83 protein-coding genes and 1 pseudogene are annotated in these 85,898 nt (G+C 63.1%); 43 read left to right on the forward strand and 41 right to left on the reverse strand.

The genetic code is table 11. From position 1 onward, the window contains the following. Positions 1-92: 92 nt before the first annotated feature. From RCH10_RS21660 to RCH10_RS21700, 9 genes are all read right to left on the reverse strand, one after another. Positions 93-893 carry a GntR family transcriptional regulator gene (locus tag RCH10_RS21660; RefSeq protein ID WP_409054059.1) on the reverse strand — a complete coding sequence of 267 codons (801 nt, stop codon included), beginning with the start codon at positions 891-893 and terminating at the stop codon, positions 93-95. Positions 894-1,003: 110 nt separating this feature from the next. Next, a complete protein-coding gene (locus RCH10_RS21665; protein WP_409053992.1) occupies positions 1,004-2,110 on the reverse strand; it encodes a mandelate racemase/muconate lactonizing enzyme family protein in 1,107 nt (368 codons plus the stop codon). 31 nt (positions 2,111-2,141) lie between these two features. Continuing rightward, positions 2,142-2,957, reverse strand: coding sequence for a transporter substrate-binding domain-containing protein (locus RCH10_RS21670; RefSeq protein WP_409053993.1), 816 nt, complete (start codon positions 2,955-2,957; stop codon positions 2,142-2,144). A 78-nt stretch (positions 2,958-3,035) separates the two neighbouring features. Continuing rightward, positions 3,036-3,764: an amino acid ABC transporter ATP-binding protein gene (locus tag RCH10_RS21675; protein ID WP_409053994.1), complete on the reverse strand. Its 729-nt coding sequence runs from the start codon at positions 3,762-3,764 to the stop codon at positions 3,036-3,038. Further along, entirely contained in the window at positions 3,748-4,395 is a 648-nt protein-coding gene (locus RCH10_RS21680; RefSeq protein ID WP_323500090.1) for an amino acid ABC transporter permease, read from the reverse strand. The genes RCH10_RS21675 and RCH10_RS21680 overlap by 17 nt, the downstream gene beginning before the upstream one ends. A 19-nt stretch (positions 4,396-4,414) precedes the next feature. Further along, positions 4,415-5,098: an amino acid ABC transporter permease gene (locus tag RCH10_RS21685; protein ID WP_409053995.1), complete on the reverse strand. Its 684-nt coding sequence runs from the start codon at positions 5,096-5,098 to the stop codon at positions 4,415-4,417. Between the two features lie 7 nt (positions 5,099-5,105). Continuing rightward, positions 5,106-5,957, reverse strand: coding sequence for a fumarylacetoacetate hydrolase family protein (locus tag RCH10_RS21690; RefSeq protein WP_323500092.1), 852 nt, complete (start codon positions 5,955-5,957; stop codon positions 5,106-5,108). A gap of 17 nt (positions 5,958-5,974) precedes the next feature. Beyond that, positions 5,975-6,739 carry an SDR family NAD(P)-dependent oxidoreductase gene (locus tag RCH10_RS21695; protein ID WP_409053996.1) on the reverse strand — a complete coding sequence of 255 codons (765 nt, stop codon included), beginning with the start codon at positions 6,737-6,739 and terminating at the stop codon, positions 5,975-5,977. Continuing rightward, entirely contained in the window at positions 6,736-7,470 is a 735-nt protein-coding gene (locus RCH10_RS21700; RefSeq protein ID WP_409053997.1) for an SDR family oxidoreductase, read from the reverse strand. The genes RCH10_RS21695 and RCH10_RS21700 overlap by 4 nt, the downstream gene beginning before the upstream one ends. A gap of 146 nt (positions 7,471-7,616) precedes the next feature. Between RCH10_RS21700 and RCH10_RS21705 the strand changes: the two genes are divergently transcribed. The 8 genes from RCH10_RS21705 (at position 7,617) to RCH10_RS21740 (ending at position 16,672) form a co-directional block, all read left to right on the forward strand. After that, entirely contained in the window at positions 7,617-8,324 is a 708-nt protein-coding gene (locus tag RCH10_RS21705; protein ID WP_409053998.1) for a FadR/GntR family transcriptional regulator, read from the forward strand. Between the two features lie 41 nt (positions 8,325-8,365). Further along, on the forward strand, positions 8,366-9,892 hold the full coding sequence (locus tag RCH10_RS21710; RefSeq protein WP_409053999.1) for a UxaA family hydrolase: 1,527 nt from the start codon (positions 8,366-8,368) through the stop codon (positions 9,890-9,892). 152 nt (positions 9,893-10,044) lie between these two features. Beyond that, entirely contained in the window at positions 10,045-11,070 is a 1,026-nt protein-coding gene (locus RCH10_RS21715) for an ABC transporter substrate-binding protein (protein WP_409054000.1), read from the forward strand. Next, a complete protein-coding gene (locus RCH10_RS21720) occupies positions 11,071-12,609 on the forward strand; it encodes a sugar ABC transporter ATP-binding protein (protein ID WP_409054001.1) in 1,539 nt (512 codons plus the stop codon). A 53-nt stretch (positions 12,610-12,662) separates the two neighbouring features. Next, complete coding sequence (locus tag RCH10_RS21725) at positions 12,663-13,601, forward strand: ABC transporter permease (RefSeq protein WP_323495016.1); 939 nt, start codon at positions 12,663-12,665, stop codon at positions 13,599-13,601. Positions 13,602-13,663: 62 nt separating this feature from the next. Continuing rightward, the gene (locus tag RCH10_RS21730) at positions 13,664-14,650 is read left to right on the forward strand and encodes an ABC transporter permease (protein ID WP_409054060.1); all 987 of its coding nucleotides are present in this window, start codon (positions 13,664-13,666) and stop codon (positions 14,648-14,650) included. Positions 14,651-14,691: 41 nt separating this feature from the next. Next, positions 14,692-15,603, forward strand: coding sequence for an SMP-30/gluconolactonase/LRE family protein (locus RCH10_RS21735; protein ID WP_409054002.1), 912 nt, complete (start codon positions 14,692-14,694; stop codon positions 15,601-15,603). A 7-nt stretch (positions 15,604-15,610) separates the two neighbouring features. Further along, complete coding sequence (locus RCH10_RS21740) at positions 15,611-16,672, forward strand: malate/lactate/ureidoglycolate dehydrogenase (RefSeq protein ID WP_409054003.1); 1,062 nt, start codon at positions 15,611-15,613, stop codon at positions 16,670-16,672. Between the two features lie 72 nt (positions 16,673-16,744). Here RCH10_RS21740 and slmA read toward each other — a convergent pair whose 3' ends face one another. The 3 genes from slmA to RCH10_RS21755 form a co-directional block, all read right to left on the reverse strand. Further along, a complete protein-coding gene (slmA, locus tag RCH10_RS21745) occupies positions 16,745-17,410 on the reverse strand; it encodes a nucleoid occlusion factor SlmA (RefSeq protein ID WP_409054004.1) in 666 nt (221 codons plus the stop codon). A 123-nt stretch (positions 17,411-17,533) separates the two neighbouring features. Further along, positions 17,534-18,427: an acetylglutamate kinase gene (gene argB / locus RCH10_RS21750; protein WP_323500102.1), complete on the reverse strand. Its 894-nt coding sequence runs from the start codon at positions 18,425-18,427 to the stop codon at positions 17,534-17,536. Between the two features lie 92 nt (positions 18,428-18,519). Beyond that, a complete protein-coding gene (locus tag RCH10_RS21755) occupies positions 18,520-19,614 on the reverse strand; it encodes a glycosyltransferase family 4 protein (RefSeq protein ID WP_409054005.1) in 1,095 nt (364 codons plus the stop codon). Between the two features lie 72 nt (positions 19,615-19,686). On the opposite strand from RCH10_RS21755, the gene RCH10_RS21760 reads away from it, so the two are divergent. Continuing rightward, positions 19,687-20,436: a glycosyltransferase family 2 protein gene (locus tag RCH10_RS21760; protein WP_409054006.1), complete on the forward strand. Its 750-nt coding sequence runs from the start codon at positions 19,687-19,689 to the stop codon at positions 20,434-20,436. On the opposite strand, the gene RCH10_RS21765 is transcribed toward RCH10_RS21760, so the two are convergent. From RCH10_RS21765 to RCH10_RS21775, 3 genes are read right to left on the reverse strand one after another with little or no spacing between them, the layout of a single operon-like run. Then, positions 20,433-21,425: a glycosyltransferase family 2 protein gene (locus tag RCH10_RS21765; RefSeq protein ID WP_409054007.1), complete on the reverse strand. Its 993-nt coding sequence runs from the start codon at positions 21,423-21,425 to the stop codon at positions 20,433-20,435. The two genes, RCH10_RS21760 and RCH10_RS21765, sit on opposite strands and share 4 nt — an antisense overlap. 2 nt (positions 21,426-21,427) lie before the next feature. After that, positions 21,428-23,293 carry a glycosyltransferase family 2 protein gene (locus tag RCH10_RS21770; RefSeq protein WP_409054008.1) on the reverse strand — a complete coding sequence of 622 codons (1,866 nt, stop codon included), beginning with the start codon at positions 23,291-23,293 and terminating at the stop codon, positions 21,428-21,430. A 3-nt stretch (positions 23,294-23,296) separates the two neighbouring features. Continuing rightward, positions 23,297-25,318, reverse strand: coding sequence for an acyltransferase family protein (locus RCH10_RS21775; RefSeq protein ID WP_409054009.1), 2,022 nt, complete (start codon positions 25,316-25,318; stop codon positions 23,297-23,299). 131 nt (positions 25,319-25,449) lie between these two features. Between RCH10_RS21775 and RCH10_RS21780 the strand changes: the two genes are divergently transcribed. Genes RCH10_RS21780 through RCH10_RS21795 form a run of 4 tightly spaced genes read left to right on the forward strand, consistent with a single transcriptional unit; the run spans position 25,450 to position 31,607 of the window. Then, on the forward strand, positions 25,450-26,868 hold the full coding sequence (locus RCH10_RS21780; protein WP_409054010.1) for a mannose-1-phosphate guanylyltransferase/mannose-6-phosphate isomerase: 1,419 nt from the start codon (positions 25,450-25,452) through the stop codon (positions 26,866-26,868). Further along, entirely contained in the window at positions 26,865-27,668 is an 804-nt protein-coding gene (locus tag RCH10_RS21785) for an ABC transporter permease (protein ID WP_409054011.1), read from the forward strand. The genes RCH10_RS21780 and RCH10_RS21785 overlap by 4 nt, the downstream gene beginning before the upstream one ends. A 3-nt stretch (positions 27,669-27,671) precedes the next feature. Then, complete coding sequence (locus RCH10_RS21790; protein ID WP_409054012.1) at positions 27,672-28,373, forward strand: ABC transporter ATP-binding protein; 702 nt, start codon at positions 27,672-27,674, stop codon at positions 28,371-28,373. Between the two features lie 42 nt (positions 28,374-28,415). After that, positions 28,416-31,607 (forward strand): glycosyltransferase, encoded by a 3,192-nt coding sequence (locus tag RCH10_RS21795; protein ID WP_409054013.1) that lies wholly within the window; start codon positions 28,416-28,418, stop codon positions 31,605-31,607. A gap of 32 nt (positions 31,608-31,639) precedes the next feature. Here RCH10_RS21795 and RCH10_RS21800 read toward each other — a convergent pair. Then, positions 31,640-32,521 (reverse strand): annotated as a pseudogene (locus tag RCH10_RS21800) (GDP-L-fucose synthase family protein). A gap of 162 nt (positions 32,522-32,683) precedes the next feature. Further along, the gene (locus tag RCH10_RS21805) at positions 32,684-32,932 is read right to left on the reverse strand and encodes a hypothetical protein (RefSeq protein ID WP_409054014.1); all 249 of its coding nucleotides are present in this window, start codon (positions 32,930-32,932) and stop codon (positions 32,684-32,686) included. Positions 32,933-32,935: 3 nt separating this feature from the next. Here RCH10_RS21805 and gmd point away from each other — a divergent pair, with 3 nt between their 5' ends. The 3 genes from gmd (at position 32,936) to RCH10_RS21820 (ending at position 40,080) form a co-directional block, all read left to right on the forward strand. Further along, entirely contained in the window at positions 32,936-33,973 is a 1,038-nt protein-coding gene (gene gmd, locus RCH10_RS21810) for a GDP-mannose 4,6-dehydratase (RefSeq protein WP_409054015.1), read from the forward strand. Between the two features lie 229 nt (positions 33,974-34,202). Further along, positions 34,203-39,098: a glycosyltransferase gene (locus tag RCH10_RS21815; RefSeq protein WP_409054016.1), complete on the forward strand. Its 4,896-nt coding sequence runs from the start codon at positions 34,203-34,205 to the stop codon at positions 39,096-39,098. Positions 39,099-39,225: 127 nt separating this feature from the next. After that, positions 39,226-40,080: a class I SAM-dependent methyltransferase gene (locus RCH10_RS21820; protein ID WP_409054017.1), complete on the forward strand. Its 855-nt coding sequence runs from the start codon at positions 39,226-39,228 to the stop codon at positions 40,078-40,080. Positions 40,081-40,357: 277 nt separating this feature from the next. On the opposite strand, the gene rfbC is transcribed toward RCH10_RS21820, so the two are convergent. The 6 genes from rfbC to rfbB are packed head-to-tail and all read right to left on the reverse strand — an operon-like array spanning position 40,358 to position 44,582. Continuing rightward, positions 40,358-40,903, reverse strand: a complete 546-nt coding sequence (rfbC, locus tag RCH10_RS21825; RefSeq protein ID WP_409054018.1) for a dTDP-4-dehydrorhamnose 3,5-epimerase — start codon at positions 40,901-40,903, stop codon at positions 40,358-40,360. Between the two features lie 42 nt (positions 40,904-40,945). Further along, positions 40,946-41,830: a glucose-1-phosphate thymidylyltransferase RfbA gene (rfbA, locus tag RCH10_RS21830; RefSeq protein ID WP_409054019.1), complete on the reverse strand. Its 885-nt coding sequence runs from the start codon at positions 41,828-41,830 to the stop codon at positions 40,946-40,948. Positions 41,831-41,835: 5 nt separating this feature from the next. Next, on the reverse strand, positions 41,836-42,279 hold the full coding sequence (locus RCH10_RS21835) for a TA system VapC family ribonuclease toxin (protein ID WP_409054020.1): 444 nt from the start codon (positions 42,277-42,279) through the stop codon (positions 41,836-41,838). Next, complete coding sequence (locus tag RCH10_RS21840) at positions 42,279-42,512, reverse strand: CopG family transcriptional regulator (protein WP_409054021.1); 234 nt, start codon at positions 42,510-42,512, stop codon at positions 42,279-42,281. Before RCH10_RS21840 ends, RCH10_RS21835 begins: the two co-directional genes overlap by 1 nt. A 39-nt stretch (positions 42,513-42,551) precedes the next feature. After that, entirely contained in the window at positions 42,552-43,442 is an 891-nt protein-coding gene (rfbD, locus tag RCH10_RS21845) for a dTDP-4-dehydrorhamnose reductase (RefSeq protein WP_409054061.1), read from the reverse strand. A gap of 12 nt (positions 43,443-43,454) precedes the next feature. After that, complete coding sequence (gene rfbB / locus RCH10_RS21850; RefSeq protein ID WP_409054022.1) at positions 43,455-44,582, reverse strand: dTDP-glucose 4,6-dehydratase; 1,128 nt, start codon at positions 44,580-44,582, stop codon at positions 43,455-43,457. Between the two features lie 132 nt (positions 44,583-44,714). Between rfbB and RCH10_RS21855 the strand changes: the two genes are divergently transcribed. The 4 genes from RCH10_RS21855 to RCH10_RS21870 all read left to right on the forward strand — a co-directional run bounded on the left by RCH10_RS21855 (position 44,715) and on the right by RCH10_RS21870 (position 47,103). After that, complete coding sequence (locus RCH10_RS21855) at positions 44,715-45,158, forward strand: phasin family protein (RefSeq protein ID WP_409054023.1); 444 nt, start codon at positions 44,715-44,717, stop codon at positions 45,156-45,158. A 106-nt stretch (positions 45,159-45,264) separates the two neighbouring features. Then, the gene (locus tag RCH10_RS21860) at positions 45,265-45,972 is read left to right on the forward strand and encodes a TetR/AcrR family transcriptional regulator (protein ID WP_409054024.1); all 708 of its coding nucleotides are present in this window, start codon (positions 45,265-45,267) and stop codon (positions 45,970-45,972) included. Between the two features lie 8 nt (positions 45,973-45,980). Further along, complete coding sequence (locus RCH10_RS21865; RefSeq protein WP_409054025.1) at positions 45,981-46,811, forward strand: hypothetical protein; 831 nt, start codon at positions 45,981-45,983, stop codon at positions 46,809-46,811. 28 nt (positions 46,812-46,839) lie between these two features. Continuing rightward, the gene (locus RCH10_RS21870; protein ID WP_409054026.1) at positions 46,840-47,103 is read left to right on the forward strand and encodes an acyl-CoA-binding protein; all 264 of its coding nucleotides are present in this window, start codon (positions 46,840-46,842) and stop codon (positions 47,101-47,103) included. Between the two features lie 62 nt (positions 47,104-47,165). Here the strand turns inward: RCH10_RS21870 and RCH10_RS21875 are convergent, their stop codons facing one another. From RCH10_RS21875 to argE, 7 genes are read right to left on the reverse strand one after another with little or no spacing between them, the layout of a single operon-like run. Further along, positions 47,166-47,486, reverse strand: coding sequence for a HigA family addiction module antitoxin (locus tag RCH10_RS21875; RefSeq protein ID WP_409054027.1), 321 nt, complete (start codon positions 47,484-47,486; stop codon positions 47,166-47,168). A 56-nt stretch (positions 47,487-47,542) separates the two neighbouring features. Then, the gene (locus RCH10_RS21880) at positions 47,543-47,821 is read right to left on the reverse strand and encodes a type II toxin-antitoxin system RelE/ParE family toxin (protein WP_409054028.1); all 279 of its coding nucleotides are present in this window, start codon (positions 47,819-47,821) and stop codon (positions 47,543-47,545) included. A 59-nt stretch (positions 47,822-47,880) separates the two neighbouring features. Then, positions 47,881-48,216, reverse strand: coding sequence for a polyhydroxyalkanoic acid system family protein (locus tag RCH10_RS21885; protein ID WP_409054029.1), 336 nt, complete (start codon positions 48,214-48,216; stop codon positions 47,881-47,883). After that, complete coding sequence (locus RCH10_RS21890) at positions 48,209-49,390, reverse strand: aminopeptidase (protein ID WP_409054030.1); 1,182 nt, start codon at positions 49,388-49,390, stop codon at positions 48,209-48,211. The genes RCH10_RS21885 and RCH10_RS21890 overlap by 8 nt, the downstream gene beginning before the upstream one ends. A gap of 18 nt (positions 49,391-49,408) precedes the next feature. Then, positions 49,409-51,511 (reverse strand): molybdopterin-dependent oxidoreductase, encoded by a 2,103-nt coding sequence (locus tag RCH10_RS21895; protein ID WP_409054031.1) that lies wholly within the window; start codon positions 51,509-51,511, stop codon positions 49,409-49,411. Between the two features lie 51 nt (positions 51,512-51,562). Beyond that, a complete protein-coding gene (locus RCH10_RS21900) occupies positions 51,563-52,786 on the reverse strand; it encodes a DUF445 domain-containing protein (RefSeq protein ID WP_409054032.1) in 1,224 nt (407 codons plus the stop codon). Between the two features lie 58 nt (positions 52,787-52,844). Then, positions 52,845-54,059: an acetylornithine deacetylase gene (gene argE, locus RCH10_RS21905; protein ID WP_409054033.1), complete on the reverse strand. Its 1,215-nt coding sequence runs from the start codon at positions 54,057-54,059 to the stop codon at positions 52,845-52,847. Between the two features lie 100 nt (positions 54,060-54,159). Between argE and RCH10_RS21910 the strand changes: the two genes are divergently transcribed. The 3 genes from RCH10_RS21910 to RCH10_RS21920 all read left to right on the forward strand — a co-directional run bounded on the left by RCH10_RS21910 (position 54,160) and on the right by RCH10_RS21920 (position 57,758). Beyond that, positions 54,160-55,353, forward strand: coding sequence for a glycerophosphodiester phosphodiesterase (locus RCH10_RS21910; RefSeq protein WP_409054062.1), 1,194 nt, complete (start codon positions 54,160-54,162; stop codon positions 55,351-55,353). A gap of 99 nt (positions 55,354-55,452) precedes the next feature. Continuing rightward, the gene (locus RCH10_RS21915) at positions 55,453-56,652 is read left to right on the forward strand and encodes a M20 aminoacylase family protein (RefSeq protein WP_409054034.1); all 1,200 of its coding nucleotides are present in this window, start codon (positions 55,453-55,455) and stop codon (positions 56,650-56,652) included. Further along, entirely contained in the window at positions 56,649-57,758 is a 1,110-nt protein-coding gene (locus tag RCH10_RS21920; RefSeq protein WP_409054035.1) for a M14 family metallopeptidase, read from the forward strand. The genes RCH10_RS21915 and RCH10_RS21920 overlap by 4 nt, the downstream gene beginning before the upstream one ends. 27 nt (positions 57,759-57,785) lie before the next feature. Here RCH10_RS21920 and RCH10_RS21925 read toward each other — a convergent pair whose 3' ends face one another. Next, entirely contained in the window at positions 57,786-58,571 is a 786-nt protein-coding gene (locus tag RCH10_RS21925; RefSeq protein ID WP_409054036.1) for a type III pantothenate kinase, read from the reverse strand. Between the two features lie 25 nt (positions 58,572-58,596). Beyond that, on the reverse strand, positions 58,597-59,034 hold the full coding sequence (locus RCH10_RS21930) for a rhodanese-like domain-containing protein (protein ID WP_323494979.1): 438 nt from the start codon (positions 59,032-59,034) through the stop codon (positions 58,597-58,599). A 91-nt stretch (positions 59,035-59,125) separates the two neighbouring features. Between RCH10_RS21930 and RCH10_RS21935 the strand changes: the two genes are divergently transcribed. From RCH10_RS21935 to RCH10_RS21950, 4 genes are read left to right on the forward strand one after another with little or no spacing between them, the layout of a single operon-like run. Beyond that, a complete protein-coding gene (locus RCH10_RS21935) occupies positions 59,126-59,560 on the forward strand; it encodes a CopG family transcriptional regulator (RefSeq protein ID WP_409054037.1) in 435 nt (144 codons plus the stop codon). Positions 59,561-59,611: 51 nt separating this feature from the next. Then, positions 59,612-60,832, forward strand: coding sequence for an alpha/beta hydrolase family esterase (locus RCH10_RS21940; RefSeq protein ID WP_409054038.1), 1,221 nt, complete (start codon positions 59,612-59,614; stop codon positions 60,830-60,832). Between the two features lie 56 nt (positions 60,833-60,888). Then, positions 60,889-62,247 (forward strand): glutathione-disulfide reductase, encoded by a 1,359-nt coding sequence (gene gorA, locus RCH10_RS21945; protein ID WP_409054039.1) that lies wholly within the window; start codon positions 60,889-60,891, stop codon positions 62,245-62,247. A 34-nt stretch (positions 62,248-62,281) separates the two neighbouring features. Continuing rightward, a complete protein-coding gene (locus RCH10_RS21950; protein WP_187054214.1) occupies positions 62,282-63,799 on the forward strand; it encodes an AMP nucleosidase in 1,518 nt (505 codons plus the stop codon). A gap of 4 nt (positions 63,800-63,803) precedes the next feature. Here RCH10_RS21950 and RCH10_RS21955 read toward each other — a convergent pair whose 3' ends face one another. The 4 genes from RCH10_RS21955 to RCH10_RS21970 all read right to left on the reverse strand — a co-directional run bounded on the left by RCH10_RS21955 (position 63,804) and on the right by RCH10_RS21970 (position 67,107). After that, positions 63,804-64,580: a sulfite exporter TauE/SafE family protein gene (locus RCH10_RS21955; RefSeq protein ID WP_409054040.1), complete on the reverse strand. Its 777-nt coding sequence runs from the start codon at positions 64,578-64,580 to the stop codon at positions 63,804-63,806. Continuing rightward, a complete protein-coding gene (locus tag RCH10_RS21960; RefSeq protein WP_409054041.1) occupies positions 64,567-65,367 on the reverse strand; it encodes an ArsR/SmtB family transcription factor in 801 nt (266 codons plus the stop codon). The genes RCH10_RS21955 and RCH10_RS21960 overlap by 14 nt, the downstream gene beginning before the upstream one ends. A 103-nt stretch (positions 65,368-65,470) precedes the next feature. Then, positions 65,471-66,421, reverse strand: coding sequence for a pyridoxamine 5'-phosphate oxidase family protein (locus RCH10_RS21965; RefSeq protein WP_409054042.1), 951 nt, complete (start codon positions 66,419-66,421; stop codon positions 65,471-65,473). 17 nt (positions 66,422-66,438) lie between these two features. Beyond that, positions 66,439-67,107, reverse strand: a complete 669-nt coding sequence (locus RCH10_RS21970; protein ID WP_409054043.1) for a glutathione S-transferase family protein — start codon at positions 67,105-67,107, stop codon at positions 66,439-66,441. A 107-nt stretch (positions 67,108-67,214) separates the two neighbouring features. Here RCH10_RS21970 and RCH10_RS21975 point away from each other — a divergent pair, with 107 nt between their 5' ends. Genes RCH10_RS21975 through RCH10_RS21985 form a run of 3 tightly spaced genes read left to right on the forward strand, consistent with a single transcriptional unit; the run spans position 67,215 to position 69,927 of the window. Further along, complete coding sequence (locus RCH10_RS21975) at positions 67,215-68,105, forward strand: LysR family transcriptional regulator (RefSeq protein WP_323494988.1); 891 nt, start codon at positions 67,215-67,217, stop codon at positions 68,103-68,105. 23 nt (positions 68,106-68,128) lie between these two features. Next, entirely contained in the window at positions 68,129-69,085 is a 957-nt protein-coding gene (locus tag RCH10_RS21980; protein ID WP_409054044.1) for an ATP-binding cassette domain-containing protein, read from the forward strand. 2 nt (positions 69,086-69,087) lie between these two features. After that, positions 69,088-69,927 carry an ABC transporter permease gene (locus RCH10_RS21985; RefSeq protein WP_409054045.1) on the forward strand — a complete coding sequence of 280 codons (840 nt, stop codon included), beginning with the start codon at positions 69,088-69,090 and terminating at the stop codon, positions 69,925-69,927. A 61-nt stretch (positions 69,928-69,988) separates the two neighbouring features. On the opposite strand, the gene RCH10_RS21990 is transcribed toward RCH10_RS21985, so the two are convergent. Beyond that, on the reverse strand, positions 69,989-70,306 hold the full coding sequence (locus RCH10_RS21990) for a hypothetical protein (RefSeq protein ID WP_187054207.1): 318 nt from the start codon (positions 70,304-70,306) through the stop codon (positions 69,989-69,991). Between the two features lie 269 nt (positions 70,307-70,575). On the opposite strand from RCH10_RS21990, the gene RCH10_RS21995 reads away from it, so the two are divergent. Further along, positions 70,576-72,018, forward strand: coding sequence for an NAD-dependent succinate-semialdehyde dehydrogenase (locus RCH10_RS21995; RefSeq protein ID WP_409054046.1), 1,443 nt, complete (start codon positions 70,576-70,578; stop codon positions 72,016-72,018). Between the two features lie 134 nt (positions 72,019-72,152). On the opposite strand, the gene RCH10_RS22000 is transcribed toward RCH10_RS21995, so the two are convergent. Further along, complete coding sequence (locus RCH10_RS22000; RefSeq protein WP_409054047.1) at positions 72,153-73,445, reverse strand: DEAD/DEAH box helicase; 1,293 nt, start codon at positions 73,443-73,445, stop codon at positions 72,153-72,155. 50 nt (positions 73,446-73,495) lie between these two features. Between RCH10_RS22000 and RCH10_RS22005 the strand changes: the two genes are divergently transcribed. The 3 genes from RCH10_RS22005 to RCH10_RS22015 all read left to right on the forward strand — a co-directional run bounded on the left by RCH10_RS22005 (position 73,496) and on the right by RCH10_RS22015 (position 74,732). After that, positions 73,496-73,879 (forward strand): translation initiation factor Sui1, encoded by a 384-nt coding sequence (locus tag RCH10_RS22005; protein ID WP_409054048.1) that lies wholly within the window; start codon positions 73,496-73,498, stop codon positions 73,877-73,879. Between the two features lie 5 nt (positions 73,880-73,884). Beyond that, positions 73,885-74,121: a DUF3820 family protein gene (locus tag RCH10_RS22010; protein WP_409054049.1), complete on the forward strand. Its 237-nt coding sequence runs from the start codon at positions 73,885-73,887 to the stop codon at positions 74,119-74,121. A gap of 176 nt (positions 74,122-74,297) precedes the next feature. Continuing rightward, positions 74,298-74,732 (forward strand): RNA recognition motif domain-containing protein, encoded by a 435-nt coding sequence (locus tag RCH10_RS22015; RefSeq protein ID WP_409054050.1) that lies wholly within the window; start codon positions 74,298-74,300, stop codon positions 74,730-74,732. Positions 74,733-74,847: 115 nt separating this feature from the next. Here the strand turns inward: RCH10_RS22015 and RCH10_RS22020 are convergent, their stop codons facing one another. The 3 genes from RCH10_RS22020 to RCH10_RS22030 all read right to left on the reverse strand — a co-directional run bounded on the left by RCH10_RS22020 (position 74,848) and on the right by RCH10_RS22030 (position 78,451). After that, entirely contained in the window at positions 74,848-75,786 is a 939-nt protein-coding gene (locus RCH10_RS22020) for an alpha/beta hydrolase (protein ID WP_409054051.1), read from the reverse strand. A gap of 63 nt (positions 75,787-75,849) precedes the next feature. Continuing rightward, positions 75,850-77,088 carry a formate-dependent phosphoribosylglycinamide formyltransferase gene (gene purT / locus RCH10_RS22025; protein ID WP_409054052.1) on the reverse strand — a complete coding sequence of 413 codons (1,239 nt, stop codon included), beginning with the start codon at positions 77,086-77,088 and terminating at the stop codon, positions 75,850-75,852. Positions 77,089-77,143: 55 nt separating this feature from the next. Next, on the reverse strand, positions 77,144-78,451 hold the full coding sequence (locus tag RCH10_RS22030) for an RNA-guided endonuclease InsQ/TnpB family protein (protein ID WP_409054053.1): 1,308 nt from the start codon (positions 78,449-78,451) through the stop codon (positions 77,144-77,146). A 188-nt stretch (positions 78,452-78,639) separates the two neighbouring features. On the opposite strand from RCH10_RS22030, the gene RCH10_RS22035 reads away from it, so the two are divergent. From RCH10_RS22035 to RCH10_RS22075, 9 genes are all read left to right on the forward strand, one after another. Next, positions 78,640-79,488 carry a 3-hydroxybutyryl-CoA dehydrogenase gene (locus RCH10_RS22035; protein ID WP_409054054.1) on the forward strand — a complete coding sequence of 283 codons (849 nt, stop codon included), beginning with the start codon at positions 78,640-78,642 and terminating at the stop codon, positions 79,486-79,488. Positions 79,489-79,606: 118 nt separating this feature from the next. Continuing rightward, positions 79,607-80,422: a crotonase/enoyl-CoA hydratase family protein gene (locus tag RCH10_RS22040; protein ID WP_323500148.1), complete on the forward strand. Its 816-nt coding sequence runs from the start codon at positions 79,607-79,609 to the stop codon at positions 80,420-80,422. Between the two features lie 14 nt (positions 80,423-80,436). Further along, positions 80,437-81,768 (forward strand): serine hydrolase domain-containing protein, encoded by a 1,332-nt coding sequence (locus tag RCH10_RS22045; protein WP_409054055.1) that lies wholly within the window; start codon positions 80,437-80,439, stop codon positions 81,766-81,768. Between the two features lie 115 nt (positions 81,769-81,883). Beyond that, a complete protein-coding gene (locus RCH10_RS22050) occupies positions 81,884-82,333 on the forward strand; it encodes a MarR family transcriptional regulator (RefSeq protein WP_323500150.1) in 450 nt (149 codons plus the stop codon). Positions 82,334-82,392: 59 nt separating this feature from the next. Next, positions 82,393-82,818, forward strand: coding sequence for an organic hydroperoxide resistance protein (locus tag RCH10_RS22055; protein WP_409054056.1), 426 nt, complete (start codon positions 82,393-82,395; stop codon positions 82,816-82,818). A gap of 115 nt (positions 82,819-82,933) precedes the next feature. Further along, on the forward strand, positions 82,934-84,031 hold the full coding sequence (locus RCH10_RS22060; RefSeq protein ID WP_409054057.1) for a DUF2855 family protein: 1,098 nt from the start codon (positions 82,934-82,936) through the stop codon (positions 84,029-84,031). Positions 84,032-84,121: 90 nt separating this feature from the next. Continuing rightward, the gene (locus tag RCH10_RS22065) at positions 84,122-85,180 is read left to right on the forward strand and encodes a serine/threonine protein kinase (RefSeq protein ID WP_409054058.1); all 1,059 of its coding nucleotides are present in this window, start codon (positions 84,122-84,124) and stop codon (positions 85,178-85,180) included. Between the two features lie 50 nt (positions 85,181-85,230). Beyond that, positions 85,231-85,461, forward strand: coding sequence for a hypothetical protein (locus RCH10_RS22070; RefSeq protein WP_323495004.1), 231 nt, complete (start codon positions 85,231-85,233; stop codon positions 85,459-85,461). Between the two features lie 294 nt (positions 85,462-85,755). Beyond that, positions 85,756-85,898: transposase (locus RCH10_RS22075; protein ID WP_409054063.1), on the forward strand; the 143-nt coding region annotated here is incomplete at its 3' end.

An 85,898-nucleotide genomic window follows, 5' to 3' on the forward strand; every position in this document is an offset into this window, starting at 1 on the left:
GGAGAGCTCGAACCCACTGGTGCCAAGGCTGATTTGACTCATCTGTGGTCAACGTTCAAGCAGATGTTGCGGTGGACTTATGCAGACCATCCCTAAGTGAATTGGGCTGAAAGATCTTTGCTGACCCACACCTTGGCATCGATGCTGCCAACGCGCGACAGCTCGAGTTCATAGGTGTAGCGATCAGGGCGGTAGAAGCCGTGCAGCCATTGCACGGGACGCTCCGCGTCGTCGTAGATCAGGCGGCGCACGGCGAGCAGCGCGGTGCCGACGGCCACGTCCAGACGCTCCGCCAGAATGTTGTCGGCGAGGCGTGCCGAGATGGTCTGGTGCGCGCGCCCGACCCGCACACCGGACTCTTCGAGCAGCATCAGGATCGGCTTCTTCGCCAATTCCCGACGCCCGAACTTGCGTGCGATCTCGGCCGGCACATAGGTGGTGATATGGGACAGCGGGCCGGCGCCGGTGGAGCGCACCCGCACCGCTTTCTGCACGGGATCGCCGAGCTTCAGCTGAAGCGCCTCCGCCACCTGCGTGGAAGCCGTGATGGTGGCCACCTCGATCACCTTGACGGAGGTGTGAAGGCCCATCGTGACCAGGTTTTCAAGCAGGCCGCGCAGATTGGCTCTCGCCATGCCCGGACTCCCGCCATTCGCGCCACTGCCCCCTGACGCTGGCGCCGCAGCCGGCACCACGAGCCGCGTGCGCCGCCCCGGCGTGCGTGAGATCAGCCCTTCGGAAGAAAGCCGCTCCAGTGCGCGGCGCACCGTGACGCGCGCCACGCCGAACTGCGCCATCAAAGCGAGTTCGCCCGGCACGCTGTCCGCGAAACGTCCTTCGTCGAGTTGCTCCCGCAAAACCAGGTAGACCTGGTGGTACTTGGGCAACGGCATCGGCGATGTCTGCGACATACCGCCGATGTTTTGCCACTTCGAATGTTCTGTCAATAGGACATTTAAAGCAGCGTAGCGCCGGAGCGCAAGGCCGCGACCGACGCGAGAGTTCAGCGAACGACGATAGGCTCGAACTTGCGCCGCGCCTTCAACTGCGCCGGGTCCCATTCGATGCCGAGGCCTGGCGTTTCGGGCGCGACCGCGTGGCCGGCCTCGATCTGCATGCGGCTGCTCGTCAGGTCGTCGAGTTGCGGGATGTACTCGACCCAGCGCGAGTTGGGCACCGCGGCGCACAGGCTCACGTGCAGCTCCATCAAGAAGTGCGGGCACATGGCGATGTTGTGCGCCTCGGCCAGGTGCGCGACCTTGAGCCACGGCGTGATGCCGCCGATGCGCGCCACGTCGGCCTGCACGATCGAGCAGGCGCCCTGCTTCACGTACTCGCCGAACCGCGACAGATGGTACATCGACTCGCCGACCGCGATCGGCACGCTGGTGCTGGCGAGCAGTTGCGCATGCGCCGCAACGTGCTCGGCGGGCATCGGCTCTTCGAACCATGCGAGGTCGAGCTCGGCGTACTGGTGCACGCGCCGGATCGCTTCGGCCAGCGAGAAAGCCTGGTTGGCATCGACCATCAAGTCGAAGCCCGGACCGACCGCTTCGCGCACCGCCGACAGCCGCGCCATGTCTTCGGCCACATGCGGTTTGCCGACCTTGATCTTGGCGCCGAGAAAGCCTTGCGCCTTGGCCGCCAGCGTTTGCTCGACCAGCTCCGAAGGCGCCAGGTTCAGCCAGCCGCCTTCGGTCGTGTAGACCGGAATGCGCGCCTTGGCACCGCCCGCCATCCGCCACAGCGGCAGGCCCTGGGTCTTGCCGTTTCGGTCCCACAGCGCAGTGTCGATGGCGGCCAGAGCGAGGCTGGTGATGGCGCCGACAGCGGTGGCGTGCGTATGAAAGAACAGGTCACGCCAGATCGCTTCGTACCGCTGCGGGTCACGCCCGATGAGCTGTGGCGCCAGGTGATCGCGCAGCAGCGCGACGATCGACGAGCCGCCGGTGCCGATGGTGTACGTGTAGCCGATGCCTTCCGATCCATCGTCGCAGCGCACGGTGACCATCACGGTCTCCTGCGTCACGAAAGACTGTATGGCGTCGGTGCGAACCACCTTCGGCGGAATGTCGATCTGGGTGATCTCGACCTGGTCGATCTTTGCCATCGCGTGCACCTTCGTGATTCGGCTCGCTGGCTCAGGCGCCGTTCTTTGTCACCTCGTCAGGCAGATCGGCACCGTGGAACTTCTTGTAGATCGCGTTGAGCTTGCCGTTCTTGAGGTTGGTGCGCACCCAGGCGTCGACCTTGTCCTTCAGCTTCGTTTCGCCCTTCTTGAAGCCGACCGCAAGCATGTTGACCTTCATCACAAACTTCACTTCCATCTGCTTGGCTGGGTTCTTTTCGTTGATGGTTTTAAGCAGTGAAGGAGCGGTCGCGAAGATGTCGGCCTGGTTGCTGACGATGGCCGTGATCGATGTCGCATCGTCGTCGAAGCGCACGATGGTCGCGTCCTTCGGCAGGATCTTGGTCACCTCCTGATCGTTGGTGGTGCCACGCGTCGAGATCACTTTCTTTCCCGACAGATCGGCCGCGCTGGTGATGGCCATGCCCTTGGGGGCGCCCACGACGGCAGCGATGCCGGCATAGGGAATGGAGAAGTCGACGACCTTCTCGCGCTCGGGCGTGATCGACAGGCTGGAGATCACGATGTCGGCCTTGTCGGTCTGCAAGAACGGAATGCGATTGGCGCCCGTGGTCGGCACGATCTCGAGTTCCAGCCCAAAGTCTTTGGCGAGCAACTGCGCCGTCTCGACATCGGAGCCGGTGGAATTCAGCTTGTCGTCCTTCATGCCGTAGGGCGGCACCGCCATGTCGATCGCGATGCGGATCTTCTTGGCGGCGGTGATGGTGTCGAGCTGGTCGGCGTGCACGGTGACGGCGCCGAGTGCGGCGCCTGCGAGCAGCAGGCTGGACAGCAGGACGTTGAGGTGGCGGCGTTGCAGGTTTTTCATGTCTCGTGGTCTCGGTTTTTTTTGAAAGTGGTTTGAAGAATCAGGAGCGGCCGCAGTGGAACGGCCGGGGCGGAGCCGCTACAGCCCGTTGCCCAGAAACTGCCGCAGCTCAGGCGTCTTGGGGTCGGCGAGCATCGATGCGTCGCCCTCCTCCCAGATCTGGCCCTGGTGCATGAAGATGATCTTGTCGGCCACGCCGCGCGCAAAGGCCATCTCGTGGGTGACCAGCACCATCGTCATGCCGTTGGCAGCGAGTGCCTCGATCACGCGCAGCACCTCGCCTGTCAACTCCGGGTCGAGCGCGGATGTCACCTCGTCGAACAGCATCAGTTGCGGCTTCATCGCGAGCGAACGCGCGATGGCCACGCGCTGCTGCTGGCCACCCGAAAGCTGTTCGGGATACGCATTGGCTTTCTCAGCCAGGCCGACCTGTTTCAGCACTTCCATCGCGACGACACATGCATCGGCGGCGCTCATTCGCTTCACCGATGTCGGCCCGAGCGTGATGTTCTGCAGCACGGTGAGGTGCGGGAACAGGTTGTAGCTCTGGAACACGATGCCGACATCGCGGCGCAGTGCGCGCACGTTCAGGGCTGGGTCGTGGACCGCGTGGCCGCACACGTTGAGCGTGCCGCTGTCGACGGTTTCGAGCCGGTCGATGCAGCGCAACGCGGTGCTCTTGCCCGATCCGCTCTTGCCGATGATGGCGACCACCTGGCCGCGCTCCACCGAGAACGACACGCCGCGCAGCACATGCAGCGCGCCGAACTTCTTGTGGACCCGATCGAGTTCAACCACGGCTGGCATTGAGCTTCCTTTCCAGTGTGCGACTCCAGCGCGAGAGCGGGTAGCACATGGCGAAATACATGAGGGCGGCGCAGCCGAAATAGATGAAGGGCTGAAAGGTCGAGTTGTTCAGCACCTTGGCGTTGTACGAAAGCTCTGCAAAGCCGATGACCAGCGAAGCGATCGAGGTGTTCTTGATGATCTGCACCATGAAACCGACCGTCGGCGGCGTCGCGATGCGCAGCGCCTGCGGCAACACGATCTTCTGCATGCGCTGCCAGCGCGTGAGGCCGATGCACTCGGCAGCTTCCCATTGGCTCTTGTGGACCGACTGGATGCAGCCGCGCCAGATCTCGCCGAGAAAGGCGCTTGAATAAATGGTCATCGCCAGCGCGGCCGCGATGAGCGCGGGCATCGAGCCGATGCCAACGATGCTCGGGCCGTAGAAGCACAGCCCCATAAGAACAAGCAGCGGCGTGCCCTGCACGACCTGGATCCAGGCGGTCGCCGCCACCCGAACGCCGCGCATCGGCGCGATGCGGGCCAGTGCCACCGCCAAACCGGCGAGGCCGCCGCCGACAAACGTCAGCACCGACAAGGCGAGCGTGCCGAGCATGCCCATGAAAAGAAAAGTTGCCTGCTCGCGCGTCATGAGGACTGATCGAGTGAAGTCAAAGCGGCGTGCCGAGCTTGCGGCGCCGCGTAAAAACGAACTGGCCCAGCAGCCAGAAACCCGCACGCATCATGTAAGACAGCGCGAGGTAAACCACCCACAGCACGATGAAGATCTCGAAGTTGCGAAAGGTGTCGGACTGGATGCGGTTGGCGATGCCCAACAGCTCTTCGGCGCCGATCGACGACATGATGCTCGACGCCAGCATCAGCAGCACGAACTGGCTGGTGAGCGACGGGTACACACGCTCCACCGCCGGCCGCAGGATGACGTGCCAGAACACCTGCACCGGCGACATGCCGAGGCAATCGGCCGCTTCGAGCTGGCCCTTGTGGATCGACTCGATGCCGGCGCGAATGATCTCGCAGGTGTAGGCGCCGATGTTGATGACGAGCGCCAGCGTGGCGCCGACCATGATCGGCATCGTGATGCCGATGCTCGACAAACCGAAGATCAAGAAATAACTCTGGATGAGCAGCGGCGTGTTGCGAATCGCTTCGACATACGCACTCACTGCCCAGCGCAGCCAGCCGACCTTGCTGTTGCGGCCGACCGCGCACAACGCCCCCAGCACGAAGCCGATGACAGTGGCGAGGAACGACAGCTGGACGGTGACCCATGCGCCTTCGAGCAACAAGGGCCACTGCGCCAGCACCGCAGCAAAGTCGAACTGGTACTTCACGCGGGCTTCAGAGCTTGAAGCCGACGACGTCTTGCCGCTGCTCGCCCAGGCCGTCGATGCCCAGCGTCATCACGTCGCCCTTTTTCAGGAACACCGGCGACGGCTTCATGCCCATGCCGACGCCCGGTGGCGTGCCGGTCGTGATGATGTCGCCCGGCTCCAGCGTGTTGAGCTGGCTCACATAAGCGACGAGCTTGGCGACGTTGAAGATCATCGTCTTGGTGTTGCCGGTCTGCACGCGCTTGCCGTTCAGGTCGAGCCACATCGCGAGCTTCTGCGGATTGGGCACTTCGTCCCGCGTGACGAGCCAGGGGCCGATCGGGCCGAAGGTGTCGAAGCCCTTGCCCTTGTCCCAGGTCAGGCCGCGTTCGATCTGCCATTCGCGCTCGCTGACGTCGTTGATGACGCAGTAGCCGGCGACGTAGTTGAGCGCGTCCTTCTGCGACACGTAGCGTGCGCGGGTGCCGATGATCACGCCGAGTTCGACTTCCCAGTCGCCCTTGACGGAATTCTTGGGCAGCATCACCGGATCGTTCGGACCCTGAATGCAGCTGATCGCCTTGGTGAAGACCACCGGCTCTTTGGGGATCGGCATGCCGGATTCAGCGGCATGGTCGGCGTAGTTCAGGCCGATGGCGATGAACTTGCCGACGTTGGCGACCGGGCAGGCAAAGCGTGGCTTGCCGCGGACCAGCGGCAGCTTGTCGGTCTTGAGCTTTTGCAGCTTGGCGATGGCGGCATCGCCAAGCTGATCGGCGCCGATGTCCTTGATGACGGCGCTCAGGTCGCGCAGCTGGCCTTGGGCGTCGATGAGGCCCGGCTTTTCTTTGCCGGGGTTGCCGTAGCGAACGAGTTTCATGCTTTCCTTTCAGTGACTCAATAAGTGGAACGACCGCCGGAGAGGTCGAACGTGGCGCCGGTCGAAAACGAACAGTCTTCGGTACACAGCCACCCGACCATAGCGGCGATTTCCTCCACGGTGCCGAAGCGGCCCATCGGGATCTTCGAAAGCATGAAGGCGATGTGCTCGGGCGTCATCTGGTCGAAGATCGCGGTCTTGACCGCTGCAGGTGTCACGCAGTTCACGCGGATGCCGGTGTCGGCCAGCTCCTTGCCGAGCGACTTGGTCAGCGCGATGACGCCGGCCTTGCTGGCGCTGTAGGCGCTGGCGTTGGGGTTGCCGTCCTTGCCGGCGACCGAGGCGATGTTGACGATGCGGCCGTAGCCTGCCGCGCCCTCACCGCCGGATGCGCGCATGTGCGCCGCGACTTCGCGGCAGCAGATGAAGACGCCCGTGAGGTTGACATCCATCACCTGGCGCCAAGCCTCGACGGGGTAGTCCCAGACCTTGGTGTTTGGCCCGGTGATACCGGCGCTGTTGACCAGCGCATCGATCTTCTTGGTGTGCGTCAGCGTCTCGGCCAGTGCGCGCACGACCGATGCGTGATCAGAAACATCGACCTGCACCGACGACGTGCCGCGGCCCAACGTTTCTGCCGCCTTGCATGCAGCGGCTTCGTCGCGGTCCCACAGCGTGACGGTGCCACCGGAAGAAATCAGGCGTGCCGCGATGCCATAGCCGAGACCGGTCGCGCCACCCGTGATGACGGCATGACGGTTCGCAAAATCGAGCTGGTTCATATCATGATCCCGCCATCGACCGTGAAGGCCTGGCCGGTCGCGAACACGGATTCGTCGCTGGCGAGGAACACCACCACCGGCGCGATTTCTTCGGCTTGCGCCAGACGACCCATCGGCTGACGCGCGATGAAGGCCTTGCGTGCTGCATCGGGATCTTCGTTGGCGTTGATGCGCTCGCCGAGCGATGGCGTATCGACCGTGCCGGGGCACACCGCATTGCAGCGGATGCCCTTGCCCACATAGTCGGCCGCCACACTCTTGGTGAGCCCGAGCACCGCCGCCTTGGTCGTGCCGTAGACGAAGCGATTGGGCAGGCCCTTCATACTCGAACACACGCTGGCCATGTTGATGATGCTGCCCTTGCCAGCTGCCAGCATCTTGGGCAGCGCCGCTCGGATGGTCCAGGTCTGCGCGCGCACGTTCAGTCGAAAGGCGAAGTCGAGGTCGTCGTCGTTGGCTTCGAGCACGGTGCCGTTGTGCACCACGCCCGCACAGTTGAAGAGCACGTCGAAGGTCGGCGCGTTGTCGAAGAAGCTGGTGATCGCAGCCTTGTCGAGCACGTCGAGCTTCGCGGTCTTGATGCCGGCCATGCCGGCGTAACGCTCCAGCAGCTTCTCGTTGACGTCGGTGGCCCACACCTGCGCGCCCTCCGCGGCCATGGCGATGACGCTGGCGTAGCCGATGCCCTGTCCGGCTGCGGTCATGAGCACGGTTTTGCCCTTGAGTCTCATGCTGTCTCCTGGAGATGGAATGGGGGGGTGTCGTTGCCGATTCGGGTTAGCCCGATGAAGATTGCAACGAATGCAGCGTATTCTGAATTGGCCTTACCACTTGTCCAATTCAGGACAACCCTTAGATTTTTATATCGCTGCCCTTCGTGCCGATCCAGACCGTCGAACCCCAGCGCCTCTACCGGCAGATCGCCGACCAGTTGCGCGCGCTGCTCACAAAGGGCGAGTACGCCGTGGGCACGCGCCTGCCGGCCGAACGCGACCTGGCCAAGCAACTGGGCGTGAGCCGGCCCTCGGTACGCGAGGCGCTGATCGCACTCGAGGTCGATTGCTGGGTCGAGATCCGCACCGGCTCCGGCGTCTATGCGCTCGACCGTTCGCGTCGCAAGAAGGTGCCGGCGGCCGAAGCCGAGTGGGGGCCGCTCGAACTTATTCGCGCCCGCCGCGTGGTCGAGGGCGAAACAGCCGCCATCGCCGCTGCGCTGGGCAAGCGCAAGCACATCGACGCCATGAGCCGCGCGATCGAGAGCATGCGCGAGCTGGCCGATCGCAACCTGATGCCGCTCGACGGTGACCGCGCCTTTCACCTGGCCATCGTCGATGCCTGCGGCAATGCCGTGCTCGCCGAAACGGTGCAGAATTTTTGGGATTCGCGGCGCGGGCCGATCTTCAGCCGACTCGGCGGCTACTTCGAAACCGTGAAATCATGGCGCTCGGCCATCGACGAACACGTGGCGATCCGCGATGCTATCGCCGCACGCAACCCTGAAGCAGCGCGGGCCGCCATGCACGCGCATATGGACAAGGCGCACCAGCGATTCAGCGCCAGCTGGCGCCGCGCGCAGACGGCTTAACCGCACAGAGCAGACAGAACAAGAGAGCAAAGAGAAACACGATGAACCCCTTTATCCGCCTCCATCCCGCCGACGACGTCGTGATCGCGCGCAGCCAGCTCGTCGGCGGCGCCACGGTCGAAGACTTTGCCGTGCGCGGCCTCATCCCCGCCGGCCACAAGGTCGCGACGCATGCCATCGCAACCGGCGAGCCGGTGCGCCGCTACAACCAGATCATCGGCTTCGCCAGCAAGCCGATCGCGGTCGGCGAGCACGTGCACACGCACAACCTCGACATGGGTCCGGACAAGGGAGACTTCGAACGCGACTACGCCTTCGGTGTCGACGTAAAGCCGGCGCCGGCGAAGCGCGAAGCCACCTTCATGGGCATCAAGCGCGCCGATGGCCGCGTCGCCACGCGCAACTACATCGGCGTGCTGACCAGCGTCAATTGCTCGGCTACGGCGGCGCGCGCGATCGCCGATCACTTCTCGCGCAAGACCAACCCGAGCGCGCTCGCCGACTACCCGAACGTCGACGGCATCGTCGCCCTCACGCACGGCACCGGGTGCGGCATGGACACGCAGGGCATGGGAATGCAGATCCTGGAGCGCACGCTTACGGGCTATGCGACGCATCCCAATTTCGCGGGCGTGCTTGTGGTTGGACTTGGCTGCGAGGCCAACCAGATCAACGCCTGGCTGTCGACCGGGCATCTGGCCGAGGGCGAGAACTTTCGCACCTTCAACATCCAGGACACGGGCGGCACGCGCAAGACGGTGGACAAAGGCATCGCGCTTATCAACGAGATGCTGCCACGTGCCAATGCGGTGAAGCGTGAGCCGTGCAGTGCGGCGCACATCACCATCGGCCTTCAGTGCGGCGGCTCGGATGGCTATTCGGGCATCAGCGCCAACCCTGCCCTCGGTGCCGCGGTGGACTTGCTGGTCGCGCATGGCGGCACGGCGATCCTCAGCGAGACGCCGGAGGTCTACGGCGCCGAGCACCTGCTCACGCGCCGTGCAGTCAGGCGCGAGGTCGGGCAGAAGCTGGTCGACCGTATCAAGTGGTGGGAGCACTACACCGAGATCAACCAGGGCGAGATGAACAACAACCCGTCGCCCGGCAACAAGGCCGGCGGCCTCACCACCATCCTGGAAAAGTCGCTCGGTGCGGTCGCCAAGGGCGGCACCAGCAACCTGGAAGCGGTATACGAATACGCCGAGCCGGTGACCGCGCACGGCTTCGTCTACATGGACACGCCCGGCTACGACCCGGTCAGCGCCACGGGCCAAGTGGCAGGCGGAGCCAACCTGATCTGCTTCACCACCGGCCGTGGCTCGGCCTACGGTTGCGCGCCCTCCCCTTCGCTCAAGCTCGCCACCAACTCGGCGCTGTGGCAGCGGCAGGAAGAAGACATGGACATCAACTGCGGCGAGATCGTCGACGGCACGTCATCGATCCAGGAGATGGGCCAACGCATCTTCGACATGGTGCTGGCAACCGCTTCGGGTGCGCACTCGAAGAGCGAACAGCACGGCTATGGGCAAAACGAATTCGTGCCGTGGCAGGTCGGCGCGGTGATGTAGCCCGCCACAGATTTCACCGTCCGGGTGCCGCGCGCTGACCAGCGCGGCGCCGCACATCGGTGACGCGCACGGCGCGGACCGGCGAACGGGCATCACAGAAGACCACTGGAATCGGGCAGCGCTTCCAGAAGAAAAATCCAAGAGACAAACCCATGAAGAAAATCCAACTCTCGTCGTGCGCCATTGCCGCAGCACTCGTCCTCGGCGCTGTCGTGCAGGTGCCCGCCCTTGCGGCCGACACCAAGGCCAAGAAGATCGCGCTGTCGAACAACTTCGCAGGCAACTCGTGGCGTCAGGCCATGCTCAAGAGCTGGGACAAGATCACCAAGGACGCAGTGGCCAAGGGCGTGGTCGCGCAGGCACCGAGCTTCACCACGTCGGAGAACCAGGCGACCGAACAGGCCGCGCAGATCCAGAACATGATCCTGCAGGGCTACGACGCCATCGTGCTCAACGCCGCATCGCCGACCGCGCTCAACGGCGCAGTGAAGCAGGCATGCGACGCCGGTATCGTGGTGGTGTCGTTCGACGGCGTGGTCACCGAGCCATGCGCCTATCGCATCGCAGTGGACTTCAAGAAGCTCGGCGAAATGCAGATCGACTACTTCGCCAGCCGCGGCATCAAGGGCAACCTGCTCGAAGTGCGCGGCATCGCCGGCGTGTTCGTCGACGACGAAATCCACCAGGGCATCACCGCCGCGGTCGCCAAGCATCCTGAATACAAGATCGTCGGGTCGGTGCACGGCAACTGGACGCAAACGGTCGCGCAAAAAGAAGTGTCGGCCATTCTCTCGACCCTCCCGCCGGTCACCGCCGTGGCCACTCAAGGTGGCGACGGCTACGGCGTGGCGCAGGCCTTCAAGGCGGCGGGCCGCGCGACGCCGGTGATCTTCATGGGCAACCGTCAGGACGAGCTGGCCTGGTGGAAAGAGCAGAGCGACGCCAACAAATACCAGACCATGTCGGCCAGCATCGCGCCCGGCGCGTCGACCTTCGCTTTCTGGGTGGCGCAGCAAATTCTGTCGGGCGCCAAGGTGCCCAAAGACCTGAAGCTTCCGATCAGCGTCGTCACGCAAGACACGCTCGATGCGTCGCTCAAGAGCACCGAAGTCGGCAGCGTGGTCAACGTCGAGTACTCGCAAAAAGAAGTCATCGATTTCATCGCGAAAGCCAAGTAAGTGCTGATCGAAGTTCGCGGCGCTGCGAAGGCGTTCGGCGCCGTGCAGGCTCTGCGCGGCGTCTCGCTGCAATTGCAGCGCGGCGAATGCGTCGGACTGGTCGGCCACAACGGCGCCGGCAAGTCCACGCTCGTCAACATCCTGTGCGGCGCCCTGCTGCCGGACAGCGGTGAACTGCGCATTGCCGGGCGCACCGGTGCCGAGGTCGAAGGCGGCAGCATCGCTTCCGGCTGGACGGTGCGCGAAGCGCGACGCTGGGGCCTGCGCTGCGTATTCCAGGAGCTGTCGCTGTGCGACAACCTGACGCTGGCCGAGAACATGCGCATCGCGCAACCGCAGGCGGCCGAATGGTCTTGGCGGGCGCGCGCAGGCGCCCAATTGATGGCATCGCTCGACACGATCTTTCCCGGGCACGGCCTGCGTGCGGACGACGTAGTGGGCGAGTTGCCGATCGGCAAGCGCCAGCTGGTCGAGGTGGCTCGGGCATTCACGCCCGGCACGCAACCACTCGAGCTGATGATCCTCGACGAACCGACTTCTTCGCTCGATGGACAGGCTTCGGCGCAGCTGCTGGCCTACATCCGGACCTTCGTCGCCGCCGGCAAGACCTGCGTGTTGATCACGCACAAGCTGCGCGAGATTTTCGCGGTGACCGACCGGCTCGTGGTCATGCGCGACGGGCAGGTCGTGCAGGTGTCGGCAACCCGTGACACCGACCGCGACCGACTGGTGACCGCCATGGGCCAGGACATCGTCGAGGCGCAGCATGGGCACGCGCGGGCGGCGGTGGCGTCGGGCGCGGACTCGTTGCCTGCTTCTTTACGAGACGATGAAGGCATCGATATCGACAGCGATGAAGAGGCGATGGTCGAGGTGCCGGCCACAACCGTCGGAGGCCTGTCGATGCGCGCGGCGCGCGGCGACATCATCGGCCTCGCCGGCCTTGCCGGGCACGGGCAAACCGAGTTGCTCATCGCGCTGCAGGAGGCGGCGCTCCACGCCCCGCGCGTTGGCCGTCCGACGGTGAAAGGCGCCACCTCGTTCGTCGCCGGCGACCGGCAAACCGATGGTGTGTTCGCGCTGTGGTCGATCGCCCGCAACATGACGGTCGGCTGGCTCACGCAGTTGCGGCAGCGCGGCCTCATCGACGTCAAGGAAGAAGCGGCGCAGGCCCAGCAATGGCGCGGCCGGCTCGGGCTGGTCACGCCCGACATGGACCTGCCGATCGGTTCGCTGTCGGGCGGCAACCAGCAGAAGGTGCTGTTCGCCCGCGCGCTCGGCTCGTCGGCGCCGGTGATCCTCATGGACGATCCGATGCGCGGCGTCGACGTCGGCACCAAGCGCGACGTCTACGCGCTCATCAGGGAAGAAGCGCGCAGCGGCCGCACCTTCGTCTGGTACACGACCGAGTTCGACGAACTCCATCACTGCGACCGCGTGTATGTTTTCAGCAATGGTCGCGTGGTCGGTGAACTGGCCGGCGACGACATCAACGAAGAGCGCGTGGTCGCCCTGTCGTTCGAGGAAGCCACCGTATGAATCTCTCTCCCGTTGTCCCGACGGGTGCTGCAGGCGCTGCAGGCGCCACCGGCATGCAGCGCCGGCGCCGCGTCGTGCTGATGCAGACGCTGTTGCCGGCCATCGCCCTCGCCGTGCTGCTGGCGGCGGTCTTCATGCGGCAGCCGCGCGCCATGTCGTACTTCGGCGTCAACCTGCTGCTCAACCTCGCCATCCCGGTGATGTTCGCGACGCTGGCGCAAATGATGGTCCTCGCGGTGAGCGATCTCGATCTGTCGATCGGGCCGTTCGTCTCCCTGGTCGCGTGCATCGGCGCGACCCTTATGCCGACACAACCGCTGCTCGCCGTGCTGGCGCTGGCCGCGGCGGTCGGCGTGTATGCGCTGGCCGGGGCCCTGATCCAGGCGCGTCAGTTGCCGTCGATCGTCGTCACGCTGGGCCTGTCGTTCGTGTGGCTGGGCTGCGCGGTGCTGTTACTGCCCACGCCGGGCGGCACGGCGCCCGAATGGCTTCAGGCGGCCATGCGTTTCAAGACGCCGCTGCTGCCGCTGCCGATCTGGATGGCGGTGGCGACCGGCATCGTCGGCCATCTGCTCATCACGCGCAGTGCGTTCGGCACGCTGGTGCGCGGCCTCGGCGGCAACCCGGCGGCCATCGCGCGGGCCGGCTGGAACATGGTGCGGGTGCGCGCCGGCGTGTATGCCATCGCGGGGGTCTTCGGCGTCTGCGCCGGGCTGATGCTGGTCGGGCAAAGCACCTCTGCCGATGCCAACATCGCCTCGCGCTACACCTTGGTCGCTATCGCCGCGGCGATCCTCGGCGGCGCGGAATTCGCGGGCGGCAAGGTGGCGCCGGTGGGTGCCGTGCTGGGCGCGCTCACGGTCACGCTGGCGGCTTCGTTCCTCACCTTTCTCAACATTGCGCCGGACTGGCAAATCGGCATGCAGGGCTTGATCCTGGTCGCGGTGCTGGGCTTGCGCGCAGCCATCGACTTGGCCGGAGGCAAGCGATGAGCGCGCTGCCCGAAGCGCGGGTTGCGAACCACGTTGCGAACGACGCTGCAATCGACGTTGCAATGGATTTGGCGGTCTCTGTCGCCCCCCAGGTTTCGCGGGGGGCGCGCTGGCGCCGCTGGGCGCGCAATCGACCCTGGCTCGGCTCGTGCATCGCCGCTGTGCTGGCCTGGGCTGCGACGCAGTGGAGCGGCGGCGGCGGCGGCTCGGGGGGTCTGCTCACCGCGGCGCTCGCGTTCTCGGCGTTCACCGTGCTGGTGTCGCTCGGCCAGATGCTGGTCATCAGCGTCGGACCGGGCAACGCCGACCTGTCGATCCCCTCGACAATCGCGCTGTCGGGTGCGGCCGCGATGATCGTCATGAACGGCGACAACGCGATGCTGGTGCCGGGTCTGTTGGCCGCTACCGTCGTCGGCATGGCGGTCGGCGTCTTCAACTTCGGGTTGATCCGCCTGCTGCGCATTCCGCCGATCATCGCCACGCTCGCCGCATCGCTCATCGTGATGTCGGTGGCCATCAATGTCGGGCGCGGGTTGAAGGTGAAGCCGCCGCCGCTCTTTTCCGACCTGATGGCGATGCGTGTGGTGGGCGTACCGCTGGTGGCCCTGGTCGCGCTCGCGGTCACGCTAACGGTCGCCCTCATGCTGGAGCGCACGGTGCTCGGCCGGTCCATCGCCGCCGTCGGGCAGAACCGCCGCGCCGCCCTGCTCGCCGGGCTGCGGGTGGAGCGCACGCGGTTCCTGGCCTATGTGATCTGTGCCGGACTGGCCGGGCTCACCGGCGCGCTCATCGCGGGCTTCTCAGGCGGCAACTCGCTCGACCAGGGCCAGGAGTATTTGCTGATGACCATCGCCGTCGTCGTCATCGGCGGTACGGCGGTGGCCGGCGGTCGGCCCAGCGTGCCGGGCATCTGGGGCGCCGCCATGTTCATGTTCCTGCTGGTGGCGCTGCTCAACGCCGTCGGCGCAGGACCGGGGCCGCGCACCTTGCTCACCGGTGTGATCATCATCGCGGTGATCGTGCTCGCCAGCTCACGCGCCGAGCGGTGAACGCAAACCAAAAAACGAGACAACAAAAGGAACGATCGACCATGACCTTCGAACGCATCGACCCCCGCTTCAACATCTGCATCCCGGGACCGGAACGCATCGAGCAACTCTGGACCGGCGGCCGTTGGTGCGAAGGCCCCGCCTGGTTCGGTGCGCACCGCACGCTGGTGTGGTCGGACATCCCCAACAACCGCATGATGCGATACGACGAAATCAACGGGACGACGTCGGTGTTCCGTGAACCGGCGAACAACACGAACGGCCACACGGTCGACCGACAAGGCCGGCTCGTCAGTTGCGAGCATCTGACGCGGCGCGTCACGCGCACCGAGCACGATGGCTCGATTACCGTGCTGGCATCGCACTGGCAGGGGAAGCGGCTGAATTCGCCGAACGACGTGGTCGTGCATTCGGATGGCGGCGTATGGTTTACCGACCCGAGCTACGGCATCCTGTCGGACTACGAAGGCTTACGTGCCGACAGCGAAATCGGCGCCTGCAACGTGTACCGCATCGACCCGGCAAGTGGTGCCGTCGACCTCGTGGCCGATGATTTCGTGAAGCCCAACGGGCTGGCGTTTTCGCCGGACGAATCGGTGCTGTACATCGCCGACACCGGCGCCAGCCACGCCGCCGATGGGCCGCGTCACATCCGCAGTTTCGATGTCTCTGCAGATGGCAAGCGGCTCGGCAAAGCACGCGGTAAGAACGGCGTGTTCGCAACCTGCGACAACGGTCTGTTCGATGGCTTCCGGGTCGACACCGAAGGCCGCCTCTGGAGCAGCGCGGGCGATGGCGTGCACGCGTTCGATGCCGACGGCACGTTGCTCGGCAAGCTGCTCGTCCCGGAGCGCGTGGCCAACGTGTGCTTCGGCGGACCCAAGCGCAACCGACTTTTCATCTGCGCGACAAGTTCGCTCTACGCCATCTATCTGAACACCAAAGGACTCTGATCCCACCATGTCGCACACGCTCGACGCATCGTTTCTTCGCACGCAGGTCACCGGCATTCTGGTGGCGGCGGGCAGCGCTCCGGCCGAAGCCGATCAGGTCGCAGCCAACCTCGTACTGGCCAATCTGAGCGGCCACGATTCGCATGGCGTCGGCATGCTGCCGCGCTATGTCGACGCCATCGCCGAGGGCGGCCTGACACCCAACGCATCGGTGAAGATCAACCTCGACATCGGCACGATGATGGCGCTCGACGGGCAACGTGGCTTCGGGCAGATCGTCGGGGTGCAGGCCATCGAACTCGGCATCGCGCGCGCCAAACAGCACGGCAGTTGCATCTTCACGCTGTCGAGCGCGCACCACCTCGGCCGTATCGGGCACTTCGCCGAGATGGCGACGGCGCAGGGCCTTGTGGCACTTCATTTCGTCAATGTGCTGTCGCGGCCGGTGGTGGCGCCGTGGGGCGGCGGCGACGGACGCTTCGGCACTAACCCGTGCTGCATCGGCGTGCCGCTGGCCGGTGCCGAACCCTTTCTGCTCGACTTCGCGACCAGTCGTGTCGCGCAAGGAAAGATGCGCGTGGCGCACAACAAGGGCGAACAGGTGCCCGACGGCTACCTCATCGACGAACACGGCGCGCCGACCAACGACCCCGGCGTGGTTGTGGTGCCGCAGAGCAACGGCCTGTTCGGCGCGCTCATGACCTTCGGCGAGCACAAGGGCTACGGCATGGCGATCGCGTGCGAGCTGCTCGGCGGCGCGCTCACCGGCGGCGGTACCTGGCATCGCCCGGCCGACACCGCGCCTAGCGTGTTCAACGGCATGCTGACGGTGCTGATCGACCCGGCCAAGCTGGGCACGCAAGCAAGCTTCGAGAACGAAGCGCGCGAGTTCGTCGAGTGGCTGCGCCAGAGCCCGCCGGGCGCCGGCTTCGATGCGGTGCAGATTGCCGGCGAGCCCGAGCGACGTGCGCGCATCGAGCGCGAGCGTGACGGTATCTGGCTGGACGATGCGACCTGGGGCGAGATCGTGGCGGCAGGCGCCAAGGTCGGGGTGACGGTCAGCGCCTGACACGACAGCGAGGCGCGACGGCGCGCTTCAGTCGGGCTGTCGGTATGCGCCGACATCCCGGTATGTTTCGGCTCAGACCATCAACGCGACCGTCGCATCGAGGTGCTCCGACGGCAGCCGCCGGAAGCCCGAGCGCGCGAAGCGCTGCAGCCGTCCGACTGCGAACGACGTGAGCGCCGAGGCACGCACTTGTGCATCGACCGACGGTGTGGCCGAGCCCTCGGCCGATGCCGCACCACGCAGCGCCTGGCGCAGGCTGGCTTCAATCTTGTCGAAGAACTGATTCATGCGCTGTTGCAAACGCTCATTCTCGTAGACCAGTGCATCGCCCACCATGACGCGCGTCATGCCCGGATTTTTTTCAGCGAACTGCACGAGCAGCGAGACGATCCGTACCGCCTGCTCCCGCCCCGGCGCATCGCGTTCGGTGATCTGGTTGACCAGTGTGAAGATGCTCTGCTCGATGAAATCGATGAGCCCTTCAAACATCTGCGCCTTGCTGGCGAAGTGCCGGTACAGCGCCGCCTCGCTCACATCGAGCCGCGCCGCCAATGCCGCCGTGGTGACGCGCTCGGCACCGGGCTGCTCCAGCATGGCACCGAGGGCCTGCAGGATCTGCACGCGACGCTCGCCCGGTTTCGGTCGCTTGCGCACGACCGGGGCAGCCGGAAGAACCGGTGCAGCGATCAGTTCGGCCGCAGATTCGGAACCGCTTTCAGTCATCTCTTCGTGGGGCATGGCGCGTGTGCAAAGATGTAAGAAAATGATTCTCGCACAACCTCACAACAGCTCGTTAGTGAGTGCGCGCCAACCGGGCAACACGCGTCGTGAAGTGCTGCACAAAAAGTCAGGGCGCACCGATCATCGGGCCCTGATCATCGTGCCGTAAGCCTGGTCGGTCAGGATCTCCAGCAGCATCGCGTGTGGCACCCGGCCGTCGATGATGTGAACGGCGTTCACGCCGCTCTTGGCGGCGTCGAGCGCGCCTTCGATCTTCGGCAACATGCCGCCGGAGATGGTGCCGTCGGCGAACAGGTCGTCGATCTCGCGGGCACTCAGGTTGGTGAGCAGATTGCCCGCCTTGTCGAGCACGCCGGGTGTGTTGGTGAGCAGCATCAACTTCTCCGCCTTGAGCACGGTCGCGAGCTTGCCGGCCACCACGTCTGCGTTGATGTTGTAGCTCTCGTTTTCTTCGCCAAAACCGATCGGGCTGATGACCGGAATGAACGCGTCGTCTTGCAGCGCCTTGACCACGCTCGGATCGATCGAGACGATTTCGCCGACCTGGCCCACGTCGTGATGCACGTTGGGGTCATTGCGGTCGACCAGCTTGAGCTTTTGTGCACGAATCAAGCCGCCGTCGCGTCCGGTCAGCCCGACCGCCTTGCCGCCGGCCTGGTTGATCAGGCCGACGATGTCTTGCTGCACTTCACCGGCGAGCACCCATTCGACGACTTCCATCGTCTCCGCGTCGGTCACGCGCATGCCCTGGATGAAGCTGCCCTTCTTGCCAAGTTTGTTGAGCGCCGCCTCGATCTGCGGACCGCCGCCGTGCACCACCACCGGGTTCATGCCGACCAGCTTCAGCAGCACCACGTCTTCGGCGAAGTCGGCCTGCAGGGCTGGATCGGTCATCGCATTGCCGCCGTACTTGATGACGATGGTCTTGCCGTGGAACTTGCGGATATAGGGCAAGGCCTGCGCCAGGATTTCGGCTTTGTCGCGGGGAGGAATGTTCAGGACGGGGTCGGTCATGGTGTCCACGTGGTGATGGGTTTTCGTGAAATTCGGCGGAAGAAGCCGGCGGAATTGTGCGTCAGCGAATCGAGGTCGTGGAGACCATGCGGTCAGGGCCGCAGCCAGCGCGGCACCTTGAAGCGCACGATCATCAGGTAAGCCGCCACGTAGGTCGCGACGAACAGCGCGCAAAAAACGACCAGCACCCAGGTGCGGTTCCAGAACAGCACTGCCGGAACGACGGTTGCCGCAGCAAAGATCCAGAGATAGGGCGAGGTGCGGTTGTTGCGCGCCAGCAGCTGGCGCGCCTCGTCGTCGGCGAAGGCAACGCGCACGATGCGCCGGAAAATCAACTGGTGAAAGTGCAGCGCATCGGCCATGCCGGGCGACTGGCCCCGCGCCAGCTTGCGGTAGATCGAGAACATCGTTTCCCACACCGGGTAGATCAGCAGCAGCATGGGGAACCACGGCGACACCGTCGGGTGCCGCTGCACCAGCGACACGCACGCCACCGCGATGACCATGCCCCACACGTAAGCACCGCCGTCGCCGGCAAAGATCTTGCCGCGCGGGTAGTTCCAGATCAGGAAGCCGAGCGTGGCACCCATCAAGCAGATCACCATCGCCGCCAGTTGCCTGTCGCCCACCTGCAGTGCGACGTGCGAGATGGCGAGGCACACCAGCACCGCCACCGTGCCCGCGAGGCCGTTGTAGCCATCGATGATGTTGAAAGCGTGCGGCAGGCCGCCGATGGCGATGGCCGCGAACAGCACTGCCATGTAAGGCCACGCGACCAGCGCCCGATCGACCACCTCGACGCCCGTGCGCGAAACGCCGAGCCCCAGTACCCAGCACAGCAGCAGCGCCGAGCCGATGGTGAGCCCCAGCCGGTAGCGCACCGACACGCGTTGGGTCACGTCTTCGGCGATGCCGCCGAGGACGGCCGGCGTCATGCACGTCAGTGCGACAGCGGCGGCTTTAAAGGGCCAATAGACGTTGAAGACGTCGGTGCCGAGGCCCGCCACGAGCCACGCCGTACCCATGCCGAGCATGATTCCCGCCCCCCCGAGGCGCGGCACGTGGCCTTTGTGAAACCGCTGCGGCATGTCGGCGGCGTAGAGCCGTGCGTGGCGGCGCGCCCGGCGCATGAAGACCTGCACGGCGAACGCGGAGACGAGAAAACTGATGACGATCAGGGCAATCATTGATAGTGCGGCATGACTAGGAGTGCACCGGGAGAGGACCCTAGAATTCCCGAGCGAAATTAGACCATGCCGATGTCCCCTCCTCACGCCCCAGCCATCACCGTTTCGATCGTCAGTCATGGCCAGCTGGCATTGATTGAACCGCTGCTCGATCAGCTGGCGCGCTACAGCAGCGCCGTCGTTGCCAAGGTCGTGCTCACCATCAATGTCCCCGAGCCCGACATCCTGGCGGGCCGCACCTGGGCCTTTCCGGTCGAGCGGATCGAGAACAAGACGCCAATGGGCTTCGGCGCCAATCACAACCAGGCGTTCACGCGTTGCACGACGCCTTGGTTCCTGGTGCTCAACCCGGACATCCGTTTCGACAGCGACGTGCTCACGCCACTGCTGGCCCAGGCCGCGCCGACCAGTGGGCTGTTGACGCCGCGCATTCTCGAGCCCGGCAAATCGGTGCCCGAGCAACATCGAGCCACCATCACGCCGCGCGAAATTCTGACGCGGCGCAAAGCTGGCTACGTGCGGCCGCAGGTGCCGGCGTGGATTCCTGGTCTGTTCATGCTGTTTCGCGGCGAGGCCTACGCGGCCATCGACGGTTTCGACGAGCGGTTCTTCATGTACGGCGAAGACTTCGACATCTGCGCGCGCATTCAACTGGCCGGATGGCAACTTCAGGTCGGTGAAAACCTCGTAGCGCGCCACGATGCGCAGCGGGCGAGCCATGCCAAGGCGAAGCATCTGTACTGGCACGTGACCAGCTTGCTGAAGGTGTGGGCTTCGGCGACCTTCTGGCGCTATCGACAGCTCGAAGGCAACAAGACCTAGCCGCGTTCCAGCAAGTCCTGTGCGACGGATTGCAGGCCGCGGTCGAAACGTTCGTAGCGGCCGCGCAAGGCTTCGGTGAGCACCGATGGAATGCGCGCAAGGCGGTTGGCCGGCAGGTCGGCTCTGAAGCGCTGGTGCGCTACCTTGCCGAGTTGCGCTTGCAGATGTGCGCTGGGCACCGCGTCACCTAGCGAAGTCAACCGTCGCAACAGCGCTTCCGCCCGGCCCAAACGCTTTTGATGCTTGTCACCGCGTGGCGCGACCGCCTTCGCGATCTTGTCCGCCAGCGTCGGCTTACGCACGCCGATCTGGTTGGACGCGTGCTGGCGATAGTCGATCAGCGGCTCGATCAAAACGTCCATCTGACCCGTCGCCGATGCGATGGCCGCCAGCCATTCGTCGTGCACCCATTCGGCGGGGAATGGCAGCGCTGCGCCGAGCAGCGAGCGACGAAACACCGTTGTCGCTCCCGTCACCAGATTGCGACGCAAGAAGATTTCGAAGGCCGCACCGGCCTGGATGGCGGCCAGCTCGGACGGCTTGACTTCGAGTGCGTGGAACAAGGTTGAACCCAGCGGCGCCAGGGCGTCGTCGACGAGGCGGGCATCCGAATGCAGCAGCAGCAAATCGGCGCGTTGGCGAAATGGCGAGACCATGCGCGCCAGTCGGCCGGCATGCCAGACATCGTCTTGATCGCACAGCGCGATCAACGGGCAACGCGTGGCCTCGATCGCTTGCTCGAAGTTGCGGGTCACACCGAGCGGCGGGTCGTTTCGCAGCACGGTGAGGTCGATGACGCTGGCCATGCCGCAGCGTGTGATCGTCTCCTGCACGATCGCGACGGTGTTGTCGGTCGATGCGTCGTCGGAGACAACGATTTCACGCGGCATCAGATCCTGAGCGCAGATGCTTTCGACCTGCGCTGCGACGTAGCGCGCGCCGTTGCGTGTGCAGAGCGCGACGGAGACGTCCAGGTCTGCAACTTCCATCGTCAGATCCGCTCGACTCTGGGCGGCCATGCGTAGCTGAAGTCCTCGGCGTCGAGCGTCAGGTTCGGGCTGTAAGCCGGGTCGTTCGCGATCACATCCGCCCAGCGGCTCTTCATGTACGCGATCTCGCGCTCGAAACGCTTTCGCTTGTCGGGCGCCATGTCGTCGCCGCGCGTGGCAGATTCGTGATGCATCAACTCCGCATACGGCGTCCACACATTTCGATAGCCCGCTTCGCGCAGCCGCAGACAGAAGTCGATGTCGTTGAAAGCGACCGCCAAGTTGACTTCGTCGAGTCCACCGACCTTTTCATAGGTGGACTTGCGCACAACCATGCAAGCGGCAGTGATCGCGGAGAAAGACTGCATCAATGCAGCACGACCGGCATAGCCGTTCAAGCCGCGCGGCAGCCCCTTGTGCCCATGCGAGGCCATGCCCATGCCGAGACCCAACACAACACCGCCATGCTGCAGCGTCATGTCCGGATACCAGAGCCGCGCGCCCACCGCGCCCACGCCCGGCTGCAAGGCGATGCCTACCATCTCTGAAAGCCAGTCGGGCGTCATCACTTCGATGTCGTTGTTGACCAGCGCAATGACCTCGCCCCGGGCAATGGCGACCGCCCCGTTGTTCAGCGCTGAGTAGTTGAATGGCCGCTCGTCACGCAACACTTGCACATTCGCCCGCTCGGTCAGCTTCGCAAAATACGCAAGCGCGGCCGGGTCGTCGGACCCGTTGTCCACGATGATGATTTCGTAGCGGCCGTACGTCGTCTTCTTGTCTATCGACCGAATGCATTGGCGCATCAGGTCGAGCCCGTTGCGCGTCGGGATGATGATGGACACGAGAGGCAGCTCATCCGGCAACATATACCGCGTGCGATAGCCGAACTGCTGGTACTCGGCAACGGCTTTGACGCCGATGCGTTGGTAGTGCTCGTTCAGTGCCCGCTCGCCTGCAATAGCCGCGTAAGGCTTGGCGTTCATCGAGCGCGCGGTGCTCTCGGCGTGCACGCGCCAGTGATAGAGCACGCGCGGCACGTGCTGGACCTGCGAGGCATCGACGTGCTCCATGCAGCGCATCACCAAGTCCCAGTCTTGCGAGCCTTCGAGGCCGACGCGAAACCCTCCAACCGAACGAACCAGCTCTGTCGACAGAACGCCGAGGTGGCTGAACATGTTTTGCGAGCGAAACAGGTCGATGTTCCAGTCCGGCTTGAAGTAGGGGTCGGATCGCTGCCCGCTCTCGTCGATCTTGTCTTCGTCCGAATAGATCAGTCGCGCATCGGGATGCTTCGCGATGCAGTCGACCATCCAAAACAGCGCGTGCTCGGGCAGAAGATCGTCGTGGTCCATCAACGATATCCAGGGGCCGGTCACAAGTTCCAATGCACTGTTGGAAGCAGCGGAAATATGGCCGTTCTTCGGACGAAACACCACCTTGATGCGCGGGTCCGAGTCACGGTAGAACTCCAGGATCGACCGGACTTCCGCCGCCGTGGATGCATCGTCCGCGATGCACAGCTCCCAATGCGTATAGAGCTGCGCTCGCACCGACTCTATGGCAGCACGCAAGTGCACCGGGTTCGGGTTGTAGGTCGGCATCAATATCGAAATCAATGGCGGCGCTTGCATTGCCGCGACACGCTGCGTGATGGCCGTGCGAGTCTCGGCTGTCAGGGTGTCGTAGGTCACGACCCAGTTCGCGTAGTCGTTGGTCTTGCGCACCCGGCGCCGCAGTTCCCACACCATGCCCTGCCAGCCCGCCTTGCAGTAGACGCGCCAAGCCTGCGGCAGCTTGCTCGCCATGCGCGGGCCGTGCTGCACCCCGAGTCGAACCAGGCCGGTCAGTCGCGTAATCAAATTCATGGCTTAGTTAGACTGGGTGATCGCCGGATCGACAAAAGAGGCAAAGCGCTTGACATACGCAGCGCGCAAATGTGTGGCGTCTTTGTAAATGGGAATGCCATCCGCATCGGTGCGAAGACACTGCCCATCGGCATTGCATAGCGTCGCCATCGGATCGATGACGACCGCACCGCTCGCGACCGCGATTTGCTGCAGCCGGTCATGAATGCGCTTCTGCGAAGCCGTCAGCGTTGCCCGTGGGTCGACCCTAGGCGCGGTCAGCGTGCCGAGGCGGCTTCCGCTGATCATCGACTTGGGCTCGAAGTCATCGCCTACCGGAATGTTCAACACCAGATAGACCTTTTTGCCCGCGGACTTCAGCGATTTCAGGAAGAGCTCCAGTGAGTTGAACGAACGCTCGACGCCATCGCCGCCGCGCAGCATGTGCCGCGTCGTGCCTTCGCGAAAGTAGTAGTGGTCGGGCGCTGGTGCGTTTGCCGATGGCGGCGCTTTGCCCACATCGAAGTAGCAGGCCCAGCAACCGCCGATGACGACCGAGTCGATATCGGCACTGCGGGCGAATGTCTCCATGTGCTCGCGGCGCTCGGCACAACCGGGATCACGGTCTTCGGACAGGTGCGGGATGGCTGGGCAAGCACCGCGGGTCGCAAAGTACAGCGTGCCGAGTTGCTCCGGCGCTGTGCGCGCCAACTCAAGGGCGCGCGGGCCGTATTGCTCGATATGGCTGTCGCCCAACAGCAGCACGCGCTTGCTGCCGGCTCCGATCTTGTAGATCTCTTCGCCGCCGCGCTTGACCAGTTGCATGGTGTCGGGATAGCCCCAATCGGTGCTCGCCGAGGCGATGGCCTGCAACGTCGGATCGCTGTTCCGGGCAGGGACGAGCCGCGCAAAAATGGCCATGCCGACGACGGCCAACGTGACCATGCCGATCAGCAACCAGCGAACGGTTGCCGGGTCGTTGCTCTTGCGTATCGGCCGTTCGAGAAAACGATAGGTCAGCCATGCCAGCACGATCGCGGCCACCACTGCGCCGCCGCGGGTCGCCGCTGTCGGCCCGCCGTTCTCGACGATGCGCGCATACGCCAGCAACGGCCAGTGCCACAGATACAGCGGGTAGCTGATCAGCCCAAACCAGACGAATACACGCGAGCCGAGCACGTTGCGACCGAGCCAGGTGAGCGGCCCCGCCGAAATACAGAGGCACGCGCCCAGCACCGGCAAGATGGCCCACCAACCTGGGAAGGTCTTTTCTTTCTGGATGAAGTACAGGCCCAGGCCAATAAGTACCAGGCCCGCGAGCACACGCACTTCGGAATTGATCGCGCCGCGCGGCGTGGTGCGACGCAGTGCCGAATGGGCGAGCAAGGCGCCAGCGGCCAGCTCCCAGATGCGCGAGAGCGGCGAATAGAAGACCGCCTCGGGGTGCCGATGAATGGTCGCGACATTCAGCACGAAAGACAGCCCGGCCGCGATGCCGATCCACCACGTCAGCTTGTTCCGACCCAGGCTGGCGCGTGCGCGCCAGACCAACCCGAGAAACAGCGGCCAGAAAATATAGAACTGCTCTTCGACCGCGAGTGACCACAAATGCAGCAGCGGCTTGCTTTCCGCGGCGGTATCGAAGTAGCCCGCCTCGCTCCACAAGGCCAGGTTCGACACGAAGCCGGCACTGGCCAGCAAATGCTTGCCCAACTCCCGAAATTCATCCGACAGCAGCACATACCAGCCAACCACGCAGGTTGCCGCCATGACAGGCAGCAAGGCAGGCAAGATGCGCCGGATGCGCCGCGCGTAGAACTCGCCGTAGCTGAACCCGCTGCCGGCCAGGCTTCCGAAAATGATCGTCGAAATCAGGTAGCCTGAAATAACGAAGAAGATGTCGACGCCGATAAAGCCACCGCGCACCGCCTTCGGAAAGGCGTGATACACGACCACCGCCAACACCGCCACCGCACGCAAGCCGTCGATGTCGGGGCGGTACTTGGGATGGGCGAGGTGAGGGAGCTCTTGTTGTTGTGGCGGCATGCTGAACGCGTCGACGGGCGCATGATTATCTTCGCAACGTTGGATCCGGTTCAGCGGCTCTGCGGCGCCGCTGGAGGCGGCCGTACCTCGAGCGCCCGGTAAACTTCACCCTAACAAATCAGAGGAACAACATGCGACTGCTTTCAGTGGTGCTCTCTGGCGGCGCCGGATCCAGGCTTTGGCCGCTGTCCCGCCAGGCCTTTCCCAAGCCTTTCATGAAGCTCGGCGGCTCGACTTTGCTGCAGCAAGCCATCGAACGCGGCCAGGCCTGCGGCACGGGCGATTTGCTCATCGTGACCAACAAGGACCATTTGTTCCTCACCAAAGACGTGCTCGCCCAGATGGCCGACCCACCGTCGGCCACCCTGCTGCTCGAGCCCAAGGGCCGCAACACGGCTCCGGCCATCGCGCTCGCGGCATTGCAGTGCATCAAGAAGTTCAGTGGCGATACCGTCATGCTGGTGCTGTCGGCCGACCACCTGGTGCCGGACGTCGATGCCTTCGTCGCCAGTGCGAGCGAGGCTTTTCGCCTTGCTGAAAAGGGTGCGCTGGTCGTCTTCGGTGTAAGCCCGACGACGCCGGACACGGGCTTTGGCTACATCGAGGTCGACAAGGTTTCGCGCGACAGCCAGATGGTCAAGCGCTTCGTCGAAAAGCCCGACCTTCCGACCGCCCAGGACTACTTGGCGACCGGCCGTTATTACTGGAACAGCGGCATGTTCTGCTTTACGGCAGACGCCATCGTGGCGGCGTTCGAAAAGTGCGCCCCCGCGCTTTTGGCTGCAGCGCGCAATGCGCTCGACACCTCGACCGCGGCAGGCAACGCTGTGCAGTTCGATCTACATGCCTTTGGCTTACAGCCGGACATCAGCATCGACTACGCCGTGATGGAGCGCGCCGACAACGTGCATGTGGTGCCTGCCAAGTTCAGCTGGAGCGACGTCGGCACCTGGCCGTCGGTTGCCAGGTCGCACACCGCTGATGCCAGCGGCAACACGATTCCTTTCGATGCCATCGCCATCGACACCACTGGCACGCACGTGCAGATCGACAGCCACGGGCCGAAGATGGTGGCCGTGCTGGGGGTTCGCGATCTGGTCATCGTCGACACGCCCGATGCGCTGCTGATCACTCACAAAGACAGCGCCCAAAAAGTAAAGCAGGTCGTCGATGCGCTCAAGGCGCGCAAACACGACACCGTCAATCTGCCCGCCGTTGTGCATCGCCCATGGGGCACGTACGCTTCGCTGAAAGAAGAAGACGGCTACAAGGTCAAGCGCATCACGGTCAAGCCTGGCGAATCGCTTTCGCTGCAATACCACCATCAGCGCGCCGAGCACTGGGTCGTGGTGCAAGGCAAAGCGATCGTCCAGGTGGGCGATGTCGAGCATGAAACACTGCCTGGCCAGTACCGCTACATCCCCCTCAAAGAGAAACATCGGTTGACGAACATCGGCAAAAACGAACTCGTGCTCATCGAAGTGCAATGCGGCGGCTACCTCGGCGAAGACGACATCGTTCGCCTGGCAGACACTTACGGGCGCGCATGAGCCAGGCACATTCAAACCTGCATCGCAGTGCCTGGGCCGATTGGTGGGAGGGCACCCGCCGCACCGACATCTGGTGGACGCTGGCCTGGTTCGACATCGTTTTGCGCTACCGGCGCTCGATGCTCGGGCCGTTCTGGCTGACGCTCAGCATGGGCTTGATGATCGGCGGTATGGGGCCGCTGTACAGCTCGCTCTTCGGCACCGAACTGTCCAAGTTCTTCCCGTTTCTGGCGCTCGGCATCATCTTCTGGGGCTTCTTTTCCAGCATGGTGTCGGACTCCTGCAACGCCTTCATCGCCTCGGCCAACTACCTGAAGCAAGGCTACTTTCCGATCAGCCTTTTTGTCTGGCGCAGCATGTCGCGCAACCTGATCGTGTTCGCGCATCAGATCGTGCTGTACATCCCCGTCGCCATCTGGGCGGGCATTTCGCTGAAGTCTTCTGTGCTGCTCGTTATTCCGGCCTTCATCCTGCTGCTCATCAACGCACATGCCCTCGGCCTGCTGTTGGGCTTGATCTGCACCCGCTTTCGCGATGTGGCTCAAATCGTCACCAGCGTGATGCAGATGGCGATGTTTTTGACGCCAGTCTTCTGGCTTCCTGAAAGCCTGCCCGGCCGTGCAAAGTACATCCTGTGGAATCCGCTGGCTCAGATGCTCGATTTGTTGCGCGCCCCGCTGATGGGCAACGTGTCGCCCATGTACAACTGGTACGGCATCCTTGGCTGGACGGCATTTTGTGTGGCGGCGGCTGCATTGCTTTTCGCCAAATACCGTCGCCGCGTCGTTTACTGGCTCTAGTCCATGGCATCTATTTCCCTCAAAAACGTTTCCGTCAATTTCCCGATTTACGGCGCTGGTGCCAACTCTTTCAAGAAGACGCTGGCAGCTTCGGTCACTGGCGGGCGCTTCGGCAAAGAAACCGGCATTGCTGTAGTCCAGGCGCTAAGCGAGATCAACCTAGAACTCAAGAGCGGCGACCGCCTCGGGTTGATCGGGCACAACGGCGCCGGCAAATCGACGCTCTTGCGCACGCTTGCGGGCATCTACGAGCCGTCTTCGGGTGATTTCAGTCGCGTCGGGTCGGTCGCGAGCCTGATCGATCCGTCGCTCGGCATCGAAGCCGATGCAACCGGAATGGAAAACATCATGCTGCGTGGCCTGGTGATGGGCCTCAGCAAAAAGGAGGTCGACGCCCTGCTACCGGACATCTCCGAATTCAGCGGCTTGGGCGACTACCTCGACATGCCGGTTCGCACCTACTCGACCGGCATGATGATGCGCTTGGCGTTTTCGATTTCGACCAGCGTCAAAGCCGACATCCTGCTGATGGATGAATGGCTTTCGGTTGGCGATGCCGAATTCACGGAAAAAGCAGAGCAACGAATGAAAGACATGGTCGCGGGTTCGGGGATCTTGATCCTCGCCTCGCACTCGCCTGACCTTATCGCCAAAGAGTGCAATCGGGTAATTCACCTCGAGCATGGGCGGATCGTCGAACATTAGCGCCCGACGTCTTGCCTGATTTGCCCTCAATTAAAAGCTTCCATGGTTATTGAAAACGCCCTAAAAAAATCCCTACTCGCAATACCATCGATCAACGGTGGAAAGCTCTTGGAGCGCATGCTTGCAACCTTGAGAATTCCAAGTGAATTGATTGTCGTCATTGACCAGGGAAGTTCCGATGACACACAAGAAGTTTGCCGCCGGGCTGGCGTTCATGTCGAGCAGCTAGGTCGCCCGCACACCTACACGGAAGCCTGCAATATTGGTGCGGACATAGCCAAGAAGCGGGGTTGCGACTTCCTGTTCGTAGCGAATAACGATATCACTTTCACCACGGACGTGATGCGCGAATTGCTCGCTGAATTGATAGCAGACTCAGATCTGGGCATCGTGGCCCCGGCGCAAATGCTGGTTGACGAAGCTGCCTCATTCAGAAAGCTCGCGTATCGGGTTTATTGGGATCTTGAAGCACTGAGTTTCATGCATGATTTCACCCCGCCGGCTGGTAGCGCCCAACGCCTTGAATCAGACTTTTGCGAATTGACTTTTGCAGGCGTGCGAATGTCTACGATAGAACAGATTGGCTTTCTCGACAACGATTACGGCTTCTATCACGAGGACGCAGACTTCGGATTTCGCCTCAGGGACGCAGGCTTTACATGCGCCTACCTTCCAAACTCGCAAATTGAACACTGGACTAGCTCGACCGTTTCGTCGAAGCCAAGTCAGTTTAAATTAAATTATCTCAAAAAAAATAAACGGTTGTTTGAAAAAAAGTTTTTGGGGAACTACGTCGCCCATCAAAGACATAATTCAAACGAAACCAACTCATGGAACATCATAAATAAGAATTTAAATCCTTATTTGAAAAGATATGGATTGATTCGAGCCGATGCCCCGGAGCTGGCTTTTACACACCCCGGCGTTCTACCCTTCGATTTTTTATACACGGTCTGGGAAACATCTCGCCCCCCCGAGTCCTGGCTCACGTTTACCGAGCGCTATAAACTTATCCTAACAACTTCACGTTGGGGCGTCGACGTGTTGAAAGAGGCTGGTTTTAATCGCGTTCACTACGCGCCGCTTGGCGTCGAAAGCGACGTCTTTCAGCCGTGGGGACCAACGGAGCGATTTTTTGAAGGCAAAACTTTCCTCTGGTTTTCGCACAACCAGTATCGAAAGGGGCTCGATGTCATGCTCAAAGCGTGGCTGCCGTTTCATCAAGCTCATCCAAAGTGCAGACTGATTTTGATGGGTGTAGGCATCGAAGGTGTAATGCCCACTCCTGATGGCACTCGCGTATGGAGGCACTCAAGAATCTCTGAACACGACGCAGCAGGAATTTCTGTTTACGAGACGCTGTCTGCCAGGGCCGAAGAAGAGTTGGCGATGATCTATCGAAGCGTTGATTTCACTATCTGTTCGTCTCGCTCAGAGGGCTTCGGCTTTAGCGTCGCTGAATCCATGGCCGCAGGCACGCCATCGATCTTTGGCAATTTCAGCAGCACCGTCGACTTTGCGATTCCTGGCGCCCTGTTGATAAATGGTGATCCGATCAAGGCTGATTATTCTGACAAGGGCTTCGGCGACGTAGGGGGTTGGTGGGAGCCCTCTGTAGAGCATTTGACAGCTCGCTTGTTCGAAGCGAACGACATGGACGTTGGTCGCTACAGTGAGCTCTCGAAAGCCGGTGTTAGAACCATTCGAACCAAGTTCTCTTGGCGAGAAAGCAGTATGGCGATACGACGAGCGCTCATTGCGGAGGATGCGGGAAGACGTGTCGTGTCGACTAAAGGATTTGTGAACACTTTGAGAGCCGGCGTTGAAATCGATCCTCAGCAAGCAATATCGACAGATGGCCGCACGACCGGGGACGTAGCTTCGGGCTCTGTTCGTTGGAAAGGTTTGACGGCACGCGCTATACGCAGAACCGGTTTACTCTTTACGTTTTTTGCCGATCAGCTTGAGCTGCAGGGGTTAAAGCACGCCGTTTCCGCAACGTCCACACAACTCATTGGCCCTTATGTCAAGACGCGTGCGCAGTGGTTAAAGCGCAGCCTTTTGCAGGCACAGTGGTACGCAAGAAGTTCAAATAAATTACGCCATGGCGTGTTATTCATTGGCTACGCAGAAGGTGGCTTAGGACTTGGGCAGGCATTTCGCGCGAACTTGATGGCTGCCGAAGCCGCCGGACTGGCTTTTTCAGTCTATCCGTTCCAGGTTGGCATCGAGACGCGCTTGATCGGGCCCTATATGCAGTATCGTTATGACACTACTCATGCGTATGAAATTAATATCGTTGAAGTTGCGGCTGACCAGATTCCGGTGATATTTCAGACGCTAAACCCCGGGCTTTTGGAAAAGTCATACAACATCTTATGCACCTACTGGGAACTCTCGAAGGCGCCAGAAGCGTGGCGCAAATATCTGGAAGACATTGACGAGATTTGGGCACCCAATAAATTCATTGCAGATGCATTTTCCCATATCTTTTCTGGCCCCATTACTGTGATGCCGCCGGCGATGGAAGATCCAGGCGAGTTGCATGCCAGGCGTTCAGATTTTGAAATGGATGAAGACCGCTTTTATTTTATTTTCAGCTTCGACTACTATTCCTCGCCGTTCAGAAAGAACCCTCTAGGTGTGCTCGAGGCGTTCCAATGTGCTTTTCCTCATGGTGATGAGAATGTTGGTTTGGTCATCAAGTCTACCGGCGCAGCAGATCACTATCCCGATATAAAGGCAATCATGGAAACGGCAGCGTCAGACGATCCGCGCATCCGAATATTCGACAAGAACATGCCTCGGACGGAAATGTTCGGATTGATCAGCGTGTCAGACGCTTATGTCTCTTTGCATCGCGCCGAAGGTTTTGGTCTCGGCATGGCAGAGGCGATGGCCTTCGAGCGAATTGTTATCGGGACTGACTATTCTGGATGCACCGACTTTTTGACAAATGAAACGGGCTATCCAGTGCCTTATCAGTTGCGGACACTCGAGTCACATGAATATTCTTGGTCTGAAGGCCAATCCTGGGCGGAGCCCGATCAAAAGGCTGCAATCGAAATAATGCGCCTTGCTGCAACGAGCCCAGCTGACGGGAAAAGGCGCGGCAAAGCTGCACGCGCGCACGTCTTGAGCACGTACAGCCCCTCAGCGGTAGGAGAAGCAATGAACAAGCGACTGGATGTTCTGTACGCACAGCGCCAGTCGGGTGAACGGCGATCGCGCTGAGCTTGCTTCATAGTCGTTCAGTGAATGATCGGTTAACCCAGGGCATGGTTGGCGGAGTTCTGCAAGAAGTCCGCATAGGCAGTTCTCACCCCCACATCAAGCGTGGTCTGGGCCCGCCAGCCGAGGCTGTGCAAACGCGATACATCGAGTAGCTTGCGCGGCGTACCGTCTGGCTTGCTTGAATCGAACGCTAATTCGCCTTCGTAGCCGACGACTGACTTGATCAATGTCGCTAACTCCCGGATTGTGATGTCGTGGCCTACGCCGACATTGATGAGCGGCGCGACCTCAGGCTGCGTCAGGGCAGCGAACCCCGTGTCGGGCAATCCGAGCAGAAACACAATGGCCTCGCCCAAATCTGTGGAGTACATGAACTCCCTTCTTGGTGTTCCGGAACCCCAGACCACAACTGAAGGGTCGGCATTCACTTTGGCTTGATGAAAACGCCGAATCAATGTCGGCAGGATGTGCGAGTGTTCGGGGTGGTAATTGTCTCCCTCTCCGTACATGTTGGTCGGCATCAACGCTAGATGTCGTGCTTGGTATTGCCGATTGAATGACCAGCAGGATTCAACACCTGCGATTTTTGCCAATGCATATGGGCGATTCGTTGCCTCCAGAGGGCCCGTCAAAAGATTGACTTCCTTGATCGGCTGCGGGCAATCGCGCGGGTAGATGCACGACGAGCCCAGAAAGATCATTCGCTCGATGCCCGCCGCATGTGCCGCCTCGAACACACTGAGTTAAATGGCGAGGTTGCCGTGCAAAAAGTCAACCGGCAGGCTTGAGTTAGCGAGGATGCCGCCCACCTTGGCTGCGCACATCACGACTTGTTGCGGCCGATGCTCAAGGAAAAAGTTGCGGGTCGCGACGCGATCCGAGAGATCGAGTTCTGCATGCGAGCGCGTGATGATTTCGTGATGCCCAGCGGTCTTCTAAGCTTTTAACGTTGCCGTGCCGACCAAGCTGCGATGACCAGCGACAAAGATTTTCTTCATTTGGTTTTTCTGTTGTTCAGTGAAATTCAGGTATTCCATGCGCTTGTCGTGGGACGCAGCACCCCGAGCCAGCCCTCTTTATGCGGCGGCTTTAAACATCGAGCCCGTGCCGTCGGCAGTCGGACTGACTGGCTCGCGGTGCTTGCGCCATCCGAACCCGTGAGAAAGCGCCTTCGCGAAATTTTCAAGCACTTCCACTGTAGCAAAGCGGGATCGAAGTTGAACCGTCTTGATCGGCGCGTCGATCGACGGAACCGCTTTCGGTTTGCGGCAAAATTGCGGGTTCGGCAACCGTCTGGATGTTGCCGGTTCACCACGAGAGGTCATTTCATGAAGAAACGCGCGGTAGTTACGGGGATCACAGGACAAGACGGGGCATACCTTGCCGAATTGCTGCTGAGCAAGGGCTATGTTGTTTATGGCACATATCGCCGCACAAGCTCAGTGAATTTCTGGCGCATCGAAGAGTTGGGCATCCAGGACAACCCGGATCTGCACCTCATCGAATATGACCTGACGGACCTGGGCAGCTCCTTGACGCTCATGAAGGAAGCAGCGCCCGACGAGGTTTACAACTTGGCTGCCCAGAGTTTTGTGGGCGTGAGCTTTAACCAGCCCGACGCGACGGCGCAGATCACTGCCATGGGCGCACTGCATTTGCTCGAAGCCATCCGCCTGACCAACCGCGGCATTCGCTTCTACCAGGCGTCGACATCCGAGATGTTCGGCAAGGTGCAAGCCATACCTCAAGTTGAAGAGACGCCGTTTTATCCTCGCAGCCCCTATGGCGTGGCCAAGTTGTTCGCTCATTGGATGACCATCAACTACCGCGAGAGCTATGACATCTTCGGCTGCAGCGGCATCCTGTTTAATCATGAGAGCCCGCTGCGCGGACGCGAGTTTGTGACTCGCAAGATTACGGATTCAGTTGCTAAGATTCGTCTGGGGAAACTCGACGTGCTCGAGCTTGGAAACATGGGAGCGAAACGTGATTGGGGCTTTGCAAAAGAATATGTAGAGGGTATGTATCTGATGCTGCAGGCCAAAGAAGCTGATAGCTATGTACTGGCCACTAACCGCACTGAAACCGTCCGTGAATTCGTGGATATGGCTTTCAAGGCTGCGGGCTATGAGTTGAGATTCGAAGGCACAGAAGAAAACGAAGTGGGAATCGACTTGAAGTCTGGAAAGACGCTTGTTCGTGTCAACCAAAAGTTCTATCGTCCAGCGGAAGTCGACCTGTTGATTGGTAATCCAGCACGAGCTAGGGAAAAGTTGGGGTGGGCGCCAACCACAACATTGGAACAGCTCTGCTCGATGATGGTCACTGCTGATATTCGTCGAAATACAGAAGGCCACTCGTTTTGAATGCAGAAGCCGTCTCATTCGTTTTTTACATATTCCGATCTTTCTAAGCTGATTCTGTGTGGCTTCACGAATGCTTCTACGATTTTCCAAAGGCATTCAGCGCGCCCGAGCGAATTGGCGCTCGGCACATACGGCTGCGATCGACGTGATCTGGACGCAATTAAAAGAGTTCATGTTCAAACGTCGCTGCCTTGCGAATAGTATTGGCGATTCAACAACGTTGTGAAACATGGAATCTTCTGACTTTTATACTGCCTTTGAGATGCGCTGCAGAGGCACACGAGAGCTGATCACTTCGCGGCTGACGGCTTATCGCCCCTTTTTGGAACCGGTGCTGGTGCTGGAGTCGACACCCAAACTACTCGACCTTGGATGCGGCCGTGGTGAATGGATCGAACTCGCCGCCGAATGGGGCTTCGACGCCAGTGGGGTCGACATCAATAAGGGCATGCTGGCGTTCTGCCGTAACCTTGGGCTGCAGGTCGAACAGGCTGATGCGCTGCATACCCTCCGCCAGCTCGGAGATGCTAGCGTCTGGGTGGTGTCAGCCTTCCACGTCGTCGAGCACATTCCCTTCGATGATGTCCGCACGCTGATTTCGGAAGCGATGCGGGTACTCAAGCCTGGCGGTCTGCTGATCATGGAGACGCCCAACCCTGAGAACCTCGTCGTCGGCGCGACAACGTTCTACCTCGATCCCACGCATGTGCGCCCTATCCCGCCGGTGCTGTTGAGCTTCGCCACAGAGTTCGCGGGCTTTCTCCAAAACAAAATTGTGCGGCTGCAGGAATCGCAGCCAGCGGAGTCCGCGCTACGTCTGAACGACGTTCTCAACGGAGTCAGCCCGGACTATTCGGTAGTCGCTCAGAAATCAGCACCGATTGAGGTGCTGGCCCTTTTTTCGGGGCCTTTCGACCACGAGTTCGGCACTTCGCTTGAGCGCATGGTGCATCGCTATGACAGCGCGGCCGACGGGATCATCGACCGCGCTGGTGCCGTCGAAAGCCGGGTTGATCAGATCATCGACCGTGCTGACGCTGTCGAAAACCGGGTTGATCAAGTCGAAGAAGATTTGGTCGGTGTCAAGGCCGGCGCCGAGCAAACTGTTGAGCGATTGCGCGCTGCAGAGGAGAGGGCGCAACGCGCGATAGCCGGTCAACATAAGGCGCAGATCGAGATGCGACAGTCACGCGCACGTTCGGAGCTGGCAGAGGCGTTGGCCGGCAAGGCTGCGAACGATGCGGCCGCCTTCCAGGCGCGTGCTGAACACGCTGAGCAGGCCGCGGCGCTCGTATCAAAGCAGGCGGTAATTGCCTCGCAGCAAGCGGCGGCCGCCTCGCAGCAAGCGGCGGCCGCTTCGCAGCGAGTGGACGCGATGCTGCAAAGCACTTCCTGGCAGGTCTCGGCGCCATTGCGATGGATGGGTAAGCCAGCGGCGCGGATGAAGAGCGCATTCAAAGAGAAGCGGGTGCGCAGCGGACTCAAGCGCCGCGCCAAGGGGCCTTTACGATCGCTAGCGGTCGGCCTAGCGGCTTCTCCCCGATTGCAGCACACGGTTTCCAAAGCACTGACCCTTGTCCCAAATCTGAAGCAGCGGCTAGGAGGAGCGCTGGCGCCACCGCCTGTTGCCGGCGAGCCCGTAGAGGCACCAGCCGTGATGCCACCCGCGGAAACAAAGGCAGCGACACAGGGGAACGTAATTGTTGGCGGCCGTTATGAGGGCAAACGCGTGGCGGTCCTCGCGCCGACGTCGTCGACGCAGGAAAAGGGAGGGGCCGAGCGTCTCTTCCAAGGTTTGGCGAATGCTTTGCGCCATCAAGGCTGTGTCGTTGACGAGATCCAAAAGGTCGTCGACGAATCGACCTTCGAAGGCATTCAGGCGGGATACCAAGCATTCGAGGCGCTAGACCTTGGCTGCTACGACATGGTCATCTCCACCAAGGCGCCGTCGTACGCTGCGCGCCATCCGAACCATGTCCTTTGGCTGGTTCACACGGTGCGCGTGTTCTACGACATGTTTGACCTCACTTTTCCCTCCGCCGACGAGCATGTGCGGACGCAACGCGACTGGATCGTTCGCGCGGATACCGAGGCGCTAGGCCGCATCGCGCAACGCTTTTCTATTGGAAACGAAGTGTCGCGGCGTCTGAGGTTATGGAATGAACTGGATGCCTCGGTGATGCACCCACCGATGGAGGAAATCGGATTTTTCAACCAAGGCGACGGAGGGTATTTCTTTATTCCCGGGCGGCTTCATCGCTGGAAACGGCTCGATCTGCTGATCATGGCGGTCACGTCGTCAAGCCTGCCGTTACGACTAATCATCGCGGGCACCGGCGAAGCCGAGCATTCGCTGAAGGCGCTAGCGGGTGGTGATACCCGCATCGAATTTGCGGGCCGCGTCAGCGACGAGCGCCTTAAGGAGCTCTACGCAAGCTGCCTGGCGGTTCCCTTCTTGCCGGTGCGCGAGGACTACGGCTATGTCACCCTAGAGGCCTTTGCATCTTCCAAGCCGGTGATTACCTGCAGCGACTCGGGCGAGCCCGCGCACTTCGTCGAAGACGGCCAGACCGGCTTTGTCTGCGCACCTGATATTGGGTCGGTGCGCCACGCGCTTGAACGCATGTGGAACGACCGAAAGCTTGCGGCCCGAATGGGCAACGCAGCACGGCAGCGCACGGCCGGCATCCAGTGGCCGATAACCGCCAAGCGCCTGCTGCAGGCGGGACTAGACCGGCCGGATCCGAAGCGCCTTAGGGTCGCGATTCTCGACATGCAACCGATCATTCCGGCGGTCGGCGGCGGCCGACTCCGCCTTTTGGGTCTCTACCACGCGTTGGGTGAAGGGATCGACGCACGATATGTAGGTACGTACGACTGGCCCGGCGAGAACTACCGGCGCCATCAGATTACGCCTGGATTGGAAGAAACCGACGTTCCCTTGAGCGTAGAGCACCACGCGGCTGCGGCGGAAGCCGCGCTGCAAGCTGGGGGCCGTGTTGTGATTGACATGGTGTTCGGGCGTCAGGCGCACCTGTCGCCGGAGTATTTAGCCGAAACGCTCGAAGCGGTTGAGTGGGCCGATGTCGTTGTGTTCTCGCACCCTTGGGTAGCTCCGCTGGTCGACGATGGGTTGCTAGCGGGCAAGACTGTGGTGTACGACTCGCACAACGTCGAACGCGATCTGCGAGCGCAGATTCTTAACCTTGACGCCCCGTTTGAGCGCGACATTCTTATGGAGGTGGAAGCAGCCGAACGCACAGCCGGCGACAGAGCGCACATGATCCTGGCATGTTCAGATGAGGATGCGAAAGGCTTCGAAAGCGCCTACGGCTGGTCGCGCGCGCGTATGCAGTCCATGCCAAACGGCGTTTTCGCCGATGCGATCCAACCGCCGACCCCACATCAGCGCGACGCGGCACGCGAGAATCTTCAAATTTCGCACGATGCGAAGGTCGTCTTCTTCATCGGCAGCAACTACGACCCGAACGTTGAGGCAGGAAGACTCATCGCGGGCGTGTTTGCTGCCCAACTACCGGATGTCCAGTTCGTCATTGCCGGGGGCGTATGCACGCGGCTAATCGAGATCGCATCCAATGTGCGGCTGGCCGGCATGATCGACGACGTGCAGAAGCTCTTATGGCTGCACGCTGCGGATCTGGCCGTCAACCCGATGCTGTCTGGCTCGGGTACCAATATCAAGATGTTCGACTTCATGGCAGCGGGGTTGCCAGTGATAGCAACACCGATGGGCGCACGCGGGATTGCTTCGAAGGAAACGAGTGGTCTGCGCGTGGTCGAGGTCGACGCTATGGTGTCGAACATTGCGATGCTGCTGGCCGAACCGGAAGAGCGCCGCGCCATGGGCGAGTGCAATCGCGAACTCGTCGAACAGCGATTTGCCTGGGAGCGAATCTCACCGCGCTTGGGCATGCGTTTGCGCTCGATGCACCTTCGCACACGTGGGATCGCCGAATTGAATGCGTTCGGCCAAAAGCGTGTTGTCGCGCATTTCGGCACTATCGGCATCCGCTGCGGCATTGGCGAATATGCGCGAAAGCTTATCGAGATCTTCACCGCTCACGGCGTACGCAATCATGTGCTTACCTGTGATTCAGCCGAAGAAGAGGCCGTCATTCCGTCTGGAGTCGTCGACGCTCGCATTGGATGGTATTACGACAACCATGAATGGGCGCTCAGTCACATCAAAAGCACCGCAGTGTCTTCGCTGATCGAGTGGGGCGCGGAGGGCGTGCTGATCCATTACCACCCGGCCTACTATTCGCCCGCGATGCTGTGCGCCTTTGGTCAGGACTGCTTAAATCACGGCATAGCGGTCGCGGTCGTCATGCACCAGTGCCCGCCGGAAAGTTTCCCCCATTTGAAGCAACTCGCGGCAGAGGGTGCAACGCTGTTTTCGCATAGCGAGCGAGAGGTATCTGCGGCGCGAGAGCAGGGCGTAGTGTTGTCGCTGCTGCCGTTGGGCATCGACTTCGACGCGCATCCAGTCCGCGACATCTCGCAACGCGATTGGACAGCGCAGCCACCTGTCATCGTCACTAACGGATTTCTCAGGGAGCACAAAGGAGCACGGCGCTTGATCGAAGCCATGCCAGAAATTCTGAAGGCGTTTCCTAGTGCGACATTGCGGGTGCAGTGCTCGCTCTATCCGAGCGAGGATTCGCGCCGCGAAGCGGACGCATGCGAGCAAGCAGTTAAGCGCCTTGAGCTTGGCGACCGGGTTGTGATTGACACTCGCTTTCTCGACAAGCGCGATGTGCTTAGCGAGATCAGCAAAGGAGACATCGTTATGCTGCCTTACGACCAAAGTATTGAGGGCGGCAGCGCCTCCGCGGGCGATGCACTCGGCCTGTCGCTACCGATAATCGCGTCTGCGGCTCATGTGTTCGACGACATCCGCAACGTCGTGATTACAACCGGGATCGACAGCCCTAGTTTGGCACGGGCCGCAATTGGGATTTTGAGGGATCCAGCTCTCTACTTGAAGCTTTCCCAGACTTCGTCTACCTATGCCAAAGAGAACAGCTGGAATAATGTTGCCGGCGCATTTCTTTCCGCCTTGACTTCTGTTAAGGCCCCAGTCAATCTCTCAACACAGACATGACCGACACCGACAAGGCGGCACCTAGGTTCAAGGCCATATTCAAAGTGATGGGCTCACCGGCACCAGGCGTGAAAGCGAACTGATCAATCACAACGGCGAATTGCACTCAATTACAAGTGAAGTACCCATGAATCACGAAGTCTATAAAGCGGTATTACGGTTTTCAGTCGACATTGATCTGCCAGCGGCTCCCGCTTTCCAAGGGGTCGAAGAGATGCATGCGGAGCAGGTGCTCCAAATAGTTGAGAGTGTAATCGGCGAAGCGTCTAAGTCCCAATACTACAGTTGCTCGCGTCTTCGGTTTGCCATGATGGTTCAACTTGCCGCGCGCCACGTTCCGACTCTCGCGAGCAAGCGCGCCAAGATTCTCGATGTAGGCAATGCACCCGGTTATCTTGGCTTGGCGCTCCATAATGCTGGATACCAAGTGTCAGGCATCAACGTTACCGCCGACTGGATGGGCGCGTACCCGAGCCCTGAGGTGGCAAGCCTATTCGACGTGAAAGTATGCGATATTGAGAAAGAAGCCCTTCTCTTTGCTGATGGCACCTTCGATGCTGTTGTTTTCACTGAGGTGCTTGAGCACATCGCCATCAAAAATCCTGCGGAGATCCTTCCCGAGTTCAGGCGCGTGCTGCGCAATGGCGGCAAAGTTCTTTTCTCTACGCCAAACGTCTGCAATTTGAGCAACGTCGTTGCGCTCATGAAGGGTTCTAATGTTTTTTGGCCAACCGAGATTTTCTTCGGGTCGACTGACAGGCATAACCGAGAGTTCACTCCGGCTGAGGTCAGGAACCTGTTTCTAGAAGGCGGCTTCGAAATCGATGAGTTTTTTGGGATCAACGATCACGCTAATTGGCGCACAAATACCGAACACGAGATGTATGCCTTTCTGGGCACGAATCCGGAAAGTCACCCAATGCTTCGCAATACTACTGTTGGCGTATTTTGCTCCGGCCACGGTTCCGAAAATAAGTCCTGAGCGATAGTCGATGATCCACTTTAATCAACTTGCAATGTCAAGTGCTAAGCATGAGCTCTCGAGTAGGCCTGATCATCGTGGCAGCTAGCTAAACCGCCGTCGATCCACGCAGCCGCGGCATTTGGTTGCCCGACTTCCACTCAAAAGATCTCGATCCTCGTGACTGCGCCAAAAATTAGCACCGCAGTGACTGCAGAAGACTGACTGGCCATAGTCTAGTCAACTTACAACGTTTTCATCTGCAAAGTTTGTAGCGCTTATCACCTTGCCAATAAAGTCAACTAAACAATTCGGCGTTCGCAAACTCTGAGGCTAACTCGTCTTTACTCGATAACGTCGGGACTCCAACACCCGGCCATAATATTGAAAGCTGCCGGTCACACCAAAGGATTGCTCGCTCAGCTGTCAGGCTGTAGTAATCCGTAGTCTTATATAAAAAATCCGCCGTCTCGCTCAGAACCAGAAAGCCATGAGCAAACCCCGGCGGCACCCACAGCTGCTTGTGATTCTCTTCATTCAACTCAACACCGACCCATTTGCCGAACGTCGGTGACGACTTGCGAATGTCCACCGCCACATCGAACACCGCTCCACTGACCACACGCACGAGCTTGCCTTGCGGTTGTTGAATTTGATAGTGCAATCCGCGCAGCACGCCTTTGCTAGATCGCGAGTGGTTGTCCTGAACGAAGTCGACGTGCTTGCCGATCGCTTCGTCAAAGCCTTGCTGATTGAAGCTCTCGTAGAAAAAGCCGCGCGAGTCGCCGAAGACTTTCGGCTCGATCACGATAACTTCGGGGATTGCGGTGGGCGTGGCTCTCATAAGTTGCTCGTCTCTCTGTTTGTCATCGTCGTCAACATCTGATCATCTAATCGGGTCGGTTAGCAGGCGTCCCAGATAGGCGCCATACCCGCTCTTCAACAGCGGCGCCGCCAGCGCTTGCAATTGGTCCGCAGTGATGTAGCCGCGTCGCCAGGCAATCTCTTCGGGGCACGCAATCTTCAACCCCTGCCGATGCTCCAGCGTCGCGATGAACTGCCCTGCTTCAAGCAGGCTTTCATGCGTGCCGGTGTCCAGCCACGCATAGCCGCGCTGCATGATCTGAACGGTCAGCTTGCCGCTGTCCAGATAGGCCTGGTTGACCGCGGTGATCTCGAGTTCGCCTCTTGCGCTGGGCTTCACTGCTTTGGCAATAGCGGTGACTTCGTTGTCGTAGAAGTACAGGCCGGTCACGGCGTAGCTGCTCTTGGGCTTGAGCGGCTTTTCTTCGATGCTGCTGGCCTTGCCATTCGCATCGAAAGCCACGACGCCGTACCGCTCGGGGTCTTGCACGTGGTACGCGAACACGGTCGCACCTGAAGCGACTGCATCGGCATCCTTCAGCAGATGCTCCAGGTCATGCCCATGAAAAATGTTGTCGCCCAGCACCAGCGCACTCGGCGCGTTGTCCAAGAACTGCTCACCGATGATGAAGGCCTGCGCCAGTCCGTCAGGGCTCGGCTGTACCGCGTACTGCAGGTTCATGCCCCACTGACTGCCATCGCCCAGCAGTTGCTGAAACCGCGGCGTGTCTTGCGAGGTGCTGATGATCAGAATGTCGCGCATGCCACCGAGCATCAGGGTGGTCAGCGGGTAATAGATCATCGGCTTGTCGTACACCGGCAGCAGTTGCTTGCTCATCGCGAGCGTGGCGGGGTGCAGGCGAGTGCCTGAGCCGCCGGCGAGGATGATGCCTTTGCGTTGGGTCATTTTGTTCAGTGTGGCTTGGGGAAAAGGACGCTGAGGTTCTCAGCGCGCGCGGTCGGCACGGCAGCCAAAGGAATTCCCTGATCCAGGGTCACCAAGCGCCCGCCGTTGCGGCATGCCAAGCCGAGCAAGTAAACATCGGTGAGATGGCGCCCCGTCAACAGCTTGTCCCAGTCCACTGCGCCCTGCTCCAGGACGCTATAGGAATCAGGCCAAAACGCATGGCCGGTGGCTAAGGTCGCTTCGGCAAGGATGTCCGCTACCAAAGCAGCCGAGGTCTGGTTGGCGTATTTGGGTTGCGACATGATGCGCACGCATCCGTTTTGCGTCAGGGGGCAAGTGGCCCACCCCTGCGTCGCTTCGGTGGCCAGCCATTCCGCAACAAGGCTGTGATGGGCATGCTCTGAATCGAACAAGGCGATCAACACGCTGACGTCGAGCAGCGCTCGCATCAGATTCCCTCTAAGTCCCGAATGGCGTTGACGTGATCGTTCGTCACCACATGACCTTGCTTGGGAATGGTTCTAAAACCTGCAGCCGACCGATCCGATGGCGGCGTGCCGCGACCAGTCAATGCCTGCCTCGCCAATCTCGAAAGCACCTCTCCAGCGGTACTGTTTTCGAGGCGCGCACGTTCTTTGACTGCAGCCAGGACGTCATCGGCAACATCCAACGTGGTTCGCATCATGATTCCTTGATGAATTGATGCACTGATTCTATTGCATCAAAAAATTTCGCGCAGCATCCGTGCCACGCCCGCCTGCCAATGCGGCAACGTCAGTCCAAAAGTCGACTGCAGCTTGCTCGTGTCGAGCCGTGAATTCTGCGGGCGAGTGGCAGGTGTCGGAAAGGCACTGGTCGGTACGGCATCGACGGTCGATGGGGACGCCTTCAATTCGACGCCGGCTTCTCGCGCTTGCTCGACGACAAACTTTGCATAGCCGTGCCACGACGTTTCACCGCCAGCGACGAGGTGGTACAGCCCGGTCTTCTTCTCGTCTTGCAAGGTCGCCCGAATCGCATGCGCAGTGAGGTCGGCGAGCAACTCGGCGCCGGTCGGTGCGCCGAACTGGTCGTCGATGACCGTCAGGCGTTCACGCTCTTTTGCCAGTCGCAGCATCGTCTTGGCGAAGTTGCCGCCGCGCGCGGCGTACACCCAGCTCGTGCGGAAGATCAGGTGCCGCGGGCAGTTCGCCGCGATCAGTTGTTCGCCTTCGAGCTTGGTGCGGCCATAGACGCTGAGCGGCCCGATCGCATCGTCTTCGCGCCAGGGCTTGCTGCCGCTGCCGTCGAACACATAGTCGGTCGAGTAATGGACCATGAGCGCGCCGATCTGGTTCGCTGCTTCGGCTACGACGCCGGGCGAGGTGGCGTTGAGCTTGCGCGCGAAGTCGGGCTCGCTCTCGGCCTTGTCGACGGCGGTGTGGGCGGCCGCATTGACGATGACGTCGGGGCGCACTTTCAAGACCGTCTCTGCCAGCTGCTCGGGGCGGCCGAAGTCGGCGTTGAAGTCTGTGCTGTCGAAGTCAAGTGCGACGAGTTCACCCAGCGGCGCCAGGCTGCGCTGCAGCTCCCAGCCGACCTGCCCGCCTTTGCCGAAGAGAAGAATCTTAATCGTCATGGAGGCTCAGGACCAATCGCGCTCTTGAGGTGGGCCGTTGCCACGCTCAGCAAGAAACGTCTCTGGCAGCGTTGGCTGCGTTTCGTAGTGCTTCTCAAGCCATTCGCGATACGCGCCGCTCTGCACGTTGCGCACCCACTCGCCATTCGCCAGGTACCACTCCACGGTCTTGCGAATGCCGGTATCGAAGGTGTCGGCGGGCTTCCAACCGAGTTCTTTTTCGATCTTGCGGGCGTCGATGGCGTAGCGGCGGTCGTGGCCGGGGCGATCGGTCACGTAGGTGATCTGTTCGCGGTAGCTTTTGCCGCCGGCCTTGGGCCGCAACTCGTCGAGCAGTGCGCACACCGTGTTGACGATCTCGATGTTCGGCTTCTCGTTCCAGCCGCCGACGTTGTAGGTTTCACCCAGCCGGCCCGCTTCGAGCACGCGGCGGATGGCGCTGCAATGGTCCTTGACGTAGAGCCAGTCGCGCACCTGCATGCCGTCGCCGTACACCGGCAGCGGCTTGCCTTCGAGCGCGTTGACGATCATCAGCGGGATGAGCTTTTCGGGGAAATGGAACGGCCCGTAGTTGTTCGAACAATTGGTCGTCAGCACCGGCAAGCCGTAGGTGTGATGCCATGCGCGCACCAGGTGGTCGCTGGCAGCCTTGCTGGCCGAATACGGGCTGTTGGGCTCGTACTTGTTGTCTTCTTTAAAGGCCGGATCGGTCGCCGAGAGCGAGCCGTACACCTCGTCGGTCGACACGTGCAAAAACCGAAAGGCGGCTTTTTGATCGGCCGGCAACGCAGCCCAGTGGCCGCGAACGGATTCGAGCAGCCTGAAGGTGCCGAGCACGTTGGTCTGCACGAAGTCTTCGGGCCCGTGGATAGACCGGTCGACATGCGACTCGGCCGCGAAGTTGACGATCGCACGCGGCTTGTGTTCCGCGAGCAGACGGTCGAGCAAGGCGCTGTCGCCGATGTCGCCCTGCACGAAGACGTGCTTGGGGTTGCCCTTGAGCGACGCGAGCGTCTCGGGGTTACCGGCGTAAGTGAGCTTGTCGAGATTGACGACGGCCTCGTCGCTTTGCGCGAGCCAGTCGAGTACGAAGTTGGCACCGATGAAGCCGGCACCGCCTGTAACCAGGATCATGGGGTCCCCTGCTGTTGTTGCGGACAATTATCACATCGGGCCATGTGGCAAAAAGCAGCTAGACACGCCGCTCTAACGCCAGCGCACCGCTCCCGCTAGAGTGCCGCATCTTATTCACTCATCAGGATCAGCATGCCCACCAAAGACGATGACAAATCCGCCGACCGCGTCAAGGATTCCGCCCAGCAGATCTGGCTTGCCGGCCTCGGCGCCTTTGCCAAGATGCAGCAGGAGGGCAGCAAGGCCTTCGAGGCGCTGGTGAAAGACGGCGCGGGCATGCAGAAGAAGACGCAGCAGGCGGCCGAAGAAACCCTGGCACAAGCGCAGGCTCGCATGGCCGGGCTGGCAAGCGAGATCGGCACCAAGGCGGCTGGCGGCTGGGGCAAGCTGGAGAACATTTTTGAAGAGCGCGTGGCGCGCGCGCTCGAAAAGCTCGGCCTGCCGTCGGCTGCGGAGTGGACCGCATTGCAGGCGCGGGTGGCGGCGCTCGAAGCGCAACTGGCGCAAGGCGAGCAAACCAACGCTTCGCCCTCTTCGGCAGCGGCGTCCGCTCCCCGTCCGGCACGCAAGACATAGGCTGCGGCAAATCCATTGCGTTGCCCAAGATAAGGGGTCTGCGCTGACCCCGCTCCGGTCGGAGTTGCGCTAGAGTGACCTCAGAGACAAAAACCGAGGCACCGTCATGGTCAAGAAGGCGCCACGCCGAACAGCGCAACGCATCCTCGAAGCAGCATTGGAGCTGTTCAACCGCTTCGGGGAACCGAACGTGTCGACCACGCTCGTGGCGGGCGAACTCGGCATCAGCCCCGGCAATCTCTACTACCACTACCCCGCCAAAGACGAGCTGATCAACCGGCTCTACGAAGCCTACGAAACCGAGCTCGACGAGCTGCTGCACGCCAGCGAAGGGGTGCACGACGTCGAAGACGCCTGGTTCTTCATGCACAGCCTGTTCGAGCTGATCTGGCGCTACCGCTTCCTGTACCGCGACCTGAACGATCTGCTCAGCAAGAACCGGCATCTGGAGACGCAGTTTCAGCTGGTGCTCAAGAACAAGGTGCGCGCCATGCGGGCGCTGCTCGCCGGCCTGAGCCGCGCGGGGCACCTCGACATCGACATGCGCGAGGTCGACGCGCTGGCGCAAAGCATGGTCGTGGTGCTGACCTACTGGCTGAGCTACGAATACGTTCGCAACCCGCGCGAGGCGCTCGAGCCGCAGCATGTGCAAGGCGCCCTGCTACGCGGCGCACAGCACACGCTGCAGTTGCTCGCGCCGTATCTGGAGCTTGAGCAGCGCAAGCATTTGATGACGCTGACGGCCGCCTATTCGCCGAGCGCGTCGCGCACGCCGGACACGCCCGGCAGCTCGCCAAAAATGGCTGCAGCCTGAAGCCACCGATGCCTCCTCACGATTTCAGACCGATCTCGCTCATGACGCCCGGCACGGCGCCGATCGTCGGGGTCTGGACACGCGTGCCGTACCCCGACGTACCGGCTTTCGACGCAGCGACGCTCCAAATTCAATGGCGGCAGCTGCACGCGGGCCAAGCCCTGCCACCGCCGACACCTGGGCCGTTGCTCGAGGGTTGGGCGCGATATCACCGTGGCGATTTCGAGCAGGCCGTCAGCATCGGGCTGTTGCACGGCGACCAGGGCCTGGCGCTGGCCAATCAGGCGACCGCCGTCTATGCCAACTACCTGGAGCGGCGCGAGTCGGTGCGCCTCGCGCTGTTTCGTCAGGTCGCCGAGCGCGCCGGTGCGCAGGCAACCGCCGAGCCGGACAACTGCCAGGCGCTCTACTGGCAGGCCTACGCGTTGGGTCGCTACGCCGAAGGCATCAGCGTGGCGCGTGCTTTGGCTCAGGGCTTGGGCGGCAAGGTGAAGCACTCGCTCGAACGCGTGATCGCGCTGCAGCCCCACCATGCCGACGCCCACATCTCGCTCGGCGCCTTTCATGCGGAGGTGATCGACAAGGTCGGCCCGCTGGTGGCGCGCATGACTTACGGCGCGCGCGCAGAAACCGCCATCGAGCTGTTCGAACGCGGCCTCGAACTGCATCCCGATTCCGCCAGCGGCCTCATGGAGTACGCCCGTGGGCTGCTCGCCCTGCACGGCGATGGCCGCATGGCAGAAGCCACGCGGCTCTATGAAAAGGCGGCGGCTCTGAAGCCGGTCGATGCCCGCGAACGGCTCGACGTGGAACTCGCGCGCGCGGGGCTGTCAGACTGACGTCTTTCAATTTCCAGACACACGACGAATGTCCGACACGAACGATATCCAGGCTCGCTTCGAAGCCGCCGAGGCCCAGTCCAAGCTGCTGCCAGAACGACCAGACAACGTCACGCTGCTAAAGATCTACGGCCTCTACAAGCAAGCCACGCTGGGCGACAACGCCGAGAAGAAGCCCAGCTTCAGCGACTTCGTGGCGCGCGCCAAATGGGACGCGTGGACGGCGCAAAAAGGCGTCAGCGCGGATGACGCGAAGCAGAAGTACATCGACCTGATTGAATCGCTGCGCTGAGTGGCTGGTGCCGAGGCAAGATCCCGCGCGAAGGATGGTCGACCCTATCGCCGAAGCTCGAATCAGGCGGATTCAAATTCGCGTTCGATGGGCGTGATCTCTTTCGCGATCGTCTTGCCAGCCGCCTTAGCGGCAATTTTGAGATCGTAGGCCGCCTGCATATTCAGCCAACCTTGCGCGTCCACCTCGTCGCCACCGAAATAACGCGTCAAACGAAGAGCGGTATCCGCGGTCACGCCACGCCGTTCAAGGACGATGTCGTTCACGCGTGAAGCCGGCACGTGAATAGCCCTTGCCAGCGCGGCGGGCGTGAGCTTGAGCGGCTTCAAATAGTCCTGACGCAACACCTCGCCGGGGTGAACTGCGCGCATTCCGTTTTTCATAGCCAGTCCTGACTGTATTTCCGTACTGCGGCAACATTGCCGCTATCAATCAATGCTCAGCGGTGTAGATCTTCAATTACGACTTTGAACGGGGCGCCTGCAGCCTCGTCCCACTCGAACGTCAGCCGCCATTGCCGATTGATCCGCAGATGCCACGCACCATCGTAAAACTTGAGGTCGTTACCTGGAGGCAAACGCATGAAGCCGACAGTCGGTGCCGAGTCCAATTGCTGCAACTTACGGGTCGCGGGCTTCGTGATCGCAGCAAAACGCTTATTTGCGCCGTCACGAAAAAGTTGTTCGGTGTCGGCGTCCGCAAAAGATCGAATTGCCATCGCTCAGTCTATACCGACTAACGGCAATCGCTAGCCGTCCCAAACTAAGACTTGACGCGTTAAAGCCAGCCCTTCCCGTACCCGTCGTCCTCTTCTTCCGCCGGCTTCGTCCCCAACACCTCATCGATGTTGCGGGCGATCTTTGCGCTGATCTGGTCGCTGAACGCGCTGAACAAGAAGCCCAGCTCTGCTGTCAGGGTGAGCGAATCGGCGGTGACTTCTAGCGTGCCGTCGATACCGGGACGGGTGAACTGCGCGACGTCGCGGGCCTTGCCTTCGGTGTAGTCGCACTCGATCTCGAACTGTTCTCCGGCCTGTTCGATCCATTTGCGGGCAGCGGAGCGTGCGCCTTTCATGCCCAGCGTGTGGGTGCGTTCGATGTGAATGTCAGGCACCGCGGCCTCCCGTATTTTTTATGGTTGTGGTGGTTGGCGACGTGGCTGCCCGTGTCGCGGGAACGATCATCGCAGCAGATGCGGCGAGTGCCTTGTCAGCCGGGGCGCCCAGAGCTTCGAGCGCGGCAGTGCGCTGCGGCTTTTCCATCGCCGCCAACCGTTTGACGGCCGCATAGAAGCGCGGCCAGTCGCGGCCCTGCTGCTCGAACAGCGCCTCGAAGTTGGGCACGAGGTCGTCGTACGCCGCCTGCGCGCCGAACATCGCGTTGTTGGCGCGCGCGACCCAGCCGTCGTATGCGCCTTGGCGCGGACCGGGCCAGCTCGCCCTGAGCGTCGCATAGCGCGCGCGGAACTCGCCGAGCGCTGCCTTCTTCATCGCGGAGACTGCAGTCCAGTCGCGCGATTCGGCTTCCTTCGAATCGTAGATCGCGGTCAGGGCGCGGCGCGTTTGCAGGGTCAGTGCGCGGAATTGCTGGCGGCGGCCGTCGAATTGCGCATAGTCGGCGCGTGCCTGTGCGCTGTCTTCGCGCTGCAGCCACATCGCGCCGCCGATGCGCTCGACCGCGGTCGCGTACGACTCGTTGAACAGCGTGTCGTCGGGCACGTAGAGAACTTGGTGCGCCAGCTCGTGAAAGACGATGCGCGCGAGTTCGCCGTCGGGGTAGCCGATGAAAGTCGAGAGCAGCGGGTCGCCGCCGGCCCAGTTCATGTAGCCCAGCGTCGAGTAGGCGGGCACGGGGTAGACAGCGACTTCGAGCCCTTGCGCGGATTGCGCTGCGGCTTCTGTCTTGGCGGCGGCCTCGTCGTAGTAGCCGCGGTAGCCGACGCAACCCGCGATGGGGAAGCACCATGTCTTCAGCTGGAGCGAGTATTCGGGGGCAGCGACGACGTTCCAGATGGCGGCCGCCCGATGCAAATCGGCGTAGGCGGTGTAACTGCGGTTGTCGGGCAGGCCGAGGTCGGTGACGGCGAATCGACGGATGCGCTGGGTGAGTTCCAGCTTGGCCTTGAGGGCCGGGGCGGTGGCGGGGTCGGCGAGCCAGGTGGGCACAGAGCGGGCGGCGCGCATGAGGTCGATGTGGCCGTGGGCGGATTGCCAGTAGTAGCCCAGGTCGGCGCAGCCGGTGAGGAGGGACAGGGCGGCGGCCAGGGCTATGGATGGGAGCGTTCTCACAGGTACGGTGCCCTCACCCTAACCCTCTCCCGGGGGGAGAGGGGATAACGCGGGAAGAGGGGTTAACGCGGCGCGTTCTACCTGCACCAGGCAGTCGTAGAACGTGGGCCCGCGGCCGATGTCGGTGAGGCGCTGGCTGGTGAGCTGGTTGACGTTGGTGCCGTCCATGCCCAACTTGCGCCACCAGATGCCCATGCCATGCACGACTCCCGGACGGGCGCGGCGCGAGACTTCGGCGCGGCAGCGGTGCTCGCCGCGGCTGTTGAAGACGCGCACCGTGGCGCCGTCTTCGATGCCGCGCGCAGCTGCATCGTCGGCGTGGATCTCCAAAAGCGGCTCGACTTCGATCGCGCGCAGGCTTCTCACATTGACGAAGGTCGAGTTGAGGAAGTTGCGCGCCGGCGGCGAAATCATGGCGAGCGGGTATTGGGTCGAGCTGCCAGCTGGTTCGTAGTTGGGCACGTGGTCGGGCAAGCCGTCCTGGCCTTGGGCCTGTAGGCGCGCGCTGAAGAACTCGCAGCGGCCGGACGGCGTCGGAAAGTTGCCTTCGGCAAACGGCGCTTCAGGCAACTTCACGCTGGTGAAGCCTTGCGCGAGCAACTGTGCGTAGTCGATCGCGTCGTCGGCGAACGCGCTGCGGCAGATCGCCTCGTCGTCGTCCGAAAAGCACGGCTCGTCGAACCCCATGCGCCGCGCCAGTTCGCGAAACACCCAGGCGTTGCTGCGGGCCTCGCCACGCGGCGCCACCGCCGGGCGATTCAGCAGCACATCGGTGTGGCCGTAGCTGGTGTGGATGTCCCAGTGCTCCAGCTGGGTGGTGGCGGGCAACAGGTAGTCGGCATAGTCGGCGGTGTCGGTCTGAAACTGCTCGAGCACCACCGTGAAGAGGTCTTCGCGCGCAAACCCCGCGACCACCTTGCCCGAGTCCGGCGCGACGGCGACCGGGTTGCTGTTGTAGACCACGATCGCTTCGACCGGGTGGGCCGCATCGAGCAACGCATCGCCGATGGCGCTCATGTTGATGGTGCGCGGGCGCCGGCGCGCTATCAGGTCGGGCCGCTGCAGCGCGGCGCGATCGACCGGGTACTGGCCGGAGCTGCTCAGCAGCAAGCCACCGGCGCGATGACGCCAAGCCCCGACGAGGGCCGGCAGGCACGCGACGGCACGCGCTGCATTGCCGCCGCCGCGCACCCGCTGCATGCCGTAGTTCAGCCGGATGGCAGCTGGTTTGGCCGTGCCATACGCCTGCGCCAGCGCGACGATCTGCGCCTCCGGCACGCCGCACACCGCGGCCGCACGCGAGGGTGGCCATTGCAGCGCGCGCTCGCGCAGCGCGTCCCAGCCCAGCGTGTGCTGCGCGATGTAGTCGTGGTCGAGCCAGTCGTTGACGATGAGCTCATGCATGAGCGCCAATGCCAGCGCGGCATCTGTGCCGGGCAGCAACGCGATGTGCTCGTCGCACTTGTCGGCGGTTTCGGTCTTGCGCGGGTCGATGCACACCAGCCGCGCGCCGGCGCGCTTGGCGGCCTGCGCATGGCGCCAGAAATGCAGGTTGCTGCCGATCGAATTGCTGCCCCAGATCAGGATCAGCTTGGCCTCTGCGAAGAACTCGGTCCGCATGCCGACCTTGCCGCCCAGCGTGTAGACCATGGCCTCACCGCCGGCGGTCGAGCAGATGGTGCGGTCGAGCAACGACGCGCCGAGCTTGTGGAAGAAGCGCCGGTCCATCGACTCGCCCTGCACCAGCCCCATGGTCCCGGCGTAGCTGTACGGCAGGATCGATTCGGGGTTCGCGCTGGCGATGGATTTCAGGCGCGCTGCGATGTCGTCGAGCGCCACCTCCCACGTCACCGGCTCGAACTGGCCCGAGCCTTTGGGCCCGACGCGCTTGAGCGGTTGCACCAGCCGTTCGGCGTGGTCGTTGCGCTCTATGTAGCGCGAGACCTTGGTGCAGAGCACGCCGCCCGTGTGAAAGTGATCGGCATTGCCTTGCAGCTTGATCGCCTTGCCGTCTTGCACGGTGGTGACCAGCGCGCAGGTGTCGGGACAGTCGTGCGGGCAGGCGCCCAGCACGGCGGAAGTTCTGGAATTTCCAGGAAGCACAGGGGATGCGAGGGCCATCGCCCGAGTCTAAAACGCAAGCGCCGAAAAGATTGCGCACGCCGCAAAAGCTCAAGGCGACAGCATGCGGGTCAATGAATAGATCGCCAACCCGACCAGCCCACCCACCAGCGTGCCGTTGACCCGGATGAACTGCAGGTCGCGCCCGATGTTGCGCTCCAGCTCGGCCGTCATCTCGTCGGCATTCCACTCCTGCACGCGCTCGACGATGTAGCGCCGGATGTCTTCGCGGTAGCGCTCGATCGCAGCCGGCGCGGCCGCCTCGATCTGCTCGTTGATCCAGCGGCGTATCGGCTCGTCGCGCTGCAACCGTGCGCCGAGCGATCCCGCCATCGTGACGACGCGCTGTCGGATGCTCGAATCGTCCCGCGCCAGGTCGGCATGCAGCCAGGCCAGCAACTCGTCCCACAGGCCGTGCGTGTATTCGGCCAACGCCGGGTGCGCCTGCAGCTCGGCACGGATCTGCTCGCCGCGCGCCTGAAATTCCGGGTCGTGCTTGAGCTTGACCACGAAGTCGCCGACGAACGCATCGAAGCGCTGCCGCAACGGGTGCGCCGGCTCGGCGGCCAGTTCGCCGATGGTGCGCGCCACGGCCGCGACGATCTTTCGCATGGCGGCGCGGGCGGCCACCTGGTCGAGCCCGACGTAGCGCAGCGTCTTGATCTCCCGCGCGATGGCTTCGGTGATGCGGCCCTGTAGCTCATCGCCTTCGATCAGCCCCGCGACTTGGTTCAGCACGTCGTCTAGCAGCGCCTGATGGCGGCCACCTGCGGTGAGTGCGTCCAGCGCCTGGCCGAGCAAGCGCGACAGGTCGATCTGCGCCAGCCCGGCGGTCACCGTACGACCGAGAAAGTCGCGCACCCGTGCGTCGTCCAGCGCGTCGAGGGCGTAGCGCGCCACCGTGACCGCGTGGTCGCCCATCGCGCGGGCGTGCGCGGGGGAAGCCAGCCAGTCGGCCAGCCGCGCGGCGGCGTCGAACTCTTTCAACTTCGACAGCACCTGCGAGGTGCTCAGGAAGTTGTTGCAGATAAAGCCGGCGAGGTTGGCGCCGATGCGGTCTTTGTTGGCCGGGATGATGGCCGTGTGGGGAATCGGCAGGCCGAGCGGATGCCGAAACAGCGCGACCACCGCGAACCAGTCTGCAATGGCGCCGACCATCGCGGCCTCCGCAAAGGCGGCCACGTATCCGAGCCACGGATGGCGCGGCTCGAAGGCTTTGGCCAGCGCGTACAGCAGCGCTGCGGCGCAGAGCAGGCCGAGCGCGATGCGTTTCAAGATGACGACTGCGGCAAATGCAGAGGCAAAAACGCCGGCAGTTTCAACGCCAGCAAGTTCAACGGATATCGCGCGTGATCGACAGCCCCTGAAGGAACTGCTCGCAGCGCGCGAGTTGCGCCAAGGTGACGAACTCGTCCGGCTGGTGCGCCTGCATGATGCTGCCGGGGCCGCACACCACCGTCGGAATGCCGGCGCTCTTGAAGATGCCCGCTTCGGTGCCAAAAGCCACCAGCGTGGTGCGCTGCTCTTTCGACAGACGCTGGGCCAGCTTGGTGATCGGCTCGTTGGCGGTGCTCAAAAAGCTCGGCACCTCGCAGATCGTCTCGAAGGTGAAGCCGGCGTCGGGCGCAACGCGTTTCATGGCTTCTTCGGCGCGCGCGGCGTAGGCGACGACTTCTCTCTGCATGGCCGCCGCATCGGCAGTGGGCAGGTTCCTGAATTCGTAGCGGAACTCGGCGTCGCGCGGCACCACGTTGTCGGCGATGCCACCATGAAACTGGCCGACGCTGGCGGTGCTGAACGGCACATCGAAGCCTTCGTAGCGGCGCTCGCTGTTCTCGAAGCCATCGGCCATGTCGCGCACCTTGTTGACCACGCGCGCCGCCATCTCGATGGCATTGACCGACTGCGGCGTGAGCGACGAATGGGCCTCCTTGCCTCGCACGCAACACTTGTAGCGGTACACGCCCTTGTGGGCGATGGCCGGCACCATGTTGGTGGGCTCGCCGATGATGCAGGCCACCGGCTTCACCAACTGCTCCTTCATGTCGGCGATGAGTTCCCTGACGCCGAAGCAGCCGACTTCTTCGTCGTAGCTGAAAGCGAAATGCACCGCGTAGGGCGAGTCGCTCTCGATGAAGTGCTCGGCATTGGCCAGCGCGATCGCAATGAAGCTCTTCATGTCGGCGGAGCCGCGGCCGTAGAGGCGGGGCTCGGCGCGCTCGACTTCGCCGTCGGCGCGCAGGCCTTCTTGCGGCCAGTCCTGCACCATGGCGGAGAGCGGATCGACCGTCCAGTCCTGGCCGTCCCACGGCACGGTGTCGGTGTGGCCTGAAACGATGATGCCGTTGGGCTTGCCTGCGCCCAGCGTGGCGAAGAGGTTGGCCTTTTTCTTGTCGGCGCTGTAGGTGAGGCGGCTGCGCACGCCCAGGCCGGCAAGGTGGTCGCGGGCAAAGTCGATCAACTCGAGATTGCTGTTCGAGCTCACCGTGTTCATGCGCACGAGGGTCTGGGCAAATTCGAGGCTGCGGGCGGAAAGTGTTTGCGACATGAATTTGATTGTCCGGGAAGTCGGATGCGCCGCGCATTCGACTGAAGCGTCATAGTGCCGGTGTAGGCTGCAGTTTTACTCTCACGGAGTCAGTTTGATGATGAAACCATTTGCAACGGCACTCACTGCCGCCGCAACGCTCGCACTCGTTGCATGCGCCATGCCCGGTGCCGATTCGGCCAAGGGCCTGATCACCCTCGACGGCAAGCAGCCGCTGGTTGTCGCGCACCGTGGTGCTTCAGGTTATCTCCCGGAAGAGACGATGGAAGCCTATTCGCGCGCCGTCGAGCTGGGTGCCGACGTCATCGAAATGGACCTTCTCATCACCAAGGACGGCGTGCTGGTCGCGCGGCACGACCCCAACCTGGCAATCAGCACCGACGTCGCGAGCCATCCCGAATTTGCCGCGCGCAAGAAGACGATGAAAGTCGACGGCGAAACGCAGACCGGCTGGTTCATTCAAGACTTCACCCTGGCAGAAGTCAAGACGCTGGGCGGTATATCGACCGACGCAGAGCGGCCGCAGCAGTTCAACGGCAAGTTCAAGGTCGTGACCTTCCAGGAAATCCTCGACTTCCAGAAGCTGAAGACGCGCGAAACCGGCCGCGCCATCGCGATCTACCCGGAAACGAAGAACCCGACCTGGTTCCGCGACATGGGTTTGCCGCTGGAAGACAAGCTCATCGCGATGATCAACGCCGCGGGCCTGAACAGCAAAACTGCGCCCATCTACGTGCAGTCGTTCGAGCCCGGCAGCCTGAAATACATGAAGAGCAAGGGCTTGAACACCAAGCTGATCCAGCTCATCGACGGCGACGGCATCGACATGAAGACCGGCGCCATGACCTATGCGATTCCGGTCGACCGGCCTTACGAATGGGCCAAGGCCGGCGACGCGCGCACCTTCAGCGCGATGGTGACGCCGGCCGGCCTGGCTGAAATCAAGACCTATGCAGACGGCATCGGCCCGTGGAAGCGCTACATCATCAGCATCAAGGGCACGATGGGCGCCGACGGCAAGCCGGTCGACGTCAACAAGGACGGCAAGATCAACGATGCCGACGCCACCTCGATCACGCCGACGACGCTCGTTGCCGACGCGCACAAGGCCGGCCTCTTCGTGCATCCCTTCACTTTCCGCAACGAAAACCGTCGTTTGCCGATCGATTACGCGGGCGACCCGAAGAACGAGTACCTGGCGTACTACCGTTTGGGCGTGGACGGTGTGTTCACCGATTTCACCGACACCGCGATCACTGCCCGTACGGCATACATGAAGGAAATCGGGCGTTGATCTGAAAGTACTCAGTACGGGGGCAAGGGAGCCGCGCCGTGCCACCCGGCACGGTACTGGCTAGACTGGTGTTTTGATCGCCACGCCAGTCCACCCCCAATGAAACTCATCGACTCCCTCGTTACCCAGGCCGCCGGCATCGCCTCGATCCGGCGCGACATTCACGCGCACCCTGAACTCTGCTTCAAGGAAGTGCGCACCGCCGATGTCGTGGCAGCCAAGCTGACCGAATGGGGCATCCCGATCCATCGCGGGCTGGCGACCACCGGCGTGATCGGCATCGTCAAGAACGGCACCAGCGACCGCGCAATCGGCCTGCGCGCCGACATGGACGCCCTGCCGGTCACCGAGCTCAACACCTTCGCCCACTCCAGCCAAAACCAGGGAAAGATGCATGCCTGCGGCCACGACGGCCACACGGCGATGCTCCTTGCTGCGGCCCAGCACCTGGCCAAGAACCGGAACTTCGACGGCACCGTCTACCTGATCTTCCAGCCGGCAGAAGAAGGCGGAGGCGGCGCCCGCGAGATGGTAAAGGAGGGCCTGTTCGAAAAGTTTCCGATGGATGCGGTCTACGGCATGCACAACTGGCCGGGCATGAAGGTCGGCCAGTTCGCGGTGAGCCCCGGCCCTGCCATGGCATCGAGCAACGAATTCAAGATCACGATCCACGGCAAGGGCGGTCATGCGGCGCTGCCGCACACCGGCGTCGACCCGCTGCCGGTGGCTTGCGAGATGGTGCTCGCGTTTCAGACCATCCTCACGCGCAACAAGAAGCCGACAGACACCGGCCTGATTTCAGTCACGATGATTCATGGCGGCGAAGCCAGCAACGTGATCCCGGACACCTGCCAGCTGCAGGGCACAGTGCGCACCTTTACCCATGAAGTGCTCGATTTGATCGAGTCGCGCATGAAGAAGATCGCGGAGCACATCGGCGCCGCGCACGATTGCGAAGTCGACTTCTACTTTCACCGCAACTATCCGCCGACCATCAATTCGACGGATGAAGCCAACTTCGCGCGCGGCGTGATGGCGAGCATCGTCGGCGAAGACAACGTGCTGGTGCAGGAAGCTGCGATGACAGCCGAAGACTTCTCCTTCATGCTGCTTGCCAAGCCCGGCGCCTATGCCTTCATCGGCAACGGCGACGGCGCGCACCGCGACATGCACCACGGCGGCGGGCCGTGCACGCTGCACAACGCCAGCTACGACTTCAACGACGATTTGATTCCCCTCGGCGCAACCTGCTGGGTCGAGCTGGCGGAGCAATTCCTCAAAGCGCGGAGCATCGCGTGATCGGGGTTGTCGAAGCCTTTTCCCCGACCTATTCGATCGCGCGTGCCAAGTTCCTGAAGGCGTGCGCCGCGGCTGGCCTGACGGTCGATTCGCATGTGCATCCGCTCAAAGGCGGTGAAGGCGAAGAGATCGCGATGGACGTCGCGCTCGACGGGGCAGCCGATGCAAAGCAGCTGCTCATGGTCACCAGCGCATGCCACGGCGTCGAAGGCCATTGCGGCAGCGGCGTGCAGGTGTTCTCGCTGTACGACGACGAGTGGCGCGACAAGGCGCGCGCAGCCGGCGTCGCCGTGCTTTATGTTCATGCGCTGAACCCGCACGGCTTTTCGCACGGACGGCGCGTCACCAACGAGAACGTCGACCTGAACCGCAACTTCTCCGACTACACGAAGCCGTTGCCGGTGAATGCGGCCTACGCCGAACTGCACGCGCTGCTGCTGCCAGCCGCCTGGCCACCGACACCGGACAACCAGGAAGCCATCAACGCGTGGATCGCGACGCACGGCGTGGCGGCCTACCAGGCTGCCGTTACCGGAGGGCAGTACCAGTTCGAAGACGGCTTGTTCTTCGGCGGCAAGGCGCCGACCTGGAGCAACCAGACCTTCCGCAAGGTGCTGCGCACGCATGCGCAATCGGCGCGTGGACTGGCATGGATCGACCTGCACACCGGCCTCGGACCCAACGGCCTCGGCGAACGCATCTTCGCGGCCCGCGACGACAAGGCCGCCTACGCGCGCGCCAACGCCTGGTGGGGCACGCCGGAGATGCCGGTGACCTCGATCTACGACGGCTCGTCGACCTCGGCCTTTTTGACCGGACTGATGTGCGGCGCGATATACGACGAATGCCCCGCGGCCGACTACACCGGCATCGCCCTCGAATACGGCACGCAGCCCATCATGGAGGTGACCGGCGCGCTGCGGGCCGACCACTGGCTGTACCAGCATCCCGAGGCGCCGGCTGAGCTGGCGTCGTCGATCCGCGCGCGCATGCTCGAAGCGTTCTATACCAATGCGGATGCATGGAAGGGCCAGATCATCAGCCAGGCGCGGCAGGCGATGTTCCAGGCGGTAGACGGCCTCACGGCCGCCGGTTCCGCTCGCTGATTCGACTGAGGCCGCGGCAGGCCGCGCTCAGGCGGCGCGCGCCTCGGCGATGACCAGCAGCCCGTCCATGATCAGGCTCTCGACCAGCTCGAAGTTCACGTTCATGGAAGGCGCCATCTTCCAGCCCGCACCGCCGGTGATGTAGCAGGCCGGCTCGGCCCCGCAGTGCGTTCGCACGTGCTGCACCATGCGCTCGACCGCACCCGCGATGGCGTAGGTGCCACCACTGGTCAGCGCATCGCTCGTGTTGGTCGGAAACTCCCGCACCTCGCCGGTCGGCACATGCAGCCCGGCGGTGCCCGACTCCAGCGCGCGCAGCATGATTCCGTGGCCCGGCAAGATGAGGCCGCCGAGGAACTTGCCTTCAGCGTCGATCGCCTCGACCGTGACCGCGGTGCCGATCATCACGACCACCATGGGGCGCGGGCCTTTGTCGAGTTCGCGCTGTTGCGCCAGCATGCGATGGCGCGCGCCGATCATCGCCACCCAGCGGTCGGCGCCGAGCCGCGTCGGATGGTCGTAGCCGTTGACGACGCCGGCCTCCGCCGCGCTCGACACCACCCAGCGCGGCGAGCAATCGAAGCGCTCGTGGACCTGTTCTTCGGCGCGACGCCGCACCGCATCGCCCGCCACCACGCAGCCGAGCATCGAGACGGGCGCGATGGGCAAATCGGCCCACGGACCGTCGGCCAGCTTCTCGATGTGATCGAGAAACTCGGCCCCCGAAGCCAGCGCGACGGCACCGGGACGTGCCATGTCGTAGAGGGCCCACTTGAGCCGGGTATTGCCGATATCGATCGCGAGAAACGCCATGCGCGGGATTATCAGCCTCGGCGCCTCAGTTCTGCTTCCACGGCAAGCCATGAAAGCGCCAGCCCCCAGTGCGTCCGCGATGGCCTTCGGCATCGGGGTTGCCTTCGAAGCCTTCCAGGATGTTGTAGGCCTCGATGCCCAGTTGCATCGCACGTTTGGCGGCCGGAATGGAGCGCACGCCGCTGCGGCACAGCAGCACGGCCTTCTTGCCTTGCGGCACCGCTGCACGCATAGCGCTGTCGAAGCCTTCATTCATCGCCATGCCCGGCCACTGCTTCCATGCCAGCGGCACCGCGCCGGGCACGTAGCCGACCCATTCGCGCTCGGCATCGCTGCGCACGTCGATCAGCACGGCCGCATCGGTGGCGACCCATTGCGCTGCCGTTTGCGGCGTGATGTCACCGGCGTAGCCTTCGGCGGGATCAATGGCCGAAGGCGCGGATTTGTCAGATGGTTGGGTCATCCGGAAATTCTGCCAGTACGCGCCTAGTTAAAGTTATTCGCCTACAAATCAGCCCCTTACCATCCGTGTGGATGGTGGTAGGATGCTTTTCATGAACCAGACCGCCACCGCCGTCGCGTTGCAGCCCGCCAAAGCCAAGCCGCTCGACTCCGAGAAGATCACCATCAACCTCGGCTATGTCGACCTCGGCCACATCGATCTGCTGGTGAGCGAAGGCTTCTATTCGAACCGCACCGACTTCATCCGCACTGCCATCCGCAACCAGCTCACCGCGCATGGTGAAGCGCTCAAGCAGGTGGTCGCCCGCAAGATGCTGGTGCTCGGGCTGCAGCAGTTCGACGCGGCCGCGCTCGAGGCAGTGCGCGCGGCCGGCCAGACTTTGCAGATCCGCGTACTGGGGCTCGCGGCCATCGGCCTCGACGTGACGCCGGAGCTGGCTTTGGCCACCATCGATTCCATCACCGTGCTGGGGGCGCTGCATGCCAGCGCTGCCGTCAAGACCGCGCTCGCCGGCCGCATCCGCTAGACCTTGAACATCCGAACATCCGAACAGCCGAAAACCCGACCCAAAGACGTCATGAACAACCTCTTCCAAAAATTGATGACCGAAGCGACGAAGCTGACCCACAGCGGGCAGTTGCAGGCCGCGACGGATGCAATCCAGCGGGCGTTGCGTGGGGCCACGGAGGCGGCGCAAACCGCTGCTTCACAAGCAACTTCGGCGTTCGAGTCCTCGACTCGCGCCAAACCCGAGCCCAATGCCACTGCGCGCACGACGCCGCCCGACAACACCAGCGTCGTGCTCGATGGCTGTACGCGAATGGTGGACACGCCGGCTGGTGCCCCCGCCGAAGCCGACATGGCGTATGTCGCCCCGGACGTCGACACCGAAGCCCTCCCCGAGCAATGGACCGACGGCAGCTTTACCCACCAAGGCCGCACCCTCGACTACAAGCTGTACGTGCCACCGAGCGCCGCCGGTCTCGCCATCACGCCGAGACCGCTGGTGCTGATGCTGCACGGCTGCACGCAAGACCCGGCCGACTTCGCCGCGGGCACGCAGATGAACACGCTGGCCCGCGCGCTCGGCGTGGTCGTCCTGTACCCGGCGCAGACGCAGCATGCCAATGCGCAGCGTTGCTGGAACTGGTTCAAGCCGCAGCACCAGCAGCGCGACCGCGGCGAGCCCGCGTTGCTGGTCGCGCTGACCGAATCGGTCATGGCCGAAAACCACGTCGATCCGGCGCGGGTCTACGTCGCGGGGCTGTCGGCCGGCGGTGCCATGGCGGACATCCTCGGGCGCTGCTATCCCGATGTCTTCGCGGGCGTCGGTGTGCACTCCGGCCTGCCCAGCGGCGCGGCGACCGATGTGATGGCGGCGCTGTCGGTCATGCGCAGCGGCGCGGGCGCGACGCCCCACGCCGCCGCTTCCTCGACCTCTTCCACCACGACGGCCTCCATGCCGCCGCTCATCGTGTTCCACGGCGATGCCGACAGCACTGTCAACCCGCGCAACGGCGATGCCGTGGTCGACGCCGCAGTCGGCGCCAATCCGTCGACGCCGCGCATCGCCGAAGGCAGTTCGACGGCAGGCCAACGCTTCACGCGCACCGTCTACGCGGCCGCGCCGGGACGTAATACGGTCGAACACTGGCGCCTGCACGGCGGCGGCCACGCCTGGTCGGGCGGGAGCTCGCGAGGCAGCTTCACCCAGCCGAACGGGGCGGACGCCAGCGCAGAAATGCTGCGGTTTTTTCTTGCGCATCCACTGCGGCGCGAGCCGGTAGCCGTTCAATAGGCCTCGCCACCAGCGCATATCGACAGCCGGCTACAGTCGTCGTCAAGGAGGCTTTCATGCCCACATACGACTTCGATTTATTTGTCATCGGCGGCGGCAGCGGCGGCGTGCGCGCATCGCGCATGGCAGCGCAACGCGGTGCCCGTGTTGCGCTGGCCGAGGCGGCCGAACTCGGGGGCACCTGCGTCAACGTCGGCTGCATTCCCAAGAAGCTCTACAGCTACGCGGCCGGCTATGCGGAAGCCTTCGCGGAAGCGCCCGGCTTCGGCTGGACGCTGTCGGAGCCGCCTCGCTTCGACTGGGCGCACTTGAAGACGCAGCGCGCAAAGGAGATCACGCGGCTCAACGGCGTCTACGCCTCGTTGCTGAAGACTGCCAACGTCACGCTGTTGAACGGCTGGGCGCAACTGGTCGACGCCCACACCGTGGATGTCGACGGCACGCGCTATACCGCCAAGAATTTGCTGATCGCCACCGGCGGCACGCCCTGGGTGCCCGAGCTGCCAGGCCGCGAGCACATCCTGACGTCCGACGCGATGTTCGACCTCGATCCGTTTCCCAAGCGCCTGCTGGTGGTCGGCGGCGGCTACATCGCCTGCGAGTTCGCGTCGATCTTCAACGGTCTCGGAGCCAAGGTCACTCAAGTACATCGCCGGGCGCACCTGTTGAGCGGCTTCGATGACGACGTGCGCCAATTTCTCGCGAGTGAAATGGGCAAGGCAGGGGTCGACATCCGCCTCAGCAGCGAAATCGACTCCATTTCGCGCGGCCCGGGCGGGCTGAACGTGATGCTCGCGCGTGGGGCGACCATCGAGGTCGACACGGTGCTCTTCGCAACCGGTCGTGTGCCCAACACGCAGGCGCTCGGGTTGGAGGCGGCGGGCGTGGCCGTCGACGAGCATGGCGCCATCGCGGTCGACGCGCACTACAAGACATCGGTGCCGTCGATCTACGCGGTCGGCGACGTGTCGAGCAGCGTGCAACTCACGCCGGTCGCACTGGCCGAGGCCATGGTCGTGGTCGATGCGCTGTTCGGCGATCGAGTGAGAAAGCTCGACTACGAGTTCATCCCGACGGCGGTGTTCACCCACCCGAACATCGGCACCTGCGGCTATTCGGAAACCGATGCGCGCGCGAAGTTCGGCAAGGTCACCGTGTTCTGCACCGAATTCCGCGCCCTGCGCCATACCTTGTCGGCGAGCACCGAACGCACCTTCATGAAGCTGGTGGTCGACAAGGCCAGCGACCGCGTGGTCGGGCTGCATTTGGTCGGCCCCGATGCCGGCGAGGTGGTGCAGGGCTTTGCCGTGGCCATGCGCGCCGGCGCGACCAAGGCGCTGTTCGACAGCACCATCGGCATCCATCCGACCGTTGCCGAAGAGTTCGTGACGATGCGGGTGCCTGTGGCCGGCTGATTCGCAATGCTTTCGGGCGCTGCACAATGTCCGCATGCCCTACATGCCAGCCTTCATCGCACCCGCCCGCTTCACCGATGCCGCCGAAGCACTCGAACAGGTTCGCAGCATCTACAACGGCGGCCTGCAGCATCTGCGTGACGCCATGCAGCGCTTCGTCGACGGGGACAGCCTGCCGGGCCGGGTGCGGGCGTGCTACCCGTTCGTGCGGGTGCACACGCACACCGTCTCGCGCAACACGCCACCCGCCAACGCCGGCCTGAGCTACGGCTTCGTGGCCGGGCCGGGGCGTTACGAGACGACGTTGACGCGGCCCGACCTCTTCAACCGCTACTACCTCGAACAGTTCCGCCTGCTGCTTGAAAACCATCAGGTCGAACTTGAGATCGGCACCAGCACGCAGCCGATTCCCATCCACTTTTCGTTCACCGACAACGATCACGTCGAAGTCTCGATGAGCCTCGACCGCCGCGCGCTGATGCGCGACGTGTTCGACCTGCCCGACCTGCACGCGATGGACGACGGCATCGCCAACGGAACCTTTGAAGCCAAGCCCGGTGAAGCGCAGCCGCTGGCGCTCTTCACCGGCGCCCGCGTGGACTACTCGCTGCACCGCTTGCGCCACTACACGGGCACGGTGCCGGAGTGGTTCCAGAACTTCGTGCTGTTCACCAACTACCAGTACTACATCGACGAGTTCGTGCGGCTGGGTCATGAAGCGATGACCGACGAGAAGAGCGAGTACGTCGCCTTCATCGAACCGGGCAACGTGATCACGCGGCGGCGCGGTCTGGCTGCGGGCGCCGACACGACCTATCGCGAGTTGCTCGACGGCAGCCAGGGCACGGCGCCACCGCGCTTGCCGCAGATGCCGGCCTATCACCTGGTGCGCGAAGACCGCAGCGGCATCACGATGGTCAACATCGGCGTCGGTCCGGCCAATGCCAAGACCATCACCGACCACGTCGCGGTGCTGCGCCCGCATGCTTGGATGATGCTCGGCCACTGCGCCGGACTGCGCCCGAGCCAGCAACTCGGCGACTACGTGCTGGCCCACGCCTACGTGCGTGAAGACCACGTGCTGGACGAAGAGTTGCCGCTGTGGGTACCGATTCCAGCGCTGGCCGAAATCCAGTTGGCGCTGGAGCGCGCAGTCGAACAGGTGACGAAAGTGAGTGGCCCCGATCTGAAGAAGTTCATGCGCACCGGCACCGTCGCCAGCACCGACAACCGCAACTGGGAACTGCTGCCCGGCAACCAGCCGCAGCGCCGCTTCAGCCAGAGCCGCGCCGTCGCGCTCGACATGGAAAGCGCGACCATCGCCGCCAACGGCTTCAGGTTTCGGGTGCCCTACGGCACGCTGCTGTGCGTGAGCGACAAGCCGCTGCACGGCGAGATCAAGCTGCCGGGCATGGCCAATCATTTCTATCGCGAGCGCGTCGAGCAGCACCTGCGCATCGGCATGGCGGCCATCGACATCCTGCGCAGCGAAGGGTCGAGCAAGTTGCACAGCCGCAAGCTGCGCAGCTTTGCCGAGGTGGCGTTTCAGTAAAGTTTCAATGGATGGCGCGGGCGGCCATGTAAGCGCCGAGCAAGCCAAGGCCGATCAGAAAGCAGCGCTTGAAAACGGCCGGCGACAGGCGTTCGCGCAACCATTGCCCCGCCGCCATGCCGGCCAGCGCGGGGAGCAGCATCGCCACCGACATGCCAAGTGTCGCCGCGGGATAGCCACCCCCATGGCCCATGTCGAAAGCCAGCGCTGCGGCCAGTGCAAGGGTCGACGTGGTGAAGGAAATGCCCATCGCCTGCACCAGTTCGTCGCGCTGCAAGCCGAGCGCTTGCAGGTAGGCCACGGCCGGGACCACGAAGACACCCGTCACCGCAGTGACCAGCCCGGTGAGTACACCGATCAGCGGTCCGAGCCAGCGCTCGTGGCGCGGCGCGATCACGAAGCTCCGACCCATCAGGCCCCACACCGCATAAGCCATCAGGGCAACACCCAGAAGCACCGAAGCCCACGCGGCCGCCGGTGCGCCGAACAGCAGCGCGCCGGCCCAGGTGCCCACGCAAACGCCGACCTGCATGCCTGCGATGCGGCGCCACATCGCTGGCACAGAGGACCACGGGCGGATCTGCCAGAGGTTGGTGACCAGCGAAGGCACGATCAACAAAGCCGCAGCCTCGACCGGTGCAATCCAGAGCGCCAGCAGCGCCATCGACACGGTGGGCAAGCCGAGGCCGATCACACCCTTGACTACACCGGCAGCGACGAAGACACCGGCGACCGCTGCCATGGCCGCCGCGGCCGGCACGCTCCACTCAGCGGCGAGCATGGGTCGACGGCGCTGCACGCGCCGCGAGTGGTTGTGTGCTCAGGCCGAACAGTTCCGGCATCTCGCGCTCGGCCTTCAACGTCACGGTGAGCGCACGGCCATCGAGCGCCTGCCGCACCCAGCCGCGCCGCAGCGCCAGTTGCAGGCAAGCTGCGCCCAGGGCACCACCGAGATGCGGGCGCCGCTCGCTCCAGTCGAGGCAGGGGCACGCAAAGCGTCGTCGCGATCGTCGTGCGGCATCGACGTCGAGACCGAGGCTTTCGAGGGCAACCGCGCCGTCGGATGTGAGGTCGTATGAGCCGCTTTGCAGACCGCTCAGCCAGCCTTGCGCATGAAGGCGGTCGTGCAGCGCGACGCCGGCTGTGCCTGCCATGTGGTCGTAGCAAGTGCGGGCGCTGCGCAAACGCATGGGCGTGTTGGGCTCGAAGGTCGAGAGCGCCGCGGCTGTGGCTGAAGTTCGCGCCGCACCCGATCCTCTCGAGGCGCCGGCGACGACGAGCAGGCTTTCGAGCGCGGCCGCCACGTCGTCGTCGGCCAGCCGGAAGTAGCGGTGACGGCCTAGCGCGATCGATTCGATGAGCCGCTCTTCTTTCAGCCGCGCCAAGTGGGCGCTGGTCGTCGACGCTGCAACCTCGGCGACGACGGCGAGTTCGGTCGCGGTGCGCGCGTGCCCGTCCATCAGGCAGCACAGCATCCGGGCACGCGCAGGCTCGGCGATGGCGCCGGCGAGCCGAGCCAGTTGCACGTCGGCGTTGGGATACGAAACAGAAAGGGCATCGGGATTCATCTGCAGATGCTAAGGCGACGTCACATCGCACACTTCGTTCACCAACGAAGTGTCGCAGGCGCCTCTGCCCGCAGTGCCCCGAGGTTGGCTATTGCACCCGTTGCTACTGCACCCGGCCCCAATGCAGCGGCAACGGCGCGGGGCGCCGAAGCATGCGATCGACACGCAGCCGAACGAGCCGCTCGGCGCCAGGAAGCGCATCCACCTCCGGGCCGGTCCAAACGATCTCCGCCGTGACGGCGAGCTGCAGCAGATCGCCGCTGTCGTAGTCGATGAACAGCAGGCCGGCGCGCGGGTTGAGGGCGAGGTTGCCCAGCGTGTTGAAGAAGCGGTTGCCGCTGTAATCGGGAACCGTGAGAACGCGATGGTCGTCGATGCGAACGAAGCCGGCCGGCCCGCCGCGATGCGACACATCGACGCCATGCGATGGCTGGTCATCGGTGCCGCTCCGGGGATGCGCGGTGGCGATGAAAAACGTGTCGGCACTCGCGATCAACAGACGCGCTTGGTGGTCGAGCGCGTCGACTCGCACTGCTGCAGTCGATGCGCGGTGCGCAGTACGCACAGACGACTCGACCGCAGCGTCCTCAGCAGCAGGCGCGAAGCTGGCCTGCCGCCGCACGATGTACTTGGGGCAATTGCCGAAACTCTGTCCCACCGCGATGCTGAGACTTTGTGCATCGACTTCGTCGATCCAGCCGTTCATGCGATTGCGGCGCCGCGCATGCGGCTCGATGCCCAGAACGCCGATCGGCGCGCCGACGTTCAACGCATCGCACAAAGGGTCGTCCCCCATTGGCAGCGAATCGACGCGCAGATGCCGCGTATCCGGGGCGTGAGCGAATCCCGGCGGCCCGGCCAGCACGCTGGCCCACGGCTGGCCGCTCGCGTCGACGCTGCCGAACATCACGAACGGCAACTGCGCGAAGAAGGCCCGATGCGGGTCCGGCATCTCGTCGCGCATGATGGGCGGCCCGATCTCGGCCAGGCGTTCGCGCAAACCGACACGCGCTTGCAGCGCCTGCTCGCCCAAATGAAACGCTTCGTTGGTCATGGCAGTAAGGCCTCCGTCTACTTTGACGACACTGCAAGCCCGACCGGCGTGCGCACCATCGGCAGGAAGCCCGGCAATGCCTCGATGCGTTCGAGCCAGGCGCGCAGTTGCGGGTAAGGGTCGAGCGATACGTTGCCTTCGGGCGCGTTGGCAACGTACGCATAGTTGGCGAGGTCGGCCAGCGTGGCGCTCGCGCCGACCAGGAACGACTGCCGACTCAACTGCGCCTCCATCACCTGCAGCAAGGCATGCGACCGGGCGATCGTCTCGGTCGCATCGATCGGCCGGTTGAACACCACCAGAACGCGCGCCGCCGCCGGGCCATTCGCCAGCGGTCCGGCCGCGACCGACAGCCAGCGCTGCACGTGCGTCGCTCCCTCCGGATCGCGTGGCATCCAGCGTGTCGGGTCCGACGCATACCGCTCATTCAGATAGACCAGGATCGCGTTCGAGTCGGCAAGGACCACGTCGCCATCCTCGATGACCGGCACCTGTCCAAAGGCATTCAGCGCCAGAAACTCCGGTGTGCGGTGCGCGCGCTGCATGAAGTCGATCTCGATGGCGTCGAAGGGCAGCCCGAGGATCGACAGGAACAGGCGCACGCGATGCACATGCCCTGAGATGACGTTGCCGTAGAGCTTGATGGGTTGCGCTGGCAGCGGATTGTTGCGGGTCGAGTTCGACATGGTCGGCTTTCAAGTGAATGCAATGACCCGATTCTTTTCTCTTGCAGCCCAAGCATGAATAGCGATTTGCACATTTGACTGCTGCGTATTTCGGTTTAATCTGCACCATGGACCGACTCAAAGCCATGCAGACTTTCGTGCAGATCGCCGATCAGGGCAGCCTCACCAAAGCCGCCGATGCCATGGGCAGTTCGTTGCCTGCGGTGGTGCGGTCGCTGGCCGCACTCGAAGCGCATCTGGGCGTACGGCTTTTTCATCGCACCACGCGGCGCAACTCGCTCACCGAAGAAGGCCAGCGTTATTTGGAGAGCGCACGCGATGTACTGGCCGCCGCCGACGCGGCCGACCTGGCACTGACCGCCGAGGCACGCGAGCCGGCAGGCCGGCTCACCGTGACCGCACCCGTGCTGTTCGGCCACATGTACGTCGCGCCGGCGATCACCCGCTTTCTAGCGCGTTACGACACCATGCACTGCAGCGTGCTGCTGCACGATCGCCAGGTCAACCTGCTGGAAGAAGGCGTCGACGTCGGCATCCGCATCAGCCCGCTCGCCGACTCGTCTCTGGTCGCGCAGCGGCTCGGCACGGTGCGGCACGTGGTGGTGGCGAGCCCCGACTATCTGGCGCGCCACGGGACGCCCGGGCACCCGCGCGAACTGGCACATGCCAACTGCGTACGCGTGCATCCGAACAGCACCGCGCCGTGGGGGTTCGAGCATCAGGGCAAGCCGTTCTCCGTCGCGACGCGGGGCAACCTGGACTTCAATCACATCGCGCCAGCCATCGAGTCGTGCGCAGTCGGTATGGGCTTCGGCTTGTTCTTCTCTTACCAGGTGCTGCCGCACGTTGCGCAAGGCCGGCTCAAGATCGTGCTCGATGCCTTCGAGCCGCCACCCACGCCGGTCAACGTGATCTATCCGCATGCGCGCTTGTTGCCTGCACGCACGCGGGCCTTTGTCGACTGGATGAAGGCGGAGTTCACCGGCCTCGCGCTGTGACGGCGCGGGCCCACAATGCACATGTGACTGCCCCTACCGATTCCACCGACGCCACCGACTCTCTTTTCAAGGTCCGCAATCTAAGCAAGCGCTATGGCAGCAACACCGTCGTCGACGATCTGTCGTTCGACATCGCGCCCGGCGAATGTCTCGGCGTGATCGGCCCGAACGGTGCGGGCAAGACCACCACCATCCGCATGTGCCTCGGCCTCACGGTCCCCGACAGCGGAACCATCGATGCGCTCGGGCTGTCGATGCCGCGCGACGCGCTGGCCATCAAGGCGCAGATCGGCGTGGTCACCCAGTTCGACACGCTCGACCCTGATTTCAGCTGCGCCGAAAACCTGGTCGTTTACGGCCGCTACTTCGGCTTCAGCAAGCGCGAGATTTTGCCGCGTGTGCCCGAGCTGCTTGAGTTCGCGGCGCTCTCGCACAAGACCGATGCCAAGCCAGGTGAACTCTCCGGCGGCATGCGCCGGCGGTTGTCGCTGGCGCGTGCACTGGTCAACGATCCCAAGCTGCTGCTGCTCGACGAGCCCACGACCGGGCTCGACCCGCAAGCACGCCACCTGATGTGGGAGCGCTTGCAGGTGCTGCTGCAACAAGGCAAATCGATCTTGCTGACCACGCACTTCATGGACGAAGCCGAGCGCCTGTGTTCGCGTCTGCTGGTGCTCGACCACGGTCGCAAGATCGCCGAAGGCAAGCCGAGCGATCTCATCGCCGAACATCTGGAACCCGACGTCGTCGAGGTGTACGGCAACGGCGCCGTCGCACTGGCCGAGGTGCCCGAACTGAAGGCGATGGCCGCGCGCGTCGAGGTCAGTGGCGAGACGGTTTTTTTCTACACGCAGGATGCGCGTGCGTTGCTGGCGGCGCTGGGCGCCCGGCAAAGCGGGCTGCGCACCTTTCACCGGCCGGCCAACCTCGAAGACTTGTTCCTCAAGCTCACCGGCCGCCAGATTCGCGAGGACGGCTAGGCATGACCACGACCACTGCAAAGGGCACCATTGCGGCGAACTCCGCGGCTCCATCGATCTGGCGGCCGCCGGCACTCTCGATGCGCTGGTGGCCGGTGTTCCTGCGCAACCTGCTGGTGTGGCGCAAGCTGGCGATCCCGAGCCTCATCGGCAACATCGCCGAGCCGTTGATCTGGCTCGTCGCCTTCGGCTACGGCATGGGCGCGCTGGTCGGCCAGGTGGCGGTCGATGGCGTCAAGGTACCGTACATCCTGTTCCTGGCGAGCGGCTCGATCTGCATGAGCGCCATGAACGCGGCGAGCTTCGAGGCGCTCTACTCGGCCTTCTCGCGCATGCATGTGCAAAAGACGTGGGACGGCATCATGAACGCGCCCGTCGGGCTCGACGACATCGTGCTGGCCGAGATGCTGTGGGCCGCGTTCAAGTCCATCTTCACGGTCACCGCCATCCTCTTGGTGATGCTGGCGCTGGGCATCAGCCACAGCCCTAAGCTCATCGTCGCGTGGCTGGTGCTCATCGCCTCGGGCATCACGTTTTCGAGCATCGCGCTGGTCTTCAATGCGCTGGCGAAGGGCTACGACTTCTTCACCTATTACTTCACGCTCTTCATGACGCCGATGATGTTCCTGAGCGGCGTGTTTTTTCCGCTGGAGCAATTGCCTGGGGTGGTGCGCGTCATTGCGGCCTGGTTGCCGCTGGCCAACGCGGTAGCGTTGGTACGGCCGCTCTTCATGGACCAGTGGCCAGCCGACTGGGTACGCCACGCGGTGGTGCTGGCGGTGTATGCCGTGGCAGCGTTCTGGATTGCGCTGGGGCTGACGCGCAAACGGTTTCGAGGCTGAGCGCACGACGTCGGCAGGACAGCCGAGAGCGGCCCATCGGCCAAGGACGGCCGGGTCGGTGTCAGATGTCGTCCGGCAGCCGGGGGATGTCGCCGAGCGCCTCGTCATTGCGCAGGTCGCCCGCTGCCTTGAGCAGGCCGATCGACAAGCCATCGCGTTGACCGGCAAAGCCTTTGGCGATGCCTTCCAGCGCGGTGGACAACGGCACATCGCCATCGTCGCGCGCGTCGATGCTGATGTTCAAGACGCGTGCCGCCATCTGCCGGTACGTGACCACGCCGGCCTTTTCAAGCACCGCCACCAGGTCGAGGTAAAGAGCGAGGTTGAGGTCGAAAACCAACTTGGCTGTCGGGTCGAAGTTGTCGTCGGTGTCTGCCACGGTGCGCTCCTTTTTTCTGCGTGTCTTCCGACACTCTAGCCAAAAAGAAAGTGCGTCCATTCGGCCGCGCGTAGGAGGAGCGCCCGAACCTCGATGCCGTCCCGCTGCGACCCCACGCACGAGGCGGTCGCCGGTCGTTGGTAAAGTTGTCGCCCTCGCTGCTGTCGCTCCGCTTGGCCTGGCCTGGCCTGGCGTCGTTTTGGCCAAATTCAGATACAGCGCGGCCACTTTCATCCCACCCTCACTCCTCCTCAGGAAAAGGCACCTTCATGACAACCAGCTATACCGACACCCGCCTGCTCATCAATGGCGAATGGACCGACGCCAAGAGCGGCAAGACCATCGACGTGATCAACCCGGCCACCGGCAAGCCGATCGGCAAGGTCGCGCACGCCGGCATCGCCGACCTCGACCAGGCGCTGGCGTCTGCCCAGCGCGGTTTCGATGCGTGGAAGAACACGTCGGCTCCCGAGCGCGCCAACGTCATGCGCAAGGCCGCCGGCCTGCTGCGCGAGCGCGCCGACGCCATCGCGCGCCTGCTCACGCAAGAGCAAGGCAAGCCGCTGATCGAAGCCCGCGGTGAGGTGATGGCTGGCGCCGAAATCATCGAATGGTTCGCCGACGAAGGTCGCCGCGTGTACGGCCGCATCGTGCCGTCGCGCAACCTGGCCGCGCAACAACTCGTGCTCAAGGAGCCGGTCGGTCCGGTCGCCGCTTTCACGCCTTGGAACTTCCCGATCAACCAGATCGTGCGCAAGCTCGGCGCGGCTCTGGCCACCGGTTGCTCGTTCCTGGTGAAGGCGCCGGAAGAAACGCCGGCATCGCCTGCCGCGCTGCTGCAATGCTTCGTCGATGCCGGCATCCCGCCCGGCACCGTCGGCCTGGTGTGCGGTGACCCGGCTGAAATCTCCAGCTACCTGATCGCCAGCCCGATCATCCGCAAGGTCACCTTCACCGGCTCGACGCCCGTTGGCAAGCAACTGGCCGCGCTGGCCGGCTCGCACATGAAGCGCGTGACGATGGAACTCGGCGGCCACGCGCCGGTGATCGTTGCCGAAGACGCGGATGTCGCGCTCGCGGTAAAGGCGGCGGGTGCTGCCAAGTTCCGCAATGCCGGCCAAGTCTGCATTTCGCCGACCCGCTTTCTGGTGCACAACAGCCTGGTCGACGAGTTCTCGAAGGCACTGGTCAAGCACGCTGAAAGCCTGAAGCTCGGTGACGGCCTGACCGCCGGCACCACCCTCGGCCCACTCGCGAATGCACGCCGCATCACGGCCATGGCCAAGGTGATGGACGATGCGCGCGCCAAGGGCGCCACCATCGCCACCGGCGGTGAACGCATCAGCGGCGAAGGCAACTTCTATGCACCGACCGTCATCACCAACGTGTCGCTCGACGCCGACGTGTTCAACAACGAGCCTTTTGGCCCGGTCGCAGCGGTCCGCGGTTTCGACACTCTCGAAGAAGCCATCACCGAAGCCAACCGCCTGCCCTTCGGTCTGGCTGGCTATGCCTTCACCAAGTCGATCAAGACGGCGCACATCCTCGGCCAGCGGCTCGAACTCGGCATGCTGTGGATCAACCAGCCTGCCATGCCATCGGCCGAGATGCCTTTCGGTGGCGTCAAGGATTCGGGCTACGGTTCGGAAGGCGGCCCAGAGGCGCTGGAGTCGTACCTGGTGACGAAGTCGGTGTCGATCCTCGGCGTTTGATACCGAACGAGACCGCGCCATAGGTGCCGCCCCGCGCGGCACGCACTGCGGCAGACCGTGATGGTCTGCAAATCAGAAAAGGCATGGGCACTGCGCCCATGCCTTTTTTTTTAGCCGCCTGCCTGGTGTGCCCGTCAGTCTTGCGGTACGTCGACGACGGGAGCGCCCGCTGCCTGCGCTGCCGCGGCGCGCAGCTTGTCCTTCTTGCTCGGCCGCTTGCCCTTGACGCCGCCCGTGCTCGACGTTGGCGCAGCGATGGCCACTGCCTCCAGGACCGCGACCGCTGCTTCGGTCGGCTCGAAGCCCTCGATACGCTCTCGCGGCAAGCTCAAGCCTTGCCGTTTTTCGATCAAGCTGAAATGCGCCGCGCTTTCCGCCGTGACGAAGCTGATCGCGACCCCGGTTTCCCCCGCGCGGCCGGTGCGCCCGATGCGGTGCGTGTAGTCGACCGGTGAGCGCGGCAGGTCGTAATTGATAACGACGGGCAAGTCGGCGATGTCGAGGCCGCGCGCAGCCAGATCGGTGGCGACCACCACGTCCCAGCGGCTGTCCTTGAACTGCGCCAGGATGTCGGCCCGCGTGCCTTGGGCGATGTCACCGTGGAACGGCACGGCGTAGATGTGGTTCTTGTAGAGCTTTTCTGCCACCGTCTGGGCGGCGTGCTGGGTCGCGACGAACACCAGCACGCGCTCCCATTTGCTTTCTTTGATCAGGTGCCGCAGCAACTGGGTGCGGCGGTTGGCGTCGACCTCGATCGCACGCTGCACGATGGCCGGCTCGGTGCCGGGCGCACCTTGCACTTCGACGCGCACTGGGTCGCGAAGCAGGCTGTCGGCCAGGCCCTGGATCGCGGCGGGAAAAGTCGCTGAAAACAGCAGGTTCTGCCGCTCGGCAGGCAGCATCGCCAGAATGCGCCCGAGCTCTTCGGCAAAGCCGAGATCGAACAGGCGGTCGGCTTCGTCGAGCACCAGCGTCTCGACCGACGCCAGCTTCAGCGCGTTGTGCGCCACTAGGTCGAGCAGCCGCCCCGGCGTAGCGACCATGATGTCGGCGCCGCCACGCAAGCCCATCATTTGCGGATTGATCGAGACGCCGCCAAAGGCGATGGCAATGCGCAGCGGCTCGGGCAGATGCTGCGCCAGGCTGCGCATCGCCTCGCCGACCTGCGCCGCGAGCTCCCGCGTGGGCACAAGTACAAGCGCACGGACACGGCGCGGCGTGTGATGCTGCCCGGCTGCCAGGCGTTGCAGCATCGGCAAGGAAAATGCGGCCGTCTTGCCCGAGCCGGTTTGGGCCGAACCGAGCACGTCGCGGCCCTGCAGAATCGGCGGGATCGCAGCCGACTGAATCGGGGTCGGCGTGGCGTAGCCCAACTCGGTCGCGGCGCGCAAGAGGGCGGGAATCAAGCCCAGTGAAGAAAATGGCATGAGGTCAGCGTGCTGATAAAAATATAAACGTCACAAATAAAATCGTCGAAATGATCAAGCGCACCGTCACGCCCGGAGCATCCTCCAGCCGGCTGGTCTATTCCACCGACGCTGGGCGCATCTGCCCCGATTGCCGTCAGCCCGTCGCTTCGTGCGTGTGCGGCGGCCAAGTCACGGCGCCTGCGTCGCCCACCGACGGCATTGTGCGTCTATCGCACGAGACCAAGGGCCGCAAAGGCAAGGGGGTGACGCTGATCAAAGGCCTTGGGCTCGATGCCGATGCGATGGCATTGCTGGCAAAACAACTCAAGGCATCCTGCGGCTCCGGCGGTACGGTGAAGGACGGCGTCATCGAAATCCAGGGCGATCATCGCGATGTCGTGACCACGGCGCTGGTGAAGCAGGGCCGCAGCGTGAAACGCAGCGGCGGCTGAAGCACATGAAGCCCGAAGACCTGGAACGCCTCGTCACCCTGGAAATGCCATTTGGCAAACATAAAGGCAGACTGATCTCCGATTTGCCCGGCAACTACCTCACATGGTTCGCTCGCGAGGGTTTTCCCTCGGGAGAAATTGGCCGCCTGCTCGCGCTGATGCATGAAATCGACCACAACGGGCTTTCGGACCTGCTCAAACCGTTGCGAAATCGCTCGGCGCCACGCCGGATCGATCAATAAAACACGATTTCGTACCCAAACTGCAAATCAGGCGGATAATAGCTGGACGTGTCAGCAATTTATCTTTGTGAGCACGTGATCCGGTGATCGGTCAGTTTCGCGCCACAGCGCATTTGTTTGTTGTGATTCTGGGACTCCATCGCTTTGTTTTGTTGGTCTGAATTAGGAGTCCCTCCATGGGCAAGAAACTTTACGTAGGCAATCTGTCCTATAACATCCGTGACAACGACCTCGAGCAGGCCTTCGGCCAGTACGGTTCGGTCGCATCTGCCAAGGTCATGATGGAACGTGACACCGGCCGCTCAAAGGGCTTCGGCTTTGTCGAAATGGGTACCGACGCTGAAGCGTTGGCAGCCATCGATGGCATGAACGGCCATTCGCTCGACGGTCGCGCCCTGACCGTGAACGAAGCCCGTCCGATGGAACCCCGCCCAGCTGGCGGCGGTTTCGGTGGTGGTGGCGGCCGTAGCGGCGGCGGCGGTGGATACGGCGGCGGCGGCGCCGGTGGTGGCGGTGGCGGCTACGGTGGTGGCGGCGGCGGCGGTGGCCGCAGCGGTGGCGGTGGCGGCTACGGTGGTGGCGGCGGCGGCGGAAGCCGCGGCGGTTACTAAGCTCTAGCAGCTCGGTTGCTCACGCAATAGATAAAAAGGCTCCCTCGGGAGCCTTTTTTGCGTCTGGCGCGATGTGGGCCAGCGCGCCGGGCCTGTCCGCGGTTAGCCCGCGCGGTTAACCCAATACGCGCCGAAGTTCGGCCGCACACAAAGCCACCGCCGTGTTCGCCTCGTCGAGCACGCGGCCCATCGTGATGAAGCCGTGAATCTGCCGCTCGAAGCAGACGCAGGTCGCTCGGTTGCCGGCCTCGGTCAGTGCGCGGGCGTAGTCCAGGCCTTCATCCCGCAATGGGTCGTAGCCAACCGTGATCACCAGTGCCGGCGGCAATCCCGCCAGATCGGTGTGCAGCAAAGGCGACGCGCGCCAATCAAGATCGTGCGCGGGGTCAGCGATGTAGTGGTCGTGAAAGTAAGCGAGCGTGTCGCGTGTCAGCACATAGCCGTCTCCGTTGGTCGTGTGCGAAGGATGCCCACGGCGCATGTCGGTGGCCGGGTAGATCAGTAACTGGAACGCGATCGGCAGATCGCCGGCATCACGGGCCGCCAGCGCGACCACAGCGGCCAGATTGCCGCCTGCACTGTCGCCGCCCACTGCGAGTCGGCCGGGATCGAGCCTCAACGCACCAGCCTGCTCGCGCACCCAGCGGGTGGCAGCCAGTACATCGTCGACTGCAGCCGGAAAGCGATGCTCCGGCCCCATGCGGTAGTCGACAGCGACGACCGCACAACCGGCGGCGTTTGCCAGCTCGCGGCACAGCGTGTCGTGCGTGTCGAGGTCGCCAATGACCCAGCCCCCGCCGTGGTAATAAACCAGCACCGGCAACACCGTTGTGGCGTCAGAACCCAGCGGCCGATACAGGCGAAGCGGGATGTCGCCCTGTGGCGTAGTGGCCGTCAGCTCGCGCACTGCCGCGACTTGCGGCGGTTCAGGCTGCGTGAAGGTGCGCCGCTCACGGTAGAAAGCGCGCGCCTCGGCGGGTGAGAGCGTATGGGTCGGTGGCACGCCACGCTCGGCCATAAGGTCCATCAGTGCGCGGGCTTGGGGGTGCAACATTCGAATGTCTCCGGTTGGTTTTTTAATCGCTATTTGAATCGGCTCTTCGAATTGGCCTCTGCCTCAGGCCTTGCGCGGCTTGACCCGCGAAGCCGCATCTTTCGCCCGCGACCGCGCCGTGTCCACATCGGCCGCATGCACCAGCGCCACGCCCATGCGCCGCTTGACGAAGCTCTCGGGCTTGCCGAAGAGACGGATGTCCGACCCCGGCACTTGCAGCGCATCGGCAATGCCGTCGAACACGATGCCGGTGGCGTCGACACCGCCGTAGATCACCGCGCTGGCGCCCGCGCTTTTCAGCGTGGTGTCGACCGGCAATCCGAGGATGGCGCGTGCGTGCAGCTCGAACTCGTTTTGCCACTGCGTCGCCATCGTCACCATGCCGGTGTCGTGCGGTCGCGGGCTCACTTCGCTGAACCAGACCTCGTCGCCCTTGACGAACAGCTCGACGCCGAACAGGCCCTGACCGCCGAGGTCGGACGTCACGGCTTCGGCGATCTGCTGCGCCTTCAGCAAGGCCGCAGGAGCCATCGGGTGCGGCTGCCAGCTTTCGACGTAATCGCCGCTCACCTGCACATGGCCGATCGGTTCACAGAACTTCGTCTCGACGGCGCCTGCTGCGCCGCGTGCCCGCACCGTCAGCAGCGTGATCTCGTAGTCGAAGTCGATGAAGCCTTCGACGATCACCCGCCCGTGACTGACACGGCCGCCGGCCATGGCGTAGTCCCGCGCTTTTTGCACGTCGGCCGGCCCGTCGATCTTGCTCTGGCCCTTGCCAGAACTGCTCATGACCGGCTTGACGATGCAGGGGTAGCCGATGCCCTTTTCGCCCTTGTCTTTGTCTTTGTCTTTGTCGTGACCATCGATGGCAGCCTGCAACTCGACGAGCGAATCGCAAAACTTGTACGGGCTGGTCGGCACGCCGAGCGTTTCCGCAGCGAGGCGACGAATGCCTTCGCGGTCCATCGTGAGCCGAGCCGCGCGCGCGGTAGGAATGACGCGTACCACACCAGCGTCTTCGAGCTCCTGCAGCATGTGCGTGGCGATCGCCTCGATCTCGGGCACGACGAGGTCGGGCTTCTCGGCCTCGATCAGCGCCTTGAGCGCCGCGGGGTCGCTCATCGTGATGGTGCGCGCGTGGTGCGCGACTTGCTGGCCCGGTGCGTCGGCATAGCGATCGACCGCGATGGTCTCGACGCCGAGGCGCTGCAAGGCGATCAGCACCTCCTTGCCGAGCTCGCCGGAGCCGAGCAGCATGACGCGGGTTGCAAAAGGAGAAAGAGGCGTGCCGATGATGGTCATGCGACAACTTTAATTGACATCCTCCCCGCCCTGAAGGGCGGGGATTCCTACTGCGTCATGCATGCTCAGCCTGCTGAGCGGGCACGATCGCCTCGGTGAGTTCCTGCTTCACGGGGGCGGGTCTAGCCTTGCGCTTACGCACAAGGCCAGAGCCGTCCCCTCCACAGGCATCGGACATCGCTGTCCAGACCGCGTGTCCCGCGGCCAGAATGTTTTTTGCGGCATTGGTGTCCGCATGTTCTGCATGGCCGCAGACCAGGCAGACGAAGAACGCTTGCGTCTTTCTGTTGAGCTTGTCCACGTGCCCGCAACAGCTACACGTCTGGGAGGTGTAGGCGGGGCTGACCTTCACCAGCGCACCGCCGTTGCTCTCCAGCTTGTACGCGAGCTGCCGGGCGAACTCAGACCAGCCCTGGTCGAGGATGGCTTTGTTGAGCCCTGCCTTCTGGCGCACTTTCGCGCCGGGCTGCTCGACCGTCCCCCTGGCGCTGGCGCTCATGTCCGCGACGCGCAGGTCTTCGATCGCGATCACCGCATGTTCTTTGGCCAAGCCCGTGGTGAGCTTGTGCAGCCAGTCGCTGCGCTGGTTGGCGATCTTCTTGTGAAGGGCGCGTAGCTTGATCACCGCCTTCTCGCGATTGCATGAGCCTTTCACTTTCCGGCTCACGCTGCGCTGGTACCGGCGCAGCCGGACGGCCTGGGCCTTCAACGCATTGAGCGGCTCGACCATGCGTCCACTGCTGTCCGCCGCAAAGGTGGCTATGCCGACATCAATGCCGAGCGATGGGGACAGGCCGCCGGCCGGCAGTACGCCGGCGTGGCGGGTCTGGATCGCAACGGTCCACTTGCCTGCGTCGCGGCGTACGGTCGCGTTCCTGATCTCACCGGCCACCGCCTGGCTTTGGCGAAGCCGCACCCAGCCTAATTTGGGAAGCTTGAGGCGCCCGTTGGCTTGGTCGAGCAGCGGGGCCACGGGAAAGCGAAGCCCCGGATCGTCCCCGTATTTTTTAAAGCGGGGGTAGCCCAGCTTCCTGCGGGCTTTAACGGGGGCGAAGTAGCGCTGGAACGCGGCGTCCAGTCTTTTAAGCACCTGCTGCTGCGCGTGCACAGGCGACTGGGCAAGCCACACGGTCTCAGGCGCTGTGCGCCACGCAGTGAGCCACAGGGCCATGGCGTTGTAATTTGCGTGCGGCTCCTTACGCACATCCCTTGCCTGATGCTCGGCCAGCGCGTGATTCCAGACCCAGCGGGCCTGCCCGCTGAACCGACGCAGCAACGCCTCCTGCGCGGAGGTCGCACGCAGCACGAACTTCCACGCCCGCATGTGCGGCTCGGGTTGTTCGATGGCGTTCGGGAGGGACATAGCTTTAGCGCGTGGACGTCTTGATCCAAGATACGCGCTTCGCGCCTGATTCGCTAGACCCCGGGCTGAACCCCGGGGTTTGTCGCTCACAACCTGATCACCGCGTGTTTCACAATAAGGTCCATCGGCGCGACCTTCCTGGGCGCTTCCTTCAGACATTTTTTCCCAACACATCGAGGAGTTTTCAAATGGCGATTCAGACCGTCGGCATCATCGGCGCCGGCACCATGGGCAACGGCATCGCGCAGGCCTGCGCTGTGGCCGGCGTGAAAGTCGTCATGGTCGACATCGCGCAAGCCGCGGTCGACAAGGGCATTGCGGCGGTGGCGGGCAGCCTCGACCGGCTCATCAAGAAAGAGAAGCTGACGGCTGCGCAAAAAGACGTCGCGCTCGCGCTCATCAAAGGCTCGACCGATTACGCGGAACTGAAGAGCGCGCAACTGGTAATCGAAGCCGCGACCGAAAACGAGGCGCTCAAGTTCAAGATCCTGAAGCAGGTCGACGAACTGCTCGCGCCCGAGGTGATCATCGCGTCGAACACCTCGTCGATTTCGATCACGCAGCTGGCGGCCGCCACGTCGCGCCCGGAGCGCTTCATCGGCATGCACTTCTTCAACCCGGTGCCGATGATGGCGCTGGTCGAAATCATTCGCGGCTACCTCACCAGCGACGAAACGCACGACGCAGTCAAGGCACTCGCCGTGAGGTTGGGCAAGTCACCGATCACCGTCAAAAACGCACCCGGTTTCGTGGTCAACCGCATCCTGGTGCCGATGATCAACGAAGCTTTTTTCGTGCTGTCAGAAGGACTCGCGAAGGCCGAAGACATCGACGCCGGCATGAAGCTGGGCTGCAACCAGCCGATCGGGCCACTGGCGCTGGCCGACATGATCGGGCTCGACGTGTGCCTGGCGGTGATGGAGGTGTACCTCGCGCAATTCGGCGACTCCAAGTACCGGCCTTGCCCGCTGCTGAAGGAAATGGTCGCTGCGGGACAGCTCGGTAGAAAAACAAAACGCGGCGTGTACACCTACTAACCCCCGAGTCGTCGCGCACTTCGTGTCGCTTCCGCCACCCCCTTGCAAGGGGGCAACACCAGCGGCCCGGCGAAGCCGGTTCCACGGTGTTCACCAATAATTCAAAGAGACAACCGCCATGAACATTGTTGCCACAACGCCGCCCGTAGAAGGCTGCATCGACACGCAGGTCATCGACCATGTCTTGCTGATCGGCATCAACCGGCCGGCCAAGCGCAACGGCTGGACGCCGCCCATGTTTCGGCAACTGGCCGAGGCCTACACGCGGCTCGACGACGACCCTGCCTTGCGCGTCGGCGTGCTGCACGCCTTCGGCGATCACTTCACCGCCGGGCTCGATCTGCCGCTCATCACCGAGTACATGAAGCGCGGCGAGAAGGCGGTGCCGGAAGGCCTGGTCGAGCCGCACGACTTCGGCCTGCCGGGCTACCGGCGGCGTACCAAGCCGATGGTGGTGGCGGTCAAGGGCATTTGCTTCACGGTGGGCATCGAGCTGATGCTCGGCGCCGACATCGTGGTCGCGGCCGATAACTGCCGCTTCTCACAGCTCGAAGTGCAGCGCGGGATCATGGCGACCGGCGGCGCCACGCTGCGGATGGCCGAGCGGGCGGGCCTGGGCAACGCGATGCTGCATCTGCTCACCGCCGACGAGTTCGGCAGTGCCGAAGCCTATCGACTCAACTTCGTGCAGAAGGTCGTGCCAGCAGGCCAGGAGCTCGACGAAGCCCTGGTGATTGCGCAACGCATTGCAGCGCAGGCACCGCTCGCCGTTGTCGCCACGCGTCTCAACATTCTGAAAGCGGTCGAAGAAGGCCCGGCGGCTGCGGTCGCCGAATTCATCGAGACGCAGAAGAGGCTGTCGAATAGCGAAGACGCCGCGGAAGGCGTGCGCTCGTTTGTCGAGCGGCGGCCGTCGCGGTTCAGCGGACGCTGAAACGGAGACGCTTCATGTTCATTCCTCGTCGCTCCGGGCTCGCCGCCCTCACGCTCGCTGCCCTGTCCGGACTTTTCATCGTGATTGAAGCCACCGCCCAACCTGCGCCAGCACTGCTCCCCGATCCGGCGGCCACGTCGGTCGGCGCGCTCGGCTGGATGCAGGGATTTCCGCCCGCGCCCGACAAGCTCATCACCTTCGACGACCCGAGAGGGGGTGCTTTTCCGCGCAACCGCTGGAGCTTTTCGCATGTGCGCGAGTCGGTGCCGACTGCCAACGTCTGGCGCGGCAGCGGTGCGCCCAGCCCGTTGCCCGCAGCGCCACGCGACCTCGACGGCATCGCCTTCACCGCGCTGGGTGGCGAGCCGATGACCTTCGGCCAGATGCTGCCGCGCACCTACACCGACGGCATCCTTGTGCTGCACAAAGGCGACGTCGTCTACGAAAAGTATTTCGGTGCGCTCACGCCCGAGCGGCCGCACCTGGCGATGTCGGTGACCAAGTCGTTCGTCGGCACGCTGGCCGCCATCCTGGTGGCAGAAGGCAAGCTCGATCCGGCTGCGCCGGTGACGAAGTATTTGCCGGAAATGAAAGACACGGCGTACGGCGACGCGACCGTGCGCCAGGTGATGGACATGACCGTCGGCGTAAAGTACTCGGAGAACTACGCCGACCCGAAAGCCGAGGTTTTCGACTACGCACGTGCCGGCGGCATGATGGTTCAGGGCCCCGGCTACGCCGGCCCCAGGAGCTTCTACGACTTCCTGAAAACTCTGCAAAAAGAAGGCCTGCACGACGAAGGCTTCGCCTACAAGACGGTGAACGCCGAAGTGCTCGCGTGGGTATTGCGGCGCGCTTCCGGCCAGTCGCTGGCCGACCTTCTCTCCGAGAAGATCTGGCGCCGCATCGGGGCCGAGCAAGACGCCTACTTCATGGTCGACCGCATCGGCACCGAGTCGGGCGGCGGCGGCCTGAACACCACGCTGCGCGATCTGGCGCGCTTCGGCGAAACCATGCGCAACGGCGGTCGCGCCAACGGCCAGCAAGTCATTCCGCAGTCGGCCATCGCCGAGATTACGGGCGGTGGTGACAAGGCGAAGTTTGCAAAGGCTGGCTACGCCTTGCTGCCGGGCTGGTCGTACCGCGACATGTGGTGGTCGACGAACAACGACCACGGCGCCTACATGGCGCGCGGCATCCACGGCCAGAGCATCTACGTCGACCCGAAGGCCGAGATGGTGATCGTGCGCTACGCAGCGCACCCCATCGCTGCCAACGCGGGCAACGACCCTCTGACGCTGCCAGCGTTCCATGCTGTCGCCAACGCGTTGATGACCACCCGATAAGCAGTCTTTTCAGGCGCTGCGGGCGCTTCGAAAATTCAGCCGGTTTCAAATTCTTTCAATTAACGATGTCGCAACTAGATTGCACACAATTTAGTTGTTCGATATAGTTTGATTCATGCGCTCCAAACCTGCCACCGTCGACATGCAACATCTGGACAACCAGCTGTGCTTCGCGGTGTATTCGGCGTCGCTGGCGATGACGAGGCTCTACAAGCCCCTGCTTGAAAAGCTCACCCTCACCTACCCGCAATACATCGTCATGCTCGCCCTGTGGGAGCAGGACGGCGTCATGGTGTCGGCGCTGGGCGAGCGTGTGTCGCTCGACTCCGGCACGCTGACGCCGCTGCTCAAACGGCTCGAAGCCAGCGGCTATGTGGCGCGTGTGCGCGACGTGGCCGACGAGCGCCGCGTGCGCGTCACCCTCACTGCCTCCGGTCGCAAGCTCAAGGCACGCGCCGCCGCGGTGCCGGGCTGCCTGATGGCCGCGACGCAGTGCTCTGTGTCCGAACTGGTCGCGCTCACGCAGCAGCTGCAAACGCTGCGCGACCGCATCAAGGCCGCTTGAAATTTCTTTGTTCTCCCCTCACCCCTTTCTCTACCCCAACCTCAACCCAAGGAAATCACATGACCACCAAACTCGACAAAGTGCTCTATACGGCTGAAGCCCACACGGTCGGCGGCCGCGACGGCTCTGGCAAATCCAGCGACGGCGCAGTCGACGTCAAGCTCAGCTCGCCTGGTTCGGGCAAGCCCGGCACCAACCCCGAGCAGCTGTTCGCGGTCGGTTACGCCGCCTGCTTCATCGGCGCCATGAAGGCCGTCGGCCCGAAGATCAGCGTCAAGGTGCCGGACGATGTGTCGATCGACTCCAGCGTCGCCCTCGGCCCCACGAACGGCGGCGCTGCCTACGGCGTGTCGGTCAAGCTCGCTATCACCCTGCCGGGCCTGGACGATGCACAGAAGAAACTGCTGGTCGAAACGGCCCACCAGGTTTGCCCGTACTCGAACGCGACGCGCGGCAACATCGACGTCGAACTCGTGATCGCCTGATCGACAGACAGATCGGGTCGCCCGACCCGATCGACCGAGCCCCGGCACGTCGCCCACGCGACGACCCGGGGCTTTTTTTCGTGCACGCATTACGACCCTGCGCTATGGTTTGCCGATGAGCACCACCGACCTCCTGATCCGCAAAGACGCCCTGGGCACGACACGCCTGCGCAATTCCAGCGATGCACCACTGGCCGATGGCCAGGTCCGCGTGCGCATCGACACCTTCGCGCTGACGTCCAACAACATCACCTACGGCGCCTTCGGTGACGCGATGAGCTATTGGCAGTTCTTCCCGAGCGGCGAAGAAGGCTGGGGCCGCATTCCGGTCTGGGGCTTTGGCAGTGTCGCGCAGTCGATGCAACCGGGCGTCGCGGTCGGCGAGCGCGTTTACGGCTACTTTCCGATGGCCGGCCAAGTGGTGTTGCAACCCGACCGGCTCAGGCCCGATGGCTTCACCGACGCAGCCCCGCATCGGAGCGAATTGCATGCCGTCTACAACCGCTACATGCGATGCGGCGCCGACCCGCTCTACACAGCAGGTACCGAAGACATCCAGGCGCTGCTGCGGCCGCTCTTCATCACCTCGTGGCTGATCGACGACTTCCTTGCGGACAACGACTTCTTCGGTGCTGACACGGTGTTGCTGTCGAGTGCATCGAGCAAGACCGCCTACGGCACGGCTTTTCAGCTGGCACAGCGGCCCGGCATCGAAGTGATCGGCCTGACCTCGCCCGGCAACAAGCTGTTCTGCGAGAGTCTGGGCTGCTACAGCCGCGTGGTCGGTTACGACGAGCTGGAGCTGATTCCGGCCGATGCCTCGTGCGTGTATGTCGACTTCGCAGGCAACGCGGCGTTAAGGCTGGCGGTCCACACACGCTTCGTCAACCTGCGCTTCAGCAGCTCGATAGGGGGCACGCACGTCGAGCACCTGGGGGGCGCAAAGAACTTGCCCGGACCTCGCGCCACCCTGTTCTTCGCACCGGCCCAAATCAAGAAGCGCACCGACGAATGGGGCGCCGGGGTGATGGGCGAGAAGTTGCTGACGGCGTGGAAGTCTTTCACCGCGCAGGTGACCGACCCGGCCGCGCCGTGGCTGGTGCCCGACCAGCATCACGGGCCGGAAGCCGTGCAAGCCGCTTACGCCGAAGTGCTGGGCGGCCGCAGCCATCCACGCATGGGGCACATGCTGTCGTTCCATAAGGCGCTGTAGGTTCGCCGCCCGGCCCCGGGGCTGCATTGGCCCTGCGAGCGACCCTGATGCTGCCGGCCTCTGCTGGCGCCGCGAGGACGACAATGCCTCATGCAACCTCACTCGCCAGCAGGCGCCGACGCCGGCCCTTCAGAGCCCTCGCTCCATCCCTACGAGACGCTTACACCGGACGTGGTGCTCGATGCGCTCGCCACGCTCGACCTGCACGGCGACGGCCGACTGCAGGCCCTCAGCTCCTATGAAAACCGGGTCTACCAGATCCACCTCGAAGACCGCAGCGCCGTGGTCGCCAAGTTCTATCGGCCCGGCCGCTGGAGCGAAGTGCAGATCCTCGAAGAGCACGCCTTTTCGGCGGAACTCACCGCGGCCGAAGTGCCGGCCGTGGCCCCGCTGGAACTGAATGGCGCCACGCTGCACCACCACGCCGGCTTCGCTTTCAGCGTGAGCCCATACCGCGGTGGACGCCCTCCCGAGTTGGACGATTTCGAGGTGCTCGAATGGATCGGCCGCTTTCTCGCGCGCATTCACACGGTCGGCGCAAAGCGGCCTTTCGAGTCGCGCCCGGCGCTCGACCTGCAGAGCTTCGGCACGGCGTCGCGCGACTGGTTGCTGGGCAACCAGAAAATTCCGCTCGACGTACAGCGCCTGTGGGAAACGACGTGCAACGAGGCGCTCGACATGATCGCAAAGACCGCGCTCGCGACGGATGCGCAAGGCCGCTTCGGCAGCGAGTTCAAGAGCCTGCGGCTGCATGGCGATTGCCACCCCGGCAACATCCTGTGGACCCCGACCGATCGCCCCGGCGGCGGCCCGCACTTCGTCGACCTGGACGACGCTCGGACCGGCTTCGCGGTGCAGGATTTGTGGATGCTGCTGTCGGGCGACCGGGCGCAGCGCACCGGCCAGTTGAGCGGCCTGCTCGAAGGCTATGAGCAATTCCGCTCGTTCGACCGGCGCGAGCTGGCGCTGATCGAACCGCTTCGCACGCTGCGACTGATCCACTACAGCGCCTGGCTCGCACGGCGCTGGGAAGACCCGATCTTCCCGATCAACTTTCCGTGGTTCGGCTCGAGCGACTACTGGAAAGGCCAGGTGCTCATGCTGCAGGAGCAGTGCGAGCAGATGGGCGAGGAGCCGCTGTACGCCTGACGTGCGGGTAGCGCGCGGTAGCCCTCACAGTAAGCGCCGAGGTAAGCGCCATGTCCGGCAATGTTGATCGCGAATGCCCGACGTTCCCGGCCGACTTCGACAAGGCAATTCAGGATAGGTCCAATCGGAAGTGGGCGGAGAACTGGCACGAAGTCACTGGCAAGACGGATTTGAACGTGTGCAGCACCCGGGCGCTCATTGGTGTGGCTGGCCTCAACTATCTTGGCCACCGCATTACCGCATCAAAAATGCTACTCGCGCTGACCTGTTGCCATACGTAATTTGCTACCCGTTGTGTTTTCCAGCGGAAGCGCAACGTGAAAAGGCAAGTCAGCATGACAACACGCAAGGAGTTGGTCGAGGCGCTGCGGGAGCGGTATCGCAGCGCAGCGTTAGGCGACCGGATCAAGGTCCTCTATGAATTCGTGGCACTGACCGGTGACCGGTTATGACCGCAGGCATGCGATTCGGGTACTACGCGGGGAAGAGAGCTGGCCCCGGAAATCTGAACAACCCGATAAGTGTGGAAACTGCTCCTGCTGGCGAGGACCTCGCCTGTGAAGACTGGAGCAAAGATGAGCAGAAGACCCCGCCGCACGCACTCAGCGGCATTCAAAGCCAAGGTGGCGCTGGCGGCCGTTCGAGGCGACAAGACGCTGGCCGAACTGGCGCAGCAGCATGACGTTCACCCCAACCAGATCACCGACTGGAATAACCA

This window comes from Variovorax sp. GrIS 2.14 (assembly GCF_046115955.1).
GTDB lineage: Bacteria > Pseudomonadota > Gammaproteobacteria > Burkholderiales > Burkholderiaceae_C > Variovorax.

What these genes read in the sequence shown, in the direction of transcription:
- gorA (WP_409054039.1), top strand. Translation starts at nt 60,889, where the DNA reads ATGCCCACATACGACTTCGATTTATTTGTCATCGGCGGCGGCAGCGGC.
- RCH10_RS22070 (WP_323495004.1), top strand. Translation starts at nt 85,231, where the DNA reads ATGTCCGGCAATGTTGATCGCGAATGCCCGACGTTCCCGGCCGACTTC.
- argB (WP_323500102.1), bottom strand. Translation starts at nt 18,427, where the DNA reads ATGACCGACCCCGTCCTGAACATTCCTCCCCGCGACAAAGCCGAAATC.
- RCH10_RS21725 (WP_323495016.1), top strand. Translation starts at nt 12,663, where the DNA reads ATGCAGCGCCGGCGCCGCGTCGTGCTGATGCAGACGCTGTTGCCGGCC.
- RCH10_RS21665 (WP_409053992.1), bottom strand. Translation starts at nt 2,110, where the DNA reads ATGGCAAAGATCGACCAGGTCGAGATCACCCAGATCGACATTCCGCCG.
- RCH10_RS21795 (WP_409054013.1), top strand. Translation starts at nt 28,416, where the DNA reads ATGGTTATTGAAAACGCCCTAAAAAAATCCCTACTCGCAATACCATCG.
- RCH10_RS21775 (WP_409054009.1), bottom strand. Translation starts at nt 25,318, where the DNA reads ATGCCGCCACAACAACAAGAGCTCCCTCACCTCGCCCATCCCAAGTAC.
- RCH10_RS21940 (WP_409054038.1), top strand. Translation starts at nt 59,612, where the DNA reads ATGAACAACCTCTTCCAAAAATTGATGACCGAAGCGACGAAGCTGACC.
- RCH10_RS21985 (WP_409054045.1), top strand. Translation starts at nt 69,088, where the DNA reads ATGACCACGACCACTGCAAAGGGCACCATTGCGGCGAACTCCGCGGCT.
- RCH10_RS21760 (WP_409054006.1), top strand. Translation starts at nt 19,687, where the DNA reads ATGTCCCCTCCTCACGCCCCAGCCATCACCGTTTCGATCGTCAGTCAT.
- RCH10_RS21785 (WP_409054011.1), top strand. Translation starts at nt 26,865, where the DNA reads ATGAGCCAGGCACATTCAAACCTGCATCGCAGTGCCTGGGCCGATTGG.
- slmA (WP_409054004.1), bottom strand. Translation starts at nt 17,410, where the DNA reads ATGCCCCACGAAGAGATGACTGAAAGCGGTTCCGAATCTGCGGCCGAA.
- RCH10_RS22045 (WP_409054055.1), top strand. Translation starts at nt 80,437, where the DNA reads ATGTTCATTCCTCGTCGCTCCGGGCTCGCCGCCCTCACGCTCGCTGCC.
- RCH10_RS21805 (WP_409054014.1), bottom strand. Translation starts at nt 32,932, where the DNA reads ATGACCTCTCGTGGTGAACCGGCAACATCCAGACGGTTGCCGAACCCG.
- rfbA (WP_409054019.1), bottom strand. Translation starts at nt 41,830, where the DNA reads ATGACCCAACGCAAAGGCATCATCCTCGCCGGCGGCTCAGGCACTCGC.
- RCH10_RS21910 (WP_409054062.1), top strand. Translation starts at nt 54,160, where the DNA reads ATGAAACCATTTGCAACGGCACTCACTGCCGCCGCAACGCTCGCACTC.
- RCH10_RS21690 (WP_323500092.1), bottom strand. Translation starts at nt 5,957, where the DNA reads ATGAAACTCGTTCGCTACGGCAACCCCGGCAAAGAAAAGCCGGGCCTC.
- RCH10_RS21730 (WP_409054060.1), top strand. Translation starts at nt 13,664, where the DNA reads ATGGATTTGGCGGTCTCTGTCGCCCCCCAGGTTTCGCGGGGGGCGCGC.
- RCH10_RS21790 (WP_409054012.1), top strand. Translation starts at nt 27,672, where the DNA reads ATGGCATCTATTTCCCTCAAAAACGTTTCCGTCAATTTCCCGATTTAC.
- RCH10_RS21960 (WP_409054041.1), bottom strand. Translation starts at nt 65,367, where the DNA reads ATGAATCCCGATGCCCTTTCTGTTTCGTATCCCAACGCCGACGTGCAA.
- RCH10_RS21975 (WP_323494988.1), top strand. Translation starts at nt 67,215, where the DNA reads ATGGACCGACTCAAAGCCATGCAGACTTTCGTGCAGATCGCCGATCAG.
- gmd (WP_409054015.1), top strand. Translation starts at nt 32,936, where the DNA reads ATGAAGAAACGCGCGGTAGTTACGGGGATCACAGGACAAGACGGGGCA.
- RCH10_RS21675 (WP_409053994.1), bottom strand. Translation starts at nt 3,764, where the DNA reads ATGCCAGCCGTGGTTGAACTCGATCGGGTCCACAAGAAGTTCGGCGCG.
- RCH10_RS21695 (WP_409053996.1), bottom strand. Translation starts at nt 6,739, where the DNA reads ATGAACCAGCTCGATTTTGCGAACCGTCATGCCGTCATCACGGGTGGC.
- RCH10_RS21735 (WP_409054002.1), top strand. Translation starts at nt 14,692, where the DNA reads ATGACCTTCGAACGCATCGACCCCCGCTTCAACATCTGCATCCCGGGA.
- RCH10_RS22040 (WP_323500148.1), top strand. Translation starts at nt 79,607, where the DNA reads ATGAACATTGTTGCCACAACGCCGCCCGTAGAAGGCTGCATCGACACG.
- RCH10_RS21925 (WP_409054036.1), bottom strand. Translation starts at nt 58,571, where the DNA reads ATGGCGTTTCTCGCGATCGATATCGGCAATACCCGGCTCAAGTGGGCC.
- RCH10_RS21815 (WP_409054016.1), top strand. Translation starts at nt 34,203, where the DNA reads ATGGAATCTTCTGACTTTTATACTGCCTTTGAGATGCGCTGCAGAGGC.
- RCH10_RS21855 (WP_409054023.1), top strand. Translation starts at nt 44,715, where the DNA reads ATGCCCACCAAAGACGATGACAAATCCGCCGACCGCGTCAAGGATTCC.
- RCH10_RS22060 (WP_409054057.1), top strand. Translation starts at nt 82,934, where the DNA reads ATGAGCACCACCGACCTCCTGATCCGCAAAGACGCCCTGGGCACGACA.
- RCH10_RS21680 (WP_323500090.1), bottom strand. Translation starts at nt 4,395, where the DNA reads ATGACGCGCGAGCAGGCAACTTTTCTTTTCATGGGCATGCTCGGCACG.
- RCH10_RS21835 (WP_409054020.1), bottom strand. Translation starts at nt 42,279, where the DNA reads ATGCGAGCGCTGCTCGACGTCAGCGTGTTGATCGCCTTGTTCGATTCA.
- RCH10_RS21670 (WP_409053993.1), bottom strand. Translation starts at nt 2,957, where the DNA reads ATGAAAAACCTGCAACGCCGCCACCTCAACGTCCTGCTGTCCAGCCTG.
- purT (WP_409054052.1), bottom strand. Translation starts at nt 77,088, where the DNA reads ATGACCATCATCGGCACGCCTCTTTCTCCTTTTGCAACCCGCGTCATG.
- RCH10_RS21715 (WP_409054000.1), top strand. Translation starts at nt 10,045, where the DNA reads ATGAAGAAAATCCAACTCTCGTCGTGCGCCATTGCCGCAGCACTCGTC.
- RCH10_RS21755 (WP_409054005.1), bottom strand. Translation starts at nt 19,614, where the DNA reads ATGATTGCCCTGATCGTCATCAGTTTTCTCGTCTCCGCGTTCGCCGTG.
- RCH10_RS21895 (WP_409054031.1), bottom strand. Translation starts at nt 51,511, where the DNA reads ATGGCCCTCGCATCCCCTGTGCTTCCTGGAAATTCCAGAACTTCCGCC.
- RCH10_RS21710 (WP_409053999.1), top strand. Translation starts at nt 8,366, where the DNA reads ATGAACCCCTTTATCCGCCTCCATCCCGCCGACGACGTCGTGATCGCG.
- RCH10_RS21765 (WP_409054007.1), bottom strand. Translation starts at nt 21,425, where the DNA reads ATGGAAGTTGCAGACCTGGACGTCTCCGTCGCGCTCTGCACACGCAAC.
- RCH10_RS21820 (WP_409054017.1), top strand. Translation starts at nt 39,226, where the DNA reads ATGAATCACGAAGTCTATAAAGCGGTATTACGGTTTTCAGTCGACATT.
- RCH10_RS21700 (WP_409053997.1), bottom strand. Translation starts at nt 7,470, where the DNA reads ATGAGACTCAAGGGCAAAACCGTGCTCATGACCGCAGCCGGACAGGGC.
- RCH10_RS21955 (WP_409054040.1), bottom strand. Translation starts at nt 64,580, where the DNA reads ATGCTCGCCGCTGAGTGGAGCGTGCCGGCCGCGGCGGCCATGGCAGCG.
- RCH10_RS21950 (WP_187054214.1), top strand. Translation starts at nt 62,282, where the DNA reads ATGCCCTACATGCCAGCCTTCATCGCACCCGCCCGCTTCACCGATGCC.
- RCH10_RS21995 (WP_409054046.1), top strand. Translation starts at nt 70,576, where the DNA reads ATGACAACCAGCTATACCGACACCCGCCTGCTCATCAATGGCGAATGG.
- RCH10_RS21965 (WP_409054042.1), bottom strand. Translation starts at nt 66,421, where the DNA reads ATGACCAACGAAGCGTTTCATTTGGGCGAGCAGGCGCTGCAAGCGCGT.
- RCH10_RS21870 (WP_409054026.1), top strand. Translation starts at nt 46,840, where the DNA reads ATGTCCGACACGAACGATATCCAGGCTCGCTTCGAAGCCGCCGAGGCC.
- RCH10_RS21740 (WP_409054003.1), top strand. Translation starts at nt 15,611, where the DNA reads ATGTCGCACACGCTCGACGCATCGTTTCTTCGCACGCAGGTCACCGGC.
- RCH10_RS21660 (WP_409054059.1), bottom strand. Translation starts at nt 893, where the DNA reads ATGCCGTTGCCCAAGTACCACCAGGTCTACCTGGTTTTGCGGGAGCAA.
- RCH10_RS22065 (WP_409054058.1), top strand. Translation starts at nt 84,122, where the DNA reads ATGCAACCTCACTCGCCAGCAGGCGCCGACGCCGGCCCTTCAGAGCCC.
- RCH10_RS22050 (WP_323500150.1), top strand. Translation starts at nt 81,884, where the DNA reads ATGCGCTCCAAACCTGCCACCGTCGACATGCAACATCTGGACAACCAG.
- RCH10_RS22010 (WP_409054049.1), top strand. Translation starts at nt 73,885, where the DNA reads ATGAAGCCCGAAGACCTGGAACGCCTCGTCACCCTGGAAATGCCATTT.
- RCH10_RS21860 (WP_409054024.1), top strand. Translation starts at nt 45,265, where the DNA reads ATGGTCAAGAAGGCGCCACGCCGAACAGCGCAACGCATCCTCGAAGCA.
- RCH10_RS21935 (WP_409054037.1), top strand. Translation starts at nt 59,126, where the DNA reads ATGAACCAGACCGCCACCGCCGTCGCGTTGCAGCCCGCCAAAGCCAAG.
- RCH10_RS21930 (WP_323494979.1), bottom strand. Translation starts at nt 59,034, where the DNA reads ATGACCCAACCATCTGACAAATCCGCGCCTTCGGCCATTGATCCCGCC.
- RCH10_RS22035 (WP_409054054.1), top strand. Translation starts at nt 78,640, where the DNA reads ATGGCGATTCAGACCGTCGGCATCATCGGCGCCGGCACCATGGGCAAC.
- RCH10_RS21880 (WP_409054028.1), bottom strand. Translation starts at nt 47,821, where the DNA reads ATGGCAATTCGATCTTTTGCGGACGCCGACACCGAACAACTTTTTCGT.
- RCH10_RS21915 (WP_409054034.1), top strand. Translation starts at nt 55,453, where the DNA reads ATGAAACTCATCGACTCCCTCGTTACCCAGGCCGCCGGCATCGCCTCG.
- RCH10_RS22020 (WP_409054051.1), bottom strand. Translation starts at nt 75,786, where the DNA reads ATGTTGCACCCCCAAGCCCGCGCACTGATGGACCTTATGGCCGAGCGT.
- RCH10_RS22055 (WP_409054056.1), top strand. Translation starts at nt 82,393, where the DNA reads ATGACCACCAAACTCGACAAAGTGCTCTATACGGCTGAAGCCCACACG.
- rfbC (WP_409054018.1), bottom strand. Translation starts at nt 40,903, where the DNA reads ATGAGAGCCACGCCCACCGCAATCCCCGAAGTTATCGTGATCGAGCCG.
- RCH10_RS22015 (WP_409054050.1), top strand. Translation starts at nt 74,298, where the DNA reads ATGGGCAAGAAACTTTACGTAGGCAATCTGTCCTATAACATCCGTGAC.
- RCH10_RS21770 (WP_409054008.1), bottom strand. Translation starts at nt 23,293, where the DNA reads ATGAATTTGATTACGCGACTGACCGGCCTGGTTCGACTCGGGGTGCAG.
- RCH10_RS21780 (WP_409054010.1), top strand. Translation starts at nt 25,450, where the DNA reads ATGCGACTGCTTTCAGTGGTGCTCTCTGGCGGCGCCGGATCCAGGCTT.
- RCH10_RS21875 (WP_409054027.1), bottom strand. Translation starts at nt 47,486, where the DNA reads ATGAAAAACGGAATGCGCGCAGTTCACCCCGGCGAGGTGTTGCGTCAG.
- RCH10_RS22000 (WP_409054047.1), bottom strand. Translation starts at nt 73,445, where the DNA reads ATGCCATTTTCTTCACTGGGCTTGATTCCCGCCCTCTTGCGCGCCGCG.
- RCH10_RS22005 (WP_409054048.1), top strand. Translation starts at nt 73,496, where the DNA reads ATGATCAAGCGCACCGTCACGCCCGGAGCATCCTCCAGCCGGCTGGTC.
- RCH10_RS21970 (WP_409054043.1), bottom strand. Translation starts at nt 67,107, where the DNA reads ATGTCGAACTCGACCCGCAACAATCCGCTGCCAGCGCAACCCATCAAG.
- RCH10_RS22030 (WP_409054053.1), bottom strand. Translation starts at nt 78,451, where the DNA reads ATGTCCCTCCCGAACGCCATCGAACAACCCGAGCCGCACATGCGGGCG.
- argE (WP_409054033.1), bottom strand. Translation starts at nt 54,059, where the DNA reads ATGTCGCAAACACTTTCCGCCCGCAGCCTCGAATTTGCCCAGACCCTC.
- rfbB (WP_409054022.1), bottom strand. Translation starts at nt 44,582, where the DNA reads ATGATCCTGGTTACAGGCGGTGCCGGCTTCATCGGTGCCAACTTCGTA.
- RCH10_RS21840 (WP_409054021.1), bottom strand. Translation starts at nt 42,512, where the DNA reads ATGCGAACCACGTTGGATGTTGCCGATGACGTCCTGGCTGCAGTCAAA.
- RCH10_RS21865 (WP_409054025.1), top strand. Translation starts at nt 45,981, where the DNA reads ATGCCTCCTCACGATTTCAGACCGATCTCGCTCATGACGCCCGGCACG.